Annotated in this window: 97 protein-coding genes, 4 tRNA genes, 3 rRNA genes, 1 other RNA gene and 1 pseudogene; 35 read left to right on the top strand and 71 right to left on the bottom strand. The window is 72.2% G+C overall.

What is annotated here, in order from left to right; genetic code table 11:
- Positions 1-59: 59 nt before the first annotated feature.
- The 6 genes from rrf to CYJ76_RS05150 all read right to left on the bottom strand — a co-directional run bounded on the left by rrf (position 60) and on the right by CYJ76_RS05150 (position 9,193).
- A 5S ribosomal RNA gene (gene rrf, locus CYJ76_RS05125) occupies positions 60-176 on the bottom strand.
- Positions 177-360: 184 nt separating this feature from the next.
- Positions 361-3,434 (bottom strand): 23S ribosomal RNA (locus CYJ76_RS05130).
- A gap of 375 nt (positions 3,435-3,809) precedes the next feature.
- Positions 3,810-5,332: ribosomal RNA gene (locus tag CYJ76_RS05135) — 16S ribosomal RNA — on the bottom strand.
- Together the 16S, 23S and 5S rRNA genes form the textbook arrangement of a ribosomal RNA operon.
- Before the next feature lie 472 nt (positions 5,333-5,804).
- On the bottom strand, positions 5,805-7,121 hold the full coding sequence (tyrS, locus tag CYJ76_RS05140) for a tyrosine--tRNA ligase (protein WP_237769717.1): 1,317 nt from the start codon (positions 7,119-7,121) through the stop codon (positions 5,805-5,807).
- Between the two features lie 72 nt (positions 7,122-7,193).
- Positions 7,194-8,636: an argininosuccinate lyase gene (argH, locus tag CYJ76_RS05145; RefSeq protein WP_070703860.1), complete on the bottom strand. Its 1,443-nt coding sequence runs from the start codon at positions 8,634-8,636 to the stop codon at positions 7,194-7,196.
- Entirely contained in the window at positions 8,633-9,193 is a 561-nt protein-coding gene (locus CYJ76_RS05150; RefSeq protein ID WP_070703858.1) for an arginine repressor, read from the bottom strand. Before CYJ76_RS05150 ends, argH begins: the two co-directional genes overlap by 4 nt.
- 47 nt (positions 9,194-9,240) lie before the next feature.
- Between CYJ76_RS05150 and CYJ76_RS05155 the strand changes: the two genes are divergently transcribed.
- Entirely contained in the window at positions 9,241-10,266 is a 1,026-nt protein-coding gene (locus CYJ76_RS05155; RefSeq protein ID WP_101849448.1) for a heparan-alpha-glucosaminide N-acetyltransferase domain-containing protein, read from the top strand.
- Here CYJ76_RS05155 and CYJ76_RS05160 read toward each other — a convergent pair.
- The 14 genes and pseudogenes from CYJ76_RS05160 to CYJ76_RS05225 form a co-directional block, all read right to left on the bottom strand.
- Positions 10,237-11,031 carry an SDR family NAD(P)-dependent oxidoreductase gene (locus tag CYJ76_RS05160; RefSeq protein WP_070703854.1) on the bottom strand — a complete coding sequence of 265 codons (795 nt, stop codon included), beginning with the start codon at positions 11,029-11,031 and terminating at the stop codon, positions 10,237-10,239. The two genes, CYJ76_RS05155 and CYJ76_RS05160, sit on opposite strands and share 30 nt — an antisense overlap.
- Positions 11,024-13,564, bottom strand: a complete 2,541-nt coding sequence (gene pheT / locus CYJ76_RS05165; RefSeq protein ID WP_101849449.1) for a phenylalanine--tRNA ligase subunit beta — start codon at positions 13,562-13,564, stop codon at positions 11,024-11,026. Before pheT ends, CYJ76_RS05160 begins: the two co-directional genes overlap by 8 nt.
- Positions 13,564-14,655, bottom strand: coding sequence for a phenylalanine--tRNA ligase subunit alpha (gene pheS / locus CYJ76_RS05170; protein ID WP_101849450.1), 1,092 nt, complete (start codon positions 14,653-14,655; stop codon positions 13,564-13,566). The genes pheT and pheS overlap by 1 nt, the downstream gene beginning before the upstream one ends.
- A gap of 30 nt (positions 14,656-14,685) precedes the next feature.
- Complete coding sequence (locus CYJ76_RS05175; RefSeq protein ID WP_237769716.1) at positions 14,686-15,495, bottom strand: TrmH family RNA methyltransferase; 810 nt, start codon at positions 15,493-15,495, stop codon at positions 14,686-14,688.
- Positions 15,496-15,662: 167 nt separating this feature from the next.
- Positions 15,663-16,019 (bottom strand): annotated as a pseudogene (rplT, locus tag CYJ76_RS05180) (50S ribosomal protein L20); the annotation flags it as partial.
- 50 nt (positions 16,020-16,069) lie between these two features.
- Complete coding sequence (gene rpmI / locus CYJ76_RS05185) at positions 16,070-16,264, bottom strand: 50S ribosomal protein L35 (RefSeq protein WP_070703846.1); 195 nt, start codon at positions 16,262-16,264, stop codon at positions 16,070-16,072.
- 71 nt (positions 16,265-16,335) lie between these two features.
- Positions 16,336-16,923 (bottom strand): translation initiation factor IF-3, encoded by a 588-nt coding sequence (gene infC, locus CYJ76_RS05190; RefSeq protein WP_070703845.1) that lies wholly within the window; start codon positions 16,921-16,923, stop codon positions 16,336-16,338.
- A gap of 309 nt (positions 16,924-17,232) precedes the next feature.
- Positions 17,233-18,654: a HisA/HisF-related TIM barrel protein gene (locus tag CYJ76_RS05195; RefSeq protein ID WP_083323445.1), complete on the bottom strand. Its 1,422-nt coding sequence runs from the start codon at positions 18,652-18,654 to the stop codon at positions 17,233-17,235.
- Entirely contained in the window at positions 18,651-19,277 is a 627-nt protein-coding gene (locus CYJ76_RS05200) for a hypothetical protein (protein ID WP_070703841.1), read from the bottom strand. The genes CYJ76_RS05195 and CYJ76_RS05200 overlap by 4 nt, the downstream gene beginning before the upstream one ends.
- 52 nt (positions 19,278-19,329) lie before the next feature.
- Positions 19,330-22,260, bottom strand: a complete 2,931-nt coding sequence (locus tag CYJ76_RS05205) for a bifunctional [glutamine synthetase] adenylyltransferase/[glutamine synthetase]-adenylyl-L-tyrosine phosphorylase (protein ID WP_101849483.1) — start codon at positions 22,258-22,260, stop codon at positions 19,330-19,332.
- Between the two features lie 26 nt (positions 22,261-22,286).
- Complete coding sequence (locus CYJ76_RS05210; protein ID WP_070705505.1) at positions 22,287-23,627, bottom strand: glutamine synthetase family protein; 1,341 nt, start codon at positions 23,625-23,627, stop codon at positions 22,287-22,289.
- A 107-nt stretch (positions 23,628-23,734) separates the two neighbouring features.
- On the bottom strand, positions 23,735-26,938 hold the full coding sequence (locus CYJ76_RS05215; RefSeq protein WP_101849451.1) for an immune inhibitor A domain-containing protein: 3,204 nt from the start codon (positions 26,936-26,938) through the stop codon (positions 23,735-23,737).
- A 129-nt stretch (positions 26,939-27,067) separates the two neighbouring features.
- Positions 27,068-28,459, bottom strand: a complete 1,392-nt coding sequence (locus tag CYJ76_RS05220) for a M20/M25/M40 family metallo-hydrolase (RefSeq protein ID WP_101849452.1) — start codon at positions 28,457-28,459, stop codon at positions 27,068-27,070.
- A gap of 2 nt (positions 28,460-28,461) precedes the next feature.
- Positions 28,462-28,680, bottom strand: coding sequence for a methionine aminopeptidase (locus CYJ76_RS05225; RefSeq protein WP_070705507.1), 219 nt, complete (start codon positions 28,678-28,680; stop codon positions 28,462-28,464).
- 57 nt (positions 28,681-28,737) lie between these two features.
- Here CYJ76_RS05225 and CYJ76_RS05230 point away from each other — a divergent pair, with 57 nt between their 5' ends.
- From CYJ76_RS05230 to rnpB, 4 genes are all read left to right on the top strand, one after another.
- Positions 28,738-28,941 carry a hypothetical protein gene (locus CYJ76_RS05230; RefSeq protein ID WP_070705508.1) on the top strand — a complete coding sequence of 68 codons (204 nt, stop codon included), beginning with the start codon at positions 28,738-28,740 and terminating at the stop codon, positions 28,939-28,941.
- Between the two features lie 10 nt (positions 28,942-28,951).
- Entirely contained in the window at positions 28,952-29,812 is an 861-nt protein-coding gene (map, locus tag CYJ76_RS05235) for a type I methionyl aminopeptidase (RefSeq protein WP_070705509.1), read from the top strand.
- A complete protein-coding gene (gene ppgK, locus CYJ76_RS05240; protein WP_070705510.1) occupies positions 29,809-30,582 on the top strand; it encodes a polyphosphate--glucose phosphotransferase in 774 nt (257 codons plus the stop codon). Before map ends, ppgK begins: the two co-directional genes overlap by 4 nt.
- A 25-nt stretch (positions 30,583-30,607) precedes the next feature.
- Positions 30,608-30,980, top strand: an RNA gene (gene rnpB, locus CYJ76_RS05245) — RNase P RNA component class A.
- Positions 30,981-31,036: 56 nt separating this feature from the next.
- On the opposite strand, the gene CYJ76_RS05250 is transcribed toward rnpB, so the two are convergent.
- The 5 genes from CYJ76_RS05250 to CYJ76_RS05270 all read right to left on the bottom strand — a co-directional run bounded on the left by CYJ76_RS05250 (position 31,037) and on the right by CYJ76_RS05270 (position 35,213).
- Positions 31,037-32,488 (bottom strand): RNB domain-containing ribonuclease, encoded by a 1,452-nt coding sequence (locus CYJ76_RS05250; protein ID WP_070705511.1) that lies wholly within the window; start codon positions 32,486-32,488, stop codon positions 31,037-31,039.
- A gap of 21 nt (positions 32,489-32,509) precedes the next feature.
- The gene (locus CYJ76_RS05255) at positions 32,510-33,790 is read right to left on the bottom strand and encodes a histidine phosphatase family protein (RefSeq protein ID WP_101849453.1); all 1,281 of its coding nucleotides are present in this window, start codon (positions 33,788-33,790) and stop codon (positions 32,510-32,512) included.
- 2 nt (positions 33,791-33,792) lie between these two features.
- Complete coding sequence (locus CYJ76_RS05260; RefSeq protein ID WP_070703338.1) at positions 33,793-34,656, bottom strand: Nif3-like dinuclear metal center hexameric protein; 864 nt, start codon at positions 34,654-34,656, stop codon at positions 33,793-33,795.
- A 1-nt stretch (position 34,657) separates the two neighbouring features.
- Positions 34,658-34,730 (bottom strand) — tRNA-Val (locus CYJ76_RS05265).
- 57 nt (positions 34,731-34,787) lie between these two features.
- Complete coding sequence (locus CYJ76_RS05270; RefSeq protein ID WP_070703341.1) at positions 34,788-35,213, bottom strand: DUF3052 domain-containing protein; 426 nt, start codon at positions 35,211-35,213, stop codon at positions 34,788-34,790.
- 258 nt (positions 35,214-35,471) lie between these two features.
- Between CYJ76_RS05270 and aceE the strand changes: the two genes are divergently transcribed.
- Positions 35,472-38,219, top strand: coding sequence for a pyruvate dehydrogenase (acetyl-transferring), homodimeric type (gene aceE, locus CYJ76_RS05275; RefSeq protein WP_070703337.1), 2,748 nt, complete (start codon positions 35,472-35,474; stop codon positions 38,217-38,219).
- Positions 38,220-38,297: 78 nt separating this feature from the next.
- On the opposite strand, the gene CYJ76_RS05280 is transcribed toward aceE, so the two are convergent.
- Positions 38,298-39,563 (bottom strand): glycerophosphodiester phosphodiesterase, encoded by a 1,266-nt coding sequence (locus tag CYJ76_RS05280; protein ID WP_101849454.1) that lies wholly within the window; start codon positions 39,561-39,563, stop codon positions 38,298-38,300.
- 148 nt (positions 39,564-39,711) lie between these two features.
- Here CYJ76_RS05280 and CYJ76_RS05285 point away from each other — a divergent pair, with 148 nt between their 5' ends.
- From CYJ76_RS05285 to CYJ76_RS05310, 6 genes are all read left to right on the top strand, one after another.
- Entirely contained in the window at positions 39,712-40,905 is a 1,194-nt protein-coding gene (locus CYJ76_RS05285; protein WP_070703335.1) for a PucR family transcriptional regulator, read from the top strand.
- A gap of 116 nt (positions 40,906-41,021) precedes the next feature.
- The gene (locus tag CYJ76_RS05290; RefSeq protein WP_101849484.1) at positions 41,022-42,212 is read left to right on the top strand and encodes an acyltransferase domain-containing protein; all 1,191 of its coding nucleotides are present in this window, start codon (positions 41,022-41,024) and stop codon (positions 42,210-42,212) included.
- On the top strand, positions 42,212-43,174 hold the full coding sequence (locus tag CYJ76_RS05295; RefSeq protein ID WP_070703334.1) for a beta-ketoacyl-ACP synthase III: 963 nt from the start codon (positions 42,212-42,214) through the stop codon (positions 43,172-43,174). The genes CYJ76_RS05290 and CYJ76_RS05295 overlap by 1 nt, the downstream gene beginning before the upstream one ends.
- A gap of 96 nt (positions 43,175-43,270) precedes the next feature.
- Entirely contained in the window at positions 43,271-43,519 is a 249-nt protein-coding gene (locus tag CYJ76_RS05300; protein WP_070703333.1) for an acyl carrier protein, read from the top strand.
- Positions 43,520-43,602: 83 nt separating this feature from the next.
- Entirely contained in the window at positions 43,603-44,841 is a 1,239-nt protein-coding gene (locus CYJ76_RS05305; protein ID WP_070703332.1) for a beta-ketoacyl-[acyl-carrier-protein] synthase family protein, read from the top strand.
- Positions 44,838-46,325, top strand: coding sequence for an acyl-CoA carboxylase subunit beta (locus tag CYJ76_RS05310; protein ID WP_083323368.1), 1,488 nt, complete (start codon positions 44,838-44,840; stop codon positions 46,323-46,325). Before CYJ76_RS05305 ends, CYJ76_RS05310 begins: the two co-directional genes overlap by 4 nt.
- A 129-nt stretch (positions 46,326-46,454) precedes the next feature.
- On the opposite strand, the gene CYJ76_RS05315 is transcribed toward CYJ76_RS05310, so the two are convergent.
- The gene (locus CYJ76_RS05315; protein WP_070705904.1) at positions 46,455-46,985 is read right to left on the bottom strand and encodes a DUF3145 family protein; all 531 of its coding nucleotides are present in this window, start codon (positions 46,983-46,985) and stop codon (positions 46,455-46,457) included.
- A gap of 221 nt (positions 46,986-47,206) precedes the next feature.
- Between CYJ76_RS05315 and CYJ76_RS12420 the strand changes: the two genes are divergently transcribed.
- Positions 47,207-47,383 (top strand): hypothetical protein, encoded by a 177-nt coding sequence (locus tag CYJ76_RS12420; protein ID WP_180802221.1) that lies wholly within the window; start codon positions 47,207-47,209, stop codon positions 47,381-47,383.
- A gap of 111 nt (positions 47,384-47,494) precedes the next feature.
- On the opposite strand, the gene CYJ76_RS05320 is transcribed toward CYJ76_RS12420, so the two are convergent.
- A tRNA-Ile gene (locus tag CYJ76_RS05320) sits at positions 47,495-47,568 on the bottom strand.
- Between the two features lie 67 nt (positions 47,569-47,635).
- Between CYJ76_RS05320 and CYJ76_RS05325 the strand changes: the two genes are divergently transcribed.
- On the top strand, positions 47,636-48,739 hold the full coding sequence (locus CYJ76_RS05325) for a glycosyltransferase (RefSeq protein ID WP_070705902.1): 1,104 nt from the start codon (positions 47,636-47,638) through the stop codon (positions 48,737-48,739).
- 103 nt (positions 48,740-48,842) lie between these two features.
- On the opposite strand, the gene CYJ76_RS05330 is transcribed toward CYJ76_RS05325, so the two are convergent.
- From CYJ76_RS05330 to CYJ76_RS05340, 3 genes are all read right to left on the bottom strand, one after another.
- A tRNA-Asn gene (locus CYJ76_RS05330) sits at positions 48,843-48,915 on the bottom strand.
- 58 nt (positions 48,916-48,973) lie between these two features.
- Entirely contained in the window at positions 48,974-50,902 is a 1,929-nt protein-coding gene (dnaG, locus tag CYJ76_RS05335; protein WP_070705198.1) for a DNA primase, read from the bottom strand.
- A 10-nt stretch (positions 50,903-50,912) separates the two neighbouring features.
- The gene (locus CYJ76_RS05340; RefSeq protein ID WP_083323555.1) at positions 50,913-52,235 is read right to left on the bottom strand and encodes a deoxyguanosinetriphosphate triphosphohydrolase; all 1,323 of its coding nucleotides are present in this window, start codon (positions 52,233-52,235) and stop codon (positions 50,913-50,915) included.
- Positions 52,236-52,382: 147 nt separating this feature from the next.
- Here CYJ76_RS05340 and CYJ76_RS05345 point away from each other — a divergent pair, with 147 nt between their 5' ends.
- Genes CYJ76_RS05345 through CYJ76_RS05355 form a run of 3 tightly spaced genes read left to right on the top strand, consistent with a single transcriptional unit; the run spans position 52,383 to position 54,817 of the window.
- Positions 52,383-52,799 (top strand): DUF4282 domain-containing protein, encoded by a 417-nt coding sequence (locus tag CYJ76_RS05345; RefSeq protein ID WP_101849455.1) that lies wholly within the window; start codon positions 52,383-52,385, stop codon positions 52,797-52,799.
- A 57-nt stretch (positions 52,800-52,856) separates the two neighbouring features.
- Positions 52,857-53,888 carry an aldo/keto reductase family protein gene (locus CYJ76_RS05350; protein WP_101849456.1) on the top strand — a complete coding sequence of 344 codons (1,032 nt, stop codon included), beginning with the start codon at positions 52,857-52,859 and terminating at the stop codon, positions 53,886-53,888.
- A complete protein-coding gene (locus CYJ76_RS05355) occupies positions 53,888-54,817 on the top strand; it encodes a sulfurtransferase (RefSeq protein WP_101849457.1) in 930 nt (309 codons plus the stop codon). The genes CYJ76_RS05350 and CYJ76_RS05355 overlap by 1 nt, the downstream gene beginning before the upstream one ends.
- A 9-nt stretch (positions 54,818-54,826) precedes the next feature.
- On the opposite strand, the gene dusB is transcribed toward CYJ76_RS05355, so the two are convergent.
- Together dusB and CYJ76_RS05365 are read right to left on the bottom strand one after the other, a co-directional pair.
- Entirely contained in the window at positions 54,827-56,083 is a 1,257-nt protein-coding gene (gene dusB / locus CYJ76_RS05360) for a tRNA dihydrouridine synthase DusB (protein WP_070705353.1), read from the bottom strand.
- Positions 56,080-57,021 (bottom strand): ArgP/LysG family DNA-binding transcriptional regulator, encoded by a 942-nt coding sequence (locus CYJ76_RS05365; RefSeq protein ID WP_070705352.1) that lies wholly within the window; start codon positions 57,019-57,021, stop codon positions 56,080-56,082. The genes dusB and CYJ76_RS05365 overlap by 4 nt, the downstream gene beginning before the upstream one ends.
- Before the next feature lie 79 nt (positions 57,022-57,100).
- Here CYJ76_RS05365 and CYJ76_RS05370 point away from each other — a divergent pair, with 79 nt between their 5' ends.
- Positions 57,101-57,706 carry a LysE/ArgO family amino acid transporter gene (locus CYJ76_RS05370; RefSeq protein WP_180802222.1) on the top strand — a complete coding sequence of 202 codons (606 nt, stop codon included), beginning with the start codon at positions 57,101-57,103 and terminating at the stop codon, positions 57,704-57,706.
- Complete coding sequence (locus CYJ76_RS05375; RefSeq protein WP_070705351.1) at positions 57,703-58,308, top strand: LysE/ArgO family amino acid transporter; 606 nt, start codon at positions 57,703-57,705, stop codon at positions 58,306-58,308. Before CYJ76_RS05370 ends, CYJ76_RS05375 begins: the two co-directional genes overlap by 4 nt.
- Before the next feature lie 99 nt (positions 58,309-58,407).
- Here the strand turns inward: CYJ76_RS05375 and CYJ76_RS05380 are convergent, their stop codons facing one another.
- Positions 58,408-59,814, bottom strand: a complete 1,407-nt coding sequence (locus tag CYJ76_RS05380; RefSeq protein WP_101849486.1) for a glycine--tRNA ligase — start codon at positions 59,812-59,814, stop codon at positions 58,408-58,410.
- A 60-nt stretch (positions 59,815-59,874) separates the two neighbouring features.
- On the opposite strand from CYJ76_RS05380, the gene CYJ76_RS05385 reads away from it, so the two are divergent.
- The 4 genes from CYJ76_RS05385 to CYJ76_RS05400 are packed head-to-tail and all read left to right on the top strand — an operon-like array spanning position 59,875 to position 62,965.
- Entirely contained in the window at positions 59,875-60,876 is a 1,002-nt protein-coding gene (locus tag CYJ76_RS05385; RefSeq protein WP_070705349.1) for a metal ABC transporter substrate-binding protein, read from the top strand.
- The gene (locus tag CYJ76_RS05390) at positions 60,873-61,559 is read left to right on the top strand and encodes a metal ABC transporter ATP-binding protein (RefSeq protein WP_070705348.1); all 687 of its coding nucleotides are present in this window, start codon (positions 60,873-60,875) and stop codon (positions 61,557-61,559) included. Before CYJ76_RS05385 ends, CYJ76_RS05390 begins: the two co-directional genes overlap by 4 nt.
- Position 61,560: 1 nt before the next feature.
- Positions 61,561-62,547, top strand: a complete 987-nt coding sequence (locus tag CYJ76_RS05395; protein WP_331250395.1) for a metal ABC transporter permease — start codon at positions 61,561-61,563, stop codon at positions 62,545-62,547.
- A 25-nt stretch (positions 62,548-62,572) separates the two neighbouring features.
- A complete protein-coding gene (locus CYJ76_RS05400; protein ID WP_070705346.1) occupies positions 62,573-62,965 on the top strand; it encodes a Fur family transcriptional regulator in 393 nt (130 codons plus the stop codon).
- Here CYJ76_RS05400 and CYJ76_RS05405 read toward each other — a convergent pair.
- From CYJ76_RS05405 to CYJ76_RS05415, 3 genes are all read right to left on the bottom strand, one after another.
- Positions 62,938-63,732 (bottom strand): isoprenyl transferase, encoded by a 795-nt coding sequence (locus CYJ76_RS05405; protein WP_070705345.1) that lies wholly within the window; start codon positions 63,730-63,732, stop codon positions 62,938-62,940. The genes CYJ76_RS05400 and CYJ76_RS05405 overlap by 28 nt on opposite strands.
- A gap of 1 nt (position 63,733) precedes the next feature.
- Positions 63,734-64,549 carry a DNA repair protein RecO gene (gene recO, locus CYJ76_RS05410; protein ID WP_070705344.1) on the bottom strand — a complete coding sequence of 272 codons (816 nt, stop codon included), beginning with the start codon at positions 64,547-64,549 and terminating at the stop codon, positions 63,734-63,736.
- A 75-nt stretch (positions 64,550-64,624) separates the two neighbouring features.
- A complete protein-coding gene (locus tag CYJ76_RS05415) occupies positions 64,625-65,062 on the bottom strand; it encodes a phosphoesterase PA-phosphatase (RefSeq protein WP_144043037.1) in 438 nt (145 codons plus the stop codon).
- An 85-nt stretch (positions 65,063-65,147) separates the two neighbouring features.
- Here CYJ76_RS05415 and CYJ76_RS05420 point away from each other — a divergent pair, with 85 nt between their 5' ends.
- The gene (locus tag CYJ76_RS05420; RefSeq protein WP_070705342.1) at positions 65,148-65,798 is read left to right on the top strand and encodes an alpha-ketoglutarate-dependent dioxygenase AlkB; all 651 of its coding nucleotides are present in this window, start codon (positions 65,148-65,150) and stop codon (positions 65,796-65,798) included.
- A 45-nt stretch (positions 65,799-65,843) separates the two neighbouring features.
- On the opposite strand, the gene era is transcribed toward CYJ76_RS05420, so the two are convergent.
- From era to CYJ76_RS05450, 6 genes are all read right to left on the bottom strand, one after another.
- On the bottom strand, positions 65,844-66,776 hold the full coding sequence (gene era, locus CYJ76_RS05425; protein WP_070705341.1) for a GTPase Era: 933 nt from the start codon (positions 66,774-66,776) through the stop codon (positions 65,844-65,846).
- Positions 66,773-68,182 (bottom strand): hemolysin family protein, encoded by a 1,410-nt coding sequence (locus tag CYJ76_RS05430; protein WP_083323590.1) that lies wholly within the window; start codon positions 68,180-68,182, stop codon positions 66,773-66,775. The genes era and CYJ76_RS05430 overlap by 4 nt, the downstream gene beginning before the upstream one ends.
- Complete coding sequence (gene ybeY / locus CYJ76_RS05435) at positions 68,179-68,682, bottom strand: rRNA maturation RNase YbeY (protein WP_070705340.1); 504 nt, start codon at positions 68,680-68,682, stop codon at positions 68,179-68,181. Before ybeY ends, CYJ76_RS05430 begins: the two co-directional genes overlap by 4 nt.
- Positions 68,679-69,728 (bottom strand): PhoH family protein, encoded by a 1,050-nt coding sequence (locus CYJ76_RS05440; protein ID WP_101849459.1) that lies wholly within the window; start codon positions 69,726-69,728, stop codon positions 68,679-68,681. Before CYJ76_RS05440 ends, ybeY begins: the two co-directional genes overlap by 4 nt.
- A 42-nt stretch (positions 69,729-69,770) precedes the next feature.
- Positions 69,771-71,270 (bottom strand): amino acid permease, encoded by a 1,500-nt coding sequence (locus CYJ76_RS05445; RefSeq protein ID WP_101849460.1) that lies wholly within the window; start codon positions 71,268-71,270, stop codon positions 69,771-69,773.
- Between the two features lie 171 nt (positions 71,271-71,441).
- Positions 71,442-71,789, bottom strand: coding sequence for a histidine triad nucleotide-binding protein (locus tag CYJ76_RS05450; protein ID WP_070705337.1), 348 nt, complete (start codon positions 71,787-71,789; stop codon positions 71,442-71,444).
- Positions 71,790-71,853: 64 nt separating this feature from the next.
- Between CYJ76_RS05450 and CYJ76_RS05455 the strand changes: the two genes are divergently transcribed.
- From CYJ76_RS05455 to CYJ76_RS05470, 4 genes are all read left to right on the top strand, one after another.
- The gene (locus tag CYJ76_RS05455; protein ID WP_180802223.1) at positions 71,854-72,480 is read left to right on the top strand and encodes an RNA polymerase sigma factor; all 627 of its coding nucleotides are present in this window, start codon (positions 71,854-71,856) and stop codon (positions 72,478-72,480) included.
- A complete protein-coding gene (locus CYJ76_RS05460; RefSeq protein ID WP_101849461.1) occupies positions 72,477-73,685 on the top strand; it encodes a protein kinase domain-containing protein in 1,209 nt (402 codons plus the stop codon). Before CYJ76_RS05455 ends, CYJ76_RS05460 begins: the two co-directional genes overlap by 4 nt.
- Positions 73,686-73,827: 142 nt before the next feature.
- Positions 73,828-74,538, top strand: a complete 711-nt coding sequence (locus CYJ76_RS05465) for a hypothetical protein (RefSeq protein ID WP_070703201.1) — start codon at positions 73,828-73,830, stop codon at positions 74,536-74,538.
- Entirely contained in the window at positions 74,535-75,098 is a 564-nt protein-coding gene (locus CYJ76_RS05470; protein WP_101849462.1) for an OmpA family protein, read from the top strand. The genes CYJ76_RS05465 and CYJ76_RS05470 overlap by 4 nt, the downstream gene beginning before the upstream one ends.
- Position 75,099: 1 nt before the next feature.
- Here CYJ76_RS05470 and CYJ76_RS05475 read toward each other — a convergent pair whose 3' ends face one another.
- The 3 genes from CYJ76_RS05475 to hrcA form a co-directional block, all read right to left on the bottom strand.
- Positions 75,100-75,864: a 16S rRNA (uracil(1498)-N(3))-methyltransferase gene (locus CYJ76_RS05475; RefSeq protein WP_101849463.1), complete on the bottom strand. Its 765-nt coding sequence runs from the start codon at positions 75,862-75,864 to the stop codon at positions 75,100-75,102.
- Complete coding sequence (gene dnaJ / locus CYJ76_RS05480; protein WP_101849464.1) at positions 75,864-76,991, bottom strand: molecular chaperone DnaJ; 1,128 nt, start codon at positions 76,989-76,991, stop codon at positions 75,864-75,866. Before dnaJ ends, CYJ76_RS05475 begins: the two co-directional genes overlap by 1 nt.
- A gap of 67 nt (positions 76,992-77,058) precedes the next feature.
- Positions 77,059-78,084 carry a heat-inducible transcriptional repressor HrcA gene (hrcA, locus tag CYJ76_RS05485; RefSeq protein WP_070703197.1) on the bottom strand — a complete coding sequence of 342 codons (1,026 nt, stop codon included), beginning with the start codon at positions 78,082-78,084 and terminating at the stop codon, positions 77,059-77,061.
- Positions 78,085-78,220: 136 nt separating this feature from the next.
- On the opposite strand from hrcA, the gene CYJ76_RS05490 reads away from it, so the two are divergent.
- Entirely contained in the window at positions 78,221-79,087 is an 867-nt protein-coding gene (locus CYJ76_RS05490) for a DUF3097 family protein (RefSeq protein WP_101849465.1), read from the top strand.
- A gap of 87 nt (positions 79,088-79,174) precedes the next feature.
- Positions 79,175-79,738: a DUF4870 domain-containing protein gene (locus tag CYJ76_RS05495; protein ID WP_083323349.1), complete on the top strand. Its 564-nt coding sequence runs from the start codon at positions 79,175-79,177 to the stop codon at positions 79,736-79,738.
- A 92-nt stretch (positions 79,739-79,830) separates the two neighbouring features.
- On the opposite strand, the gene hemW is transcribed toward CYJ76_RS05495, so the two are convergent.
- Positions 79,831-81,063, bottom strand: a complete 1,233-nt coding sequence (gene hemW, locus CYJ76_RS05500; RefSeq protein ID WP_070703195.1) for a radical SAM family heme chaperone HemW — start codon at positions 81,061-81,063, stop codon at positions 79,831-79,833.
- A gap of 62 nt (positions 81,064-81,125) precedes the next feature.
- Here hemW and CYJ76_RS05505 point away from each other — a divergent pair, with 62 nt between their 5' ends.
- On the top strand, positions 81,126-81,407 hold the full coding sequence (locus tag CYJ76_RS05505; protein WP_070703194.1) for a GNAT family N-acetyltransferase: 282 nt from the start codon (positions 81,126-81,128) through the stop codon (positions 81,405-81,407).
- A 234-nt stretch (positions 81,408-81,641) separates the two neighbouring features.
- Entirely contained in the window at positions 81,642-81,818 is a 177-nt protein-coding gene (locus CYJ76_RS12425) for a hypothetical protein (protein WP_168168394.1), read from the top strand.
- A 36-nt stretch (positions 81,819-81,854) separates the two neighbouring features.
- On the opposite strand, the gene trmB is transcribed toward CYJ76_RS12425, so the two are convergent.
- From trmB to CYJ76_RS05610, 20 genes are all read right to left on the bottom strand, one after another.
- Positions 81,855-82,736, bottom strand: coding sequence for a tRNA (guanosine(46)-N7)-methyltransferase TrmB (trmB, locus tag CYJ76_RS05510; protein WP_083323348.1), 882 nt, complete (start codon positions 82,734-82,736; stop codon positions 81,855-81,857).
- Positions 82,733-84,598: a translation elongation factor 4 gene (gene lepA, locus CYJ76_RS05515; RefSeq protein ID WP_101849466.1), complete on the bottom strand. Its 1,866-nt coding sequence runs from the start codon at positions 84,596-84,598 to the stop codon at positions 82,733-82,735. The genes trmB and lepA overlap by 4 nt, the downstream gene beginning before the upstream one ends.
- 184 nt (positions 84,599-84,782) lie before the next feature.
- A complete protein-coding gene (locus CYJ76_RS05520; protein ID WP_101849467.1) occupies positions 84,783-84,956 on the bottom strand; it encodes a CsbD family protein in 174 nt (57 codons plus the stop codon).
- Between the two features lie 777 nt (positions 84,957-85,733).
- Positions 85,734-85,806 (bottom strand) — tRNA-Ala (locus CYJ76_RS05530).
- Between the two features lie 96 nt (positions 85,807-85,902).
- Positions 85,903-86,514 (bottom strand): histidine phosphatase family protein, encoded by a 612-nt coding sequence (locus tag CYJ76_RS05535; RefSeq protein WP_180802224.1) that lies wholly within the window; start codon positions 86,512-86,514, stop codon positions 85,903-85,905.
- A complete protein-coding gene (gene rsfS, locus CYJ76_RS05540) occupies positions 86,511-86,954 on the bottom strand; it encodes a ribosome silencing factor (protein WP_101849470.1) in 444 nt (147 codons plus the stop codon). The genes CYJ76_RS05535 and rsfS overlap by 4 nt, the downstream gene beginning before the upstream one ends.
- Complete coding sequence (nadD, locus tag CYJ76_RS05545; RefSeq protein ID WP_101849471.1) at positions 86,951-87,664, bottom strand: nicotinate-nucleotide adenylyltransferase; 714 nt, start codon at positions 87,662-87,664, stop codon at positions 86,951-86,953. Before nadD ends, rsfS begins: the two co-directional genes overlap by 4 nt.
- Before the next feature lie 2 nt (positions 87,665-87,666).
- On the bottom strand, positions 87,667-87,897 hold the full coding sequence (locus CYJ76_RS05550) for a hypothetical protein (protein ID WP_101849472.1): 231 nt from the start codon (positions 87,895-87,897) through the stop codon (positions 87,667-87,669).
- 27 nt (positions 87,898-87,924) lie between these two features.
- Complete coding sequence (gene obgE / locus CYJ76_RS05555) at positions 87,925-89,427, bottom strand: GTPase ObgE (RefSeq protein ID WP_101849473.1); 1,503 nt, start codon at positions 89,425-89,427, stop codon at positions 87,925-87,927.
- A gap of 133 nt (positions 89,428-89,560) precedes the next feature.
- Complete coding sequence (rpmA, locus tag CYJ76_RS05560; RefSeq protein WP_101849474.1) at positions 89,561-89,824, bottom strand: 50S ribosomal protein L27; 264 nt, start codon at positions 89,822-89,824, stop codon at positions 89,561-89,563.
- Positions 89,825-89,866: 42 nt separating this feature from the next.
- Positions 89,867-90,175 (bottom strand): 50S ribosomal protein L21, encoded by a 309-nt coding sequence (gene rplU / locus CYJ76_RS05565; protein ID WP_101849475.1) that lies wholly within the window; start codon positions 90,173-90,175, stop codon positions 89,867-89,869.
- A gap of 265 nt (positions 90,176-90,440) precedes the next feature.
- The gene (locus tag CYJ76_RS05570; RefSeq protein ID WP_101849476.1) at positions 90,441-93,212 is read right to left on the bottom strand and encodes a ribonuclease E/G; all 2,772 of its coding nucleotides are present in this window, start codon (positions 93,210-93,212) and stop codon (positions 90,441-90,443) included.
- A gap of 274 nt (positions 93,213-93,486) precedes the next feature.
- Entirely contained in the window at positions 93,487-94,758 is a 1,272-nt protein-coding gene (gene rodA, locus CYJ76_RS05575) for a rod shape-determining protein RodA (protein ID WP_083323531.1), read from the bottom strand.
- Positions 94,755-95,711, bottom strand: a complete 957-nt coding sequence (locus CYJ76_RS05580; RefSeq protein WP_101849477.1) for a bifunctional riboflavin kinase/FAD synthetase — start codon at positions 95,709-95,711, stop codon at positions 94,755-94,757. The genes rodA and CYJ76_RS05580 overlap by 4 nt, the downstream gene beginning before the upstream one ends.
- Before the next feature lie 10 nt (positions 95,712-95,721).
- Complete coding sequence (gene truB, locus CYJ76_RS05585) at positions 95,722-96,768, bottom strand: tRNA pseudouridine(55) synthase TruB (RefSeq protein ID WP_083323532.1); 1,047 nt, start codon at positions 96,766-96,768, stop codon at positions 95,722-95,724.
- Positions 96,765-97,199, bottom strand: a complete 435-nt coding sequence (gene rbfA, locus CYJ76_RS05590) for a 30S ribosome-binding factor RbfA (protein ID WP_070705091.1) — start codon at positions 97,197-97,199, stop codon at positions 96,765-96,767. The genes truB and rbfA overlap by 4 nt, the downstream gene beginning before the upstream one ends.
- Before the next feature lie 119 nt (positions 97,200-97,318).
- Positions 97,319-100,141: a translation initiation factor IF-2 gene (gene infB, locus CYJ76_RS05595; protein ID WP_101849478.1), complete on the bottom strand. Its 2,823-nt coding sequence runs from the start codon at positions 100,139-100,141 to the stop codon at positions 97,319-97,321.
- A gap of 69 nt (positions 100,142-100,210) precedes the next feature.
- Positions 100,211-100,633, bottom strand: a complete 423-nt coding sequence (locus CYJ76_RS05600; RefSeq protein WP_083323535.1) for a YlxR family protein — start codon at positions 100,631-100,633, stop codon at positions 100,211-100,213.
- A 16-nt stretch (positions 100,634-100,649) separates the two neighbouring features.
- Positions 100,650-101,684: a transcription termination factor NusA gene (nusA, locus tag CYJ76_RS05605; RefSeq protein ID WP_070705095.1), complete on the bottom strand. Its 1,035-nt coding sequence runs from the start codon at positions 101,682-101,684 to the stop codon at positions 100,650-100,652.
- Positions 101,685-101,754: 70 nt separating this feature from the next.
- Positions 101,755-102,237: a ribosome maturation factor RimP gene (locus tag CYJ76_RS05610; protein WP_070705096.1), complete on the bottom strand. Its 483-nt coding sequence runs from the start codon at positions 102,235-102,237 to the stop codon at positions 101,755-101,757.
- 150 nt (positions 102,238-102,387) lie between these two features.
- Here CYJ76_RS05610 and CYJ76_RS05615 point away from each other — a divergent pair, with 150 nt between their 5' ends.
- The 3 genes from CYJ76_RS05615 (at position 102,388) to CYJ76_RS05625 (ending at position 106,076) form a co-directional block, all read left to right on the top strand.
- Complete coding sequence (locus CYJ76_RS05615) at positions 102,388-103,344, top strand: hypothetical protein (RefSeq protein ID WP_144043038.1); 957 nt, start codon at positions 102,388-102,390, stop codon at positions 103,342-103,344.
- Positions 103,345-103,407: 63 nt separating this feature from the next.
- Positions 103,408-104,724, top strand: coding sequence for a CapA family protein (locus CYJ76_RS05620; protein ID WP_101849480.1), 1,317 nt, complete (start codon positions 103,408-103,410; stop codon positions 104,722-104,724).
- Positions 104,725-104,753: 29 nt separating this feature from the next.
- Complete coding sequence (locus CYJ76_RS05625; RefSeq protein ID WP_101849481.1) at positions 104,754-106,076, top strand: CapA family protein; 1,323 nt, start codon at positions 104,754-104,756, stop codon at positions 106,074-106,076.
- A 36-nt stretch (positions 106,077-106,112) separates the two neighbouring features.
- Here CYJ76_RS05625 and CYJ76_RS05630 read toward each other — a convergent pair whose 3' ends face one another.
- From CYJ76_RS05630 to CYJ76_RS05645, 4 genes are all read right to left on the bottom strand, one after another.
- The gene (locus tag CYJ76_RS05630) at positions 106,113-106,901 is read right to left on the bottom strand and encodes a sulfite exporter TauE/SafE family protein (protein WP_070703428.1); all 789 of its coding nucleotides are present in this window, start codon (positions 106,899-106,901) and stop codon (positions 106,113-106,115) included.
- Positions 106,902-106,919: 18 nt separating this feature from the next.
- Positions 106,920-108,707, bottom strand: coding sequence for a proline--tRNA ligase (locus CYJ76_RS05635; RefSeq protein WP_101849482.1), 1,788 nt, complete (start codon positions 108,705-108,707; stop codon positions 106,920-106,922).
- Positions 108,708-108,782: 75 nt separating this feature from the next.
- Positions 108,783-109,700: a GNAT family N-acetyltransferase gene (locus tag CYJ76_RS05640; protein ID WP_237769692.1), complete on the bottom strand. Its 918-nt coding sequence runs from the start codon at positions 109,698-109,700 to the stop codon at positions 108,783-108,785.
- Entirely contained in the window at positions 109,684-110,418 is a 735-nt protein-coding gene (locus CYJ76_RS05645; RefSeq protein WP_070703430.1) for a DUF6882 domain-containing protein, read from the bottom strand. The genes CYJ76_RS05640 and CYJ76_RS05645 overlap by 17 nt, the downstream gene beginning before the upstream one ends.
- Positions 110,419-110,506: the final 88 nt, after the last annotated feature.

A 110,506-nucleotide genomic window follows, 5' to 3' on the forward strand; every position in this document is an offset into this window, starting at 1 on the left:
CCCGGGAATGGTTTCAGCCCCGCCCAACAACAGTTGGGCGGGGCTGAAACAAACGTTGAGTTCGGCGGTGTCCTACTCTCCCACACCGTTCCCAGTGCAGTACCATCGGCGCTGAAGGGCTTAGCTTCCGGGTTCGGAATGTGACCGGGCGTTTCCCCTTCGCTATGACCACCGAAACACTCTCGTACTCACACACACTCTGGCGAGTCGATTCGTGTCTCGAACCACACACGCATGGTGGCCTCACGAGACTCGTATTCACTTGAACCAACCACCCACCCAGGCACAAACCCAAAGTGGTCGCTGGTTGTTTCCCGGGGTGTGTTTTCCGGGAACCACACAGTGGACGCGTAGCACCTTTGTAGCAAGTCATCGGCTTATTAGTACCGGTCAGCTCCACACATTACTGTGCTTCCACATCCGGCCTATCAACCCAGTAGTCTAGCTGGGAGCCTCTCACCCACAAGGGGCATGGAAACCTCATCTTGAAGCGTGCTTCCCGCTTAGATGCTTTCAGCGGTTATCACTTCCGAACGTAGCTAATCAGCGGTGCCCTTGGCAGAACAACTGACACACCAGAGGTTCGTCCATCCCGGTCCTCTCGTACTAGGGACAGCCCTTCTCAAGTTTCCTACGCGCGCAGCGGATAGGGACCGAACTGTCTCACGACGTTCTAAACCCAGCTCGCGTACCGCTTTAATGGGCGAACAGCCCAACCCTTGGGACCTACTCCAGCCCCAGGATGCGACGAGCCGACATCGAGGTGCCAAACCATGCCGTCGATATGAGCTCTTGGGCAGGATCAGCCTGTTATCCCCGGGGTACCTTTTATCCGTTGAGCGACGGCGATTCCACAATCCACCGTCGGGTCACTAGTTCCGACTTTCGTCCCTGCTCGACCTGTACGTCTCACAGTCAAGCTCCCTTGTGCACTTACACTCGAAACCTGGTTACCAACCAGGCTGAGGGAACCTTTGAGCGCCTCCGTTACCCTTTAGGAGGCAACCGCCCCAGTTAAACTACCCACCAGACACTGTCCCTGATCCGGATCACGGACCGAAGTTAGATACCCAGAGCGACCAGAGTGGTATTTCAACGATGACTCCACACACGCTGGCGCGTGCGCTTCACAGTCTCCCACCTATCCTACACAAGCCGCACCGAATACCAATACCAAGCTGTAGTAAAGGTCCCGGGGTCTTTCCGTCCTGCTGCGCGTAACGAGCATCTTTACTCGTAGTGCAATTTCGCCGAGTTCGCGGTTGAGACAGTGGAGAAGTCGTTACGCCATTCGTGCAGGTCGGAACTTACCCGACAAGGAATTTCGCTACCTTAGGATGGTTATAGTTACCACCGCCGTTTACTGGGGCTTAAGTTCAGAGCTGCACCCAAAAGGGTTGACTCGTCCCCTTAACCTTCCAGCACCGGGCAGGCGTCAGTCCGTATACATCGTCTTGCGACTTCGCACGGACCTGTGTTTTTAGTAAACAGTCGCTTCTCCCTGGTCTCTGCGGCCATCACCGCTGCCACCAGCAAGTGGTTTCACGGATCAGGCCCCCCTTCTCCCGAAGTTACGGGGGTATTTTGCCGAATTCCTTAACCACGATTCACTCGATCACCTTGGTATTCTCTACCTAACCACCTGAGTCGGTTTGGGGTACGGGCGGCTAGAACCTCGCTAGAAGATTTTCTCGGCAACATAGGATCACTGACTTCCCGCATACGCGGTCACCATCAGGTCTCAGGCACACGATGCACGGATTTACCTATACATCACCCTACACCCTTGGACGTGGACAACCATCGCCACGCAGCAGCTACCTTCTTGCGTCTCTCCATCGCTTGGCTACTACTGTCTCGGGTCCCGGGCTCACACCATCATCACAACACAAAGTGCCGATCAGCAGTGATCACACGGTTAGCATCCACAGCCTCGCCAGGGGCGGTCCTTCGCCGGTTCCGGAATATCAACCGGATGTCCATCGACTACGCCTGTCGGCCTCGCCTTAGGTCCCGACTTACCCAGGGCAGATTAGCTTGACCCTGGAACCCTTGGTTATTCGGTGGACGGGTTTCTCACCCGTCTTTCGCTACTCATGCCTGCATTCTCACTCGTGCAGCATCCACGACTGGATCACTCCGCCGCTTCACTCGCTACACGACGCTCCCCTACCCAACTTTCGTTGCCACAACTTCGGTGGTGTGCTTGAGCCCCGCTACATTGTCGGCGCGGAATCACTTGACCAGTGAGCTGTTACGCACTCTTTAAAGGGTGGCTGCTTCTAAGCCAACCTCCTGGTTGTCACAGCAACTCCACATCCTTTCCCACTTAGCACACGCTTAGGGACCTTAGTTGGTGATCTGGGCTGTTTCCCTCTCGACTACGAAGCTTATCCCCCGCAGTCTCACTGCCACGCTTCACTTACCAGCATTCGGAGTTTGGCTAACGTCAGTAACCCGGTGGGGCCCATTAGCTATCCAGTAGCTCTACCTCTGGCAAGAAACACGTGACGCTGCACCTAAATGCATTTCGGGGAGAACCAGCTATCACGGAGTTTGATTGGCCTTTCACCCCTACCCACAGCTCATCCCCTCAGTTTTCAACCTAAGTGGGTTCGGTCCTCCACGCCGTCTTACCGGCGCTTCAACCTGGCCATGGGTAGATCACTCCGCTTCGGGTCTAGACCCAGCGACTATGACGCCCTCTTCGGACTCGCTTTCGCTACGGCTTCCCCACACGGGTTAACCTTGCCACTGAGCACTAACTCGCAGGCTCATTCTTCAAAAGGCACGCAGTCACCCCGAAGGGCTCCTACGGATTGTAGGCACATGGTTTCAGGAACTATTTCACTCCCCTCCCGGGGTACTTTTCACCTTTCCCTCACGGTACTTGTCCGCTATCGGTCATCAGAGAATATTTAGGCTTACCGGGTGGTCCCGGCAGATTCACACGAGATTTCACGGGCCCCGTGCTACTCGGGAAACAACACAAACAGTGCCAGCAGTTTCGTCTACGGGGGTCGCACCCTCTCTGCCCGGCCCTTCAAGACCGTTCGACTACCACCAACATTTCTCACTGCCCCCGAGGCTGGTAGACCTCGGACGATCGCTCCCACAACCCCGACCACGCAACCCCTACCAGGTATCACACGTGACCGGTTTAGCCTCATCCGCTTTCGCTCGCCACTACTCACGGAATCACAATTGTTTTCTCTTCCTGTGGGTACTGAGATGTTTCACTTCCCCACGTTCCCTCCCTCTACCCTATATATTCAGGTAGCGGTGACTGGACTTGCCTCCAGCCGGGTTACCCCATTCGGAAATCCTCGGATCAACGTCTAGTTATCGACTACCCGAGGCTTATCGCAGATTCTCACGTCCTTCATCGGTTTCTGATGCCAAGGCATCCACCATGTGCCCTTAAAAACTTGACACAAAGATGCTCGCGTCCACTGTGAAGTTCTCAAAAAACAACCCCGCAACCCCAACCACACCACCAACAGGCAGCACGACCAGAATCAGGGAACCAGGATCAAACCCAGCCACACCGGGCTTGGTCCCTGGGGACCCAACAGTGTGTCAACAACCCAACCAGCCACACCACACACTTTCCCAACACCCCACAAGAGGCGCCGTACTCACACATGGCACAACCAACCAGATCATGATCAATCGATGTTCCACCCAGAAGCACCCTCCGTACCACACTCGGGCACGCAAAGGGCCCCACCACCCAACAGGATGATGAGTTACATGACACCACCAGCAACCAGAACAACCCGGCCACCAGGGCGTGATGAGCTCCTTAGAAAGGAGGTGATCCAGCCGCACCTTCCGGTACGGCTACCTTGTTACGACTTAGTCCCAATCACCGGTCCCACCTTAGACGGCTCCTCCCACAAGGGTTAGGCCACCGGCTTCGGGTGTTACCGACTTTCGTGACTTGACGGGCGGTGTGTACAAGGCCCGGGAACGTATTCACCGCAGCGTTGCTGATCTGCGATTACTAGCGACTCCGACTTCATGGGGTCGAGTTGCAGACCCCAATCCGAACTGAGACCGGTTTTTTGGGATTCGCTCCACCTCACGGCATCGCAACCCTCTGTACCGGCCATTGTAGCATGCTTGAAGCCCAAGACATAAGGGGCATGATGATTTGACGTCATCCCCACCTTCCTCCGAGTTGACCCCGGCAGTCTCCTATGAGTCCCCACCATCACGTGCTGGCAACATAGAACGAGGGTTGCGCTCGTTGCGGGACTTAACCCAACATCTCACGACACGAGCTGACGACAACCATGCACCACCTGTGCACCAGTCCGAAGAAGATCCCATCTCTGGGACTGTCCGGTGCATGTCAAGCCTTGGTAAGGTTCTTCGCGTTGCATCGAATTAATCAGCATGCTCCGCCGCTTGTGCGGGCCCCCGTCAATTCCTTTGAGTTTTAGCCTTGCGGCCGTACTCCCCAGGCGGGGCGCTTAATGCGTTAGCTTCGACACGGATCTCGTGGAATGAGACCCACGCCTAGCGCCCAACGTTTACGGCATGGACTACCAGGGTATCTAATCCTGTTCGCTCCCCATGCTTTCGCTTCTCAGCGTCAGTAATGGCCCAGAGACCTGCCTTCGCCATCGGTGTTCCTCCTGATATCTGCGCATTCCACCGCTACACCAGGAATTCCAGTCTCCCCTACCACACTCTAGTCTGCCCGTACCCACTGCACGTCCAGGGTTAAGCCCCAGATTTTCACAGCAGACGCGACAAACCGCCTACAAGCTCTTTACGCCCAATAATTCCGGACAACGCTCGCACCCTACGTATTACCGCGGCTGCTGGCACGTAGTTAGCCGGTGCTTCTTCTGCAGGTACCGTCACAAAAGCTTCTTCCCTGCTGAAAGAGGTTTACAACCCGAAGGCCGTCATCCCTCACGCGGCGTCGCTGCATCAGGCTTTCGCCCATTGTGCAATATTCCCCACTGCTGCCTCCCGTAGGAGTCTGGGCCGTGTCTCAGTCCCAGTGTGGCCGGTCGCCCTCTCAGGCCGGCTACCCGTCGTCGCCTTGGTAGGCCATTACCCCACCAACAAGCTGATAGGACGCGAGTCCATCCACCACCGATAAATCTTTCCACCAACACCCCATGCAAGGGTTGGTCGTATCCAGTATTAGACGCCGTTTCCAGCGCTTATCCCAGAGTGATGGGCAGGTTACTCACGTGTTACTCACCCGTTCGCCACTGATCCACGAGTGCAAGCACCCGCTTCACCGTTCGACTTGCATGTGTTAAGCACGCCGCCAGCGTTCGTCCTGAGCCAGGATCAAACTCTCCGTAGAAAATTCAATACTGGCAGAGTCAGAATGAGTCGCTGGACTCAAACTTCATCGCCAAAGAAATCAACCAAACACACCCACGACCGACCAACCACAAAGGCCAGCCACGCCATGGATGCGAAAGGGATACAACAAAATAATTTGGCATCGATTCATGACACACTGTTGAGTTCTCAAGGACCAAACACTCCCCAACACCCACCGCACACACAGCGCGATCTCGTTCAGGGGCGATCCACAACCTTACACCATCCCAGCCCCGCTCACCAACCCGCCCCACGAAGGACAGACCAGATCACCAGACCTGAGAGAAAGAGGTTGCCGCCACCCAGACCCCGGACCCACACTCCCCGGTCTCCCGGAGCGAGCCACCCGGCTGGGCAACGAGGAGGAACAATACACACCCAGCGGGCCCGACGCAAAACGGGCCGCCCGGGTGGTCCCCGGACGGCCCGTTCTGCGGACGGGATGCGGCTCAGCCGCCCTCGCTGAGGCGGGCTGCGGCCATCGACTTGCGACCACGACGCACGACGGCCACGCGCCCCGCGAGGAAGTCGTCCGCGGCGATGGCACCGTCGATCCCCTCGATCCGGGTTCCGTTGACCGACATCGCGCCCTCTGCGAGGAGTCGCTTGGCGGCCTTGCGGGAGTCGGCGAAGCCGCACGCCACCACGACGTCGATCCAGGCGTCGCCCACCTGGACGTCGGCACCGGCCAGCTCGGCGGTCGCATCCGTCAGGGCCCGGGGGTCCACGGCCGCCAGGTCACCCTTGCCGAAGAGCGCCTCGGCGGCCTGCTGGACGGCTGTCGTCGCGTCGTCACCGTGCACGAGCCGGGTCATGTCCTCGGCGAGCGCCTTCTGTGCCGCACGGCGGAAAGGCTCCTCGGCCACCTGGCGCTCCAGCTCGGCGATGTCCTCGGGGGAACGGTCGGTGAAGAGCTTGAGGTAGGAGACCACCGTGGCGTCGTCCGCGTTGACCCAGAACTGGTAGAAGGCCCACGGGGAGGTGAGCTCGGCATCCAGCCAAATGGCGTTCCCCTCGGACTTGCCGAACTTGCGGCCCGAGGCGTCCGTGACCAGCGGCGTGGAGAGCGCATGGACGGACTCCCCCGTGGTCCGGTGCACGTAGTCCACACCGCTGCTCAGGTTGCCCCACTGGTCGCCACCACCGATCTGCAACCGGCAGTCGTACTGCTCGTGCAGGTGGCCGTAGTCGAAGCCCTGCAGCAGCTGGTAGCTGAACTCGGTGTAGGAGATCCCCTCCTCGGAGGCCAGGCGCGCGGCGATGGCGTCCTTCTTGAGCATCTGGTTGACGCGGAAGTGCTTGCCGACGTCCCGCAGGAAGTCCAGCGCGCTCAGACCCCCGAACCAGTCGAGGTTGTTCACCGGGACCGCAGCGTTCTCCCCCTCGAAGTCGAGGAAGGGCCGCACCTGGTGGGCAATCGAGTCCACCCAGCCGCGCACGGTCTCCGGGCTGTTGAGGGTGCGCTCGGAGGTGGGACGCGGGTCGCCGATGAGGCCCGTGGACCCGCCGACGAGGACGAGCGGACGGTGGCCCGCCTGCTGGAGGCGGCGCATCGTGAGCAGCTGGACGAGGTGTCCCACGTGCAGGGAGGGTGCCGTCGGGTCGAATCCGCAGTAGAAGGTCACCGGCCCCCGGGCCATCAGGTCACGAAGGGCCTCGAGGTCCGTGGACTGGCCGATGAGGCCGCGCCACTGGAGCTCGTCGACCACCGCTGCACGGGTGCGCGCTGCTGCGCCGTCCACGGGGTTCCCGGTGTTCTCGCTCACGGCGCACACTGTGCCACAGGCCCCGCCTCCTCCCGGTGCGGGGTGGAGACGGGGCCCGTGCACGCCATCGGATCAGGCCTGCTGCGCGGAACGTCCTCCGGTGGCCGTCTGGACCTCGGCGGTGACGCGGTCCAGGGCCTCGGTGAGCTCCTGCCACTGCTCGGCCACCCGCACCGGCGCCGTCCCGCCGCGACCGTCGCGGGCCTCCACCGACCCGCGGACGTCGAGGACGGACCGCACCTCGGGGGTGAGCGCGGGGTGCACCTGTGCCAGGTCCTCGTCGGGCAGCTCGTCGAGCTCGATGCCGGCCGCCTCGCACCGCCGCACGCACTCCCCCGAGGCCTCGTGGGCGTCCCGGAAGGGCACGCCCTGGCGGACCATCCAGTCGGCGAGGTCGGTGGCCAGCGAGAACCCGCGCGGCGCGGAGGCCTCCATCGTGTCGGGGTGGAAGGTGAGGGTGCGCACCATGCCGGCCACCGCGGGGAGCAGCAGGACGGCGGTGTCGTGCGCGTCGAAGGCCGGCTCCTTGTCCTCCTGCAGGTCGCGGTTGTAGGCCAGTGGGAGTCCCTTGAGCGTGGCCATGAGGCCCGCCAGGTCCCCGATGAGTCGTCCGCTCTTGCCGCGGGCCAGTTCGGCGACGTCGGGGTTCTTCTTCTGCGGCATGATGCTGGAGCCGGTGGAGAAGGCGTCCGAGAGCGTCACGTAGCGGAACTCCGCGGTGGCCCAGAGGATCACCTCCTCGCTGAGGCGTGACATCGAGATGCCCAGCTGGGCGATGACGAAGCAGAACTCGGCCACCAGGTCACGCGAGGCGGTGCCGTCGATGCTGTTGGGCACCGAGTCGCTGAAGCCCAGCTCGTGGGCCACGGAGACGGGGTCCAGCCCGAGGGAGGTCCCGGCCAGGGCGGCCGACCCGTAGGCAGACCGGTCGAGTCGGCACGCGAGGTCCCGCAGCCGCTCGAGATCACGGAGGAACGACCACGCGTGGGCGCCGAGGTGGTGGGCCAGCAGCACCGGCTGAGCGTGCTGCAGGTGAGTACGGCCCGGCATCACCGCGTCGGGGTGGCGACGGGACTGTTCCCCGAGGGCGTCGACCACGTCGGCCACCTGGTCGGCGACCTCGGCGATCGCGTCGCGCAGGTACAGGCGCACCTGGGTGGCGATCTGGTCGTTGCGCGAACGACCGGCGCGCAGACGGCCACCGACCTCCGGGCCGACCCGCTCCACGAGACCCCGCTCGAGGGCGGAGTGGACGTCCTCGTCCTCGGGCACGACCGTGAAGGTCCCCGCCTCGAGGTCGGCCTCCAACTGGTCCAGGCCGCCCACGATGGCGTCCCGGTCGGCCTCAGTGAGGATACCGGCGCGGTGCAGGGCCCGGGCGTGGGCGCGCGAGCCGGCGAGGTCGTAGGGCGCCAGGCGCATGTCGAAGTGGGTCGAGCGGCTCAGTGCCGTGAGGGCGTCGTCGCCGGCCCCTTCGAACCGACCGCCCCACAGGCCGCCTGCCTGCGGGCTCACTGATCGGCTCCGGCGGTGGTGTCGGGGTTCTGGTGCACTGGGGCTCCTTCGGTGTCGGTGCGTCGGGTGGCCAGGGTGAGCAGCTGGGCGGCGAGGCGCTCCCCCGCATCGGGGCCACCGCGGGCCACGAGCAGCAGGGTGTCGTCGCCCGCGACAGTGCCCAGGAGGGCGTCGAGCTCGGCCTGGTCGAGCATGCTGGCAAGGTACTGGGCAGCGCCCGGCGGGGTGCGGGCGACGACGAGGTTGCCGGTGGACTCGGCGCTCACGAGGAGGTCTCCCACCGCACGGCGGAGGCGGCCGGGGATCACCTCGGTGGCCTCGGCGGCACGCGGGGTGCGGTCGCCCCCGAGTCCGGGGACGGCGTACACGAGGGCTCCACCGTGGCGCACCTTGACCGCGCCCAACTCATCGAGGTCACGCGAGAGGGTGCCCTGCGACACCTCGACGCCGTGCGCACGCAGCATGTCCATGAGTTGTGGTTGTGTGTGCACGTCGTTCCGCGTCACCAGGTCGGCGATCAGCTGACGCCTCGCCGTGGGGGTGGTGGCTACTGGCATGACCTGAATATTTCACACACCTGCATGTTCATCCAAACGGGGTCGTCATGAGCTCTTCGCCGTCGTCAACTGCGCCTCGCCGGGAACTGGGACTCGACGCCGCCCGCGGCGCCTCGATCGTGGGCATGTTCGTCGCCCACTTCGCCCCGTCCGGTGGGCCCGGACAGCTGCTGAACCTCTCTGAGTTCTTCGCCGCGTCGCTGTTCGTCATGCTGGTGGGAGCAGGCACGGCCATCTCCGCTGAGCGCAACGGGTTCCTGCGCACGGTGGCCGGAATCATCCCGCGGGCCGTCGTCCTCGTCGTACTCGGTGCGTGGCTCGAGACCCAGGGTGCCCAGATCGCCATCGTGCTGCAGGCGCTGGCTGCAGCCGTCCTCGTCAGCCCGCTGCTGGCCCTGCTGCCCAGCTGGATCGTCGGGGTGGTCGCCGTCTCCTGCGTCGTCATCACCCCCCTGGCTCGGGACTGGTCCGTGCCGCTCTACCGGCGGGCCCTGCTGGAGGGCGATGACCTCCGCGCGACGATCCTGCACGTCGTGGCTGCCGACCCGCACTACCGACTCATCCCCTTCGTCGCCTACATGGCCGTCGGTGTCCTCCTGCTGCGGCACGCCCGACAGGGGCGCCTCCGCCAGCTCCTGCTGGCGTGCACCGGCCTCGCGCTCACGGCTGCGCTCATGGTCGGCCACCGCCTCGGCGTCCTGGTCATGGTCGCCGACTCCGGAAGCTGGGTAGAGACCCTGGCCAACACCGACATGGCGGTCTGGGGGTTCACGACGGCATTCCTCCTGGCAGGCACCGTCCCCGCCCTCGCGAGGCCCCTCGCGACCATGGGTATGTCGGCCCTGAGCCTCTACGCCGCCCATGTGCTGGCAAGTGCCTGGTGGGCACGGCAGTACGGCCACGACAACTCGTGGACGCTCCTGGCCGCCTGCACCGTCGGAGGTCTCGCACTCGCCTGGCTCTGGCAGCGCTTCCTCCCCGGACGGGGCCCCGTCGAGCTCATCAGCGACTCAACGGCTGCCCTGGCCCGACGGCTCGTCCCCTCAGGCGAGAGGGTCGCCCGGCCCGTATGACCTGAGGCCCAGGGTGCGGGCCGGGCCGGAGGGGGTGACCTGCCGGAGCGTCTCCACCGTGTCCGCACCGGCCCGCACCATGCGCCCGGACCACGCGTCCAGGCGCCCGTCGGCCAGGGCCAACGCCAGTTCGACCACCTCCGCGGGCTCCGTCCAGTCGGTCCGGTCGTCGTGCATCGGCATGGAGGCGGTCATGTCCGTGCGGACCACCCCCGGGGCGAGGTCGAAGGCGCGCAGTGCCCGCTCCGCACCAGCCTCGTGGAGACCGCCGGTGATGCGGGAGAGCGCCGACTTGCTCGCCCCGTAGGCGGCGTAGGTGCCGGAGTTGCGCGTGCCGGAGCCCGAGTTGAGCATGACGACACGGCCACATCCGGCCTCGAGCATGCGGGGCGCCAGCGCGTGGGCCACCAGCAGCGGTCCCCGCACGTTCACCTCGATGACCCGCCAGAGCTCCTCGACGTCGACCTCCCACAGCGGGGCCTCGGTCTCGATGACGCCTGCGACCACGAGCGCGGCGTCGAGCCCGGCGTGCTCCTGCCAGGACGCAGCGACGACCTCGTCGACGGCCTCGGCGTCGGTCACCTCCAGGACGTGGCAGCTCACCGTCGCGCCGTGAGCGTGACAGTCGTCGGCCACCACGGCGAGGTCCCCGGCATCGCGGGCGGTGAGGGCGAGGTCCCACCCGGCCGCGGCGAACCCACGCGCCAGGTGGGCCCCGATGCCGCGGGAGGCCCCGACGACCAGGGCGGACCGGCGCTCAGCCACGGTGCTCCGCCCCGGTGCGCTCGGCAGCCAGGGCGATGGCGGCGTCGCGCGCCGCGTTGGTCTCCTCGTTGGTCAGCGTCCGGTCGGCGGCCCGGAAGGTCAGGCGCCACGCCGTGCTGCGCCGACCCTCGCCCACCTGCTCACCGGTGTACTGGTCGAACATCTCCACCGACTCCAGGTGCTCCCCCGCGCCCTCGCGCAGCGCGGACTCCAGGGCGGCGGCCGGCACCGATGCGTCGGTGACCAGTGCCACGTCCACCCGCGAGTGCGGCTGGGCGGAGAAGTCCTGGTGCGTGGAGACCTCCGGGGAGGCGGCCACGAGGGCGTCGACGTCGACCTCGAAGGCGACGGTGCGCTCCGGCAGCTCCAGCTCCGTCAGGCGCTGCGGGTGCAGCTCGCCGGCGTGGCCCCAGACGGTGCCGTCCGCGAGGACGAGACGTGCGCAGCGGCCGGGATGGAAGGGCGCGTGCTGCGCCTGTTCGACCGTGACCTCCACCCCGAAGCGGGACGCCAGGGAGAGCACGACCTCCAGCGCGTCGGACCACTCGGCGACGCGGGCCGGGCCCCACCAGCCCTGGCGCTCCCACTCGCCGGCGATGATGCCGGCGGCGTGGAACGGCTGGTGCGGCACGGCGTCGGCCAGGGCCGCGAGCATCTCCGCGGACGCGGGGACACCCACCTCCTGCACCGGGGCCACACCGTCGCCGTGGGGGATGACGACGCGCCCGAGCTCGTAGACCGCAGCCCGGCGCTGGCCGCGGGCCAGGTTGCGACGGGCGGCCGGCACGAGCGTCTGCAGCAGGTCCGTGCGCAGGAAGGGCTCCTCGGCGCGCAGCGGGTTGTGCAGGCGCACCGCGTTGCGGCGCGGGTCGTCCTCCGGGTAGCCCAGGCGGTCCCACTGCTCGGCGGAGGTCATGGGCAGCGTCACGACCTGGTGGAGGCCCGCATCGGCCAGGAGGTCCGCGGCGATGCGGCGGCGACGCTGCGACAGCGTCAGACCACGCCCGCCGGGGGCCTTGGGCAGGACCGAGGGGATGGCGTCGTAGCCACCCAGCCGAGCGACCTCCTCGACGAGGTCCTCGGGGATCCTCAGGTCCGGGCGCCAGGACGGCGGCAGGACGGTCACCACACCGTGGTCCCCCTCGGCGGCGTCGCCCCGGTCGGCGGTCACCTCGCACCCGATCATGCGCAGCCGCTCCACCACCGTGCGGCGGTCGTAGTCGACGCCGACGACGGCGCTCGGGCGGCCGGTGCCAAAGGCGAACGTCTCCGGCGCCGAGGTCTCGTCGACCTCGGTGAAGGCCTCCTCGGCCACTCCCCCGCCGAGATCCACGAGGAGGTCCACCGCCATCTGCGCGGCCGCCGGAGCGAGCTGCGGGTCGACCCGGCGCTCGTAGCGCTTGGAGGCCTCGGACACCAAGCGGTGGCGACGCGCGGTGCGGGCGATCCCGACGGCCTCGAAGTGGGCGGACTCCAGCAGGAGGTCGGTGGTGGTCTCCGAGATCTCGGAGTCCTGGCCACCCATGACACCGGCGAGGGCCACGGGGACACCACCGGAGGCGATGACGAGGTCCTCGGCGTCCAGGGTGCGCTCCCGGCCGTCGAGTGTGGTGAGCTTCTCCCCCGCCTGCGCCCGGCGCACCTCGATGCCACCGGACACCGCGCCCAGGTCGAAGGCGTGGAGGGGCTGGCCGACCGCCAGCATCACGTAGTTGGTGACGTCCACCACGAGCCCCAGCGGGCGCACCCCGGCGTCGGTGAGGCGCTTGGCCATCCAGCGCGGGGTCGGGCGGGAACGGTCGATGCCGCGCACCACACGAGCGACGTAGCGGTCGCAGCCCGGGACGCCGCGGACCGGCGCCTCGTCGCGGAGGGCCACCGGGACGCCCGGCCCGGAGGGCGTGTCGACCTCGAGCAGGGCGGGGTCGGTGAAGGTGGCGCCGGTCGAGTGCGCGTACTCGCGGGCCAGACCGCGGATGCTCATGGCGTAGCCACGGTCCGGGGTCACGTTCACCTCGATGGTCTCGGTGTCCAGGCCCAGCAGCGGCAGGGCGTCCTGGCCGGGCTCCAGGCCCGCGGACTGCTCACCCAGGTACTCGGTGAGCACGATGATGCCGTCGTGGTCGTCCCCCAGGCCGAGCTCGGAGGCTGAGCAGATCATGCCCGCCGACAGGTGGCCGTAGGTCTTGCGCTCGCTGATGGCGAAGCCGCCGGCCAGGACGGCCCCCGGCAGGGAGACGACCACGAGGTCCCCGGCGTCGAAGTTGTGCGCGCCGCAGACGATGCCCTGGGGCTCCCCGGTGCCGTTGGCATCCCCGACGTCCACCTGGCACCAGTTGATGGTCTTGCCGTTCTTCTGCGGCTCCGGCTCGCGCGAGAGCACGCGACCGACGACGACCGGACCGGTCACCATCGGCGCGCCGAGGGACTCCTCCTCGAAGCCCACCTTCACGAGGGCGGCCGCGACCTCGGCCCCGGTGGTGCCCGCGGGCAGGTCGACGTACTCGGACAGCCAGCTGATCGGGATGAGCATCAGACCTCCACCGTGAAGTTCGTGTTGAAGCGGACGTCGCCCTCGATGAGGTCGCGCAGGTCGCCGACGCCGTTGCGGAAGATGAGGGCGCGCTCCACGCCCATGCCGAACGCGAAGCCGGTGTAGACCTCGGGGTCCACCCCGCAGGCGCGCAGCACGTTCGGGTGGACCATGCCGCAGCCGCCCCACTCGATCCAACCGGTGCCGCCGCAGGTGCGGCAGGCGGTGTCCTCACCGCGGCAGACGGTGCACAGGAAGTCCATCTCCGCACTCGGCTCGGTGAAGGGGAAGAAGTTGGGACGCAGGCGGGTGGTGATCCCCTCGCCGAAAAGCTCGGCGGCGAAGTGGTCCAGGGTGCCGCGCAGGTGCGCCATGGTGAGGCCCTTGTCGACCGCCAGGCCCTCGATCTGGTGGAAGACCGGCAGGTGGGTGGCGTCGATCTCGTCGGTGCGGCCCACCTTGCCGGGGACCGCCACGTACAGCGGGGCACCGCACTCGATGAGGGCGCGAGCCTGCACCGGGGAGGTGTGCGTGCGCATCACGAGGTTACGCTCGGGCGGGTCGACGTAGAAGGTGTCGGCCTCGGCGCGGGCCGGGTGGTCAGCGTCGAAGTTGAGCGCGTCGAAGTTGAACCACTCCGCCTCGACCTCGGGGCCCTCGGCGATCTCCCAGCCCAGCCCGGTGAAGATCTCGGCCATGCGCTGCTGCACGAGCTCCACGGGGTGGCGGGAGCCGACGCTGCGCCGGGCCGGGAGGGCGGTGACGTCGACGGTCTCCTCGAGGAGGATCTGCTCGGCCCGCTGCGCCTGGAGGGCCTCCTCGCGGGCGGCCAGGACCTTGTTCACCCGCCCCTTGGCCTGACCGACGATGCGCCCGGCGTCCTTCTTCTGCTCGTTGGGCAGCTGGCCGATGCTGCGGTTGGCCAGGGAGAGCGGCGCGCGGTCACCGAGGTGGGCCAGGCGGGCAGTCTTCAGCTCCTCCAGGGAGCCGGCCGCCTCGAGGTCCGCGACGGCCTGCTCGACGAGCGCGTCGACGGCCTCCTGGGTGATCTCGGGGGCCGTCTCGGGCGGGGTGTGGTCCGGGCTCGACATGCCCCGCATCCTACGGCCCGGGGCGGCGCGTCAGGCGCGTGCGGGGTGCATCGCCGAGGCGTAGAGGCAGACGGCGGCGGCGGTGGCGAGATTGAGCGACTCGGCACGCCCCAGCAGGGGGACGGCCACCGCGTCGTCGCAGGCGGCCACCTGGGCGTCCGGCAGGCCGCGGGCCTCGTTGCCGAAGACCCACAGGTGGGGGCCGGTCAGGTCGGCCGCGGGCAGCGTCGTGGTGGCGTAGCCGTCGGCGGCCACGAGGCGCACGGAGCCGGCCGTCGCCTCACGCAGGACCTCGAAGGGGACGCCGGTGACCACCGGGAGGTGGTGCAGCGAGCCGGCCGTGGAGCGCACGACCTTGGGGTTGGTGACGTCGACCGAGGCGTCGGTGACCACGACGAAGGACGCACCGGCGGCGTCGGCAGCGCGCACGACCGTCCCGAGGTTGCCCGGGTCACGGACCTCCGAGAGCACCGCGCCGAAGCCCTCCCCCAGTCCCGGGAGCACCTCCTCGAGGGTGGCCGGGCGCCACCGGGCAACGGCCACGATGCCGGCGGGCGTGTCCGCATCGGCGATGGTGCGCAGCACCCCGGCGTCCACGAGGTGGGAGTGGACGGGCGTGGACTCGAGCAGCTCGCGGAACTCGGCCTGGGTGGTGAGGAAGTCCGCGGTGACGAAGACGTCCTCGGCGAGCTCGGGCTCGTGCCGCAGCAGCTCGCGGACGCACTGGGGGCCCTCCACGAGGTAGCGCCCGGTGCGCCGACGCGCCGAACGCCGGCCCAGCTGTGCCGCCGCCCGGACCCGCCCCGATGTGGAGGTCAGGTGGGTGTCACGGGGGAGCACGGTGGACCGGCGTTCGGTGGTGTGGTGGGAACTCAGGCGTTCGCGGCCACGTTCTCGGCCTCGCGAGAAGCCTCGACGGAGGCGCTGTCGCCAGCCTGGGCGGCAGCGGTGGCGGCCTTCTGGCCACGCGGGGCGGCGCCGGCGGTGGCGGTCTCGTCACCCTTGACGGCCGGGACGTTGGCGCGGGCGATCTCCACCAGGGCGGTGAAGGTGGCCGGGTCGTTGACGGCCAGCTCGGCCAGCATGCGGCGGTCGACCTCGACCTCCGCGATCTTCAGGCCCTGGATGAACCGGTTGTAGGTCATGCCGTTCGCGCGGGCCGCAGCGTTGATGCGCTGGATCCACAGACGGCGGAAGTCGCCCTTGCGGTCCTTGCGGTGGTCGAACGAGTAGACCAGCGAGTGGGTGACCTGCTCCTTGGCCTTGCGGTAGAGACGCGAGCGCTGGCCGCGGTAACCGCTGGCGCGCTCGAGAACGACTCGACGCTTCTTCTGGGCGTTGACTGCCCGCTTCACGCGTGCCACGTGGTAACTCCTTGAATCAGTAGGTAGGTGCTGGGGAGATCAGGCGCGGGTCAGATACCCAGCAGCTTCTTGATCTTCTTCTCGTCGGCCTTGGCCACCGGCACGTCGTTCACCAGGCGGCGGGCGTCGCTGGACGAACGCTCCTGGAACTTGTGGACGTGGCGGGCGCGCTGGCGCATGATCTTGCCGCTGCCGGTCACGCGGAAACGCTTCTTGGTACCGGAGTGGGTCTTGTTCTTCGGCATGGGCCGATCCCTTCGTTCTGACGGACAGGTGGGGCGGCACGGCGGAACCGTGCCGGGGAGGTCGGAGGACCTCAGGCTTCTGCGGGCGCCTCGGCGGCCTGCTGGGCCGGCGTCTCGGGCTGGTCGGACTCGCCCTTGCGCTCCCGCTTCTTGGCCTCCTGCTCCTTGCGGCGTGCCGCCTGGGCCTGGGCCTTGTTGCGGGTCGAGCCGAAGACCATGGTCATGTTGCGGCCGTCCTGCTTGGGCTTGCTCTCGACGACGCCCAGCTCGCTGATGTCCTCGGCCAGGCGCTGCAGCAGGCGGAAGCCCAGCTCGGGCTTCGACTGCTCGCGGCCACGGAACATGATGGTGACCTTGACCTTGTCGCCGGCGGACAGGAAGCGCTCGACGTGACCCTTCTTGGTCTCGTAGTCGTGCTGGTCGATCTTCGGCCGGAGCTTGATCTCCTTGATGACCGTGTTGACCTGCTTCTTGCGCGACTCACGGTCCTTCATGGCGTTCTCGTACTTGAACTTGCCGTAGTCCATGAGCTTGGCGACCGGAGGCTTGGCCATGGGAGCGACCTCCACGAGATCCAGGTCGGCCTCGGCTGCCAGACGCAGGGCGTCCTTGACGCGCACGATGCCGACCTGCTCGCCGTTGGGGCCGACCAACCGCACTTCCGGGACCCGGATGCGGTCGTTGATGCGGGGCTCGCTGATGGTGCTACTCCTTCGTCGGGTCGATGACGGGTGACGCTCGACCCCTCCTCCACACGAAGAAAGGGCCTCTCGGCACCTGCCGGAGAGACCCAGACCATGCAGCGGCCACCGCACGATGCGGGGCACCTCCCCCACCGAGGCCTTGCGGCCAGGGACTCAGGCGACGCCGCGTGGTGTCACGCGACGCACCGTGGGAGTGCACGACCCACGTACCGGATCGGCCGCAGGTGGAGACGGGGTCTCACTTCAGACGGACAGGATAGCCGGTCAGGCGTGTGGGTCCAAACCCAGGGCACTGACGACCACGCCGTCGACGCGGGAGCGGACCTCGACGTCCTCCAGGACGCCGGCGACCAGACGCCCCGCCTCGCGGTCGTCGCCCAGTCCCCGCAGCCCCAGGACGAGCTCGCCCTCCGGGCCGCTGCGCACCGCGACACCCGTGACCCGGGGGTCCTCCTTGAGCCGGCGCAGGCCGGCCAGCACCACCTCGTCGTCCACGGGGCGCCGCCACGGGATGCGGCGGGCCAGCGCACGCACCATCGAGGGCCGGACGACGCGCGCGGCCGGGGAGCCGGGATCGACGACCAGCGCCGGGGCCTCGTCGGAGAGCGCAGCCTGCGCCACCGTGTGGCCGCGGACCGGCACCGGGCGTGCGTCGGCCCGCCAGCGCGTGACCTCCTCGACCGTGGTGAACACCGGCAGCGCCGCCCAACCCTGCGGGGTGCGCACCTGCGCCACAGCCACGTCGGCGGCGTCCGCACCCTCCTCGGCGAGGACGCCCACGAACACGCGGGCGGTGTCGAGGGCGGCCACCAGGGCACCGTCGTCCAGCGGGTCCTCCCCCGGGCCGGGCAGCGCGGGGTCGAGGGCGCCGTCGTCGTCGTCGAACTCACCGCGCTGGAGGGAGCGCCCCTCCCAGGGAGTGCCGGCCGAGTCGGCGGTGGGGTCGGTGGGCGGGCCCGCGAGCTCACCGAGCAGACGCTGGGCCCGGCCCAGCTCCACGGCGCCCGCGTACAGCGCGGCCCCGAGGATGACCTCGCCGACCGCCGGGCCGTGGGGACCGCGGAGGCTCGAGACCGCCACGAGGTCGCCGGTGGTGCTCACCCCGCCGGAGGCCACGAGGGTCCCCTGCAGGTGCGCCGCGGCCTCACGGAGTCCTGCGAGGTCCGGTCCGGTCATGCGACCGTCGGCCCCGGCGGAGGCGACGACCCAACGGCGCGGCCCGAGAGCGCCCAACGCGGCCCAGTGGTCCGTGACCGGACCGAGGTCGAGATCGGTGCCCCGGGCCACCACGCGGCCGTCCCGGAGGTCGAGTCCGAGCTGGAGCTCCTCGCCGTACCGGGCAGCCAGGGCGCGCGCGGCCACCGGGTCCCGCCAGAGGGCCGAGGAGGCGGTGACGGCCACCGCGCCCCACCCGAGGGCGCGCTCCACGTCCTCGGTTGCGAGGACCCCGCCGGACACCTCCACGGGGACGCCGGCCGAACGCACCAGCTCGGCCATCAGCGCGTCGTTCGCGCCGCGCCCGGTGGCGCGGTCCAGGTCGACCAGGTGGAGTCGCTCGGCGCCCTGGGCGACCCAGTGGGCCACCGCCGCGCTCGGGTCGGCCAGCGAACCGTCCAGGTCCTGGGCGGTCCGCCCGCCGACGACGTCGACCGCCGGCCACAGCCGCAACGGCACACGAGCCCTCATCGTTCCTCCTCCTCGGCCCTCTCGGCCAGACGGTCGGACAGCACCCCCACGAAACGCTGGACCTCGCGGGGGTCGGGTTCCACGCGCCGGCTGCCCGGCAACGGGTCCGGCCGGCGGAACTCGGCGGCGCCGGGCAGCCCCAGCAGACCGGCCAGGCGCACCCCGAGGGCCACCGGGTCGGCGCCCGTCGCCCGCCCCCGGGAGACCAACCCCGTCACGGCATCGCCCTGGTCGGGTACGCCTGCCACCCGCGCGAGATGACGCGGACCACAGACCGGCAGGTCACCCAGTGGGTGGGGGCCCACCCCCGGCTGGGCCACGACCCAGTGCAGCTCGGCGTCACCCCCGTCGGCTGCCGCCACCACGAGCAGCCCGCCCCGCACCGTCATCCCCACGACGGGCAGCACCCTGTCCGGGACCGGCCGGCTCAGCGTGAGACCCAGGGCATCGCCGTAGGGTCCCAGGCCCGCGGGCACCGAGGCGGGGCGCACGACGGTCCACCCGTCGCCCCGCGCGTGGTCGGCGGAGACGACTCCCCCGGACAGCCAGTCGGCCACCGCATCCTGGTGCCCCCGGAACCACAGCAGGGTGGCCCCGGTGCGGGAGCGAGGGTCGGTGGTCACGCCCGGGATTCTACGGAGCGGACCCCGACCAGCGGCGCACGCGGTCGCCGGCTCAGGCGAAGAAGACGCGCTCCACCACGGCGCGAGCCCGGCGGGACCGCCGCAGGTACTCCTCGGTGAGCTCCGCCCCGGCGCCGGCAGGGCGCCCCATCGCGCGGGACACACCCTCCCGGTCGAGCGGGTCGGTGGGGATGGAGTCGCTCGCCCGGCCGCGCCAGAGCATGCTCGCGTCACGGACCTCCCCGGCCATCTCCCACGCCTCCGAGAGGGCCTCGGCGTCCGCGGCCGAGAGGAGCTCGTGGCCACGGAGCGCCGTCAGGGCCTGGCGCGTGCTCGCGGTACGCAGGTCCGCCAGCCGGGCGGCGTGCTCCATCTGGAGCATCTGCACCGTCCACTCGACGTCCGAGAGGCCGCCGCGGCCCAGCTTGAGGTGCAGCCGGGGGTCACCACCGCGGGGGATGCGCTCGGCCTCCATGCGGGCCTTGAGCACCCGCATCTCGCGCAGCGCCGCAGGCGTCAGACCCCCCTCGGGGTAGCGACGGGGGTCGACGAGGACCATCACCCGTGCGCAGAGCTCGGCATCGCCGGCGACCGGCCGGGCCCGGACGAGGGCCTGCGCCTCCCAGGGCGAGCTCCAGCGCTCGTAGTACTGCTCCAGGGAGGCGATGCCGCGCACCGTGGGCCCGCTGCGCCCCTCGGGCCGGAGGTCGATGTCGACCTCCAAAGGGGGCTCGGACCCGGCCACGAGCGTGGAACGCAGGGCCTTGAGGGCCGCGGTGGCGGCCTCCGCCCGCCCCGGTGCGTCGTCGTGCACGAGGAAGACGTCGGCATCGCTGGCGAAGCCCATCTCCCCACCACCGAGGCGCCCCATGCCGATGACGGCGACCCCGGTCGAGTCGCCGTCCAGGGCAGCCTCGAGCACCGCGTCGAGCAGGGCCTCGGCGGCGTTGGTGAGCCCCTCCTGGACCTGCGCGGAGTCCACCTGCCCCGTGAGGCGCCCGATGCCCAGGCGAAGGACCTCCGTGCGTCGCAGCACCCGGGCCGCCGTGGCCGCGTCCTCCACCGAGCCCGCACGGCCCACCGCACTGCGCATGCGCGAGACGACCGCCTCGCGCGAGGGCGGGACCAGGGCGTCCGGCTCGCCGAGCAGGCGCACCGCGTCCGGCCCGCGTTCCAGCAGGCCCGTGAGGTAGCGGCTCGCCGAGAGGACGTGCGCGAAGCGCTGGGCGGCGTGCCCCTCGTCGCGCAGCATCGCCATGTACCAGTGGGTCCCGCCCAGCGACTCGCTGATGCGGCGGAAGGCCAGCAGCCCCGCATCGGGGGCCGGCCAGCCGGCGAACCAGCCGAGCATCGCCGGCAGCAGCTGACGCTGAATGGCGGCGGTCCGCGAGAAGCCCCGGGTGAGCGACTCCAGGTGGCGCACCGACCCCGCGGGGTCGGCGAAGCCCAGCGCGGCGAGGCGCTCGGTGACCGCGTCCGGCGACATCCGGGCCTGGGTGGGCGTGAGGTCCGAGAGGGCGGAGAGGACCGGGCGGTAGAACAATCGCTCGTGGAGGCGCCGGACCTCCTTGGACACCTCCGCCCAGCGCCGCTCCACCTCCTGGGCCGGGTCCTTGGTCCACCCCATCGCGCGGCCCAGGCGGCGCAGGTCGTCCTCGTCCACCGGCAGCAGGTGCGAACGCCGCAGGCGGTCGAGCTGGATGCGGTGCTCCAGGGCACGCAGGAGACGGTAGGCCGGGTCGAGCACGGCGGCGTCGGACCGGGCCACGTAACCGCCGGCCGCGAGCGCCGTGAGCCCCGGCAGGGTGCTGCCCGAGCGCAGCGACTCGTCGACTCGCCCGTGCACGAGCTGCAGCAGCTGCACGGAGAACTCGATGTCGCGCAGGCCCCCGGCGCCAAGCTTGAGCTGCCGCTTGGCCTCCGCGGCCGGGATGTGGGCCTCCACGCGGCGCCGCATGGCCTGCACCCCCTCCACGAAGCCGTCCCGGGTGGCCACCTGCCACACCATCGGGTCCACGAGGTCGACGAAGGCCTGCCCCAACTCGGGGTCGCCGGCGACCGGCCGCGCCTTGAGCAACGCCTGGAACTCCCAGGTGGAGGCCCACCGCTCGTAGTAGCCGCGGAAGGACTCCAGGGTGCGCACGAGCGGCCCGGCCTTGCCCTCCGGGCGCAGCGCGGCGTCCACCGGCCAGAGCGTGCCCTCGGCGGTGGTCGCGCCGCAGGCCTGCACCAGGCGGGTCGCGAGGCGTGCCCCGACCTGCAGGGCCCGGGCCTCCTCGACCCCCTCGGCCGGCTCCGCGGCGAAGATGACGTCCACGTCGCTCACGTAGTTGAGCTCGCGCCCGCCGGTCTTGCCCATGCCGATGACGGCCAGGCGCACGTCCTCGGCGTGGTCGACCTCGTGGCGCGCGATGACGAGCGCCGCCTCGAGGGCGCCGGCGGCCAGGTCCGCCAGGGCGGCGGCCACGGCGTCGACCACCTCGGTGGGGTCGGGGGCGGTGAGGTCGAGGCCGGCCACGCGCACCAGCTGACCGCGGTAGGCCACGCGGAGCGCGTCGTCGCCGCTCTCCCCCGCCGCCACGGCCTCGGAGACCGCCGCCACGAGCACCTCGCGGGCCTCCTCGGGGGTGGGCAGGGTCTCGGCGTCGAGCAGCTCGAGGTGCTCCGGGTGGCGCGCCAGGTGGTCACCGAGCACCTGGCTGGCCCCGAGCACCGCCACGAGACGTGCCAGGGGGCCCCGCTCGGCGTCGGGGCCGGCCGCGTCCATGCGCCCGACCCACGCCCGGCGCTGCTCAGGACCGGCCGCCTCGGCGATGCGGACCGCTGCCAGGACCGCCCGGTCCGGATCCGCTGCCCGCCCCAGGGCCCGCGCCAGCCCCACCTGGTGCTCCCAGTCGTCCCGGCCGAGCAGGCGTGAGAGGTCGTCGAGGCACCCGGCGGCGCGCCGCCCCTCGGTGAACCCCTCGCGGAGCAGCCAGGCCACCCCGCCCGGTCGGGAACCCCGCGGGTTCACAGCTGCTTGAGGTAGTTCTGGACCTCGTAGGGCGTCACCTGCGCCCGGTAGGCCTTCCACTCCTCACGCTTGTTGCGCAGGAAGAAGTCGAAGACGTGCTCGCCGAGCGTCTCGGCCACGAGCTCCGACTGCTCCATCGCCGAGATGGCCTCGCTGAGCGAGCCCGGCAGCGGCTCGATCCCCAGCGCACGCCGCTCCCGGTCGGTGAGGCCCCACACGTCGTCCTCGGCCTCGGTGGGCAGCTCGTACTCCTCCTCGATGCCCTTGAGACCGGCGGCCAGGACCACGGCGTAGGCGAGGTAGGGGTTGCAGGCCGAGTCCAGCGAGCGCAGCTCCACCCGGCTCGACTGGCCCTTGGTGGGCTTGTACATGGGGATGCGCACCATGGCGCTGCGGTTGTTGTGGCCCCAGCACACGTGGGCCGGCGCCTCTCCCCCGCCCCAGAGCCGCTTGTAGGAGTTGACCCACTGGTTGGTGACCGCGCTGATCTCGCGGGCGTGGTGCAGCAGGCCGGCCACGAAGCGCCGCCCGGTGATGGACAGCTGGTACTCCGCTCCTGGCTCGTGGAAGGCGTTGCGGTCGCCCTCGAAGAGCGAGAGGTGGGTGTGCATGCCGCTGCCCGGGTGACCGGCCAGGGGCTTGGGCATGAACGAGGCCACCGCCCCCTGGGCCAGGGCCACCTCCCGCACCACCGTGCGGAAGGTCATGATGTTGTCCGCCGTCGACAGGGCGTCGGCGTAGCGCAGGTCGATCTCGTTCTGGCCGGGCGCGCCCTCGTGGTGGGAGAACTCCACCGGGATGCCCATGCTCTCGAGCATGTCGATGGCGGCGCGGCGGAAGTCGTGGCCGTCACCCTGGGCGAGGTGGTCGAAGTAGCCCGCGTCGTCGAGGGGCACCGGGTGGCCACCGGCGTCGAGCTCCCGCTCGAAGAGGAAGAACTCGATCTCCGGGTGGGTGTAGAAGGTGAAGCCCATGTCGTCGGCCCGTTGGAGGGCCCGGCGCAGGACGTGGCGCGAGTCCGCCGGGCTCGGGGTGCCGTCCGGCAGGGTGATGTCGCAGAACATCCGGCCGATGCCGGGCTCCTGGCTGTCCTTCCAGGACACCACCTGGAAGGTGGAGGCGTCCGGCATGGCCAGGGTGTCGGCCTCGTAGACGCGCGCGAAGCCCTCGATGGCGCTGCCGTCGAACCCGATGCCCTCGGTGAAGGCGTTCTCGAGCTCGGCCGGGGCCACGCCGACGGACTTCAGGCGGCCCAGCACGTCGGTGAACCAGAGGCGCATGAAGCGGATGTCCCGCTCCTCGATGGTGCGGAGGACGAACTCCTGCTGACGATCCATGCGTCCATCCAACCACCGGGCAGCCCCTCACACCGAAGGGCCCCGCAGCACTGCCGCGGGGCCCTCCGGAGGCGCGGCCGGTCACGGGTGCGACCGGCCGGCCGTCATCACCTCACCCAACCGGTCAGGAGCTCGTTGAGCTGGTCCTCGACGGTCTGCACCACGGCGGCGGTGCCACCGATGATCGCCACGTCCTGCGGGGACACGGCGTCCAGCGCCGCCTTCGACAGAGCCGGCAGGCGGTCGAGGTGGGTCAGCACCAGCGGCAGGTGCTGCACACCCGCGTAGGCGCCACCGGTCAGTGCGTCGGGAAAGTCGGCGCCGCTGGCGACCAGGGCCCGGTTCGGGTCCTTGTCGAACTGTGCGGCCACGGCCGCCGAGGTGCCGTAGCGGTCGGAACCGGCCAGGCGCTCGGTACCGCCCAGCTCGGCGTACACGGCATCGGACACCGCGGCCGGGCCACCCAGCACCACGACCCTCTTCGGGTTGAGCGCGGCCACGGCCTCCTTGGTCACGGCGTCGGCCTTGTCCGGGCGGGTCAGGAGGACGGGGGCGTCCTGGGCACCGGCCAGCGCACCACCGGTCAGCGCGTCGGCGAAGGCCCGGTCCTCACCGGAGGCCACGTAGAGCGTGTCCACGTTGTTGCCGAACATCGTCGCCACGTTGGCGCTCGTCTCGTAGCGGTCCGTGCCGGCCACGCGGGCGACGTCCAGGCCCTCGGCCTCGAGCTCGCCGGCGACCTTGGCGGAGACCGCGGCCTCGCCACCGAGGATGACGACCTTGGACGCGCCGAGGTCCTCGATGGCCTTCAGGGTGTCGGCCGGGATCCGGTCGGTGCGCGTGAGCAGCACCGGGGCGTCCTGGCCGTCCTGCGCGGGCAGGGAGCGCGGCGCGACCCCGTTGGCGGCAGCCGGGGCACCGGACAGGGCGTCGGCGAAGCCCGTGCCCGAGGCCAGGTAGACGGTGTCGGCGGCATCGAACTGACGGGCCACCTCGGCGGCCGTGGCGTAGCGGTCCTTGCCGGCCCAGCGGTCGACCGTGGCGTCCGGCGTGGCCGTCTGGCACTGGTCGGCGGCGCCGAAGCAGACCTGCATGGTGTCGCCCTCGGTGCCGATGACCTCGGCACGCACCTTGGAACCCGGCAGCTTCACCGAGTTCTGCGGGTTGGCCGACGAGTAGTACGCGTTGGCGCCGGAGTCGAAGAACACCGGCACACCCGGGCGCGACGGGATGGTGGTGGCCTGGCCGTCGTGGTGCAGGGTCACCGCGTCGGTGCGCTCCAGGCCGAAGGTGGCGTCGAAGGACTGCGTCTTCTGGCGCATCAGGCCGCCGCCGTTCCACGCCAGCGGCTGCGGGTTGGCGTCCACCGGCAGGGCCTGGCCGCCGCCCGGGTGCTCACCGGTGTTGTTGTCCAGGTAGGCGTCGTTGGAGTACCAGACGAGCATGCCGTTCTGGTAGGGGTAGCGCTCCACCCAGTTGGGACGGGCCTCGCCGAAGCCGAAGTTGTACGGGCCGGTGCGCAGGGTGTCGTCGTAGGAGCCGTACTGGCGGTTCTCCATGAGGAAGGCGTGCTCCGCATCGCGGGTGACCGTGCCGTCGATGACGGTGAAGCCCTTGAGCTCCCACGTGCTGGCACCCTCGGCACCGTCCACCTCGGCCACCCCGTCGACGGTGGTGGTCACGTTGTCGAGGAACGCACCGTTCTCGTTGAGGCCACCGTCGTTCTGGGCGCGGAAGCGGACGTCGATCTGCTTGCCGGCGTAGGAGGACAGGTCGTAGTTCAGGTCCACCCAGCCGTCGGAGAAACCGGTCTGCTCGTCGAGCTTTGTCCAGGTGGCGCCACCGTCGGTGGAGACCTCGAAGTACAGGTAATCGTAGTCCTGCTCGATGAAGGCCTCGAGCTTGGCCGAGACGCTGGCCGACTTCGCCCCCGAGAGGTCCAGGTGCTTGGTCATGGACGAGTTGAGGTTGTCCTCGGCGCCACCCCAGAACTCCTTCGAGCCCTCGAAGGGGGTGTTGTACTCCTCGGTGATCTTCTGCGTGGGCAGCGGCACCACCACGGCCTGCGGGTTCTTGGTGGAGGCGAAGGCCGGGCCCAGGGTCTTGGTGACGTTCTCGCCCGGCTTCACGACCTGGTAGTCGAGCCAGCCCAGCTGCAGCTTCTCCTTGGGGCCCATGAAGCCCGCGGAGTCGCCGATGGCCTTGCCGTCGTTCAGCCAGGACCCGGCCGACATGAGCGACCAGTAGGCCACACCGTTGTCGCCGCCGCTGGTGTCGTAGTAGTCGGGCAGGCCGAGGTCGTGGGAGAACTCGTGCACGAACACGCCCACGCCACCGTTCTCCGGCTCGGTGGTGTAGTCACCGATCCACAGGCCGGTGTCACCGATCGGCACACCACCAGCGAGGTTGCCCTCCGGGCCCTTCTTGCCCGCGTCGGTCGGGAAGGCGTACCAGCGGTGGGCCCAGATGGCGTCCTCGCCCTGGGCACCGCCACCGGCGGACTCGTCCTCGCCGGCGTGGACGGCCTGGAAGTGGTCGATGTAGCCGTCGGGCTCGTTGAAGTCGCCGTCACCGTCGTAGTCGTAGCGGTCCCACTTGTCGAACTCCGCCAGCTCGGCGGCGATCTGCTCGGAGGTCTTGCCCTGGGCCACCTGCGCGTCGTACCAGGCCTGGGCGGAGTCGCGGATGTAGCTCCAGTAGCCCTCGGCCTCCACCATCGGGTCGTCGCTGTTGGCGCCGTACCGCGCCTCGTTGTAGGGCAGCTTCACCCAGTCGTAGACCTTCGCGTCCACGTCGAAACGGCCCGAGGACTGCTTGCGGAAGAAGTCGCGGAAGGAGTTCTCCTCGCCCAGCATGAGCTCCTCGTAGTACGAGGTGTTGAAGTCCTTGCGCCAGACGGTGGAGTTGTCCTGGGAGCGGTCCGGCTCGGGGATCTGGTTGTGCAGCGGGCCGGGAGTGCCGCCCTTGGCCGGGTCGGTCTTGTCACCGAACTCCGTGAGGAAGGTGAGGACGTTCTCCTGACGCTCCACGTCGTACTGCACGTACTGGGCGTCCTTGCCCGTGCCCAGCTGGATGGAACGGCTGCCGTTGCGGGTGACCACCTTGGCCTCGCCGCGCATGAGCTGGTTGACGGCCTTCTTCTGCAGGGCGCGCTGCTTGTCGCCCAGCGGGTGGGAGAAGTCGTCCTGACGGTGCTCCTGCGAGCGGGCGTCGTCCTGGGACGGGACGGCGGAGACCTGCGCGAAGGGGACGGTCGCGGTGGCGAAGGCCACCAGAGCGGCGCCCGAGAGACGCGTGGTGCGTGCGAACACTGTTCCTCCAGAGGGGTGTGCATGTGGTGAGGGTCACCACCCCCCCTGATCGTGCGCGCCAACGGCCCGGAAGTCATCCCCAGGGTGGTCACGATTCGGACACGATCTGCCACGCGGGACGGAGGCCCGTCAGCCGCAGCGCTCCACCACCAGGTGCACGTACGCCCGGGCGCACCGCACGAGGGCCTCCTTGTCGACCCACTCGTCCACCGAGTGCGCTTGGCGGATGTCCCCCGGCCCGTACTGGAGGGTCGGGATGCCGGCCGCGGCGTACTGCCGCAGGTCCGAGCCGTAGGGCACGCCGATGCGGTCGGGCCGCTCGTACCCGGCGCGCTCCACGGCATCGGCCACCTGAGCGCCGAGCTCGTGGCCGCTGGGCATCTCACCGGGGGCGAACACCCCACCGGGCCAGGTCACCCGGGCCGGGTGCTCGGCGAGGAAGTCGTCGGCGGCACAGGCCTCGGCCACGCACTGCTCGAAGGCGGCCCGGGCCTCCTGCGGGGTCTCGTCGGTGCGGACACCGAATCGACCCTCCACCACGAGGTCGTCGAGCACGGTGGAGGCCCACTCCCCTCCCCGGACGATGCCGATGCTCAGGGGCCACGGGTCGTCGACGGTGTCGAAGGGGGCGGGGCGATCCTCGCGACGCTGCTCCTGCAGGCGCTCGAGCGCATCGACCACGGCGCGCAGGCCCAGCAGCGCGTTGTGGCCCTCACGTGCCATGGCGCCGTGCGCGGCCCGGCCGGAGAGCCGGAGGCTGAAGGTCAGCGACCCGGCGTTGGCGGTGACGAGGTGACCGGCGGTGGGCTCGGCGATGACGCACGCCTCCCCGGTGTGCCCGCGACGCAGGGTGGCGAACGCCCCGGAGCCGCCGTCCTCCTCACCGCTCACGAGGTGCACGGCGAGCGCCCGGCGGAAGGGGAAGCCGACCGACTGCAGCGCGCGCACGGCTGCGAGGACCGCCGCCACCCCGCCCTTCATGTCGGTGACGCCGCGGCCGCGAAACCACACGCCGTGCTCGTCCTCGCCGCGGACCAGGGTCCACGGGTCGTGCTCGGACCAGAGCTCGGCGTCGGTGGCGGGCACCACGTCGGTGTGGCCGCACAGGATGAGGGCAGGGTCCCCCTCGGCGGGGCCGAAGCGGCCGACCACGCCGCGCAGGTCCGTGCGCTCGACCTCCTGGCCGGGCCAGTCCTCCAGGCGGGCGAGGTCGGCGACGGACTCGTCCCACTCGTCGACGCTGCCCCCCATGCGCCGCAGGGTCTCGGCGCCCCAGCGCTGCACGCGGACCTCCTCGGGGGATCCGCCGGTGCTGGGGATGGAGACCAGGGCCGAGAGGTCAGCCACGAGGCGCAGGTCGTCGAGCGCGTCGGTGGCCCTCTCGGCCCAGCGGGCGGCCTCGGCCCCGAGTTCACCGGCCTCGCCCGAGGTGGGCAGGGCGTCGGTCCACGGGTACTCCGGCCCGCTGGGCAGCGGACCGGTGTGCTCCTGGGTGCGGGTGCGCTCGGGGTCGGGCAGCACGATCAGCCGTTCAGGGGGTTGTTGTCCCAGTTGGCGCCACCGGCCTCGTCGGCCTCGGCGGCGTCCTGGGCGTCCCACTTCTCGGTGTTGGCCCGGGCGGTGGCCAGCGCGTTGCGGGCCTCCTCCTCGGTGGCGTAGGGGCCCATCACGTCGGCGTTGCGGGAGCGGTTGTCGTCGTCCCGCTCCACCTGGCCGGTGGTGATGTTGTAATAGAAGCTCATCGCTGCCTCCTGGGGGTGTGGGGAACTGCGGTTCACCCCAGCCTATGCAGCCGCGGCGTGAATGCCAGCCCGCCGGGTCGACCTGGTCCCCCGGCGGGCGGCGTCGAGCGGGGGCCGCTGGCGTTCCAGGGGGCCACGTTCTCCTCCGCCTCCCTGCTGTTCCTGCCGACGCTCCTGGTGACCACTGCCAGCGGCATCGCGTGGGGTCTGGCCACCCCAGCCGGGCCGCCACGCACCGAGGACCGCACCCCGCTCTCCTAGACTGCGCGCCATGCCTGTCGCACCACCCCTGTCCCCCGGCCACGTCTCCCCCCGCCGCGAGGTGCCCGCCTCCATCGCGCGCCCCGAGTACGTGGACAAGCCGGCCCCGGCCCCGTTCACCGGCTCGGAGGTCAAGGACGCCGAGACCATCGAGCGGATGCGGGTGGCCTGCCGCATCGCCGCCCAGGCCCGTGAGGCCGTGGGCGCGGCCGTAGCGCCGGGCGTCACCACCGACGAGCTCGACCGCATCGGCCACGAGTTCCTGCTCGACCACGGCGCCTACCCCTCCACGCTCGGCTACCGCGGCTACCCCAAGTCGCTGTGCAGTTCGGTCAACGAGGTGATCTGCCACGGCATCCCCGACGACCGGGAGCTGCAGGACGGCGACATCGTCAACATCGACATCACCGCCTTCATCGGCGGCGTGCACGGCGACACCAACGCCACTTTCCTGTGCGGGGACGTGGACGAGGAGTCCCGCCTGCTCGTGGAGCGCACGCAGGAGGCGACGATGCGGGGCATCCGTGCCGCGAAGCCCGGACGCGAGCTCAACGTCATCGGCCGCGTCATCGAGATGTACGCCAGCCGCTTCGGCTACGGCGTGGTGCGCGACTACACCGGCCACGGCATCGGCACGCACTTCCACAGCGGGCTCATCGTCCCCCACTACGACGCCGCGCCGTCCTACGCCGACGTCATCCAGCCCGGCATGACCTTCACCGTGGAGCCCATGCTCAACCTGGGCACCCACGAGTGGTCGATGTGGGCCGACGACTGGACCGTGGTGACCAAGGACCTCTCCCGCTCGGCGCAGTTCGAGCACACGATCCTCATCACCGAGGACGGGCCGGAGGTGCTGACCACCGCATGAGCCCCACCACGCACCCCCTGGGCATCGACGTCGGCGGCACCGGCATCAAGGGTGCCCCGGTGGACCTCGGGGTCGGCGCCTTCGCCGCCGAGCGCCAGCGGGTCGCCACCCCGGAGACCTCCACCCCGCAGGCCGTCGCCGAGGTGATCGGTGGGATCTGCAGCACCTTCGCCCGGCAGACGAAGGGCCAGCCCGTGGGCGTCACAGTGCCGGCCGTGGTGAGCCGCGGCGTGGTGCGTACCGCGGCCAACATCGACACCAGCTGGATCGGCACCGACGCCGACGCCCTGTTCTCCGAGGTGCTCGAGCGCGACGTGCACGTGCTCAACGACGCCGATGCCGCCGGCCTGGCCGAGGCGCACTACGGCGCCGCCCGGGGCACCAAGGGCCTGGTGCTGGTCACCACCCTGGGCACCGGCATCGGTAGCGCTCTCGTTGCCGACGGGCGGTTGCTGCCCAACTCCGAGCTGGGCCACCTGGAGGTCGACGGCGTGGAAGCCGAGTCGGTGGCCGCCAACTCCGCCCGCGAGGCCGAGGACCTCTCCTGGGAGGAGTGGGCCGAACGCCTGCAGCGCTACTACTCCACGCTGGAGAACCTCCTCTGGCCCGAGCTCATCGTGGTCGGTGGCGGGGTGAGCAAGAAGGCCGAGAAGTTCCTGCCGCTGCTGCACCTGCGCGCCCCCATCGTGCCCGCGCAGCTGCGCAACGACGCCGGGATCATCGGGGCCGCCCTGGCCGCGCAGCAGATGCAGGAGTCCGCCCGGCGCTGAGCCGCGTACACTTCCGCACTCGAGACGAGTCGGCCGGACGGTCGCGTCGGGCTTACGGGCCCGCCGAGGAAAGTCCGGGCTCCACAGGGAACGGTGGTGGCCAACAGCCACCCGGGGTGACCCGCGGGACAGTGCCACAGAGAACAGACCGCCCGTGCGTGCACGGGTCAGGGTGAAACGGTGGTGTAAGAGACCACCAGCACGCCGGGTGACCGGCGTGGCTCGGCAAACCCCACCGGGAGCAAGGTCAGACAGCGCGTGATCCAGGGCGTCCCGTCCGAGCGCGCGGGTGGACCGCTGGAGGTGGCTGGCAACAGTCACCCGAGATGGATGACCGTCCCCCGGGGCCGAGTGATTGGCCCCGGGGACAGGACCCGGCTTACAGGCCGACTCGTCTCCCCTCCCCGCGGTGCAGCGCCGGGCCCCGCGACCGGACCGGGCGCCGCTTGCCCGCTCAGACGCGCTCGACCGTGATGCGGTGCGCGGCCACGTCGGCCTCGGTGAGGCGCACGCGCACCTCGTCGCCCGGCTCGGCAGTCCCCCGGGCACGTGCGACGACCGCCGGGTCCGCGAGCTGCACGGTGAAGGCCTTCTCGGAGACCTCCACGGCGATGCCGTCGAACTCCTGGCCGACCCGCGGCGCGAGCACGGCCGCCTCGACCGCGTCCACGCACTCCCGCTCCACCGACCGGGCACGGCTGTCGGCGGCCTCCATGACCTCCGGCAGCCGGGGCAGCGCCTCGCGCACCCACACCGGCACCTCGTCGCCGGCCGACAGCGCCGCGCACAGCTCGAGGACGAAGCGGTCCACCAGGCGGCGCAGCGGGGCGGTGGCGTGGGCGTAGGGCGCCGCGATGGCGGCCTGCGTGGTGAGCTCGGGCAGCTCGCCGTCGAAGGCCGTGTACCCGGCCCCGCGGAAGAGGGTGGTGGCCTCGTGGACGAGGAACAGGTGCGTGCCGTCCGAGGTGTCCAGCGAGCGCAGGAAGTCGCCGTAGCGCGCGTCGTCGGCCCACTCGACCCCCAGAGCACGGGCCTGTCGGCGCAGGGTGCGCACGTCCTCCTCGGCGGGCTCGGGCATGGTGCGCAGGATGCCCACCTCGGCCCCGAGCATGAGCTCGGCGGCGGCCATGCCCGTCATGAGCGAGACCTGCGCGTTCCAGTCCTCCACCGGCAGCAGCGGGCGGAATCGGGTGGTGAAGCCGTCGGCGGTCACCTCCACCTCCTGCTCGGGCATCGGCAGCGTGGCCCCACCGCGGGCCTTCTCCTGCTCGATGCGGAGCAGTCCCACCTCCTTGAGCAGCGCCAGGGTCTCCTCGGCCTCACCGGAGTCGATGAGTTCCTGGGCCTCGGCGTAGGCGTAGCGGCGTCGCGAGCGCACGACGGCGCGTCCCACGGTCGCCTCCGTGAGGGCGCCGTCGGCGTCCAGGTGCAGCTCCCACAGGAAGGCGGGCCGGTCCTGCTCGGGCAGCAGCGAGGCGGCGCCCTCGGAGAGCACCGGCGGGTGCAGCGGCGCCCGCTCGTCGGGGCAGTAGACGGTGAGCCCGCGCTCCCACGCCTCGGCGGCGATCGCCCCGTCGGGCGCCACGAAGGCCGGAACGTCGGCGATGGCGTAGTGCACGAGGAAGCCCTCCCCCTCGCGCTGGACGTGCACGGCCTGGTCGAGGTCCATGGAGCCCTCGGGGTCCAGGGTCACCAGCTCGATGCCCCGTTCGTCGCGTCCCGGCAGGTGGTCCTCCCCCACCACCCGCTCGGCCTCGGCCACCACCTCGGCCGGGAACTCCACCTCCACGCCCTGCTCGGCGCGGATGGCGGCGAAGGCCTTGCGCAGCTCGGCGGTGGTGCCGGTGTCCGGGGCCGCCTGCTCGGCGTCGGCGGGGCGGCGGAGGGTCAGGTGGGGGTGTGCCATGCCGGTCACCCTAGCCACGGGTCAGCGCACCGGCAGGCCCTCGAGGTGGTGCCGCACGTTGAGTCCGCTCAGCTCGGCGAAGCCGGTGGGCACCTCGGCGCCCACGAACTCCAGGGTGTGGAAGGCCGCCGGGTGCTGCCCCAGGGCCCAGGAGCGCGGGTAGGCCACGCCCAGCACCGCCTCCAGCGCGGTCATGACGGCGATGCGGTGGGCGGCCACCACCACCGTGTGCAGCTCGTCGTCCACGGCCTGGCGGGCAATGTCGCGCAGGCCCTCCACGACGCGCTCGGCGACCTCGTGGTGGGTCTCGCCACCGGGCACCGGGCAGGCCGGGTCCTGCGCGAAGGCCCGGGCGGTGCCGGCGCCGTCGCGGTCGACCTCGCTCCAGGTGCGGCCGTCCCAGTCGCCGAAGGCCTGCTCGTCGAAGCGCGCATCGGTGGCGGCCTCGAGCCGCAGCGCGTCGGCCACCGCGCGACCGGTCTGCTGGGCCCGGCGCAGGCTGGAGGTCACCACACGCACGCGCCCCTCGGCGGCGGGGGCGGCGAGCAGCTCGCCGAGCGCGTCACCGGCCCGGGCGGCCTGCTGCTCCCCGAGCGGCGACAGGGGCGGGTTGCTGCCGCCGCGCCCGTCGATGCGGTAGGTCTCGGTGAACTCGGTCACACCGTGACGCAGCAGCACGAGCTGCCACCGGTGCCCACGCCGCGCCCCGGCATCGCGCACGGAGGCCCCGGCGGAGGTGGGGCGGGACTCCTCCACGGCCTCGGGCGGCTCGGGGGCGTGCGTCTCGTCCGGCACCTCGACGTCCTGCCCGGCGTCCCCGGCCGCGTCGACCGCCCGCGGCCCCGGGGCCGCGGCCGCCACGTGGTCGCGCGCCACCGTGCGCCCGTCCATGCCGTCATTGCTCAGGGCGTCGGCGGCCTTGTTCCGGGTCCGCGGGATCCAGCCCCAGTCGAGGTCCACGCCCCGGTCACGGAGCTGCCGGCACAGGCCCTGCGCCTCCTGGGCCAGGCGCTGCATGTCGGGGTGCTTGATCTTCCACCGCCCGGCCATCTGCTCGATGACGAGCTTGGAGTCCATCCGCACGGCCACCGTGTCCCCCGCCGACAGGTCCGCGAGGTCGAGCACGGCCTGCAGACCGGCGAGCAGGCCGGTGTACTCGGCCACGTTGTTGCTCGCCCTGCCCAGCGGCGCGGCGCGCTCGGCCAGCAGGGCCCCCGCAGGGTCGCGCACCAGGGCGCCGTAGCCGGCCACCCCGGGGTTGCCACGCGAACCGCCGTCGGCCTCGATCGTCCAGGTCGCCATGGTCAGCCCTCCTGCGTGCTCACGGTGAAGTCCCAGGGGTCGGTGACCGTGGTGCTCACCAGCACCTCGGGGCGTGCGCCCGTGGTGCGCTCCACCTCGTCGGCGAGCCGCTCCCCCGCGCCGGCCAGCCAGAGCGACTCGGTGGCCCAGTGCCCGGCGTCGATGACGAAGGGACCGTCCACGCCGCCGCTGCGGGCCGCGAGCAGCCCGTGCTCGCGGAACTCGCTCACCGGGTGGTGGCGCAGGTCGGCGGTCACGTAGACGTCGGCACCCGCCTCGCGCACGGCGTCGAACTCCCGGTCGCCGGAACCCCCGAGCACGGCCACGCGCTCCACCCGCCCGTCGCGGGGGCCGGCCACCCGCAGGCCCACCGGGGCGCCGGGCAGCACCGCGGCGAGGTGCTGCGCGAACCCCTCGAGGGTGGTCTCGGTGGGAAGCTGTCCCACGCGCCCGAGCGGCTGTCCCTCGGGCTCGACCAGCGGCTCCACGTCGCGCAGGCCCAGGGCAGCTGCCAGGGCGTCGTTCACGCCGCCGGTCGCCACGTCCGCGTTGGTGTGCGCCGAGTACAGGCCCACCCCGCCCTCGGAGAGCGCGAGCACCGCCGCCCCCTTCGGCTCGCTGGGCACGACGGCGTGCAGGCCCGCCCGCAGCAGGTGGTGGTGGGTGACCAGCAGGTCGAAGCCGCCGGCCACCGCCTCGTCCACCACCGCGAGGGTGGGGTCGACCGCCATGAGCACCCGCCGCACGGAGGCGGAGGGGTCACCGACGGTCAGCCCCACCACGTCGCCGGAGAGCGCCGTGGCCGGCGGGAACATCCCGTCGAGCACCTCGACGACGTCGGACAGGGAACAGGTGGAGTTCTCCATGTGGGCCCGGCCGGGATCGAACCGACGACACCTGCGGTGTAAACACAGTGCTCTGCCAGCTGAGCTACAGGCCCCACGCGCGGCGGGCGCGCCGGGTCATCCTCCCACCCGGCGGCCGTGCGCCGCGTCGTTCAGCCGCGCCGACGCGTCGGGCGGCCGAGCTTGGTGGCCAGCCAGGTCTCGTCGAGCTGCAGCGAGCTCTGGGCCTGGAGGCCGGCGGTCTTGGCCGCCTCGTCGACGTCGGCCTGGTCGACGTGCAGGTCGTGCTTGAGGTTGGGCGTGGCGAGCAGGACGAAGCCGTCGTCCTCGAGCCCGGCGAGCGCGTCGACGCAGTCGTCGGTGAGGTCGCCGTCGCCCTGGCGGAACCACAGCAGGCACACGTCCACCGGGCCGGTGTAGGACTCGTCCTCCAGCGGCGCGCCGGTGACCTCCTCGATGGCCAGGCGCAGGTCCTCCGGGACGTCCTCGTCCCAGCCGACCTCCTGCACGATCTGGTCGTCGGTGAAACCCAGCCGGTCGGCCAGGGCCCGTGCGTCCGCCGTTGCGGTCGCCTCCACGTGGTCCTCCTCGATGTGGTGATCGTCACTGCCCGTCGGGCAGCGTCGTCGCGCCTCCACGGTGCGGTGGCGCGACACCATGATGCCCGACGCCCGTCGCCCCGCGTCGCCGGCACCCGCACGGGCGGCCCACCGGGGGCCCGTCCGCCCTCCGGGTGGAACAATGGCGGGCAGACGTCTGCACACTCCGGTGCAGGCAGCCCGCCGGGCACGCCACGGTCCCCGTGGCGTGCGGCGCGTGTGAGGAGGAGAAGCTTCGTGACGACCAAGGACACCGGACCGATCCTGAACGGCCTGCCCAGTCAGCTCCCGGACATCGACCCCGAGGAGACCGCCGAGTGGCTCGACTCCCTCGACGGACTCGTCGACGCGCGCGGTCGCGCCCGCGCGCGCTACGTGATGCTGGAGCTGCTCAACCGGTCGCGCGAGCAGCAGGTCGGCGTGCCCTCCCTGACCACCACCGACTACATCAACACGATCGGCCCCGAGGACGAGGCGTGGTTCCCCGGTGATGAGGAGGTGGAGCGCCGCTACCGCGCGTGGATCCGCTGGAACGCCGCCATCATGGTGCACCGCGCCCAGCGCCCGGGCGTCTCCGTGGGTGGCCACCTCTCCAGCTACGCCTCGGCGGCCACGCTCTACGAGGTCGGCTTCAACCACTTCTTCCGCGGTCGCCAGCACCCCGGCGGCGGCGACCAGATCTTCTTCCAGGGCCACGCCTCCCCCGGTATCTACGCGCGCGCCTTCATGGAGGGCCGCCTGACCGAGGACCAGCTCAACGGCTTCCGCCAGGAGAAGTCCCACTACGTGGACGGCAAGCTCCTGGCGCTGCCGAGCTACCCGCACCCGCGCTCGATGCCGGACTTCTGGCAGTTCCCCACCGTCTCCATGGGTCTGGGCCCGCTGGGCGCCATCCACCAGGCGCAGTTCAACAAGTACCTGCACAACCGCGGCATCAAGGACACCTCCGAGCAGCACGTGTGGGCCTTCCTCGGCGACGGTGAGATGGACGAGCCGGAGTCGCGCGGCGCCCTGCAGCTGGCCGCCAACGAGGAGCTCGACAACCTCACGTTCGTGGTCAACTGCAACCTGCAGCGCCTGGACGGCCCGGTGCGCGGCAACGGCAAGATCGTGCAGGAGCTCGAGGCCTTCTTCCGCGGCGCCGGCTGGAACGTCATCAAGGTGCTGTGGGGCCGTGGCTGGGACGAGCTGCTGGCCGCCGACCGCGACGGCGCGCTGGTGAACCTCATGAACAAGACGCCCGACGGCGACTTCCAGACCTTCCGCGCCAACGACGGCGCCTTCGTGCGCGAGCACTTCTTCGACCGCGACCCGCGCACCAGCAGGATGGTCAAGGACTGGTCCGACGACGACATCTGGTGGAAGCTCAAGCGCGGTGGCCACGACTACCGCAAGGTGTACGCCGCCTACCAGGCCGCCATGAACCACTCCGGCCAGCCGACCGTGATCCTGGCGCACACCATCAAGGGCTACTCGCTGGGCTCGCACTTCGCGGGCCGCAACGCCACGCACCAGATGAAGAAGCTGACGGTGGAGGACCTCAAGGGCTTCCGCGACAGCCTCAAGATCCCGGTGCCGGACTCCGCCTTCGAGAACGACCAGTTCGCCGCGCCGTACTACCACCCGGGCAAGGACGACGAGACCATCCAGTACATGCTGGAGCGCCGTCGCAAGCTGGGTGGCGACCTGCCGGCCCGCCTCTCGGAGCACGTGCCGCTGAACCTGCCGGCCGAGAAGACCTACGACGTCGGCCGCAAGGGCTCGGGGACCCAGGAGGTCGCCACCACGATGGCCTTCGTGCGCATCCTCAAGGACATGATGCGCGACCCGGAGATCGGCAAGCGGATCGTGCCGATCATCCCCGACGAGGCCCGCACGTTCGGCATGGACGCGTTCTTCCCGACGAACAAGATCTACAACCCCAACGGGCAGAACTACCAGTCGGTGGACGCCAACCTCATGCTGTCCTACAAGGAGAGCGAGCAGGGCCAGCTGCTGCACCTGGGCATCAACGAGGCCGGCTCCGTGGCCGCCTTCACCGCGGTGGGCTCGTCCTACGACACCCACGGCGAGCCGATGATCCCGGTGTACGTCTTCTACTCGATGTTCGGCTTCCAGCGCACCGGTGACGGCATCTGGGCCGCCGCCGACCAGCTCTCGCGCGGTTTCCTCATCGGGGCCACGGCCGGCCGGACGACGCTGGCCGGCGAGGGCCTGCAGCACATGGACGGCCACAGCCCGCTGCTGGCCCACACCAACCCGGCGATCGTGTCCTACGACCCGGCGTTCTCCTACGAGATCGCCGAGATCCTCCAGGACGGCATGCGCCGGATGTACGGCCCGGACGCCGAGGACGTCATCTACTACCTGACGGTCTACAACGAGCCGATGGTGCAGCCGAAGCAGCCCGAGGGTGTGGACACCGAGGGCATCCTCAAGGGCGGCTACCTGCTCGCCGAGGGCGAGGCGGAGGGCCCGAAGGCCCGCCTGCTCGCCTCCGGCGTGGGCGTGCCGTGGGCGCTGGACGCCCAGGAGGAGCTGGCCGAGCACTGGGGCGTCAACGCCTCGGTGTACTCGATCACCTCCTGGGGCGAGCTGGCCCGCGAGGCCACGCAGTGCGACGAGGACGCCTTCCTGCACCCCGAGGACGAGGCCCGCACCCCGTACGTGCAGCAGCTGCTGCCGGCCGGCGAGGGCCCCATCGTGGCCACGAGCGACTACATGCGCGCCGTGCAGGACCTCATCGCCCCGTGGATGCTCGACGACTTCTACAGCCTGGGCGCGGACGGCTTCGGCTTCTCCGACACCCGCCCGGCGGCCCGCCGCTTCCTGCACATCGACTCCGCGTCGATGGTGGTCAAGACGCTGCAGATGCTGGAGAAGCGCGGCGAGGTGGAGAAGGGCACCGCCCTGAAGGCCGCCGAGCACTACCAGCTGCTCGACACCCGCGCCGGCACCTCCGGCAACTCCGGCGGCGAGAGCTGACCGGAGGTCCCGGACCACGACGCAGCCCCACCCCCTCGGCGAGGGGGTGGGGCTGCGTCCTTCCCGGATCCTGCCGGCTCAGGCGCGGCGGGCGGCGCGGTGCACCAGGGCGGCACCCGCCAGCAGGAGCGCAGCTCCCCCGGCCACGAGCGGCAGGCGCGGCGCCGGGGTGGCCTGCACGCCGGTGTCCACGATCGGACCGCCCCGCCAGGCGTCACGGGTCTGCACGGCCAGGCCCGGCTGGTCGGAGAAGACACCGTCGACGCCGGCATCGAGGTGGGCACGGATCAGCGTGTCCATGTCACCGAGCTCGGTGGGGTCCTCGGAGCCGCGCAGCGACTCCGGCAGGTGCTCGTTCTCCGCACGGAAGGTGTACGGGGTCACCTTGAGGCCGGCCGCGTGGGCGTCGGCCACCAGTGAGGTGGGCTCCCCGAGCACGCCACCCTCCTCGGGCACCACCATGGTGCGCTCCGGACCGATGGCGTCGACGTCGCGGGCCAGCTCGCGCAGGCCGGCCGGCTTCATGAGGTCGGCGTAGGTGCGGGAGTCGCCGGCGGCGGTGAAGTCGTAGGGCTGGCCCTCGTACCAGGAGAGGAAGACCAGCGGCACGCGCGCCTGAAGGGTGCGGTTGAGGTCCACGAGGTTCTGCACCTCGAAGCTCTGGATGGCGACCGGCGCGTCGGCGTGGTTGAGCTCGGCTTCCTCGAGGGTGCGCACCACCTGCTCCTCCATGCTCAGGCCGATGCCGTCGAAGTAGGTGGGGTGCTTGATCTCCGGGATGATGCCGATCTCGCGGCCGGTCTCGGCGCTGAGCCGCTCCCGCAGGGCGATGACCTCGTCGAAGGTGGCCACCTCGAACTGGCCGTCGTAGCGGGTGTTGCCCGGGCGGATGTCCGGGATGCGCTCCGTGGCCCGCAGCGTCTTGAGCTCGGCGAGGGTGAAGTCCTCGGTGAACCAGCCGGTGAGCTCCTGGCCGTCGACCGTCTTGGTGGTCCGGCGGTCGGCGAACTCGGGGTGGTCGGCCACGTCCGTGGTGCCGGAGATCTCGTTCTCGTGGCGGGTCACCAGGACACCGTCCTTGGTGCTCACCAGGTCGGGCTCGAAGAAGTCGGCGCCCATGCGGACGGCCAGCTCGTAGGCGGCCAGGGTGTGCTCCGGGCGGTGGCCGGAGGCGCCCCGGTGGCCGATGACCCAGGGCGTCTCGGCGGTGAGCACGGGGTGGTCGGTGGACTCGGGCGTGGTGGGACCGGCGCCGGTGGCGGCCCCGGCGGCCGCGGGGAGGGACCCGGTGAGACCGACGGCGACGGCGAGGGCAGGGGCGAGGGTGCGAGGGGTGATGTGCATGGGGCCCAGCCCACATCGGGCAGGTGCACGGGCGGCACCGGCGGGGTGAGCGTCCGGGGAACGGCACCTGAACGGATGCCGAACCGCGCGGGCCGGGAGCGGGCCCCGGCCCGCTGCCCGATGTTGTGGTGGACCTACAGTTGCGCCCATGACTGCGCCCCAGGTGGCCGAGGGGACCCTCGCCCGACTGCTCGAGCAGGTCTCCCCCCTCACCCACGCCGCCCTGCACGAGATGGAGCGGCACGAGTGGTACCGCGCCCTGCCGGCCCGGCACCGCTCCGGCGTGGGCGTGGTGGCCGAGTCCGGCATCCGGGCCTTCGCCGAGTGGCTCTCCGGGCCGCGCGACCCCGGCCGCGCCACACTGGTGTTCGCCGACGCCCCGCGCGAGCTGAGCACGGCGCTGAGCCTGGAGCAGACCATCGAGCTGGTCCGGGTCACCGTGCGCACCGTCGAGGAGTCCGTGGAGGACCTGGCCCCCACCCGTGCCGAGCGCGACCGGCTGCTCCTGGCCTGCCTGCGCTTCAGCCGGGACGTCGCCTTCGGGGCCGCCTCGGTCTACGCCCGCGCCGCCGAGGCACGCGGCTCGTGGGACGCCCGGCTGGAGTCCCTCGTGGTCGACGCGGTCGTCCGCGGCGAGGCCACCGAGGACGTGCACTCCCGGGCCGCCGCCCTCGGCTGGGGCCAGGCCAGTGGCGTGGCCGTGGCCGTCGGCACCACGAGCGACCTGGGCGACGAGACCGAGGTGCTGCGCCGTGTGCGCACTGCCTGCCGACGGCATCGCAGGGAGGCCCTGGTGGCCCTGAGCTCCGGGCGCGTGGTGGTGGTGCTCAGCGGGTTGGAGGCCCAGGAGGACGCCTTCGCCCCGCTCACCGAGACGTTGGACGCCCCGGTGGTGGTGGGTCCGGTGGTCCCCCACCTCTTCGCCGCGGGGCGCTCGGCACGCGCCGCGCTGGCCGGGTGGGCTGCTGCGCGGGCCTGGCCCGACGCCCCCGCGGCCGTGCGCTCCAGCGAGCTGCTGCCCGAGCGCGTCCTCGCCGGCGACGAGGCCGCCCGGCGGGAGCTCACCAAGCTCGTCGTGCGCCCGCTCCAGGAGGCCGGGCGGGACCTCCTGGCCACTGCCGAGACCCTGCTCGCCCAGGGCGGAGCGCTGGAGGCCTCTGCCCGGGCACTCTTCGTGCACGTCAACACGGTGCGCTACCGGCTCTCGCGGATCGACGAGCTGGTGGGCCTGGACCTCACCGACCCCCGGGACGCCTGGACACTGCGGGTGGCCCTGGCCGTGCACCGCATCGACACCCCGCGGGGACCGGGGTGGCGCCGCTCGGTGCAGACCGACGGCTGACCACCGGCTGCGGCCTCGCCACCCCGACCACTTGGAGGTTTCCTCCAAGAATGCCCCGACGGTTCGGTGACGAAGCACGGCCCCGCCCCTGCTCCCCGCTTGCCAGAGTGGGGCCCGTGCTTGCGATCGTCTGCCCTGGACAGGGCGCCCAGACCCCCGGATTCCTCGCCCCTTGGCTGGAGCTGCCCGGCTTCGCCGACCGCATGGAGTGGCTCTCGGCGTGCGCAGGCCTCGACCTCGTGGCCCACGGCACCACCTCGGACGCCGACACCATCCGCGACACGGCCGTGGCCCAGCCGCTCATCGTCGGCTCCGGCCTGGTGAGCTTCCTGGCGCTCTTCGAGCATCCGGCCGAGGCCTACCGGATGGTGCGCGCCGGCGCCGGCCACAGCGTGGGTGAGATCACCGCCGCCGTGGGTGCGGGCGTGCTCACCGCCGAGCAGGCGATGGTGTTCGTGCGCGAGCGGGGCAAGGGCATGGCCGAGGCCTCGGCCGTCACGCCCACCTCGATGCGCGCCGTGGTCGGCGGTGACGAGGAGGAGGTCGTCGCCGCCGTGGAGGCCGCCGGCCTGACCGCCGCCAACCGCAACGGTGCCCGCCAGGTGGTGGCCGCCGGCACCGTGGAGCAGCTCGAGGCCTTCGCCGCCGCACCGCCCCGGGGCACCCGCGTCATCCCGCTGCAGGTGGCCGGCGCCTTCCACACCGAGCACATGGCCCCGGCCGTGGAGACGCTCGCCGGGTACGCCCGCGCCATGAGCACCCACGACGCCCGTATCGACCTGGTGTCCAACGCCGACGGCAACGTGCTGCGCTCTGGCACCGAGGTGCTCAGCCGCCTCGTCTCGCAGGTCTCCCGCCCCGTGCGCTGGGACCTGTGCATGGACTCCCTGGCCGACATGGGCGTCACCGGCGTCATCGAGATCCCGCCGGCCGGCGTGCTCACCGGCCTGGTGAAGAAGCACCTCAAGGGCGTGGAGGCCCTCGCCCTCAAGAGCCCCGAGGACCTCGACGAGGCGCGCCGCATGCTCCGCGAGCACGGCGAGGCCGCCACCGAGGGCGGCGACGCCCCCACCTGGCGCATGCTCGTCTCCCCCGGCAAGGGCACCGTGGACCTGTCGGGCTGCCAGAAGCCCGAGGGGGCCCGCGTCACCGCCGGCGAGCAGGTGGCCACCGTGCGCACCCTGCGCGAGGAGCTGCCGGTCCGCGCCACCGGCGACGGCCAGGTGGTCGAGTGGCTGGTCACCGACGGCGACCCCGTGCACCCCGGCCAGCCGCTGGTGCGCGTCCACCCCCGCCAGGAGGCGTGATGCAGGCCCTGCGCACCCAGACCACGCTGCGTCCGGCGGCCATCACCGGCGTGGGCGCCTACCGCCCCTCCCGCGTGGTGCCCAACGACGAGCTCGTGGAGGCGATCGACTCCTCCGACGAGTGGATCCAGCAGCGCACCGGCATCGTCGAGCGCCGCTGGGCCACCGAGGAGGACACCACCCTCTCGATGGCGACCGCCGCCGCCCGCGAGGCCCTCGAGGCGGCGGGCATCACCGGTGAGCAGATCGGTGCCGTCGTGGTGGCGACCGTCTCCAACCCGATGCGCACCCCCGGCGTGGCCCCGATGCTGGCCGCCGAGCTCGGCTCGCAGGCTCCGGCCTTCGACCTGTCCGCGGCCTGCGCGGGCTACTGCCACGGCATCGCCCTGGCCAACGACATGGTGGGTGCCGGCACGGCCGACCACGTGCTCGTGGTGGGCGTGGAGTACCTCAGCCAGTTCACCGACCTCAGCGACCGCGGCACGGCCTTCCTGTTCGCCGACGCCGCCGGTGCCGCCGTGGTCAGCCTGGCCGAGGCGTCCGGCATCAGCCCCACCGTGTGGGGATCGGACGGCTCGCAGTGGGAGCTCATCCGCACCCGCGAGGACGGCATGCTCACCATGACCGGCAACTCGGTGTTCCGCTGGGCCGTCTGGGAGATGGCCAAGGTCGCCCGCCGGGCGATGGAGGCCGCCGGGGTGACCGCCGAGGAGCTCGACGTCTTCATCCCCCACCAGGCCAACGCGCGGATCACCGCCGAGATGGTCAAGCAGCTCAAGCTGCCGGAGTCGGTCCGCGTCGCCGACGACATCCGCCACACGGGCAACACCTCGGCCGCGAGCGTGCCGGTGGCCACCGCGCGCATGCTCGCCGAGGGGCAGGCCCGCTCGGGCGACATCGCGCTGCAGTTCGGCTTCGGCGCCGGGCTGGTGTACGCCGCCCAGGTCGTGCGACTGCCCTGACATGCTCCCGCCGGTCCGGCGGGTCAACACCGGACCACGACAGGTCGGCAGCTGCCGACGACACCGGGCCCCCGGGCCCACCACCAGGAGGAATCCATGGCCCAGACCGACGACCAGATCCTGACCGTCCTCGCCGAGGTCGTCAGCGAGGAGACCGGCATCGAGCCGGCCGAGGTGACCCCGGAGAAGTCCTTCGCCGGCGACCTCGACATCGACTCCCTGTCGATGATGACCATCCTCGTGAACGTCGAGGAGAAGACCGGCGTCGCCATCCCCGACGAGGAGATGGGCAACCTGAACACCGTCGCCGACGCCGTGAACTACATCAAGACCCACCAGGCCTGAGGCCACCCCCGAGGGGCCGGGCGGCCTCTGCAGAACGCCCGGCTCCTCATCCCTGACTTCCCCTCACCACCACCGGAGGAACCATGACCGACGTCGTCGTCACCGGCCTGGGTGCCATCACCCCGCTGGGTGGCACCGCCCCCGAGAGCTGGAAGGCCCTGCTCGCCGGCACCTCCGGCGCGCGCGCCCTGCCGAGCGAGTGGAAGGAGCAGTACGGCCTTCCCGTGGAGTTCGCCGCCCAGGTGGTTGCCGACGTCGAGGACGTGCTGCCCCGCGTGCAGGTCAAGCGCCTGGACCGCACGGCCCAGTTCGCCCTGGTGAGCGCCAAGGAGGCGTGGGCCGACGCCGCCACCCCCGAGGTGGACCCGACGCGTCTGGCCGTGGTGATGGGCACCGGCATCGGTGGTGTGGTGACCGTGATGAACCAGTGGGACGTGCTGCGCGAGAAGGGCACCCGCCGCGTCTCGCCGCTCACCGTCCCGATGCTCATGCCGAACGCCGGCGCCGCCGCCGTCTCCCTGGAGCTGGGCGCCCGCGGCGCCTCGCGCACGCCGGTGAGCGCGTGTGCGTCGGGCGCCGAGGCCGTGGCCACCGGACTGGAGATCCTGCGCCGCGGCGAGGCCGACGTCGTCGTGGTGGGCGGCTCCGAGAGTTGCGTCCACCCCATGCCGATGGCGGGCTTTTCCCAGATGCAGGCCCTGTCCACCCGCAACGACTCCCCCACCACCGCCTCGCGCCCCTACGACACCGACCGCGACGGTTTCGTCCTCGGCGAGGGCGGGGGCGCGCTGGTGCTCGAGACCGCCGAGCACGCCGCGGCCCGTGGGGCCCGGGTCTACGCGCGGGTGCTGGGCGCCGGCATGACCTCCGACGCGCACCACATCGCCGCCCCGGAGCCCGAGGGCGTGGGCGCCGGCGACGCGATGACCTTCGCCCTGCGTGACGCCGGCGTGCGGGCCACGGACGTGGTCCACGTCAACGCGCACGCCACGAGCACCCCGGTGGGCGACGTGGCCGAGTCCAAGGCGATCCGCCGCGCGTTCGGCTCCGCGGCCGACGGCGTGGCCGTCTCGGGCACCAAGTCCCTCACCGGCCACCTGCTCGGTGGCGCCGGCGCCGTGGAGTCCGTGCTCACGGTCATGGCCCTGCACGAGCGCACCGCCCCGGCCACGGCCAACATCGACACCTTCGACGAGGCGATCGACCTCGACGTGGTGCGCGGCGAGCACCGCCCCCTGCCCCAGGGCGACCTGGTGGCGCTGAACAACTCGTTCGGCTTCGGCGGCCACAACGTGGCCATCGCCTTCGGGAGCGCGTCGTGACCGCCGCGCCCGGAACCCCGGCCGGGTCGCGCGTGAACGCCGCCGGAAAGCCGCCCCGCGAGGAGGACCCCCGCAACCCGGTGGCCCGCCTCGAGCGCTTCTTCGACGACGGCTCCTGCGAGCTGCTCACACCGTGGGGCGACGAGGGCATGGTGGCCGCCAAGGGCCTCGTCCAGGGCGTCGAGGTGGTGGCCTTCGCCGCCGACCCGACGATCCAGGGCGGCGCCATGGGCGAGGCCGGCTGCAAGGTCGTCCTCGTGGCCTACGAGGCGGCCATGGCCGCTGGCGCCCCCGTGGTGGGCCTGTGGCACTCCGGCGGCGCGCGCCTGGCCGAGGGCGTGGTGTCCCTGCACGCCGTGGGTGAGGTCTTCGCGGCCATGACCCACGCCTCGGGGCGCATCCCGCAGATCTCCCTGGTGCTCGGCCCGGCCGCCGGCGGCGCGGCGTACGGCCCGGCGCTCACCGACCTCGTGGTGCTCGGCCCCGAGGGCCGCGTCTTCGTCACCGGCCCCGACGTGGTGCGCTCGGTGACCGGCGAGCAGGTGGACGCCCTGCGCCTGGGCGGCCCCGAGCCGCACAGCCGCCGCTCCGGCGTGGTCCACGTGGTGACGAGCACCGACGACGAGGCCTTCGAGCGCACCCGCGCCCTGTGCGCCCTGCTGGGCGACCAGCGCAGCTTCGACACCGCCTCGGTGGTGGACCGCGACCTCGCGGCCACCTTCCCCACCTCTCCCAAGCGTGCCTACGACGTGCACCCGCTGGTGGCCGACCTGCTGGACGGCGACGGCGCCGGCGACGACCTCAACCCGATGGCCGTCACCCTGCCCCCGGACGCGGTCGAGCTCCACCCCCGCTGGGCGCCCAACATCGTCACGGTGCTCGGCCGCCTGGGCGGCCGCACGGTGGGCGTGGTGGCCAACAACCCGATGCGCCTGGGCGGCTGCCTGGACTCGTCCTCGGCGGAGAAGGCCGCGCGCTTCGTGCGCCTGTGCGACTCCCTCGGGGTGCCGCTCGTGGTGCTCGTGGACGTGCCGGGCTACCTGCCGGGCGTGGGTCAGGAGTGGGACGGCGTGGTGCGCCGCGGCGCCAAGCTGCTGCACGCCTTCGCCGAGGCCGTGGTGCCCCGCGTGACGCTGGTGACTCGCAAGACCTACGGCGGCGCCTACATCGCCATGAACAGCCGCTCGCTGGGTGCCACCAGGGTGTTCGCCTGGCCGCAGGCGGAGATGGCCGTGATGGGCCACGTGGCGGCCGTGCGCATCCTGCACCGCCGCAAGCTGGCCGAGGTGGAGGGCGAGGAGCGCGCCCGCCTGGAGCAGGAGCTGGCCGACGAGCACGCAGTGCTCTCCGGTGGACTGGCCCGCGGCATGGAGATCGGCGTCATCGACGACGTCATCGAGCCGGCCGTGACGCGCTCGCGCATCGTGGAGGCCCTGGCCGAGGCCCCGCAGCGCCGCGGTGAGCACAACAACATCCCGCTCTGAGGCCGGTCCCCGCTCCGCACGGGGCGGGGACCGCCCGCACGACGAGACGCCGGTGGGCACCCCACGGGGGCCCACCGGCGTCTCGTCGTCGCGCGGGCAGCGCGTCAGGAGGTCACGCGCCGGAGGCGGTCAGCCGGTAGCGTGCAGGTGGCGCACCGGCACGGCTTCTCCAGCGTGGCGGTAGACCTCCAGCTCGGCGTCCCATGCGGTGCCCAGCAGGCGGTCGATGCCGTCGGCCAGCGCCCGGGCGTCCCCATGGGTGGCGTCCAGGACGGCGCGCAGGCGGTTCTCGTGCACGACGGCGTCGCCGACGGCGTTCGTGGAGGCGTGGTGGATGCCGAGGCTCGGCGTGTGCGACCAGCGGGAACCGTCGGAGCCGACGGTGGGGTCCTCGGTGACCTCGTAGTGCACGCCGTCGAAGGGGCGCAGAGCGCTGGCCAGGGCGGCGCCGGTGCCGGGGCGGCCGTGCCAGGTGAACTCGCCACGCACCGCCCCGGGCTGGGCCGGCTGGTCGATCCAGTCGATGCGGGGGGCGCCCTGCACGCCGGCACGCATCAGGGCATGCTCGATCGCCCACCCGAGGTGGGGGCACAGCGCGGTGGGCGTGGCGTGGATGAAGACCACACCCGTCGCCCGGGCTCGCTGGTGGGGGCCGGACATCGCAACCTCCTGTGATCGCTCGACGTCTTCCCCAACGCCTCGATCCGTGGCGGTCGCCGCGGCTCCCTCAAGTTGTGCGCACAGTCTGCACCATGCGTCGAGGGCCCGCCAAGCGGCGCGCCCACTCGTCACCGCCGCCAGGCACCGGGGTGTCACGAGTCCGGCCCGGTTGGTGACAGGAGTCATGGGCGCCCGGGGCCACGACTGCGCACGATGGGGCCATGAACCGCAACGCGCTCGCCTTCCTCGCCCTGGCCGTCACCATGATCTACGGCGTCGGCTTCGCCCTCTTCGACACCCCCAGCCGGGCCTACGCCGTGGGCGGCGCCCTGCTGGTGGCCCTGTGCTGGATCGCCGTCGGCGCGCTGGGGCGCCACCACGGCCGGCAGCTCGACTGAGCCCGCGCACCACCGCCGTCGACGCGCATCACGCAGCACCCGTCCACGGCATCGACGCCCGGACCCACGACCTGTGGGCCCGGGCGTCCGCCGTCCGGGGAGGGACCGAAGTGGGCCAGGTGGGGCTTGAACCCACGACCGACGGATTATGAGTCCGCTGCTCTGACCGGCTGAGCTACTGGCCCCGGTGCCCGAGGGGCGTCGCGAGGATAGTCTGTGCGGCGCTGACCCCGACCGGAGGACCTGACCCACGTGCGCATCGTCCGCATCGCCAACTTCGTGGCCCCCAACTCGGGGGGCATCCGCACCGCCCTGCGCCACTGGGGCGAGGAGTACCGCGCGCGCGGCCACGAGGTGCACCTGGTGATCCCCGAGCCCGGTGAGCCCCACGAGCTGCAGAGCCAGGGCCACGTCCACCACCTGCCGGCCACGCCGACCGGCGCCGGCTACTCCCTGATGTGGGCGCGCCGTCCCGTGGCGCGTCTGCTCACCGAGCTGGCCCCCGACCGCCTCGAGGTGCACGACCGCGCCACGCTGCGCTGGCTGGGCCCGTGGGCGCGCCGCCACGGCATCCCCACGATGATGCTGAGCCACGAGAACATGACCGGCATCCTCGTGCGCCGCCTGCACTCCCCGCAGGGTCTGGCCGAGCGGACCGCGGACTTCATCAACCGCAAGTCCGCCAAGGACTACGACCGCATCGTGTGCCCGAGCCACTACGCGGCCGCAGAGTGGCGCCGCTTCGGGGCCGATGCGCGCGTGGTGACCCTGGGCGTGGACCTCGAGTCCTTCCAGCCGCCGGCCGAGCGCTCCCCGCTCACCCCGGACGGGCGCGAGCGGCCCGAGGGACAGGTGCAGATCGTGCACTGCGGGCGCCTCTCCCCGGAGAAGAACCCCGGCCTGACCCTCGGCGCCCTGCGCGAGCTGGTGGACCGCGGCGTGGACGCCCACCTCACGGTGCTGGGGCACGGCCCGATGCGTGAGGAGCTCATGGAGTCCTCCGCCGACCTGCCCGTCACCTTCCACGAGTACATCTCCGGACGGCAGGCCCTGGCCGAGGTGCTGGGCCGCGCGGACCTGGCCATCTCCCCCGGTCCGGTGGAGACCTTCGGCCTGGCGGCCCTCGAGGCCCTGGCGTGCGGGGTGCCCGTGGTGTGCCCCGACGAGGGGGCGCTCTCCGAGGTGGTCGGCCCCGCCGGCGCCGTGGCCCCTTCCCGGCCGGAGGCCTTCGCCGACGCCGCCCTGGACGTCCTGGGCCGCGGTGACCTCACGGACGTGGCGCGCACACAGGCCGAGCGCTTCAACTGGGAGGACTCCACGAGCCAGATGCTGGCCATCCACGCCGAGCTGGGCTGAGGACGGCCGCGTCGCCCGGGCCCGCGGCCCGGGCGACGCGGCCCACTCCCCCGGTACGCCAGAAGGGCCGGTCACCTCGCGGTGACCGGCCCTTCTCCGTGTGCTCCCCCGGTTGGACTCGAACCAACAACCCTCCGGTTAACAGCCGAATGCTCTGCCAATTGAGCTACAGGGGATCGCTTCAACAGCGGCGTGAACCATAACACCACTGCCGCGTTGGGTCCAATCGCGCCCCTACCGGGAGGCCCGCAGGTGCTGCAGCTCCCGCTGCCACCCCTGCAGCCGCAGCCCGATCTCCCGCTGACGCTCCGGCTCGGCGGACCCCAGGCGCTGCAGCTCCCCCATCGCGTCGGCGATGCGACGGTTGAGCTCGATGATGCGCAACCGTGCCACGAGCCCCTCGGCGTACCCCGGGGCCGGCTGCCCGTTGACCATGCGCACCGGCAGCCCGGCCACGGCCAGCTCGCCCACGAGGTCGTGGACGCGCGGGTCGGCGGCATCGCGCACCTGCTGCACCCAGGCGGTGTGCGAGAGGGTCACCGCCCGCTCGATGCCACCGGCCTGCACCACCGCCGCGTGCACGAGCCCCAGGGCGGGCGCCGTGAACGCCGTGGTCGACAGCGCCGAGTGCTCGGTGCCGGTGATGGCCCCGGGGTACTGCAGCACCATCTGCAGCATCTGCCGCTCGGCCACGTGGTCCGGGTTGCGCGGGTCCACCGGGGGCAGCGGCGGCGGCCCGGCCGGGGCGGCCTGTTCCGGGGCGCTCGAGGACTCGGGCCCGGTCTGCACGGGGCGCGTCGCGGCCCGCAGACCGCCGGAGGCGCGCGAGGACCGGGCAGCGGTCACCTCGCGCCCCAGGGAGTCCACGTCCACCCCGATCCACCCCGAGACGGTGCGCGTGTACTCCGGCTGCAGGGAGCGGTCGCGGATGCCGGCGATGATGGGCGCGGCCACCCGCATCGCACCCACGCGCCCCTCGGGCGTGTTCAGGTCGTAACGCGCGATGGAGGTGCGCACGGCGAACTCGAACATCGGCACCGCGTCCTCCACCAGCGCGCGCACCGCCTGCGATCCGCGCTGCTGGCGCAGGTCGTTGGGGTCCAGCCCGTCGGGGGCCACTGCCACGAAGGACTGGCTGGCCCACGCCTGGTCGGCCTCGAAGGCCTTCATGGCGGCCTTCTGCCCGGCGGCGTCGCCGTCGAAGGTGAAGACCACCTTGGCCGGGGCCTGGTTCGCCTCGTCGCGCAGGATGCGGCGCAGCACCTTGATGTGCTCGGCACCGAAGGCCGTGCCGCAGGTGGCCACGGCCACCTCCACGCCCGAGAGGTGCGCGGCCATCACGTCGGTGTACCCCTCCACCACCACGGCGGTGCGCTGCTGGGCCATCGCCTTCTTGGCCAGGTCGAGCCCGTAGAGCACCTGGTTCTTGGTGTAGATCGGCGTCTCGCTGGTGTTGAGGTACTTGGCGGCAATGCGGTCGTCCTCGAAGATGCGGCGCGCCCCGAAGCCCACCGTGTCGCCGGTGATGTCGCGGATGGGCCACATGACGCGGCCGCGGAAGCGGTCGTACATGCCACGGCCACCGCGGCCCACGAGGCCAGCGGTCACGAGCTCGTCGTCGGTGAACCCCCCGGCCCGCAGGTGCTGGTACAGCGCGGTGCCGCCCCGGGGGGCGAAGCCCACCCCGAAGTGCGCCGCCTCGGTGGACCCGAAGCCCTTGCCCCGCAGGAAGTCCCGGCCCGGGCGGGCGTCCTGGGTGGAGAGCAGCTGCTGGTGGTAGAACTCCTCGGCCGCCCGGTGGGCCTCCACGAGCCGGGCCCGTCGCCCCAGTCCGCCCTCGCGGCGGGGCCCCCTGCCCTCCTCGTAGCGCAGCTCCATGCCCAGCCGCCCGGCCAGCCGCTCCACCGCCTCGGCGAAGGAGAGGTGGTCGATCTTCATGACGAACTCGATGACGTCGCCGCCCTCGCCGCAGCCGAAGCAGTGCCAGTGCCCCACCGCCGGGCGCACCTGGAAGGAGGGGGTCTTCTCGTCGTGGAAGGGGCACAGGCCCTTGAGCGAGCCCACCCCGGCCACGCGCAGGGTCACGTGCTCGCGCACCACCTCGTCCAGCGCCGTCCGCTCCTTGACGGCCTGGATGTCCTCCGGCTTGATGAGTCCTGCCACGTCCCTCCCCTCAGTGCCCGTGGTGGGTGCACCAGCGGTGGTGCTCCACCCACGCCCGGCCGTCGGACAGCGAGGCCACCTGGTCCACCACCGCCCGCCGGGCCGCCGCGTCGTCGCCGGCCTCCTCGGCCACGCGGCGGTCCTCCAGGTACTGCGGGTCCATCCGCTCGGGGTGCCGCTCCCACATCGCCACGAGGGCCTGCAGGGCCTCACGCTGCCGCTCCATGAGCTCCAGCCGGTGCTCGGTGTTCATCATGTAGGTGTACGCCACCGCCTTGAGCATGGCGATCTCGGCCACCACCTCGCTGGGGACGACCAGGTCGGCGTCGAAGCGGGTCAGGGTGGCCTGTGGATGACGCTCACGGGTGGCGTCGGTCACGGACTGGGCGAAGTGCCCGATGAGGGTGCTCGTCATGTCCTTGAGCCGCGCCAGCGAGCGCCGGGTGCCGTCGTAGGACTCCGGCACCACGCCCGAGGAGGTGAGCCGCTCCATCGCCCCCACCAACGCCGATGCGGGCAGGTCCCGGGCGTAGGTGCGCGCGGCGTTGGCGGCCACCGCGGCCACCTCGGCGGGGTCGCGCAGGGCCCGCACGTCCAGGTGGCCCGAGGTGATGGCGTCCTCCACGTCGTGCACGGAGTAGGCCACGTCGTCGGCCAGGTCCATCACCTGGGCCTCCACGCACCGGCGCCCCTGCTCGGGCGACCCACGGCGGATCCACGCGAAGACCTCGGCGTCGTCGGCGTAGGCGTTGTACTTGGGGGTGCCCGTCGGCCCCTCGCCCCGCAGCCAGGGGTACTTCACCACCGCGTCCAGGGTGGCGCGCGTGAGGTTGAGGCCCACGCTGCGTCCGTCGGCGCGGAAGCGCTTGGCCTCCAGCCGAGTGAGCAGCCGCAGCGACTGGGCGTTGCCCTCGAAGCCGCCGATGTCGTGCGCCACGTCCGCGAGCGCGTCCTCGCCGTTGTGCCCGAAGGGCGGGTGGCCCAGGTCGTGGGCCAGGCAGGCGGCGTCGACGACGTCCGGGTTGCAGCCGAGCGAGACGGCCATCTCGCGGCCGATCTGCGCCACCTCGAGGCTGTGGGTGAGACGGTTGCGGACCACGTCGTCCATCCCCGACTGCATCACCTGCGTCTTGGCCGAGAGACGTCGCAGGGCCGCCGCGTGGATGATGCGGCCGCGGTCCCGCGCGAAGTCGTCTCGGTCGGCGCGCTTGCGGGCCGGGTCCTCTGACTCCCAGCGCTCCCGGTCGTGGGCCGAGTAGGCCTCCACGGGGGCCACCCCCGCGGGGGCGTCGGTGCGGGGCGGGACCCATCGGGAGGCATCGGGCGTCGGCATCACCCTGCGAACGGTAGCCGGTGGCCCCGACACCACGTGCTGCGGTGCGCCCCCCGCCCCGCAGGTCGTCGGAGCTGGGTGCGCCACTCCGTGGGCACACACCGTCGTGCCGCGCCCGGCAGGGCGCCCGCAGCAGAAAGGGGACCCATGTCCACGCCCTACTCCGACCCGTACCCGCCGAGTCACGGTGGCCCCGCCGGCCAGTCCAGCCCCACCGGCACCGAGCCGGCAGGCGCGCCGAACCCGTTCTCCAAGGAGAGCGGATTCTTCTCCGCCCTGACCGACCTGCGCTTCACGAAATTCGTGACGCCCAAGGTCGTGTCGGTGGTCTACGTCCTCATGGCCGTCGCCATCGCCATCGGCCTGCTCATGTGGACCATCATCGCCTTCGCCACCATGGCCACCGGCGACGGGGAGGCCAGCGCGATCCTGATCGGCCTGGTGATGCTGGTGGCCGGTCCCATCGTGGCCCTGCTCTACCTGGTGCTGGCTCGTGTGTCCCTGGAGGGCATGGTGGCCGTCATCCGCATCGCCGAGGACGTGGCGGCCATCCGCCGCCGCTGAGACAGCCTGCCGCTGCGCCCTCGCCGGACCCCGGCGGGGGCGCAGTACGTTGGGGCCATGGAGCACCCTCGCCTCGGACACAGCGGCCTGCGCGTCTCGCGCCTCATCTACGGCAACTGGCTCACCCACGCCTCCCAGGTGGAGGCCGAGCGGGCCGAGGCCTGCGTGCGAGCCGCGCTGGACGCCGGCATCACGACCTTCGACACCGCCGACACCTACGCCAACACCGAGGCAGAGAAGGTGCTCGGCAAGGCCCTGGCGGGCGAGCGGCGCGAGGGCCTGGTGATCGCCACCAAGGTGTTCTGGCCCACCCGCCCCGACGGTGCCCCGCAGGACCAGGCCGGCCCCAACGACCACGGCCTGTCGCGCAAGCACGTGACGGAGTCCCTCCACGCCTCGCTGCGCCGGCTGGGCACCGACTACGTGGACCTCTACCAGTGCCACCGCTTCGACCACGACACCCCGCTGGAGGAGACGATGGAGGCCCTGGCCGACCTCGTGCACGCCGGCAAGGTGCACTACGTGGGAGCCAGCGAGTGGACCGCAGACCAGCTGCGCCGCGGCCACGCCCTGGCCCGCGAGCTGCGCATCCCGTTCGTCTCCAACCAGCCCCAGTACAACCTCCTGTGGCGCGTCATCGAGCCCGAGGTGGTGCCCACCTGCGCCGCGCTGGGGATCGGACAGGTGGTGTGGTCGCCCTTGGCCCAGGGCGTGCTCACCGGCAAGTACGCACCGGGACAGCCGCTGCCGGAGGGCAGCCGCGCCACGGACGCCGCCGGCGGCGCCGCGATGATGAAGCACCTGCTCAAGGACGAGCTCCTGGCGACGGTGGCCCGCCTCGCGGAGCTGGCGGACCAGGCCGGCGTGCCCCTGCACCACCTCGCCCTGAAGTGGGTGGTGGAGCAGCCCACCATCACCGCGGCGATCATCGGCGCCTCGCGGCCCGAGCAGGTGGCCGACAACGTGCGCGCGCTCGCGGTGGAGCTCGACCCCGCCCTCGTGGCGCAGGTCGACGAGGTGCTCGGCGACTCCGTGAAGCGCGACCCGTCGCTGACCCGCTCGCCCCACCGCATCGCGGAGTTCGGCTGATGCCGGGCGAGCCCACCGCCACCGGCCCGCTCCTGACCGCCGGCGAGCTGGCCACCCGCCTGCAGACCACCGCCCAGCACTCCGGTGCGGTGCCGGTGCTCCTCGACGTGCGCTGGGACCTCGGCGGCGGCGCGGATCCCGACGGCTTCGCAGCTGCCCACGTGCCGGGCGCCTTCTTCTGCGACCTCGAGGCCGTGCTCAGCGGCCCCGGCGCCCCGGACGGCACCGACGGCCGGCACCCGATCCCCCACCCGGGCGACGTGCGCACCTGGTTGCGCGCCCACCGCATCACGCCGGGCGACCCCGTGGTGGTGATGGACGGGGGCCACGGCGCCGGGGCCGCCCGCGGGTGGTGGGTGCTCCGCGATGCGGGGCAGCAGGACGTGCGCGTGCTCGACGGGGGCCTGCGGGCCTGGCGGGCGGCGGGTCTGCCGCTCGAGCAGGGGCCGGCCGCCGCCCCCGTCGCGACCGACGACCTGCCGGCACCCTCCGCGGAGTTCCGGGAGGCCCCCGGTGCCCTGCCCCGCGCCACCGCACCCCAGCTGCGCGGCGGCCTGCCCGCGGGCACGGCCGGTCTGGACGCCCGGCCGGCCGCCCGCTACCGCGGCGAGGAGCTCGGCCCCGACCCAGTGGGCGGCCACCTACCGGGCTTCCGCAGCCTGCCCGTCGCCGACCTCTACTCCGACGGCGTGCTGCGCGACCCCGAGGAGGTCCGCGCCCGGCTGGCCGATGCCGGCGTCGACGCCACGACGCCCGTGGTGGTCTCGTGCGGCTCGGGCATCACCGCCTGCCAGGTGGCGCTGGCCCACCAGCAGGTGTTCCCCGGGGCTCCGGAACCCGTGCTCTACCCGCCGTCGTTCAGCGGCTGGCTCGCTGGCGGGCACCCGCTGGCCACCGGCGCCGAGCCGGGCACGATGCCGCCGGCCTGAGCCGGGGCCTCAGCCGCCGTCGACCGACAGCTCGGCGGCCCGCATCCGGGCGGCCCACTCGTCGCTCAGCTCGCGGCTGGCCAGCCAGTTCTCCGGCAGGGCCACCTGACGCTCCGAGCCCTTGCGCCCGCGCGGCCCATCGGCGGCCTCGGCCGGCCACACCTGGTCGAGGTCGAGGGTGTCGATGAGCGCGTCCAGGTCGGCCAGCGAGTTCACCAGCCCCAGCTGCGAGCGCAGCTGGCCGCCCACCCGGAAGCCCTTGAGGTACCAGGTGATGTGCTTGCGGATGTCCCGGCAGGCGTGGTTCTCGTCCTCGTGGAAGTCCGCGAGGTACTCCGCGTGCCGGCGCAGGGTGGCGGTCACCTCGCGCAGGTCCGGGGTGACGCGGGCGTCGGACCCGGCGAAGGCCGCGGCGAGGTCGGTGAACAGCCACGGCCGCCCCAGACAGCCGCGGCCCACCACCACGCCGTCGCAGCCGGTCTGCTCCACCATCCGCAAAGCGTCCTCGGCCGACCAGATGTCGCCGTTGCCCAGCACCGGGATGGTGGTGACCTCCTGCTTGAGGCGGGCGATCTCCTCCCACCGCGCCTGCCCCGAGTAGGCCTGGCTGGCGGTGCGGGCATGGAGCGCGACGGCGGCGGCGCCCATGTCCTCGGCGATGCGGCCGGCCTCCAGGTGGGTGTGGTGGTCCTCGTCGATGCCGATACGCATCTTCACCGTCACCGGGATGCCGGCCTTCTCGGCCTCCTGGACCGCCGAGCGCACGATGTCGCGGAACAGTGTGCTCTTCCACGGGATGGCCGCGCCGCCGCCCTTGCGGGTCACCTTGGGCACGGGGCACCCGAAGTTCATATCGATGTGGTCGGCCCGGTCGTGCTCCACGATGTCGCGGGCCGCGGCGCGCACCGTGGCCGGGTCCACGCCGTACAGCTGGATGGAGCGGGGGTCCTCCGCGGCGTCGAACTCCACGAGCTTCATGGTCACCGGGGTCCGCTCCACGAGCGCGCGGGTGGTGATCATCTCGGACACGTAGAGGCTCGAGGCACCGCTCGCGCCCCCGGCCGCCAGTCCCTCCGTGCCGTACTCGCGGCACAGGCGCCGGAACGCGCGGTTGGTGATGCCCGCCATCGGGGCCAGGACCACCGGGGAGTCGATGGTGAGCCGCCCGATGCGCAGCGGGGGCAGCACGGGCGTGCCCGGTGAGGCGGCGCCGGAGGGCACGTCGGGCAGAGCGGAGGGCGAGGCGGTGGCGGGGGTGCTGGTCATGACAGCCGATCATTCTCCCAGACCGCCGCCGGGCGGACGACCTCCCGCGCGACGGCCGCCAACCGCTCCCCCAGCAGGTCCAGCACGGCCGACTCGATGCGGGGCCGGTGCCACACCAGGGGCACATCGCGGTAGCCCGGCGCGATGCGCACCAGCTCCCCGGACTCGATCTGGTCGTGCATCCGCCCCTCGGGGACCAGCCCCCAGCCCAGACCCAGCAGCACCGCCTCCTCGAACTCGCGGTTGGCCGGTACGAAGGTGGTGGGCGGCCGCAGGTCGGTCTCCAGCAGGCGTGCCAGGTAGGCGTACTGCAGCAGGTCCTTGCGGTCGAAGGCGATGACGGGCGCCACCGCCATCGCCTCGGCGGTGGGCCCCTCGGGCAGGTGGCGCTCCACGTACCCCGGGGTGGCCAGCGGCAGGTAGCGGATGGTGCCCAGCGGCACCGCGGTGTGGCCCTGCACCGGGGTGGGGTCGGAACTCAGTGCGGCCACGACCCGACCCTGCCGCAGCAGGTCCACCGAGTGGGCGTCGTCCTCGCGGAAGAGCTCGAAGCTCACCGGCACCTCGCGTTCCACCTGGGCCATGGCCGGCAGCAGCACGAGGGCCAGGGCGTCCGCGCCGGTCGCGAGCGGTACCGAGAGCCGGGTGCGCGGGTGGGCCTCGGAGTCCAGGTGGTGCGAGGCCGTGAGCCGGGCCACCGCCTCGTCTCGCAGCAGCGACCACTGCAGCGCCAGGGCGAGCAGCACCTCGCCGTCGGGGGTGGGCCGCACCGGCTTGGTGCGGCTCACGAGCACGGCGCCCACCGCCTTCTCCAGGGCGCGCATCCGCTGGGACACCGCCGAGGGCGTGATGCTCAGCGCCTTGGCGGCCCGCTCGAAGGTCCCCTCGCGCACCGTCGCGCGCAGCGTCGTCAGTCCCACCGGGTCGAGCACGTCCATGAAGCAGATCTTAGGGTCGCTCAGGGATCATCAAGATTCTGATGCCTGCGCCGGGCGCGGTCGTTCCTACCCTGCAGCCATGGAGAACGTGAGCATCGTCGCCTCGGGCCTCGTGACCGGCATCGGCCTCATCGCCGCGGTCGGCGCGCAGGGCGCCTACCTACTGCGCCGCGGCCTGATGCGCGAGCACGTGACCGCACTGGTGGTCTTCTGCGCCCTCTCGGACATCGTCATCATCGGCGCCAGCGTGCTGGGCATCGGCGCCGTCATCGAGCAGTTCCCCGCGGCGCTGGGCGTGGTGCGCTGGGTCGGGGCGGCCTTCCTCGTGGCCTTCGCGCTGGCCTGCTTCCGACGGGCCGCGCGCCCCTCCCCGATGGTGGGATCCGGTGGCAGCTCGGTGGGCCTGCGCCGCGCCCTGGCCACCATGGCCGCGTTCACCTGGCTCAACCCGCACCTGTGGCTGGACACCGTGCTGCTGGGAACGCTGGCCAACGGGTACGGCGCCGACGGGCGGTGGTTCTACTACGCCGGGCTGTGCACCGCCTCGGTCGTGTGGTTCACCGCGGTGGGCTACGGCAGCGCGCGCCTGGCGCCGGTGTTCGCCCGCCCCCGCTCCTGGCAGGTGCTCGACACCGTGGTCGGCACCCTGATGCTCGTGCTGGGGACCGGCCTGGTGCTCCAGTGATCGGCCTGGTCGCCTCCGGGTTCGCCACCGGCATCGGGCTCATCGCGGCGGTGGGCGCGCAGAACGCCTACCTGCTGCGCCGCGGCCTGCGCCGGGAGCACGTGCCGGCGCTCGTGGCCCTGTGCGCCGCCTCCGACATCGTGCTCATCGGCGCCGCCGTGCTGGGCGTCGGCGTGGTGCTCACCTGGTGGCCGCCGCTGCTGGAGCTGGTCCGCTGGGGCGGCGCGGCGTTCCTCGTGATCTACGGCCTGTCCTGCCTGCGGCGCGCGTGGAAGGGCGGCGAGTCCCTCGAGGCCGGGGCATCCGGCCCGTCGGTCAGCGTGCGCCGTGCGATGCTCACCATGGCCGGGTTCACCTGGCTCAACCCGCACCTGTACCTGGACATCACCATCCTGGGCGGCCTGGCCAACGGCCACGGGCAGACCGGCCGGTGGTGGTACTACCTCGGTCTGGTCACGGCCAGCGCCACCTGGTTCAGCCTCCTCGGCTTCGGGTCCGCGCGCCTGGCCCCGGTGTTCTCCCGCCCGCGGTCCTGGCAGGTGCTGGACACCCTCATCGGCGTGACGATGCTGGTCCTGGCCGCCGGCCTGGCGCTCCGCTGAGGCGAGGCCGGGGCACAGGCCGCCCGCCCCACCTCGCCCCCAACGCCCGCGGGCCCGCCCACCCAGTGGTGGACGAGCCCGCGGGTCGTGGTGCTGGCCTCAGCAGCCGACCAGGCGCTGGGCGAGGTACCCGGTGACCTCGGCCAGCGGCACGCGCTCCTGCGACATCGTGTCGCGCTCACGGATGGTCACCGCCTGGTCCTCCAGGGTGTCGAAGTCGACCGTGACGCAGAACGGCGTGCCGATCTCGTCCTGGCGGCGGTAGCGGCGGCCGATGGCGCCGGCGTCGTCGAAGTCGACCTCCCAGTGCTGGCGCAGCTCGGCGGCCAGCTCCTTGGCGCGCGGGGTGAGCTGCTCGTTGCGGCTCAGCGGCAGCACGGCCACCTTGACCGGCGCCAGGCGCGGGTCGAGGCGCAGCACGACGCGCTTGTCGACACCACCCTTGGCGTTGGGCGCCTCGTCCTCGGTGTAGGCGTCGATGAGGAAGGCCATGAGCGCGCGGGTGAGGCCGAACGCCGGCTCGATGACGTAGGGCGTGTAGCGCTCGCCGGTGGCCTGGTTGAAGTAGGACAGGTCCTGGCCGGAGGCCTTGGCGTGCACCGAGAGGTCGAAGTCGGTGCGGTTGGCCACACCCATGAGCTCGCCGAACTCCGAGCCGGAGAAGCCGAAGCGGTACTCCAGGTCGATGGTGCGGTCGGAGTAGTGCGAGAGCTTCTCGGTGGGGTGCTCGTAGCGGCGGATGTTCTCCGGCGTGATGCCCAGGTCGGTGAACCACTTCTCGCAGACGTCGATCCACTCGTCGAAGTACTGCGGGGCCTCGGCCGGCGGCACGAAGTACTCGAGCTCCATCTGCTCGAACTCGCGGGTGCGGAAGATGAAGTTTCCGGGCGTGATCTCGTTGCGGAAGGACTTGCCCACCTGCGCGATGCCGAACGGCGGCTTCTTGCGGCTGGTGGTCATGACGTTGGCGAACTGCGTGAAGATGCCCTGCGCGGTCTCCGGGCGGAGGAAGTGCTTGCCGCTCTCGTCCTCGGTGACGCCCAGGTAGGTCTTGAGCAGGCCGGAGAACTGCTTGGGCTCGGTCCACGCACCCTTGGTGCCGCAGTTGGCGCAGGCGATCTCCTCGAAGGAGACCGAGTCGGGGTCCACCTCCTTGCCCTTGGCGGCGGACTTCTCGGCCACGGCCTCCTGCAGGTGGTCGGCTCGGAAGCGCTTGTGGCAGGACAGGCACTCCACGAGCGGGTCGGTGAAGGTGGCCACGTGGCCGGAGGCCTCCCACACCGCCGGGGGCAGGATCACCGCGGAGTCCAGGCCGACCACGTCGTCGCGCATCTGCACCATCGTGCGCCACCACTGGCGCTTGATGTTCTCCTTGAGCGCCACGCCGAGGGGACCGTAGTCCCAGGCCGAGCGGGTCCCTCCGTAGATCTCGCCGGTGGGGAACACGAATCCACGGCGCTTGCAGAGGGAGACGACGGTGTCGACGGTGGAGGTCTTCTTGGCCATGGGCACAGGGTACGGGTCCCCGATTTGACGATCATTCTCGCCTCCCTGAGAATGATTGTCATGCCCTCCCACACCCTCAGCCCCCGCCGGCGTGCCCTGCGCGCGGGCAGCATCGCCCTGACCGCCACCCTGACCCTCGCCGCGTGCGGGGGCACCGACGAGGGCGGCGGCTCGGCCGACGAGGGGAAGGTGCAGGTCGCCAGCGGGTTCTTCCCGCTCAGCGAGCTGGCCCGCGCCGTCGGCGGCGACCACGTGGAGGTCACCCAGGTGACCCCGGACGGCAGCGACCCCCACCACCTCGAGATGACCCCGCAGGCCACCGGCCGGCTGCAGGAGGCCGACCTGGTGCTGCACCTGCGCACGATGCAGCCGGCGCTCGACGCCGCCGTGGAGGCCGTGGCCGCCGACCGCGCGTGGGACGCCGGCGAGGCCGTCGACCTCGAGGCCGGGCCCCGCACCGGGAAGGCCGAGGAGTCTGGCCACGAGGGGCACGACCACGCGGCCGAGGCCGAGGCCGGCCACGACGGGCACGACCACGGTGGCGTGGACCCGCACTTCTGGCTCGACCCCGTCGCCTTCGGCGAGGCCGCCACCTCCCTGGGCGACGCGCTCGCCGAGCGCGACCCCGAACACGCCGAGGACTACCGCCGCAACGCCCAGGAGTACGTGCACCAGCTGGAGGAGCTCGACGACGACCTGGCCCAGCAGCTCGGTCACTGCCGCAGCACCGACCTGGTGGTGGGCCACGAGGCCTACGCGTGGTTCGGCGCCCGCTACGGCTTCCACCAGCTGGGCGTGGCCGGCCTGTCCAACGAGGCCGAGGTCTCCCCCGCCCGTCTGGCCGAGCTCACCGACACCATCAAGAAGTCCGGGGTGAGCACCATCTACGCCGAGCCGCTGGCCCCTCGCGACAACGCCCGCACCCTGGCCGACGAGACCGGCACGACGGTGGAGGTCCTCGACCCCGCCGCGGGCCTCACGGACTCCTCGGCCGCCCGCGACTACCTGGGGATCATGCGCCACAACGGCGAGGTGCTGCACACCGGTCAGGGCTGCGAGTGAGCGACGCCCTCGTCCTGCAGGAGGTCGTCTACGGCTACGACGGGCACCCTGCGGTGGGCCCGGTCTCGGCCACCGTCCCGGCCGGCCAGAGCGTGGCCATCACCGGGCCCAACGGCGCGGGCAAGTCGACCCTGGTGACCGGCCTGCTCGGCCTCACCGACCAGCTCTCCGGACGGGCCGAGCTGCTCGGCACCCCCCTGCGCCGCCTGCGCGACCGCACCCGCATCGGGTACGTGCCCCAGCACCACTCCGTGACAGGGGCCCTGCACGCCACCGTGGGCGAGGTCATCCTGGCCGGGCGCGTGGCCGCCCTGCCGTGGTGGCGCCACCCCGGCCGCTCCGACCGTGAGCTGGCCCGCCGCGCCGCCGCCGACGTGGGGCTGGAGGACCGCCTCCACCACAATCTGGCCGACCTCTCCGGCGGGCAGCGGCGTCGCGCCCTGCTGGCCCGCGCCATCGTGTCGCGCCCCGCCCTGCTGGTGCTCGACGAGCCCACCGCGGGCGTGGACCTGGCCAACCAGGAGCTGCTGGCCGTGCTCCTGCGCCGCCTGGCCGACGACGGCTTGACCATGCTCGTGATCACCCACGAGCTCGACCCCATCGCCTCGGCGCTGGACCGCGTGCTCACCCTGACCGGGGGCCGCCTCACCGACGACCGCATGCTGGAGGTGCACCGTGGCTGAGATGCTGCAGTTCGATTTCATGCAGCGGGCCCTGCTGGCCGCGCTGCTCGTGGGGGCCGTGGCCCCGATGGTGGGCATCTTCGTGGTGCAGCGGGGGCTCAGCCTCATCGGCGACGCCCTGGGCCACGTGGCCCTGGCCGGCGTGGCCGTGGGCGTGGTGATGCAGGCGCAGCCGGTCTGGACCGCGCTGGCGGTGGCGGTGCTGGCGGCGGTGGTCATCGAGGCCCTGCGTGCCCGCGGCGGCACCGCCAGCGACGTCGCCCTGGCACTGATGTTCCACACCGGCATCGCGCTGGGCGTGGTGCTCATCAGCACCTCCCCGGGCACGGCCAACCTGGAGAACTACCTGTTCGGTGCCATCACCACCACCAGCTCGGCCGACCTGCGCCTGTTCGTGGTGCTCGGCGTGGTGGTCGCGGTGGCCACCACCCTGCTGCGCCCGCGCCTGTTCGCCGTGGCCCAGGACGAGGTGTACAGCCGCTCCCAGGGGCTCCCCGTGACGGCCCTGAACATGCTGCTCTCCGCGCTGGTGGCGGTCACCATCGTCATGTCGATGCGGGTGGTGGGCCTGCTGCTCATCTCCGCGCTGATGATCGTGCCCATCGCGACCTCGCAGTTGCTCACCCGCAGCTTCGCCGCCGCGTGGTGGATGGCCATGGTGCTGGGGGCGCTCTCCGGCGTCGGGGGCGTCGTGGTCAGCTACACCTACGACCTGCCCTCGGGCGGCACCATCGTGCTGCTGGCCGTGGCGGTGTACGCCCTGGCCGTGCTGGGCACCTGGGTGGCCCGCCGGGTCCGGGTCGGACGCCACCGCCGGGCCTCGCTCGCCGAGCACCACGCCCACGAGCACCACCCCGACTGCGAGCACCCCGCAGTCCCCCACGGCGACCACCTCGACTACCTCCACGGGGACCACCTGCACCATCCCCACGAGGGTCACTACGATGAGCGGCCGCTGGACGCCTCGGCGCCGGCACCACGTCCATGACCCCGTCCCTCTCGCAGGAGCACCGGTGACCACGAACCGTCCCCGCCGGACCCGTCAGCAGTCCGCCGTGCTCGAGGCCCTGGGCTCCCGCACGGACTTCGTGGCCGCCCAGGAGCTGCACGTGGCCATGGCCCGCGCCGGGCACAAGGTGGCGCTGGCCACGGTCTACCGTGCCCTGCAGTCCTTCGACGAGGCCGGCGAGGTGGACACCCTCGTGACCGAGGGCGGCGAGACGCTCTACCGCGCCTGCCGCACCACCGCGCACCACCACCACCTGGTCTGCCGCGAGTGCGGCGACACCGTCGAGATCGACGGGCCGGCCGTGGAGCAGTGGTCCGAGCAGATCGCGGCCCAGCACGGGTTCTCCGAGGTGAGCCACACCGTGGAGCTCTACGGGCGCTGCTCCGCCTGCTCCTGAGGCCGGTCCACCGCGCCGCCGAACCGGCGGTCGCGCCCGGCGTAGCGCTCCAGGGCCGCCCACAGGTGGCGGCGGTCGAAGTCCGGCCACAGCGTGTCCGGGAAGTCCATCTCGGCGTACGCGCTCTGCCAGAGCAGGAAGTTGCTCGTGCGCTGCTCGCCGGAGGAGCGCAGGAAGAGGTCCACGTCCGGCATCGAGGGCTCGTAGAGGTGGCGGGCGACGGTGGCCGCCGTGATGCCGCCGGGGCGCAGCCGACCGGCCTCGACCTCGCGGGCGATGGCGCGCACCCCGTCCACGATCTCTGCGCGCCCGCCGTAGTTGACGCAGAAGTACAGGGTGAGCCGGTCGTTGTGCCGGGTCATCTCCTCGGCGGCCTCGAGCTCCTTGATGACGCCGCGCCACAGCCGCGGCCGGCGGCCCACCCAGCGCATGCGCACGCCCCAGGCGTCCAGCTGGTCGCGGCGGCGGCGGATGACCTGGCGGTTGAAGCCCATGAGGAAGCGGACCTCCTCGGGCGAGCGGCGCCAGTTCTCCGTGGAGAAGGCGTACGCCGAGAGGTGCGGCACCCCGGCCTCCAGGGCGCCGGCCACCACGTCGAGCAGCGCCCCCTCCCCCGCCTCGTGGCCGGCGGTCCGCGGCAGGCCGCGCTCGTTGGCCCACCGGCCGTTGCCGTCCATGACCACGGCCACGTGCTGGGGCAGCTCGTCGGGGGCCAGCTGCGGCGGGCGGGCCCCGGAGGGGTGCGGGAAGGGCGGCTCGTGGGTCATGTCACTGTCCCGTCGTCTCGGCGGATGGTGCGGCGTGCTCGGTCGGCTGCACGGGGCCCGGCCCGGTGAGCACGAGGTCGGGGTCCAGGTGGCGCACCGACCGCACCTGCCGATCGGTGTGCCACTGCAGGTGCGCGGTGACCAGCTCCTGCACCTCGCGGCGCCGGGAGGCGGCCCCCTCGGTCCCCAGGACCTCGCGCACGGTACTCCAGTGCGACTCCCCCAGGGCGTCCAGCAGGCGGATGCTGTCGGGGTGCGGCGCCCAGGCGCCGGCCCGCCGGCAGGAGGGGCAGACCACACCCCCCGCGGCAACGTGCACCCCGCGGTGGGGGCCGGGCGCACCGCAGGCGGCGCAGTCGCGCGTGGCCATGGGCCAGCCGGCCACCGCCATGGCACGCAGCAGGTAGGCGTCCATGAGCACGTCCGCCGGCCACTGCCCGGCCGCGAGGGCCGAGAGGGCCCCGGCGAGCAGCCGGAACTGCGGCGGGTTGGGCTCTCCCTCGTCCAGCAGGCTGTCGGCGGTCTCGCACATCACCTGGGCGCACACCCACCCCGCGTAGTCGCGGGAGATCGCCTCGCCGTAGGTGGCCATGGACTCGGCCTGGGTGATGGTGTCCAGGCTGCGCCCCTCGTAGCACTGGACGTCCACCACCATCGCGGGCTCGAGGCGGGCCCCGAAGCGCGACCGGGTGCGGCGCACCCCCTTGGCCACGGCACGCACCTTGCCGCGCTGGTGCCCCAGCATCGTGACGATGCGGTCGGCCTCCCCCAGCGGGTGGGTGCGCAGCACGATGGCGGCGTCGCGGTAGAGGGGCATCCCCCGATTGTGCCGTGGCCCGGCGGTGGTGCAGGCACCGGGACCGGTCCGGGCCCGGCGGTGGGCTGGCGAGCGTCAGGCGGTGTCCCACCAGGTGGCCGCGGCGACAGCGGCCGCGACCAGTCCGCCCAGCACCACCTGAGCCACGCTGTGTCGCCCGCGCCGCACCCGCGCCCACGCGACGACGGGGACCAGCAACCCCAGCACCACACCGCAGAGGTGGGTGCCGGTGACCCACAGGGCCACCGCTCCGCCGGCCACCACACCGGTGTGGAAGGAGACCTTGTGCACCACGGTGACCAGGGCCAGCACCAGCAGGGCGGCCAGCATCGCCGCGAGCACACGGACCAGCGCGGCCGGGGCACCGGCCAGGTGCAGCAGGGCGAGCCCGACGGCCACACTCACCACCGCCGCAGCCAGGGGGACCAGGCGCTGCTCCCGCCGCACGATGTGCGCGTCGGCCACCCGCCCGGCTCGCCGATGCAGGCGGACCACACCCAGGGGCACGAGCACCACAGGTGGGTCGAGGGGCGGGGCACCTTCGCATGGTCGGGGATCGGCGACCTCGCGGCTGGCTCAGGTGTTCTATCCTGGTGGCATGTCTGTACGCACGCTTGCCGTGGCCCCCGGGCAGGGGTCGCTCCTCGACCAGGTGGACGACCTGGGCCTGCGCCCCCTGGGCCGGGCCGTGACGCGCCGCGTCCTCGACCACGGGGCCTGGGTCGACGTGCGGCCCGGCTGGGTGACCGGTTCCCGGACGCTGCTGGAACACCTGCTGGACGCCGTGCCGTGGCAGGCCGAGCGGCGCCGCATGTACGACCGCGTGGTGGACACCCCACGCCTGCTGCGCTTCTACGCCGAGCACGAGCCGCTCCCCCACCCGCTGCTCGTCGCGGCGCGTGAGGCCCTCGACGCCCACTACGCCGCGGAGCCGGCCGCGGAGCCGTTCGCGACCGCGGGCCTGTGCCTCTACCGCGACGAGCACGACTCCGTGGCCTGGCACGGCGACCGCATCGGCCGCGGGGCCACGCACGACACGATGGTGGCCATCGTCTCGGTGGGCGCGCCACGGCGGCTGCTCCTGCGCCCGCGCGGCGGCGGGGCCTCGCTCACCCTGCCCGTCGGCCACGGCGACCTCGTGGTCATGGGTGGCTCCTGCCAGCGCACCTGGGAGCACGCCGTGCCCAAGGAGCGGCACCCCACCGGGCCGCGCGTCAGCATCCAGCTCCGGCCGCGCGGGGTGCGCTGAGCCGGCCCCGCCCCGAGAGGACGGTGGCCGGCCCGGCGGGGCGGGTCAGAAACCCAGGCGCTGCAGCTGCTTGGGGTCGCGCTGCCAGTCCTTGGCCACCTTCACGTGCAGGTCCAGGTGCACGCGCTGGCCGAGCAGCTGCTCGATCTGCTCGCGGGCCGTGGTGCCCACCTCGCGCAGCCGCGACCCACCGCGGCCGATGATGATCGCCTTCTGGCTGGGGCGCTCCACGAAGACGTTGACGCGCACGTCCATGAGCGGCTTGTCCACCGGGCGGTCCTCGCGCGGCAGCATCTCCTCCACCACCACGGCCAGGCTGTGCGGCAGCTCGTCGCGCACACCCTCCAGGGCCGCCTCGCGCACCAGCTCGGCCACCATGACGTCGGTGGGTTCGTCGGTGAGCACGTCGTCGGGGTACAGCGGCGGGGAGAGCGGCATCCGGTCGCCGATGAGCTCGCGCACCAGGTCGAGCTGCTCCCCGTTGACCGCCGAGCAGGGCACGATCTCGTCGAAGTCGCCCATCTGGTCGATGGCGATGAGGTGCTCGGCCAACTGGTCCCGGGAGACCAGGTCGGCCTTGGTGGCAATGGCGATCACCGGTGTCCGCCGGCCGCGGCGCACCTCGTCGAGCTCGGCCGCGATGAACTTGTCACCGGGCCCGGGTTTCTGGTCGGCGGGCATGCAGAAGCCGATGACGTCCACGTCCAGCAGCGTCTCGCGCACCACGTCGTTGAGCCGCTCGCCCAGCAGGGTGCGGGGCTTGTGGAGGCCGGGGGTGTCCACCACCACCAGCTGCCGCTTCGCGTCACTGAGGATGCCGCGCACCGTGTGCCGCGTGGTCTGCGGCTTGTTGGAGGTGATGGCCACCTTCTGCCCCACCAGGGCGTTGGTCAGCGTGGACTTGCCGGCGTTCGGTCGGCCGACGAAGCACACGAAGCCCGCCCGGTAGTCCTCGGGGAAGTCGGGCGTGATCGTCATGGGTGCTCCTTGGCAGGCGGGGTGTCGGGGTCCATCATGCCCGGGCCCGCGGGCTCCGGGTCGAGCTCCGCGCCGGCGGGGTGGGCACCGGAGCCGGGGTCACCGGGCAGGTCGTCCCGGGCCTCCTCGGCGTCGCTGGCGTGGCCGACCCACTCGGCGATGACGGTGGCCACGCGGTGCCGACGGCCCGAGAGGCGCTCGGCGGTGAGGCGGATGCCGGCCACGTCGCCGGTGGAGCCCACGATCGGCACGCGGTCGGTCAGCTTGGCCAGCAGCCCGCCGACGGTCTCCACGTCCTCGGTGACCTCCTCGGAGAAGGACACCTCGAAGAGCTCGGCGAGGTCGTCCACGTCCATCGAGGCCGCGACGCGCCAGGTGCCGTCCTCGAGCTGCGTGGACTCCACGCTCTCGCGGTCGTGCTCGTCGGTGATCTCCCCGACGATCTCCTCGAGGATGTCCTCGATCGACAGGATGCCGGCGGTGCCGCCGTACTCGTCGACGACCACCACCAGGTGCGTCTGGGAGACCTGCATCTCGCGCAGCAGCGCGTCCACACCCTTGCTGTCGGGCACGAAGGTCGCCTCGCGCATCACCTCGGCGGCGGTGACCTCCTCGCGGGCGGACGGGTCGGCGTTCACCCGCCGCACCACGTCCTTGAAGTGCACGATGCCGAGCACGTCGTCAGTGCCCCCCTCGCCCACCACGGGGATGCGACTGAAGCCCGACCGCAGCGCCAGGCTCATCACCTTGCGCAGCTGCTTGTGGCCCTCGATGACCACCATGTCCGTGCGGGGCACGAGCACGCGCCGCGCGGTGGTGTCACCGAGCTCGAAGATGGAGTGGATCATCTCCCGCTCCCCGGCCTCGATGACGGCGCTCTCGCCGGCCATGTCGACCATGTCGCGGAACTCGGCCTCGTTCTCGAAGGGGCCCTCGGCGAAGCCCTTGCCCGGGGTCACGGCGTTGCCCACCACGATCAGCGTCTTGGACAGCGGACCGAGCAGGTCGCGGGCGCGCGCCACGGCCGGGGCGGCGCGCAGGGCGATCGCCTCGGCGTTCTGACGCCCCAGGGTGCGCGGGGAGACCCCGAGCACCACGTAGGACACCACCGTCACCACCGCGATGGCCACGGGGAGCTCCCACCCGGTGGCCAACCAGCGGTCGATGGCCACGGTGAACAGCACCGCCACGGCGCACTCCCCCAGCACGCGCAGGAAGGTGACCACGGACATGTGGGCAGCCGTGTCGTCCAGGATGCGGGCCAACGCGTCACCGCCGCGGCGGCCCTCCTGGGCCAGGGCCTCGGCGTGGCGCTTGCTCACGCGCTGCAGGGCCGTCTCGGCCATGGTCATGAGGTGGGTGAGGGCCACCAGCACCACGGCGGCCACCACCAACCACACGGTCACGAACGGTCCCCCGCACTGCCGGGGCGCGGGGCGGCGGTGGTGCTGCGGCCGGTGAGGGCCAGGTAGGAGGCGAGCAGCTCGGCCTGGAGGGCGAACATCTCGCGCTCCTCCTCGGGCTCGGCGTGGTCGTGGCCCAGCAGGTGCAGCACGCCGTGCACGGTGAGCATGAGCAGCTCGTCGCCCACGGGGTGGCCGAGCTTCTCCGCCTGCGCGGCGGCCACCTGGGGGCACAGGACGATGTCGCCGAGCACCCCAGGCTCGGACGGGCGCTCGGGTGTCCCGGGGCGCAACTCGTCCATGGGGAAGCTCATGACGTCGGTGGGGCCGGCGAGGTCCATCCACTGCTCGTGGAGCACCTCGATGGCGGCGGGCTCCACGAACCGGATGCACAACTCGGCGGCCGGGTGCACGTGCAGGGCGTCCATGGCGTGCTGGGCCGCGGCCTGCACGTCGGCGGGGTCGCAGCGGGGGTCGTCCTCGACGAGCACCTCGATGGTCATGCGCGGTCCCCGCCGGCCGGGCGCTCGGCGCGGCCGCCCGGTCGGCCACCGCGGCCGGACTGGGTGGCGTCCCACGCCCCGTAGGCCTCCACAATGCGGGAGACCAGCCGGTGGCGCACCACGTCCACGGCTGTCAGTCCCGAGAAGTGCACGTCCTCCACCCCGGTGAGGATCTCCTCGACCACCGCCAGGCCGGAGCGGGTGCCACCGGGCAGGTCCACCTGCGTGGTGTCGCCGGTGATCACCATCGTGGAGCCGAAGCCCAGGCGGGTGAGGAACATCTTCATCTGCTCCGGAGAGGTGTTCTGCGCCTCGTCGAGGATGATGAACGCGTCGTTGAGGGTGCGCCCGCGCATGTACGCCAGCGGGGCCACCTCGATGGTGCCGCTGGCCATGAGCCGCGGGATGGAGTCGGGGTCGACCATGTCGTGCAGCGCGTCGTAGAGCGGCCGCAGGTAGGGGTCGATCTTCTCGTTGAGGGAGCCGGGCAGGAAGCCCAGTCGCTCGCCGGCCTCCACGGCGGGGCGCGTGAGGATGATGCGGCTGACCTCCTTGGCCTGCAGGGCCGCCACGGCCTTGGCCATGGCCAGGTAGGTCTTGCCGGTACCGGCCGGGCCGATGCCGAAGACCACCGTGTGCTCGTCGATCGCGTCGACGTACTGCTTCTGGCCGAGCGTCTTGGGCCGGATGGTCTTGCCGCGGTTGCTGATGATGTTCTGCGTCAGCACGTCGGCGGGCCGCTCGGCGGTGCGCGCCCGGAGCATGCCGATGGAACGCTCCACCGCGTCGGCGGTCAGGGCGTGCCCGCCCTGCACCATGACCAGCAGCTCCTCCACGAGCCGCTCGGCGAGCGAGACCTCCTGCACCGGACCGGCGAGGTGCAGCTCGTCACCGCGGGCCAGCAGGTCCACGTCGGGGAAGGCGCGTTCGATGGTGCGCAGCAACTGGTCCTGGGGCCCCCAGAGGGAGACCAGGGAGACCCCCTCGGGGAGGGTCACCACCGAACTGGTGCGCTGGGGGCCGGCCGCGGGGGTGTTCTGAGTCATCGTGGCCCCGAGTCTAGGCGGTGCCCCCGACGACCGAGCAGGTCACCGGGAGAGGTCGGCCTGCTCGGGCGCCACCGGCCGCGAGCCGGTGACCAGGCGGTGCACCAGCCACACACCCAGGAAGAGCGGCAGGCCCAGGTAGGTGGTCAGCAGGCCGAGCAGGCTCTCGGTGCCGAAGCCGTCGACGCGGATGTCGTCGAAGATGGTCCATCCCTGGCCCACGACCACCACGGCGCACATCGCCAGGGCCACCAGCGGGCCCACCGGGAAGGCCCAGGCGCGGTACGGCAGGTCGCGGGGGTCGCCGCCCTGCGCCACGTAGGCGCGGCGGAAGCGGTAGTGGCACCAGGCGATGCCCATCCAGGTGATGAAGCCGGCCAGACCCGAGGCGCTCACGAGCCAGGTGTAGGCCTGCCCCTCGCCCACGAGGCTGGTGAGGAAGCACAGGGCGCCCACGGCGGCGGTCACCAGCAGGGCGGCCACCGGCACGCCACGGCGGTTCACGCCGCCGAGGAGGGACGGGGCCTTCCCGGAACGCGCCAGGCCGTAGAGCATGCGGGTGGAGGAGTACATCCCGGCGTTGCCCGCCGAGAGGATGGCCACGAGGATCACCGCGTTCATGATGTCGCCGGCGTAGGGGATGCCGGCCTCGCCGAAGACGAGGGTGAACGGCGCGATGGAGATGTCCTCGCTCTCGCTGGCGTTGAGCAGGCGGGCGTCGTCGTAGGGCAGCAGGAAGCCGATGACCGCGATGGCGCCGATGTAGAAGAGCATGATGCGGAAGAAGACCGAGCGGATGGCCTTGGGGATGGTCTTCTCCGGCTCGTCGGCCTCACCGGCGGCCACACCGACCATCTCGGTGCCCTGGAACGAGAACCCGGCGATCATGAAGATGCTCAGCATGCCGGCCAGGCCGCCCACGAAGGGGGCCTCGCCCCGGGTCCAGTTGCTGGTGCCCGGGGAGCCGTCGCCCAGCACGCCGGCGATCATGAGCACGCCCACCACGAGGAACACCAGCACGGCGATGACCTTGATGGACGAGAAGAGGAACTCCCCCTCACCGAAGGCTCGCACGGTGACGATGTTGAGCAGCAGCAGCACCCCGAGGAAGGCCGCCGACCAGATCCACCCCGGCACGTCGGGGAACCAGTAGCCCATGACCATCTCGGCGGCCACCAGCTCCACGGCCACGGTGATGGCCCAGTTGAACCAGTAGTTCCACCCGGTGGCGAAGCCGAACGAGGGGCTCACGAAGCGTGTGCCGTAGGCCTCGAAGGAGCTGGCCAGAGGCAGGTAGGTGGCCATCTCGCCCAGGCTCTGCATGAGCAGGAAGACCATGACGCCGATGGCCGCGTAGGCCAGCAGGGCGCCCCCGGGCCCGGCCGTGCTGATGGTGGCGCCCGAGGCCACGAACAGTCCGGTGCCGATGGCGCCACCCAGCGCGATCATGTTGAGGTGGCGCGCGCTCAGCTTGCGCTGGAGCTGCTCCTCGGCCCGCCCGTCGGTGACGGCGGGTTCGGTGGGTGGGGCGACGGTGGCCATGGGGGTCCTTGCGGGGAGGGGGGTCATGGGTGGCCGGAACCTAGCACGCGCCCAGCCGATTTCCCGGGGGTTCCGGCGAGTGGGCCGGCAACGGGAAGGCCTGCGGCCCGGCGGGCGGTTCACCGCAGGCCTTCCCGTCAGCCCGGCCTCTGGGGCATGACGCAGGTCACCTCAGCCGGGCGGCCACTGCAGCTGGCGCCCCCCGATGACGTGCAGGTGCACGTGGTCGACCGACTGCTGCCCGTGCTCACCGGTGTTGGCCACCACGCGGTAGCCGTCCTCGGCGAGCCCCTCCTGCTCGGCCACCTTGGCCACGGTCTGCAGCAGGTCGGTGGCGGCGGCCGGGTCGTCCACGGCCACGGCGGCGAGATTGCGGTGGTGGTCGCGCGGCACCACCAGCACGTGGGTGGGGGCCTGCGGGTCGATGTCGCGGAAGGCCAGCGAGCGGTCGGACTCCACGACGACGTCACCGGGGACCTCCCCGACGACGATCTTGCAGAACAGGCAGTCGGTGCTCATGCGCGTCACCCTAGCCCCGGCAGCCGGCGTCGGCCTGCCGTCGGCCCTGCGTAGCATGCCGTGCATGGACCCCCGGAGCGCCCTGCAGTCGGCCCTGGCCGCCGGCGACTCGCTGCGGGCTCGTCAGCTGCTCGCGGATGCGGGCCCGGACGGGCGCGAGGCCCTGTGGTCGGTCCTGGCGTCGGCCGCGAGCGGCGGCTCGACCAGCGGCCGGGAGCTCCTGCTCGAGCAGCTCTCCGCCTCCGGCGTGGTCCACAGGTTCGTCGCCTCCCGCCTGCTCGACGAGGCCTCGGTCGACGACGTGGTCCAGGAGACCCTGATCTCCGTGGCCAACTCGGTGGACTCGTTCAGGGGCGGGGCGGCCGTCACCACCTGGGTGGCCTCCATCGCCCACCGGCGGGTCGTCGACCACCTGCGTCGCCGGCGCGAGGCCGTGCAGCTGCCGGCGGACGTGGCCTCCCCGGGAGCCCGGCTCAGCTCGCAGGTCGCCACCCGCGAGGCCCTCGACGGTGCGCTCCGCGAGCTTCCCCCGCCCTACCGCGAGGTGGTCGTGCTCCGCGAGGTGCGGGGCCTCAGCTACGCCGAGATCGCCGACCACCTCGAGCGCCCCCTCGGCACGGTCAAGGCTCAGGTGGCGCGAGGTCGGGCGCTGGCCGCCCATGCCCTCCGCGAGGGGCAGGTCCACCGGTGAGCCGTCACCGGGTGGGCCGCCTCCACCTCCAGGAGGTGCTGGGGGTGGGCTCCTTCGCCACGGTGCACCGTGCCCACGACCCGGTGCTGGACGACACCGTGGTGGTCAAGGTGCTGGCCGAGAACCACAGCCTCAACCCCGACGTCCGGGAGCGCTTCATCACCGAGGGGCGGCTCCAGCGACGGATCCGCAGCGAGCACGTGGTCGGCGTGCACGACCTCGGGGAGACCGACCACCAGCAGCCGTACCTCGTGCTCGAGGAGGCCGACCGGGGCAGTCTGGGCGCCCGGGTCGAGGCGCGACGGCGAGCCGGGTGGAGCGCCTCGACCGACGACCTGCTGGTGGTGGCCCGCGACCTGGCGGCCGCCCTCGGGGCCGTCCACGCCGCGCGGGTGGTGCACCGCGACCTCAGTCCGGCCAACGTGCTGCTGCGCTCGTGGCCGGCGGACCGGCCCGGGGCGGGGGCACGGCACCGCCAGGGCCCGCCCCGCGCCACGCTGCTGGAGCCCGACGAGCGCCTGCTCCTGTCCGACCTCGGCCTGTGCAAGGACCTGGCGGTCAACTCCGGCCTCACCGTGGGCGTGGGAACCCGGGGGTTCCGCGCCCCGGAGATGGACGCCCCGGCGGGGGTGGTGGACCACCGCACGGACCTCTGGTCCCTCTCAGCCCTGGTCACGTGGGTGGCGGGCGACGCCGAGCTGCCGCAGCCCGTCGTCGCCGCCCTGCGCCGGGGGTGCGCAACCGACCCCGACGACCGTCCGGCTGACGTGCAGGAGTGGCTGCGGGAGCTCGAGACCGCCCTCGCGCCCCGCACGACGCCCTCCCCCACCCCACCCGCACCCGAGGGTGCCAGCCGCCGGGAGCTGCTGCGCGGGCTGGTCCCGGCGGGAGCCGGGGTCGTGGGGGCCGTGGCCGGCGCCGTGCTGTGGCCGCGCCTCACACAGCCCGGGGACACCCACGGGGCCGCGCGCGTGGAGGTCTCCGGCCCCGCGGAGGTGGCGGTCGGTGAGCGGGCCGCGTTCGTCCTCGACCACTCCGACGTCACCTCGTGGGTGTGGGAGCTGCCCGACGGCCGCTTCGTCAGCGGCCGCCGCAGGGTGGTGCTCACCCCCCGGGGTGCCGGACGCGCGCGGGTGGTGGTGAGGGCCACCACCACCGACGGAGCACCGCTCGTGACCACGCACCACCTGCGCGTGACCCCCTGAGCCCCTCCCCCCCCGGGGTGGCAGTGGCGCGACGGGGGTCCCACCCCGGGCGGAGATCCGGGCAGCGTGCAACCTTTCCCCGTGAGCACACGACCAACGGGCACACACCCCCTCGGGGGACCCACCACGAAGGAGACCCGCCATGCGTTCCGCAGCTACCCGTTCACTCACCGCCCTGGCCCTCGTCGGGGCCCTGGGCCTGGGCGCCTGCAGCCCCGATGCCACCTTCACCAGCGGCGAGGAGGAGCGCACCACCGCTGCCGCCGCGGAGCCCGACGAGACCACCGACACCGGGGAGGAGGACTCCGAGGGGACCGAGCCGCCCGAGACCAGCTCGACCACCGGCGAGGAGTCCTCGGACGCCGGGGACGCACAGTCCCCCGACGCCTCGGAGGAGGGAGGACCCACGGCGAACACCAGCCACGCACCGGGGCTCACCGCCGAGGAGATCGGCGAGCCCCTCGTCACGCGTGCCCGTCCGCTCGAGCAGGAGGGCAGCGAGCTGCTGGTCTCCCTCCACTCGCTGGAGCGGCAGGGCAAGACCGTGACGGCCACCTACGGCTTCCAGCTCAAGAGCGACGCGGAGCACGGCGCCGAGGCCGAGAGCCTCTACAACTTGGCCGGCACCTGGTACCCCTACCTGGTGGACACCAAGAACCTGCGCAAGCACCGCGTGCTCCAGGACGAACACAACAACCAGCAGGCGATGCCGAGCGTCAACGACATCGACGTGAGCACCGACGGCATCACCTACGTGAGCGTCGTCTTCGCCGCACCGCCCGAGGACGTCGAGACCATGACGGTGCACCTGATGGGTGGTGTGGCGGACGCGACGGAGGTGGAGCTCCGATGACCTCCCGCCTCCTGACCGGCCTGGCCCTCACCACGGCGGCAGCCCTCCCTGTGGCGCTCGCTCCCGCCCTCGCCGCACCCCACGTCGCACAGGCGCCGACGGAGTGGTCCGACGCACAGCTCAGGAAGAGCATCATCCAGCTGGAGCCGGCCGTCACCCAGCTCGAGGACTCTGTCGAGCCGCTGGACGACCACACCACCGACGGGGCCGAGGAGGTCATCTCCCTGGACACCGACGTGCTCTTCGCCTACGGCAAGGCGGACCTGCCGGCGACCTTCGCCGACCGGGCCGCGGAGCTGGTGACCGACGTGCCGAAGGGCGCCACGGTCGAGGTGGGCGGCCACACCGACTCGATCGGCGCGGACGACTTCAACCAGAAGCTGTCCGAGCGCCGTGCCGATGCCGTGGCCAAGGCCCTCAAGGCGGCCCGACCCGACCTCTCACTCGAGGTGGAGGGGTACGGTGAGAAGCAGCCCGTGGCCCCCAACGAGTCCGCCGGCAAGGACGACCCGGAGGGCCGGGCCAAGAACCGCCGCGTGGAGATCCGCTACGGCCACTGAGTCAGTCCCACCGCAGCGCACCGCACAGCAGCGCCAGGGCCACCGGCCCGGCGCTGCTCGTGCGCAGCACGTGGGGGCCGAGCACCACCGGCACTCCCCCGGCGTCGGTGAGGGCCTCGAGCTCCTGCGGGCTGATCCCGCCCTCGGGACCGATGACCACGCGCACCAGCGAGGGCGTCTCGCGGCCCTCGAGCAGGCCGCCCAGGGTCGGCAGCAGCCCGTCGGTGGCCACCTCGTGCAGCACGAGGGTGAGCTCGCTGGCCCCGACACCGACCCGCACCCGCTCGACGAGCCCGGCGGTGTCCACCATCGGCTCCACCGGGGCCTCCCACAGGCGGCGGGACTGCTTGGTGGCCGCACGCACCACCTGCTGCCACTTCACCCGGCCCTTCTCGGCCTTGGGGCCCGCCCACCGGCTGATGCTGCGGTCGGCCTGCCAGGGCACCACGGCGTCCACGCCGATCTCCACGCTGGTCTCCAGCGACTGCTCGGCCCGGCCGGCCTTGGCCAGCGCCTGCACGAGCTCCAACCGGGGGCGGCCGGTCGGCTCGGTGAGCTCCTCCAGGACCTCCAGCTCCAGGGTGGACTTCGTGGTGCCGGTGACGCGCCCGCGCACCCCGGCACCGGCGCCGTCGGCCAGGAGCACCTCCTCGCCCACGGCGATGCGCTGCACCGTGGCGGCGTGGCGCCCCTCGTCCCCGGAGAGCGTGAGGGACTCCCCCACCCCGGCCAAGGGGCCGTCGGCGAGGAAGAGCGGCAGCGTCATCAGCGGCCCGAGAACGCGTCGCGCAGGCGCCCGAAGAAGCCGCCCTGCTCGGACACCGACGTGATCGTGCCGGTCGCCTGCTCCTCGCCGCGCAGCCGGGCCAGCTCGTGGAGCAGCTCCTTCTGCCGGGAGTCCAGGCGCGTGGGCGTCACCACCTGGGCGTGCACGTGCACGTCGCCGCGCCCCTCCCGACGCAGGTGGCCCACGCCCAGCCCGCGCAGCGTGAACACGGCCCCGTGCTGGGTGCCGGCGGGGACCTCCACCTGCTCGGTGCCGTCGAAGGTCTCCACCGGGGTGCGCGTGCCCAGGGCCGCGGCCGTCATCGGCAGCTCCACCGAGCAGTGCAGGTCGTCACCCTCGCGGGTCCAGGTCGCGTCGGGCTCCACGTTCACCTCGACGTAGAGGCTCCCCGCCGGCCCGCCGCCGGGGCCCACCTCGCCCTGGCCGGCCAGCTGGATGCGGGTGCCGGTGTCCACGCCCGCAGGCACCTTGACCTTGAGCGTGCGGCGCTCGCGCACGCGGCCGTCGCCGTGGCAGTCGGTGCACGGCTCCACGATGACCTCACCGGTGGCCTGGCAGGTGCCGCACGGCCGGGTGGTCATCACCTGGCCGAGGAAGGAGCGCTGCACCTGCTGCACGTGGCCCTGACCGTGGCACAGGTCGCAGGTGCGTGTGCCGGTGCCGGGGGAGCAGCCGTCACCGCCGCAGACCGAGCACAGCACGGCGGTCTCCACTGTGAGGTCCTCGGTGTCGCCGAAGACCGCCGTACGCAGCGGGACGTCCAGGCGCACCAGGGCGTCCTGCCCCGGCTGCTGGCGCGAGCGCGGTCCGGCCGCCCCGGCCTGGCCGCCGAAGAAGGCGTCCATGATGTCGCTGAAGGTGAACGCTCCCCCGGCACCGCCGAACCCGGCCGTCGGGTCGCCGTAGGGGTCCTGGCCACGGTCGTAGGCGGCCTTCTTGGCGGCGTCGCCGAGCACGTCGTAGGCCTGGGCGACGGCCTTGAACTCGTCCTCGCGGCCGGGGGCCACGTCGGGGTGCAGCTGGCGCGCCTTGCGGCGGTAGGCCTTCTTGATCTCCTCCGCGCTGGCGTCGCGGGAAACTCCGAGGGTCTCGTAGTAGTCGTTCATGCGCTCTCCGCGCCGGGGTGTCCGGCGGCTGATGGTTCGGGGGCGGTGGTCTGGGACGTGCCGGTGCTCAGCGGTGCTCGAGCACCTCGGACAGGTACGCGGCCACGGCGCGGACCGCCCCCATCGTGCCGGGGTAGTCCATGCGGGTGGGACCCAGGACGCCGAGGGAACCGACGCCCTCCTGCCCGTAGGTGCTGGCCACCACGGAGGTGGTCTGCAGGCCGCTGTGGTCGTGCTCGGTCCCGATGGAGACGGCCACGGCGGGGGTACGGCCGGTCGGCGCCTCGGTCGGGTCCGCGGACTGCAACAACCGCAACAGCACCACGTGTTCCTCCAAGGCGGAGATCACCGTCTCCAGCGACCCGCCGAAGTCCGTGGTGTTGCGCACCAGGCTCGAGGTGCCGGCCAGGGCCAGGCGCTCCTCGCGCTCCTCGGCCAGCGTTCCGGCGACCACCTGGCACAGCTCGGCGAGCGCCGGGTCGGCGGGCGACTCCTCAGTGGCGGCGGCCAGGGCGGCCCGGGCGTCCTCGAAGGTGCGGCCCGCCGCCGCGCCGTTGACCCGGTCGCGCAGGCGGCGCAGCTCCTCCGGGCCGGTGCCCTCGGGCAGGTCCACCAGGCGCTGCTCCACCCGGCCGCTGTCGGTGATGATCACCACCATGGTGCGCGGCCCCATCGGCACCAGCTCCACGTGCTGCAGTGCGGAACGGGTCAGGGAGGGGTACTGCACCACGGCCACCTGGCGGGTCAGGGCGGCCAGCAGCCGGACGGTGCGCTCCACGACGTCGTCGAGGTCCATGGGGTCGGCCAGGAAGTCGCGGATGGCGCGGCGCTCGGCCGGCGTGAGGCGGGGCACCTTGCTGATGGTGTCCACGAAGCGGCGGTACCCGGCGTCGGTGGGCACGCGCCCGGCGGAGGTGTGGGGTGCCTGGATGAGCCCCTCGGCCTCGAGGATGGCCATGTCGTTGCGGATGGTGGCCGCCGAGACCCCGATGCCGTGCCGCTCCAGCACGCTGCGCGAGCCCACGGGCTCGGAGGTGCGCACGTGGTCCTCCACGATGGCGCGCAGCACCTGCAGGCGGCGTTCCGAGGACATCGACTCCTCCTGACGGGTCTCGGCATCGGTCCGGTGACGGCGTGCGCGGACCTCCGGCCCGGGGCCGCTGGCACTCCGGCACACCAAGTGCCAGTCTACGCCGCCCGGGCAGACCGGCGCCGTACCCTCTGCCCCCATGGACAGGTACGGATCGGACGTGTTGGCCGGCGACTGGAAGCGTCCCCCGCGCGGGCGCAGCCGCGAGGTCGAGGCGGTGCCCGGCACGGTCGTGGAGGACGTGACCACCGGGTGGGTGGGCGCCGTGGTCTCGGTGGAGAAGGCGGGCGGCGAGCACGTGGTGCACCTGGAGGACGGGCGCGGCCGCACCAAGGCCTTCCCCCTGGGCCCGGGCTTCTGGATCGACGGGCAGCCGGTCACCCTGGTGGCCCCGAGGGCGGCTGCGCGCGCGACCGCGCCCGCGCGGACCCGCAGCGGAAGCCGCGCCGTCGCCGATGCCCCGGCACGGGTGGCGGTCGGATCGCGCATCTTCGTGGAGGGACGGCACGACGCCGAGCTCGTGGAGAAGGTGTGGGGTGACGACCTGCGCGTGGAGGGCGTGGTGGTGGAGATGCTCGACGGCGTGGACGACCTGCGTGCCGTCATCGAGGAGTTCCGACCCACCGCCGACCGCCGGATGGGGGTGCTGGTGGACCACCTCGTGCCCGGCACCAAGGAGTGGCGCGTGGTGGAGGAGGCACGGGCCACCCCACGCTACGCCCGCCACGTGAAGATCGTGGGCCACCCCTACGTGGACGTGTGGCAGTCCGTGCGCCCCCAGCAGCTCGGGTGGACGCAGTGGCCCGTGATCCCCAAGGGCACCTCGTGGAAGCACGGCATCCTCGCCGAGCTGGGGTGGCCGCACGCCACGCAGGCCGACGTGGCGCGCGGGTGGAAGCGCATCCTGGCCACCGTGGACGACTACACCGACCTCGAGCCCGAGCTGCTGGGGCGGGTGGAGGAGCTCATCGACTTCGTCACCGTGGGCGAGGTGCCGCTGGGCTGATCCCCCGCCCGAGGAAGGTCACGGTGGTCCACAGATCCGCCTGCGGGAGGGGCGCCGCCCGCGGCCGGATGTGGTCATGCTGGGGGCATGACCACACCACCCCCTCCCCCGAACGGGAGCACCGGCCCCTCGTACTCCTCGGCAGACTCCTCGGCCCTGTCCGGTGGCAGCACTCCGGACGACACCTTCGCCGGCGGCGGACCCCGGCAGGGCGGCCCCGGTCAGCCCGGCGCGAGCGGCCCCGGCTGGAACGGGACGCATGCCGCCGCCGGCCAGAAGTCCGACTCCGACCGCCTCGTGGCCATGTTCTGCCACCTGTCCGGCATCATCTCGTGGGTGCTGTCCGGTGGCCTCCTGCCCTTCGTCGGGCCGCTCATCGTGTGGCTGGTGTACAAGGACCGCGACCCCTTCGTGCGCCGCGCCGCCGCCGGGTCGTTCAACTTCCACGTCGTGGCCACCATCGTCTTCGTCACGCTCGGGTTCGGCCTCTTCGTGGTGGCGCCTCTCACCTTCGGCCTGGCCCTGTTCCTCCTGGTCCCGCTCGCTCTCCTCGCCACCGGCATCTATCTCTGGTGGACCATCAGCGCCACGCTCAAGGCCAACCACGGGGAGCCATACCGCTACCCCGTCGAGATCAAGATCCTGGACTGACGCACCGGTTCCCCACGCCGCGGGGCGGTCGACCACCCGGTCGGCCGCCCCGCGGCGTTCCCATATGGGGGCCCGAGGCGCCCGATCACTCCTCAGAGGCCGAGCAGCCCCCAGGTCACGCGGTCGGCGAGCAACCGGCCCCGACGGGTGAGGACCAACCGCCGGTCGCGCACTGCGGGCACGCCCTCGAGCAGCCCCGCGGCCACGAGACCGGCCACCGCCTGCCGCCCGGCGTCGGGCACGTCCTCCACGGGCAGCCCCTCCCGGCGGCGGATGCCGAGCATCACCCGCTCCTCGGTCACCTGCTCGGGTGTGAGCACCTCCCGCGCCTCAGCCGGGGAACCGGACGCCAGGCGCTGGGCCCAGGCGCGCGGGTGCTTGACGTTCCAGAACCGGGTACCGCCCACGTGGCTGTGCGCCCCGGGCCCCACGCCCCACCAGTGCCCGCCGTCCCAGTAGTGCTCGTTGTGGCGGCACCGCCCGCGCTCGGTGCGCGCCCAGTTGGAGAGCTCGTACCAGGCGTACCCGGCACCGGTGAGCAGGTCGTCGGCCAGCTCGTACTTGTCGGCCTGGTCGTCCTCGCTGGGCCGGGGCAGCTCCCCGCGCGCCACCCGGCGGTGCAGGGCGGTCCCCTCCTCGATGGTGAGGGCGTAGGCCGAGACGTGGTCGGGCCGCAGCGCCAGGGCCGCCTCCACGCTGGTGCGCCAGTCGGCCAGTGACTCGCCCGGCGTGCCGTGGATGAGGTCCACCGACACCGCCAGGTCGGCGGACTGCGCGGCGGCCACCGCGCGCTCCACGTTGCGCGGGTCGTGGGTGCGGTCGAGCGTGGCGAGCACGTGCGGCACGGCGGACTGCATGCCCACCGACAGCCGCGTGTACCCGGCACGGGCCAGGGCGGTGGTGAACGCCTCGTCCACCTGGTCGGGATTGGCCTCGGTGGTCACCTCCCAGTCCGGCGCCGCCTCGAAGCGCTGCCGCACCACCCCCAGCGCGCGGCCGAGGTCATCGGCTCCCAGCAGCGAGGGGGTGCCGCCGCCCACGAACACGGTGTCCACCACCGGCGGCGCGCCCCCGTCGGCGGTGAGCACGTCGACGGCCAGGTCGAGCTCGGCGGCCACACCGTCCACCCACGTGGCCAGCGAGGCACCCGTCGCATCGCCCAGCTCGGTGAGCGTGTAGGTGTTGAAGTCGCAGTACCCGCAGCGCACCGAGCAGTACGGCACGTGCAGGTAGAGCGAGAAGGTGCCGCCCCGCATCGCGGAGAGGGAGGCGGCGGGCAGGCGGCCGTCGTGCGGCGCGGGGTCACCGTCGGGGAGCTGTGGCACGCGGTGATTCTCCCAGCCGAAAAGCGGTGGCTCCCCCGGTGGCCGCCGCGTAGCGTCCCCGCATGACCTCCACCCCGCAGCGGCGCCCGGCCACCGCGGCCGAGGTCGGCGGCAGGGTGGTCGCCTCGGCCACCTGCCAGCGGTCCGCCTCGTGGTGGTGGGGACAGGTGCTGCCGACAGCCGGAATCGCCGGGGTCAAGGTGGCACCGGAGCACCGCGGCCAGGGGCTCGCGGCCCGTCTGGTGCGCACCCTCACCGACGAGGCTCGCGGCTGGGGCGCCGTGGTCTCCACCCTGAAGCCACCGCCCCGGGTGCCTACCGCTCGCTGGGCCACGAGGTGGTGACCACCTACGACGACGAGACCGAGGTGCCGCTGGCGGCCCTCGCCGGCATCGCGCCGAGGCACGCGACGCTGCGGCGCGCCCCCCGCCGACCTGCCCGTCGTCGTCGACACCTACGAGGCCTGGGCCCTCGAGCACAACGGTCCCCTCACCCGCCGCGGCCCCCTCTTCCCCGGCGGCGAGGCGGCGTTCACCGGGGGCCAGTAAACGCTCGCCCAGCGCGATGGGCAGGCCACCGTGGAGCAGCTCGAGGGCAGGGAGCCGACGGTGCGCTTCACGTCCCATGGTTTCGCGGCGGTGTGGAGCGGCAGCCAGACCCTGGGTGCGGCCCGCCAGGCCGGGCTCGCCGACGGTGAGGACGACTTCTGGCAGCTCTTCGGCGGCAGCCAGGTGCACGTGCGCGACTCCTTCTGAGGCGCACACTCCCCCCCCCGCCGCCCGGTCAGGACCTCAGACCCGACGGCCCACCACGTCACGCACGGTGCGGTCCACCCCCAGGCCCTTGCGCTCGAAGCGCGTGAGCGGCCGCTCGTCGAACCGCGGCGCGAACCCACCCCGGTCCGCCCCCGCCGGGTCCTCCGGCGAGGGACGCTCCCCGGCGTACGGGTTCTCCAGGCCCTCGCAGGCCTCCACCACGTCACGCATCCACCACGCGTAGTCCGCCCAGTCGGTGGCCAGGCGCCACACACCGCCCGGCTGCAGGGTGCGCACCACGTCGTCGGCCAGGGCCGGGCTCACCAGGCGGCGCTTGTGGTGCTTGGCCTTGGGCCAGGGGTCGGGGAAGAAGGTCCACACCTCGGCCAGCGAGCCGGGCTGGAACATCGTGGCGAACGCGCGCGCGGCGTCGACCTCCATGACCCGCACGTTCTCGAGCCCGGCGTGCGCCAGCTGGCTGACGATCTGCGCGGCCCCGGGGTGCCACACCTCGATGGCGATGTGGTCCGTCTCCGGGTGCGCGGCCGCGTGGGCGGCCACGGCGTCGCCGGACCCGGCACCGATCTCCACCACCAGCGGCGCACGGCGACCGAAGACGGCCTCGGCGTCGAAGCGGAAGGCCGGGTCCACCGAGAGCGGCTCGGTGGTGCGCGGCGGCTCCACCACGAGGCGGTCGGCGTGCTTCTCCCACGCCTGCGCGTGGCGCGGGTCCGGGCGCTCGCCGCGGACCACGTAGGAGCGGGTGACGCGCTTGAGCCGACCGTCGGGCAGGCGCTCGGCGTCGCTGCGGGAGACCCCGGCGTGCTCCAGCGCCGCCCCGGCCGCGGCCGCCGCCCCCTTGCGGGGCGCCCCCTCGGGCCGAAGACCACCGCCGACGGCGTCGCGGGCGGTGCTCACTTGGAGTCCTTGCCCTTCTCGCCGTCCTGGCTGAGCGCCGCGATGAAGGCCTCCTGCGGCACCTCCACCGTGCCCACCATCTTCATGCGCTTCTTGCCCTCCTTCTGCTTCTCCAGCAGCTTGCGCTTGCGGCTGATGTCGCCGCCGTAGCACTTGGAGAGCACGTCCTTGCGGATGGCGCGGATGGTCTCGCGCGCGATGATCCGCGAGCCCACGGCGGCCTGGATGGGCACCTCGAACTGCTGGCGCGGGATGAGCTCCTTGAGCTTGCCGGCCATCTCCACGCCATAGGCGTAGGCCTTGTCCTTGTGCACGATGGAGCTGAAGGCGTCCACCTGGTCACCCTGCAGCAGGATGTCCACCTTCACCAGGTCGGCCTCCTGCGAGCCCGCCTCGGAGTACTCGAAGGACGCGTAACCCTTGGTGCGGGACTTCAGGTTGTCGAAGAAGTCGAAGACGATCTCGGCCAGCGGCAGCGTGTATCGCATCTCCACGCGGTCCTCGGAGAGGTAGTCCATGCCACCGAGGGTGCCGCGCCGGTTCTGGCACAGCTCCATGACCGAGCCGATGAACTCGCTCGGCGTGAGGATGGTGGCCTTGACCACGGGCTCGGTGATGCTGGCCACCTTGCCGGCGGGGAACTCGCTCGGGTTGGTCACCACCACCTCGGTGCCGTCCTCCATGCGCACCGTGTAGATCACGTTGGGCATGGTGCTGATGAGGTCGAGGTTGAACTCGCGCGACAGGCGCTCGCGCACGATCTCCAGGTGGAGCATCCCCAGGAAGCCCACGCGGAAGCCGAAACCGAGGGCCGCGGAGGTCTCGGGCTCGTACACCAGCGCGGCGTCGTTGAGCTTCAGCTTGTCCAGCGCGTCACGCAGCACGGGGTAGTCCGAGCCGTCGATCGGGTACAGGCCCGAGTACACCATCGGGTTGGGGTCCTTGTACCCGCCGATGGCCTCGCCCGCCGGCTGCGCCGAGGAGGTGACCGTGTCACCCACCTTGGACTGGCGCACGTCCTTCACGCCCGTGATGAGGTACCCGGTCTCGCCGACACCCAGGCCCTTGGTGGGCAGCGGCTCGGGCGAGATGATGCCGATCTCCAGCAGCTCGTGCGTGGCCCCGGTGGACATCATCTGGATCTTCTCGCGAGGGGTGAGCTGACCGTCCACCACGCGGACGTAGGTCACCACGCCGCGGTAGGTGTCGTAGACGGAGTCGAAGATCATCGCGCGGGCCGGGGCGTCCGCGTCGCCCACCGGGGCCGGGATCCGGTCCACGATGTGGTCGAGCAGCTCGGTGACGCCCTCACCGGTCTTGCCCGAGACCTTGAGCACGTCCTCGGGCTCGCAGCCGATGAGGCCGGCGATCTCCTCGGCGTACCTCTCCGGCTGTGCGGCCGGCAGGTCGATCTTGTTGAGCACCGGGATGATGGTGAGCTCGTTCTCCATCGCCAGGTACAGGTTGGCCAGGGTCTGCGCCTCGATGCCCTGGGCGGCGTCCACGAGCAGGATCGCGCCCTCGCAGGCGGCCAGGGAGCGCGACACCTCGTAGGTGAAGTCCACGTGACCCGGGGTGTCGATCATGTTCAGGACGAAGGTCTCCTGGTCCTTGCCCTCCCCCAGCGCCCAGGGCATGCGCACGGCCTGGGACTTGATGGTGATGCCGCGTTCGCGCTCGATGTCCATGCGGTCCAGGTACTGCGCGCGCATGTCGCGGGCCTGCACCACCTCGGTGATCTGCAGCATGCGGTCGGCCAGTGTCGACTTGCCGTGGTCGATGTGGGCGATGATGCAGAAGTTGCGGATCTGCGACGGCGGGGTGGCGGCCGGCTGCAGAGCGGTGTGCGCGACGGGGGACACGGAGCGGGGCACCTCGTGGGTCGATGGGGTGTACGGGCGTCGGGTCAGTCTTTCACGTCACGGTCGGCCCCCGTGGCCGCCGGCCCGCGGCGCGGCCCGGGGCCGGGGCCGGGGCCGGGGACGGATGAGGGGCCGCCCTGCGGTCTCCGCACGGACGGCCCCTCACCGGGTCGGAGGCCTCAGCTCACTTGCCGAAGGCGTCCTTGACGTTCTCGCCGGCCTGCTTGAGGTTGGCGCAGGCCTGGTCGCTCTGACCCTCGGCCTGGAGACGCGGGTTGTCCGTCGCGTCGCCCATGGCCTCCTTGGCCTTGCCCTTCGCCTCGTCGGCGGCGTTGCCCAGCTTGTCAGCGATACCCATGGCGGGCCTCCTTCCTGCCCCGGCTCTCGGGGCGTCGTTCCACCCCACCCTCTCCCCTGACCGCCCCTGGCGCAAGAGCAGCCGCCCTCGACGCACACCTCGAAGGCCGTTAACGTCGTGGGTATGGCATGGCAGCAGATCGCGAACCGAGTTGGACGCATCGTCACCCGGCGGCTGGTGAGCCGTGGGGTACGGGCCGGGATGAACCGTGCGGAGCGGGGCGGACAGCAGCCCCGTCAGCAGCGCCCTCGGTCCTGAACGGACCCGGGCCGCACGCCTCGGCCGGCGCGCTGGCCGCAGCGCTCCGTGTGCTGCACCGTCAGGGTGCGGTGACCCTCACCGGGTGCCCGTGCGAGCCGGCCCGTGGTGCTGGACGCCCACGGGGTGCGTTTGCGCGGTGTCGATCCGGTGCCCGGGGGGACCTCCTCCCGCCCCGACGGACCACCATCCCGGTGAAGAACCAGCCCGGTGGCCGCTGCGCCGTGATGCCCCTCACCCAGGAGGGTGTCCACCGACTGGCCGCGCACCCTCCGACCGTTCCCCTCGTGGTCGGCCCCAAGCGGTACCTGGGCGTCCACGTCCGCCACCTGCTGCTTCCCCGGCATCGAGGGGATGACTGAGGACGAGGTGGTGCACCTCTTCACCGAGGCGCACCGCCCCTTCGCGGCTCACCCTGCCGGGTGAGCCGCACGATCCGCCGCCCGTGGTCGGTGGGAACCTGACTCCCCACCCGGCAACGCAGAAGGCCCACACCACACGGTGTGGGCCTTCTCGATGTGGAGCTAAGGGGATTCGAACCCCTGACCTCTTCCATGCCATGGAAGCGCGCTACCAACTGCGCCATAGCCCCGTATCTGGGAGCCGCTCTCTCGGAGCGACCGGTGAATATTACACACATCTTCCCCTCGAATGCCAAATCGGCTTCGTGGTGCGGAATCCTCGGCCCTCAGACGCCCTCGACACCCACGTTCCAGGCGTCGAGGACCCATCCGGAGCCCCCGATGGTGACCTGAGCCCACCGCGTGTTGCCCAGCGGCCCCAGGGAGGACTGCGTCAGACCGAGCCGGCTGGCCACCAGGGCGCGCGTGGAGAGCCCGTGCCCCACCACGAGGAGGGTTCCCCCCTCATCGATCCCCCGGAGGTGCTCCTCGACGGCCTCACCGACACGGACGACGCACTCGGCCAGGGTCTCCCCCGTCCCTCCACGTCGCGGGTCCTCCCCGGACCGCAGGGCGGCCAGGGTGTCCGCCCACCGCGGGTCCCCGGCCAGCTCGCTGCGGAGCCTGCCCTGCCACTGGCCCATGTGCACCTCGCGCAGTCGCGCGTCGGTGAGGACCCCCACCCCCAGCAGGTCCCCCACCTCCCGGGCGGTCGCCGAGGCCCGGGCCAGGTCCGAGCTCACCACCGCGTCCGGGCGCAGACCGGCCAGCAGGGGCGCAGCGCGCCGCGCCTGCTCGCGTCCGGTCCGGTCCAGGGGCGTGTCCGCCTGCCCCTGGTAGCGGCCGGCCGCGTTGTCCGCGGTCCGGCCGTGGCGCTGCAGCAGCAGCGTCCGGGTCACTGACCGTCCTGCGGCAGCCACCACGGGCGCTGGGCCTCGGCCTCGGACTGGGCGGCGGTCTCCCCGCGGCCCTCCGGGTGCTCGGGCAGCTGCAGGTCCACCGCGGGGCAGTCCTTCCACAGGCGCTGCAGGTCGTAGAACTCGCGGTCCTCGGTGTGCTGCACGTGCAGCACCACGTCGCCGAAGTCCACGAGGACCCAGCGGTTCTCGCGCTCCCCCTCGCGCCGGCGCGGCTTGACGCCCGCCGCGATGCAGGCGTCGGTCACGGCATCGACCACGGCGTGCACCTGGCGCTCGGTGGGCGCGGACGCGATGAGGAAGATGTCCGTCAGGGCGAGGTGCTCGCTGACGTCCAGCGCCACGATCTCCTCGGCGAACTTGTCGTCGGCGGCGCGGGCGGCGGTGCGGGCCAGCTCGATGGCCTCGGGGGTGGCGGTCACGCGGTGTCCTCCTGGACGGGGTCTGCGGAGTCGGTCGCCGGCGTCACCCGTGCGGGGGCCGGAGTGCTGTCGTGCTCGGGGGTGGCCGACGGCAGGATGGCGTCGAAGTCCTCGCCCTCCCCCGCCGTGGCCTCGGGCGTGTAGAGGCCGTGCTTGTTGATGTACTGCACCACGCCGTCCGGCACCAGGTACCAGACCGGCAGCCCGGACTCGACGCGGTGGCGGCAGTCGGTGGAGCTGATGGCCATGGCCGGGATCTCGGTGAGCGTCACCTTGTCCTGCGGCAGGCCGGTGGCGCTCAGCTCGTGGCCCGGCCGGCTCACGCCGATGAAGTGCGCGAGCTCCCAGAGCTCCTCGACGCCCTTCCAGGACAGGATCTGCCCGAGGGCGTCGGCACCGGTGATGAAGAAGAGCTCGGCCTCGGGGTACATCCGCTTGAGGTCAACGAGCGTGTCCCGCGTGTACGTGGGGCCCGGCCGGTCGATGTCGACCCGGCTCACCGAGAAGCGGGGGTTGGACGCGGTGGCGACCACCGTCATCAGGTAGCGGTCCTCGGCCGGGGAGACGCGCTTGCCCTCCTTCTGCCACGGGCGACCCGTGGGGACGAAGAGCACCTGGTCGAGACCGAAGGTGGCGGCCACCTCGCTGGCCGCCACCAGGTGTCCGTGGTGGATGGGGTCGAAGGTCCCACCCATCACACCGAGACGCATCGTCAGCGACGACCCGCCCGGCTCCGTCGACGCCCGTGACGGATGTGGTCGGCGGCGAACTCCTCGTCGCGCGGGTCCATGGGCACGGCGTGGCGGAACTGCCACAGGATGAACAGCAGCGCCATGAGGACGGCCAGCGCGATGACGCCGAACCAGATGGGGGCGAAGGGGAGCTCCATGCCGTGGTGGGCGGACTCCCCGCCCTCGGTGATGACCGCGAGAACGTTGTGCATGAGGGGCATCCTACCGGCCGGCACCCGTCAGTCGTCGGCGGTCCAGATGCCCGCGCGGCGCTCGGCCTCCATCTCCCGGCGCACCTCGCTCTCGGCGTCCTTGCGGGCGTGGAAGGCCTCGCGCTTCTCCGCGCGGGTAGGGCGCGAACGCTCCTCCAGGCGCAGGTCCGAACCGCGCGACCCCAGGTGCTCCGCCCCGGCGGTGATGGTGGGCTCCCAGTCGAACACGATGCCGTCCCCGGCCCCGATGACGACCGTGTCACCGGCCACGGCCCCGGCGGCCACCAGCTGGTCCTCGACCCCGGCGCGCTGCAGGCGGTCGGCCAGGTAGCCGACGGCCTCGTCGTTGGCGAAGTCGGTCTGCTTGGTCCAGCGCTCCACGCGCTCCCCGACCACCCGGAAGAAGTGGCCGTCGTGGGTGTTCTCGCGGGTGATGGTGAATCCGCTGTCGTCGCGCGCCTTCGGGCGCACCACCACACGCTCGGGCTCGGCCGGCGGCAGGCTGGCCCGGTGGGCAGCCACGTGACGGGCCAGGGAGAACTTCAGCGGCTCCAGGCCCATGTGAGCCACCGCGGAGACGACGTGCACCTCGACACCGCGCTCACGCAGCATCGGCTCCACCATCTCGGCCAGCTCGCGCGCCTCGGGCACGTCGGCCTTGTTGAGCACCACCACCCGGGTGCGCTCGGCCAACGGCCGGCCGCCCAGCGCCTCGTCGGGCACGTACTGGCGCAGCTCGGCCTCGATGACGTCGAGGTCGGTGAGCGGGTCACGGCCCGGCTCGAGGGTGGCGCAGTCCACCACGTGCACCAGGACGCCGCAGCGCTCCACGTGGCGCAGGAACTCCAGGCCCAGCCCCTTGCCCTGCGCGGCACCCGGGATGAGCCCCGGGACGTCGGCCACGGTGAAGCGGGCGTCGCCGGCGGTGACGACGCCGAGGTTGGGCACCAGGGTGGTGAAGGGGTAGTCGGCGATCTTCGGGCGCGCCGAGCTGAGCACGGAGACCAGCGAGGACTTGCCAGCCGAGGGAAAACCGATGAGGGCCACGTCGGCCAGGGTCTTGAGCTCCAGGACGAGCTCGACCTCCTCGCCGGGCTCGCCGAGCAGCGCGAAGCCGGGCGCCTTGCGACGGCGGGAGGCCAGCGCCTTGTTGCCCAGGCCGCCGACGCCACCGCGGGCGGCGATGAAACGGGTCCCGTGGCCCACGAGGTCGGCGAGCACCTCGCCGGAGCGGGTCTTCACCACCGTGCCCTCGGGCACCCGGAGCACCATGTCCTCGCCGTTGGCGCCGTTGCGCTCGTCGCCCTCCCCCGGCTGGCCGTTGGGGGCGCTGCGGTGCGGTCCGCGGTGGTACTCCAGCAGCGTGGTCACCTGGGCGTCGACCTCCAGGACGACGTCACCACCGTGCCCACCGTTGCCGCCGTCGGGTCCGCCGAGCGGCTTGAACTTCTCACGGTGCACGGAGGCCACGCCGTGGCCACCCTTGCCGGCGGCGAGGTGCAGGACCACGCGGTCCACGAAGGTCGTCATCAGGGGTCTCCGGTACTGCTCGGGGGTGGGTGGTGCACAACGCCGACGGGGGCGATGCCTCAGTGTGGCATCGCCCCCGTCGGGGTGGTCGCCGTGGCGACCTCGTCGCGGTGCGTGACCGCGGGAAACCGTGTCAGGCGGTGGCGTCGGCGCCCACGACGGACACCGTCTTGCGGCCGCGCTTGCTGCCGAACTCGACGGAACCGGCGGACAGCGCGAACAGCGTGTCGTCCTTGCCGCGGCCCACGTTCTCACCGGGGTGGAAGTGGGTGCCGCGCTGACGCACGATGATCTCGCCGGCGTTCACCAACTGGCCACCGAAGCGCTTCACGCCGAGGCGCTGCGCGTTCGAGTCACGGCCGTTCTTGGACGAAGACACGCCCTTCTTGCTTGCCATGTCGCTTCTCCCTCGTTCTGCTCGATCGGGCCCGGAGGCTGATCAGGCGTTGATCGCCGTGATCTTGACCTCGGTCAGCGGCTGGCGGTGACCCTGGCGCCGCTTGTAACCGGTCTTGTTCTTGTAGTGCTGGATGGTGATCTTGGGGCCCTTGGCGGCACCCACGATCTCGGCCTTCACGCTCGCCGAGGCGAGCTTGTCGGAGGCGGCGGTGACGGTGGAGCCGTCGACGAGCAGGAGCGGCTGCAGGTCAATGCTCTCGCCGGGCTCACCGGCCACCTTGTCGACGGTGAGCACGTCACCGACGGAAACCTTCTCCTGGCGGCCACCGGCGCGGACGATCGCGTACACGTTGAGCTCACTCTCTGGTCTGCTGGACAACTGGTTCGGGGTGTTCGTGACGACCCCGGGCGAGCCCTGGGGCCGATGGGCACCGTGCCCGGTCGGGCGGGCGCCTCACGGATCGTGACGAACGACGGCGCGCCACTCGCTGCTCCATGCGCTCTCGCACAGGGGCCTCGGGGTCGCGTTCCCTCCACCACCTCGTTGCTCACGAGGTCCGAAGAGACACGGTCGGCGCGCCGACGTTCCACTCTACATGTTCGGTGACCTCGGCTCAAGCCGAGGTGGACTCACCGCCCTGGGGTGCGACCGCACGTCGACGGGGAGCCCGACGGCGCACCGTGCTGGTCTCGGCCACGCCGGCACCACCGGCGACGCTGGTGGTGGCCGCCGGGGCGGCCGGCGCCTCGACGCTGGGGGCCCCGCTGGCCGTCCGCGCCACGCGGCGCGCGGTGGAACGACGCACCGTGGCCGCCGGGGCGGGCTCGGCGGCGTCCGCCACCGGCGCCCCCACGTAGGGCTCACCCTCGCCCTCGGGCTCGACGGGCACGGACGGACGACGGCCGATGCGACCGGTCACGACCGGCGCCGGCTCGGCCGGGGCCACGGCCTCGGGGGCGGAACCAGGCGACGCGGCAGCCTCGCTCTCGGGCTCGCTGACCTGCTGCGGGGCGGGCACCGGCTGGGCGCTCTCCGCGGCGGGGCCCTCGGGTGCGGCCTGCGGCGTGGAGGCCATGTCCTCGGCACGGGCCACGGGCACACCACCCTCGGTCTCGCCCTTGAGCGCGGCTGCGTGGACGGCCCGCGCGATCTGGGCCACCGACGGCCCGGAGGGACGGCGCTGCGTGCTCTCCTGGGCGCGGGCCTCCCCACCCTGGGACGAGCCACCGCCCTGGCCGCGGCCGGAACGGCGTCCGCCGCCGCCCTTCGGGGCCACCGGGGCGTCCTTCACCACCAGACCGTGGCCGTCGCAGTGCTGGCACTCCTCGCCGTAGACCTCCACGAGGCCGCTGCCCACGCGCTTGCGGGTCATCTGCACCAGGCCCAGCGAGGTGACCTCGGCCACCTGGTGCTTCGTGCGGTCGCGGGCCAGGCACTCCACCAGGCGGCGCACCACGAGGTCGCGGTTGCTCTCGAGCACCATGTCGATGAAGTCCACGACGATGATGCCGCCGATGTCGCGCAGGCGGAGCTGCCGGACGATCTCCTCGGCCGCCTCGATGTTGTTCTTGGTGACGGTCTCCTCGAGGTTGCCGCCCGAGCCCACGAACTTTCCGGTGTTGACGTCGATGACGGTCATCGCCTCGGTGCGGTCGATGATCAGCGACCCGCCCGAGGGCAGCCAGACCTTGCGGTCCATCGCCTTGGCGATCTGCTCCTGCACCCGGAAGTGGTCGAACAGGTCCTCCTGCTCCTCCCACCGCTTCAACTTGCTCGACAGGTCGGGGGCGACGGCGTCGACGTACCCGTTCACCTCGTCCCAGGCCCGGTCGCCGGAGACCACGAGCGAGCCGAAGTCCTCGTTGAAGACGTCGCGGATCACGCGCGTGGTGAGGTCGGGCTCACCGTGCACCATCACCGGCGCCGAGCCCTTGGCCTCGGTGGCGGCGATGCGCTCCCACTGGGCGGTGAGGCGCTCGACGTCGGCGCGCAGCTCGGCCTCCGAGGCACCCTCGGCGGCCGTGCGCACGATGACGCCCGCCTCGGCCGGGACGACGTCCTTGAGGATCTTCTTCAGGCGCGCCCGCTCGGTGTCCGGCAGCTTGCGGCTGATGCCGGTGGTGGTGTTGCCCGGCACGTAGACCAGGTAGCGCCCCGGCAGGGAGACCTGCGCGGTGAGGCGGGCACCCTTGTGGCCGATGGGGTCCTTGGTCACCTGCACCAGCACGGCCTGGCCGGGCTGGAGGGCGGCCTCGATGCGCTTCTGCTCCCCCTTGGGCAGGCCGGCGGCCTCCCAGTTGACCTCACCGGCGTAGAGCACGCCGTTGCGGCCCTTGCCGATGTCGACGAACGCGGCCTCCATGGAGGGCAGCACGTTCTGCACCCGTCCGAGGTAGACGTTGCCCACCATCGTGGTCTGCTGCTTGCGGTCGATGTAGTGCTCCACCAGCACGCCGTCCTCGAGCACGCCCACCTGGGTGTAGTCGGCGGACTGGCGCACCAGCATCGTGCGCTCCACGCTCTCGCGGCGGGCGAGGAACTCGGCCTCGGTGAGCACGGTGCGCTTGCGGCCGGCCTCGCGGCCCTCGCGGCGGCGCTGCTTCTTGGCGGCCAGGCGGGTGGAACCCTGGACGCGGGTCACCTCGTCCCCGGCCTCGCCGGTGGCCTCGCTCTGCTGCTCGCCGCCCTCGCCACGGGACCGCCGGCGCCCACCGCGGGAGCGCTTGCGCGAGCGACGCGAGCGGCTGCTGCGCTCGTGGTCGGTGTCGTCCTCGCTCTGGTCGTCGGCACCGGCGGATCGCTGCTCGTCGGACTGCTCGGTTGCCTCGTCACCCTCGCGGGAGGCCTCGTCGGCCTGGCCCCGGCCACGACCACCCCGGCGGCGACGGGCCCGGCGGCCACCCCGCCCGCCCTCGGACTCGTCGTCAGCGGAGTCCTCACGGTCACGCTCCTCGGACGCCTCCGGGGCCTCGGACGCGTCGGCGTCCTGCTCCACGTCCTCGGCGGCCTCACCCCGGCGGCGACGGCGATCCGGGCGACGGCGGCGCACACGGCCCTCGCCGCGCGCCTCGTCGTCCTGGTCCTCGTGGTCGCGCTCCTGGGAACGCTCCTGCTCCGGGGTCTCCTCCGAGGTGGCCTCCGCCCCCTCGTCGCCGCGCCCGCGGCCTCCGCGCTCACCCCGCGACCGACGACCGCGGCCCTCGCCACGCTGGCGGCGCCCGGTGGGCTGGTCGTCCTCGTCGGACCGGCGGCGCGGGCTGCGCTCGGCCCCACGGGGCTCCTCGACCTCGTCCTCGGATCGGGAACGAGCGGCGCGGAAGGCGTCGGGGTCGGGTGCCTGGAAGAGCAGCGCGAAGGAACCGGGCTGCTGGGTCTGGTCCGTCATGCGGAGACCTCCACCGCAGGAGGGTCGCCACCCGTGCCGGCGACGGATCCCTCCGGTCTGCCGGCGCGACCGTCCACGCGGTCGTTCGTGCCGCCGTGGGCGGCGAAAAGTCTGGGGTACGGCGTGGCTCGCGCGAGGCGCGTCACCCACCGCCGGCACGCTTCCGGTGGCCGCATCGACCAAGGAGTTCGCGCCGGGAACGTGCCCCCGGGGTGAGGGGGACGTACCGCCCACAAGTGTCGCACACCACGGGCGGGCCGGCCCGACCCCGCGGTCAGTCGTCCGAGCGCGTCGCGATGGCCATGGCGTTGAGCAGGCCGAGGGCGATCCACCCCGCGAACATCGAGGACCCGCCGTAGCTCACGAAGGGCAGCGGCACACCCGTCATCGGCAGCATGCCCATGGTCATGCCCACGTTCTCCGTGGTCTGCGCGGCGAACCAGCAGGCGATGCCCACGGCCACCAGGCGCGGGAAGACGTCCGTCGTGCGCTGCGCGATGGACAGGGCACGCAGCACCACGAACACCAGCAGCAGCAGCACGAGCAGGCCGCCCACCAGACCGAACTCCTCGGCCACCACGGCGAAGATGAAGTCCGACTCGTCCACCGGGAGGAAGCCGCCCTGGGCCTGCCGCCCCTGCAGGTAGCCCTGCCCGAAGAGCCCGCCGGAGCCGACCGCGATCTTGGACTGGATGACCTGGTAGCCGGTCCCGCTCGGGTCCTGCTCGGGGTGCAGGAAGGTGGTGAGGCGGTCCATCTGGTGCTTGGCCAGCAGCCCGCTCGTGATGGCCACGGTGGCCACGGTGACGGCCCCCACGAGCGCGGCCAGCACCCACCACCGGTTGGCCCCCGAGAGGGCCACCACCCCGAACCCCATGAGCCCGATGATGATGCCCGAGCCCAGATCGGGCTGCAGCATCACCAGGCCCAGGGTGAGGAACACCAGGGTCCAGGCCAGCACCACCTGCAGCGAGCCGGGCTCGGCCACCTTGGGGCGCAACCGGTCGCTGAGGATGGCGGCCAGCCCCAGGCAGAGCGCGATCTTCATGAACTCCGTGGGCTGGATGGTGAAGCCACCACCGATGACGATCCACGACTTGGCGCCGTAGATCTCCTTGCCGATGACGAGCACCAGGGCCAGGCCGGCCCAGCCCAGGAGCACCACCCACGGGGTGAGGCTCCGCAGCCGGTAGACGTCCAGGCGGGAGATCACGGCGAACAGGCCCAGGCCCAGGCCCAGGTTGATGAGGTGCTTGACCGCGGTGGCCGCACCGGTGTCCATGTGGGTGGTGCTGTAGATGGCCAGGGCGCCGAGCAGGCTCAGCGCCAGGGCCACGCCCACCAACGGCCAGTCCGTGCGCTGCAGCACCCGCTCGACGACCGGCTGCTCGCGGGGGAGGTCGCTCGGGCGCACCGCGCCGACGGGCGCCGCCCAGCGGTGGGGCACGGTGCTCGGCCTCGCCCCCTCGTCGGTCGGGAACGTCACGGCGCTGCGCGAGCGCGCGGGGCGGGTGCTCGGCGAGGTCTCGGGGAAGGCTCCGCTCACGAGAGCACCTCCCGCGCCTCCGCGACGTCGGCGGTCATCTGCTCCACGAGCGGCTCGATGCCACCGAAGCGCACCATGCCGCGCAGGCGCTGCACGAACTCCACGCCCACGGACCGGCCGTAGAGGTCCAGCCCCGTCCGGTCGATGACGTGGGCCTCCACCGTGCGGCGCTGACCGTCGAAGGTGGGGTTGCTGCCCACGGAGATCGCGGCGGGCAGTCGGCGCCCCGGGTCCTCGTCCGGCGCGTCGTCGAGCACCAGCCAGCCGGCGTAGACGCCGTCGGCGGGGACCATGCCCTCGGCGTCGGCCGAGAGGTTGGCGGTCGGGAAGCCCAGCTCGCGCCCCCGGTGGTCACCGTGCACCACGGTGCCGCGCACGGTGTGCGGTCGCCCGAGGTGCTCGGCGGCGAGGTCGACTCGGCCGTCGCGCAGGGCGGAACGGACCGCGGTGGAGGACCACCGGGTCACGCCGGACTCCCCGCGGTCCTCGAGCACCACCACCTCGAAGCCGAACTCCTCGCCCAGCTCGCGCAGGGTGTCGACGGTGCCGGCGTTCCCGCGGCCGAAGCGGGAGTCCCGCCCCACGACGATGCGCCGCATCCCGAAGTCGCGCACGTAGGTGCCCTCGACGAACTCGCGGGGCCCCTGCGCGGCGAGCTCGTGGGTGAACTCCTGCGCCACGACCACGTCCACCCCGGCCGACTCCAGGAGCTCCAGGCGCTGGGCCAGGCTGCACACGGCCTCCGGCGCGCGCTCGGGGTGGAGCACCTCCAGCGGGTGGGGGTGGAAGGTCAGCACCACGGAGGCGAGGTCGTGCTCCCGCGCCTCGGCGGTGAGGCGGTCCAGCACGGCCCGGTGCCCACGGTGGAGGCCGTCGAAGGTGCCGATGGTGACGGCGGTGCCGCGCCGGCGCACCTCGTGGGGGACCTGGTCGGGGTGGGTCAGTCTGAGCACGGCGGCGAGTCTACGACCCGGCCCCCGTCGCGGGCGGGAAGACGGTGGTCGGCTGCCACCGCTCCCCCGCGCGCGTGGCCACGGCCACGAGCTCGCCCGCCTCGTCCAGCAGCGCCGCCCTCCCCGCCTGGTCGACGGTGAGCGCACGGGAGGGGTCGCCCTCCCACGCGGGCTCGGCCGCGGGGGTGACCTGCATGCCGTTGCGCACGCGCGCCACGGCGGCATCGTCGAGGCGCCCGACCGGCAGCACCCGGCGGGCCACCTCCCCCATCGGCACCACGGGCAGGTGGGCCGGCAACCCGCCCCCCTCACGCACCTCCACGAGCTCCTGCAGCGGTGCCGCGAGGTCGAGGGTGAAGCCGCCCACCGCCTCGCGCCGCAGGGCCACCAGGTGCCCCTCGGAGCCCAGGGCACGGCCCAGGTCGCGCGCCAGGGCGCGGACGTAGGTCCCCGACGAGACCCTCACCCGGACGTCGAGATCGAGGGTCTCGGTGCCTGAGGCACCCGTCGAGGGTCGACGATCGAGCACCTCGAAGGAGTACACCGTCACCGGCCTCGGGGCGAGCTCGAACTCCTCCCCGTCACGCACCTTGGCGTGGGCGCGCTTGCCGTCCACCTTGAGGGCGCTCACGGCGCTGGGGACCTGCTGGACCTCCCCGGTGAGCGACGCGACGGCGTCCTGCAGCGCCGGACCACCGGCCAGCAGGACCTCGCGGTCGGGCACACCCGGCGTGGCGGTGAACTCGCCCTGGGCGTCCTCGGTGGTGGTGCCCTCCCCCAGCCGGATCGTGGCGGAGTAGGTCTTGTCGGCACCCACCAGGTGGGTCAGCAAGCGGGTGGCCCGCCCCACCCCCACGAGCAGGACGCCCGTCGCCATGGGGTCGAGGGTGCCGGCGTGCCCCACCTTGCGGGTGGCGCACAGCCAGCGGCAGCGCGAGACGACGTCGTGGGAGGTCGGTCCCTCGGGCTTGTCGAGCACGAGGAGGCCGTCCGGCGCCGGGTCCGGACGCGGGGTCCGGGGCGCGGGACGGCCCTGCGACGCCGACCTGCCGCTCACTGGTCCTCGTCGTCGGCCGGCTTCTTGTACGGGTCCTCGTCGCCGGCGTAGACGGCCCCGGCGTTCTCCCGCGCACGGCGCTCGTCGTCCTCCTTGGCGCGGCGCAGCACGTCCTCGAGGTGGGCGGCGTCCTCGGGCAGGGCGTCATGCACGAACTCCAGCGAGGGCGTCATGCGGATGCCCAGGCCCTTGCCGACCAGGGTGCGGAGCTTGCCGCGGTTGCGCTGCAGCAGCTCGTCGGTGAGCTCCCGCTGGCGGTCGTCGCCGAGCACGGTCCAGAACACAGTGGCGTGCTGCAGGTCAGGGGTCACGCGGGCGTCGGTGACCGTCATCATGCCCAGGTCCGGGTCCTTGACCACGGCGGCGACGTTCTCCGCGAGGATGTCGCGGATGCGCTCGGCGATCTTGCGGGCGCGTGCGGGGTCGGCCATGTCGGGCTCCTTCGTGCAGGGGGTCGTGCTGGCGGGGCACCAGCCTAGGTCAGGTCTCGTACGGCCGAGGGGCCGCACCCGGGTGGGTGCGGCCCCTCGGACCGGAGGTGCGGTGCGCGTCAGTCGCGCGGCTTCTCCCGCATCTCGTAGGTGGTGATGAGGTCACCCTCCTGGACGTCGTTCCACGAGCCCAGGTTGATACCGCACTCGAAGCCCTCGCGGACCTCGGTGACGTCGTCCTTGAAGCGCCGCAGACCGGTGAGCTCCAGGTCCTCGGTGATGACGACGCCGTCGCGCGTGATGCGCGCCTTGGCGCCGCGACGCACCTCGCCCGAGCGGACGATCGAACCGGCGATGTTGCCGAACTTCGAGGAGCGGAACACCTCGCGGATCTCGGCCGAGCCGGTCTCCACCTCCTCGTACTCCGGCTTGAGCATGCCCTTGAGGGCGTTCTCGATGTCCTCGATCGCCTGGTAGATGACCGAGTAGTACCGGATCTCGACGCCCTCGCGCTCGGCATAGTCCGCGTTCTGGCCCTCGGCCCGCACGTTGAAGCCGAGGATGACCGCGTCGGACGCGACGGCGAGGTTGATGTTGTTCATCGTGATGGCGCCGACGCCGCGGTCGATGATCCGCAGGTCGACCTCGTCGCCCACGTCGAGCTGCAGCAGCGCGTCCTCCAGGGCCTCGACCGAACCCGACACGTCACCCTTGAGGATGAGGTTGAGGGTCTCGACCTTGCCCTTGGCGAGGGCCTCGTTGAGGTCCTCGAGGCTGATGCGCTTGCGGGCCTTGGCCAGCGAGGCCTGACGGTCCGCGGCCTCACGCTTCTCGGCGATCTGGCGGGCGGTGCGGTCGTCCGGGGCCACCACGAAGGTGTCACCGGCGCGGGCCACGGAGTCCATGCCCAGCACCTGCACCGGGCGGGAGGGCAGCGCCTCCTCCACCGGGTTGCCGTGCTCGTCGAGCATCGCGCGGACGCGGCCGTAGGCCGAGCCCGACACGATGGCGTCGCCGACGCGCAGCGTTCCGGAGGTCACCAGGACGGTGGCCACGGCACCGCGGCCACGGTCCAGGTTGGCCTCGATGGCCACACCACGGGCGTCCTTGTCCGGGTTGGCGCGCAGCTCCAGGGCGGCGTCCGCGGTGAGCAGGACCGCCTCGAGCAGGCCGTCGATGTTGTCGCCGTTCTTGGCCGACACGTCGACGAACATCACGTCACCGCCGTACTCCTCGGCGACCAGCTCGTACTCGGTGAGCTGCTGGCGCACCTTGGCCGGGTTGGCGCCCGCCACATCGACCTTGTTGACCGCTACCACGATCGGCACGTCGGCCGCCTTGGCGTGGTTGAGGGCCTCGATGGTCTGCGGCATGACGCCGTCGTCGGCCGCCACCACGAGGATCGCGATGTCGGTGACCTTGGCACCACGGGCACGCATGGCGGTGAACGCCTCGTGACCCGGGGTGTCGATGAAGGTCAGCGCACGCTCCTCGCCCTCGTGCTCGGTGTGCACCTGGTAGGCACCGATGTGCTGCGTGATGCCACCGGCCTCACCGCCGCCGACGTCGGCCTTGCGGATGGCGTCGAGCAGGCGGGTCTTTCCGTGGTCGACGTGACCCATGACGGTCACGACCGGCGGACGCGGGGCCAGGTCCTCGTCGGTCTCGGCGGCCTCCTCGGCCTCGAGGTCGATGTTGAACGAGCTGAGCAGCTCGGCCTCCTCCTCCTCGGGGGAGACCACCTGGATGTCGTAGCCGAGCTCCGCGCCGAGCACGCCGAAGGTGTCCTCGTCCAGGGACTGGGTGGCCGTGGCCATCTCGCCCAGGTGGAAGAGCACCGTCACCAGCGACGCCGGGTTGGCGTTGATCTTGTCGGCGAAGTCCGTGAGCGACGAGCCGCGGCGCACCTTGATGACGGTCGAGCCGTCACCGCGGGGAACCTGCACACCTCCGATGGAGGGTGCCTGCATCTGCTCGAACTCGGCGCGCTTGGCGCGCTTGGACTTGCGGGCCTTGCGCTTGCCGCCTCCGCGACCGAAGGCACCCTGGGTGCCACCACGGCCGCCGCGACCGCCACGCGGGCCACCACCGACGGGGCCGCCACCGGGACGACCGCCGGGACCGCCACGGCCCCGCTGCGGACGCTCACCGGGGCGCGGCACGGCGGCCTTGCCCGGCATCATGTTCGGGTTCGGGCGGGGGCCGCCGCCGGGACGGGGCCCGGGGGTCGGTGCGCCGCCCTCGGCCGGACGGCGCTGGCCGGGAGCGGCCGGCGCACCCTGGCGACGGTCACCGCCCGGACGCGGCGCACCCGGCTTGCCGGCACCACGGGCGCTGCCCGGCTTGGGCATGCCCTGGCTGGTGGCGAAGGGGTTGTTGCCCGGACGCGGCGCACCCGGCTTGCCGGCACCACGGGCGCTGCCCGGCTTGGGCATGCCCTGGCTCGGCGCGAACGGGTTGTTGCCCGGACGGGCCGCCTTGGGGCCGGGAGTGGCCTTGGGGCCCGGCGTGGCGGCCGGAGCGGCCTTGCCCGCGGACTCCTGCTGGGCGGCGCGGCCCGGCTTCGGCCCGGGGGTCGCCTTGGGACCCGGGGTCGCCTTCGGCCCGGGGGTCGGCGCAGCGGGCTTCCCCGCGGACGGCTTGGGACCGGGCGTGGCCTTCGGGCCGGGCGTCGCGCCCTTGGGACCGGGGGTCGCCTTCGGACCCGGCTTGGGACCGGACCCGGCGGCCGGCTTGGCGTCGGCCTTCTTCTGCTCGCCCGCAGGGGCGTCGGCCGGCTGCGCGCCGGCAGGGGGGTTGTCGCGCACCTTGCGCACGACCGGGGCTTCGACCGTCGACGAAGCCGACTTGACGAACTCGCCCTGCTCCTTCAGGTGGGCCAGCAGCTCCTTGCTGGTGACTCCGAGCTCCTTCGCGAGCTCGTGGACCCTGAGCTTTGCCACATCTCTCCTGTCTGGCCCTCGCCAGGCAGGCGGGGCCTTTGTCAGTACTGGGTGCTCATCGCTGAGTACTCATCGGGTGCTCATCGCGTGTGTCCCGCTTCCATGTCCTGTTCCTCTCGTCTGCTCGCCCGAGGTCGTGAGCCCTTCTGCCCACGAGATGACCTCGCCGAGGTCGACGTCGCCCGGGAGCCGCAGGGCTCTCGGGATGGCGCGCCGCTGCACGGCACGCTCCACGCACGCAGGGTCGGGGTGGAGGTGTGCTCCACGCCCGGGCAACCTACGCATCGGGTCCGGCACCACACGCGTGCCGGACCGACCGGATGTCCGGGGCCCGTCCGGACCGCCGTCGTGCCCGGCAGCCACCCCGGTCGGTTCCGAGGGGGCAGGGACGGCGACGAGGCGCACGAGCTCCGCCTGGGGGTCCCTGCCGCGGCACCCGACGCACGTTCGCACGGGGGTGTGGGGGGCAGGCGTACCCGCAGGACCACCCATTCTAACCCGCCGGACGTCAGCCCGCCGACGGCGGGGCTGCCGGGGCGTCCGCGTCCGCCGCCCCACCGACCGGCTGGTCCGGCTGGATGTCGATGCGCCAGCCGGTCAGGCGGGCCGCCAGACGGGCGTTCTGCCCCTCCTTGCCGATGGCCAGGGAGAGCTGGTGGGAGGGCACCGTGACCCGCGCCGAGCGGGTCTTGGCGTCCACCACCGTCACGGAGGTCACCTTGGCCGGGGAGAGCGCTGCGGCCACGAAGCGCTGCGGGTCCTCGTCGTAGTCGACGATGTCGATCTTCTCGCCCTGCAGCTCGTTCATCACCGCCCGCACGCGGCCCCCCATCGGGCCGATGCAGGCGCCCTTGGCGTTGACGCCGGACTGCGTCCCGCGCACGGCCACCTTGGACCGGTGCCCCGCCTCGCGGGCGATGGACTCGATCTTCACGGTGCCGTCGGCCACCTCGGGCACCTCGAGCGCGAAGAGCTTGCGCACGAGGTTGGGGTGGGTGCGGCTCAGGCCGATGACCGGGCCCTTCATACCGCGCTTGACGTGGATGACGTAGCAGCGGATGCGGTCGCCGTGGGCGTACTTCTCCAGCGGCACCTGCTCGGAGGTGCCCAGCAGGCCCTCGATGGTGCCGAGGTCGACGTGGATGGCGTGCGGGTCGTTGCTCTGCTGGATGACCCCGGCGACGATGTCGCCCTCCTTGCCCTTGAAGTCACCCAGGACGGCCTCGTCCTCGATGTCGCGCAGGCGCTGGCGGATCACCTGGCGCACGGTGAACGCCCCGATCCGGCCGAAGTCCTCGGGGGTGTCGTCGAACTCGGGACCGGCCTCGCCGCGCGTGCCGTCCTCGAGCACCGGCGCGTCCTCGCGGGCCCACACCACGACCTGCCCGGTCTTGCGGTCGAGCTCCACGCGCGCGTTGCGCCGGCCGCCGGCCTCGTGCTGGTAGGCCTGCAGGAGGCCGGCCTCCAGGGAGGGCACCAGCACGTCGAGCGGGATCTCGCGCTCTCGCTCCAGGTCGCGGAGCACTGCCATGTCGATCTTCATTGTCTTCTCCTCGCACGGCCCCGTGGGGGGCTCGGACAGCTGTGGGCCCCGCGGTCGCGGGGCGGGTGGGTCACCGGCGGAACTCGACCTGGACCTGACCGGTGCCGGTCTCACCGGCAGCCAGGGTGCGCCCGTCCTCGAGCTCGACGCCCTCGGTGGTGACGCGCACGACGCGGGCGGTGAACGGCTCGGCGCCCTCCGCCCGGAACTCCACCAGCCGCCCCACGGCGCGGCGGAAGTGCTCCGGGGCGGTGAGCGGACGGTCGACGCCCGGGGAGCTGACCTCGAGCGTGTAGGGCTGCTCGCCGAAGGGGTCGTCGGCGTCGATGGCGGTGCTCACGGCCTCGGTGGCCTCGGCCACCTGGTCGAGGGTCACCGGCTCCAGCACGGAGGCCCCGTCGTCCTGCGCCGGGAGGGTGGGCTCCACCAGGACGCGCACCACCGAGCGCTTGCCGGCCGGCGTGATGACGACGTCGGGGACCTCGAGCCCCAGCGGGGCGACGGCCTGCCCGGCGATCTGCTGCACCTTCTCGGCGCGGTCTGCGAGTGCCACGTGTGCCTCCTGGTGCCGGTCGGACGGCTGTTCTCGAGTCGGATGCCCGGCGCGGTGCGCACCGAATTGTGGCCAGCATCCTAGTCGGGAACGATCCGGACGGGCGAGTCCACCGCAGCGGGCCCGCTGCCCGCGTGCCATCATCGGAGCGTGATGATGCGCCTCCCCCACCGCGACGACCGCACCGCCCCCTCGGACACCGCCACGCCGAGCGGCCCCTCGCGCCGTGCCTGGGCCCGGACGGCCGTCGCCGGGCTGGTGCTGCCGGCCGGGCTCTCGGCCTGCGGGGTGCACCGCGAGAGTGAGGCGCACCCGGGACGCCAGGCGTCCGCCGACGAGACGGTGCTCCAGCTCGTGCAGAGCGGTGCCCGCTACGCGATGGCGACCTCCCGCGCGCACGGCGCCGTGCCCCACGCCCAGCGCCCGGCCACGTACATCTCCACGCGCTGGGTCACCGACGGCCTGGTGGAGCAGGTGCGCCACCTCAAGGAGAAGAACGGTGCGGTGGCGATCGACGAGAAGAAGGTGCTGCAGCCGGAGGTGAACCGCGACGTCGCGCGTGCCCTGCTGGCCTCCGCCGACGCGATCCTCCCCCGCCTGCACGAGGCCACGGACGACCTCCCCGTGGCCAGCGACATGGTGGCCTGGTGGATCGGCGCCGCCCACGTGGTGAACCCCGTGGGGCCGCTCGTGAGCCTGCCCAACGACTGCGCACCGGTGGCGGCGTCCGCCCTCGGCTCCCTGCACGAGGTCACGTGGGCGATGCAGGTGCTCACCACCCGCCTGGGCCCCGACGCCCGCAAGCCCGGCGTGCGCCGGCTGGGACAGTTGCAGGACGCGCGGCGGGTGGTGCAGAACCTCGCCGGCCGCGCCGGGCCCTCGCAGGAGATCGGGTACGCCCTGCCGCGAGAGGTCATGGACCGCAAGGAGCGCGGAGACCGGTTCCGGGCCGTGCTCGACCCGTGGGTGGCCGGGCTGCGCACGCAGGTGGCCGACCGCGGCGACGACCCGAAGGCGGTGCACCTGTACACGGCCCTGCTGGGGATCGCCACCGGCCTGCAGATGGACTGGAACGAGCACTCCACGCCGAGCGTGCCGCAGGACTGAGACGCACCACACCGACGACCGACGCACCACACCGACGCACCACGACCGACGACCGGGGGAACCATGCACCGTCCGACCACCCTGCCCACCCGTCTGCTGGCCGGACTCGTCCTGGGCGGACTGGTCCTGACGGGCTGCGGCAGCGACGAGCCCGGGACGCCCGAGGGCGACCCGAGCACCACCGGCTCCGCACCCTCGTCCGGCTCCACGTCCCCCGAGGAGGCCGCGGGCCCGGATGCGTCGCCGTCCTCCGGCGCCTCCCCCTCGGAGGGAGAGTCCGCCCCCTCGACGCCGTCCTCCCCCCAGGCGTCCGCCAGTCCGTCGCCCGACGGGGGCGACGCGCCCCGCGCGTTCACCGTGGTGACGACCGGCGACATGCTCACGCACTTCGTGCTCCAGGAACGAGCCGACGCCCTGCGGCCCGGGGACGGGTACGCCTTCGACGGCATGCTGGCCCGCGTGAAGCCGCTCGTGCAGTCGGCCGACCTGGCCGCCTGCGTGCAGGAGACCCCCCTCTCCCCGGACAACGAGGACCTCACCGACTCGCCCGGCACCTTCTCGTTCAACGCCCCGCACGAGCTGGCCGAGGCCATGGCCGATGCGGGGTACGACGCCTGCGACACCGCCACCAACCACACCTTCGACCGGGGGGTGCAGGGCATCCGTGACACCCGGCAGGTGCTGCGCGACAACGGCATCCAGCCGGTGGGCCCGGTGCCCCCGGGCGACGGTGGCCCGCGGCAGCCGGTGCTGCTCGACGCCGGTGGTGCCACCGTGGCGCTCCTGAGCTACGGGTACAACACGCTCAACGCCTACGGCACCACGCACAATCGCGAGATGCCGTGGATGGACCCGCACCTGTACCGCGGCCGGGGTGCCGAGGGCATCACCGCCGACGCGAGGGCGGCCCGGGAGGCCGGCGCCGACGTGGTGATGGTGCAGATGCACTGGGGCACCGAGTACCAGCAGCAGCCCAACGCCGAGCAGCGTGAGCTCGCCCGGGCCGTCCTGCGCGGCGGTGCGGTCGACGCCATCGCCGGGTCGCACGCCCACGTGGTGCAGCCGTGCGAGACGGTCGACGGGCGCACGGTGGCCTACGGGATGGGCAACTTCCTCTCCGAGCAGGGCCCGAACCGCTACCCCGCCAAGCCGATCACCACCCAGGACGGCGTGCTGCTGCGCTGGACCTTCACCCCCACCACCCGCGACGGCGAGACCACCTGGGAGCAGGAGCTGGAGTACCAGCCCACGTTCGTGACCCGCCCCGACTTCGTGGTGCAGCCGACCTCGCCGCAGGAGAATCCCGCGTCCTTCGAGCGCACGCGGCAGGCCATGAACGCCCTCGGTCCCGGCACCTGCGCCGCGACCCCGCTGAAGTGAATCCCACCCCGTCGACGACAGGACGCACCATGCGCAGCACCACCACCCACCGAACCCTGGCCCTGGCCGCCCTGGCCGGCGTGGCCCTCTCGGCCTGCTCCGGCGGCGCCGACGACCCGGCCACCACCGGGTCCACGACGACCCCCAGCAGCCAGGCCAGCGGAGCGCCCTCGGGCGGCGGGCCGGCGGACGCCTCGGCCGGTGAGTCCGCAGAGCCCTCCCCGGGCGCCTCCTCCTCCAGCTCCACCGGGGATGCGTCCGGCGCCCCGAGCGGCTCCCCCGCCGAGGCCGCCCCCAAGGGCACCTCCTTCACCGTGGTGGCCACCGGCGACGTGCTCGTGCACTCCGACGTCATCAAGCAGGCCAAGGCCAATGCGGGCGGGAAGGGCTACGACTTCGCGCCGATGTTCGCCCAGGTGAAGCCCTGGCTGGCCGGCGGTGACGTGGCGATCTGCAACCAGGAGACGCCCCTGTCCCCCGACAACACGAACCTCACGCAGAGCATGAAGATCGCGGTCTTCAACACCCCGCACGAGCAGGCCGACGCCCTGGCCGGCGCCGGCATCGACGCGTGCAGCACCTCCAACAACCACACGCTCGACCAGGGCGTCGACGGCATCCGGGCCACCCGGAAGATCATGGAGGACGCCGGCGTCACGCCCATCGGCCCGGCGGCCGACGCGACGGGGGGCCAGCAGGGCGACGGCTCGGACAACCCGGTGCTCGTGAAGGCCGGGGACCGCACCGTGGGCGTGGTGACCTACTCCTACAACGTGGCCAACGCCGGCCTCTCCCCCTCGCTGCCCAGCCACCCGTGGATGGAGAAGCACATGTGGATGGCGCAGGGGAAGAAGGGCATCGAGGCCCAGGCCCGGAAGGCCCGCGAGCAGGGCGCCGACGTGGTGGTGGCCGTCATGCACTGGGGCGCGGAGTACTCCATCCCGCCGCGTCCCGAGCAGGAGGACATGGCCCACCAGCTGCTCGAGGGCGACCAGGTGGACGCCATCGTGGGGCACCACGCCCACCTGCCGCAGCCGTGCGCCACCATCAACGACAAGACCGTCTTCTACGGGCTGGGCAACTTCCTCTCGGCCCAGCGCAAGAAGCCGACCAACAGCTTCCCGCCCCAGGTGCAGGACGGCATGATCGCCGGCATCACCTTCACCGCCGACGGGAAGGGTGGCTGGGACCAGAAGGCCAGCTACCAGCCGACGCTCACCACGCAGCCCGCCTTCGAGGTGGCTCCGGTGAGCGAGACCCAGCACCCCGAGTCCTTCGCCCGCACGAAGGCCACCATCGAGCGGCTCGGCGCGGCGTCCTGCCACGCCGAGATCATGCAGCCGCAGGGCTGAGGCGGTCCAGGCCACCCACCTCCGGCCCCTCGTGGCTCAGAGGTGGGTGGCCGTCAGGTCCCAGCCCAGGCGCACGAGGAAGGCGCCGACCACCACGATGAAGACCGTCCGCACGAACGTCCCGCCGCGCGCCACGGCCGTGCGGGTGCCCAGGTAGCCGCCGACCACGTTGCCGGCGGCCATCACCAGGCCCACCTGCCAGACGACCGCCCCCATCGGGACGAAGACGGCCAGGGCTGCGAGGTTGGTGGCGAGGTTGGCGATCTTGGCCTTGGCGCTGGCGGCCAGGAAGTCGTAGCCCATGAGGCCCACGAGGGCGAAGACGAGGAAGCTGCCGGTGCCCGGCCCGAGCGCACCGTCGTAGAAGCCGATGGTGGCGCCGGCCAGCCCGGCCACGACCAGGTGGCGGTGGCCGTCGAAGCGCAGGCGCGCCTGCTGCCCGAGGTCCTTGCGGGCCAGCGTGTAGCCGCCCACGAGGAGCAGGGCGGCCATGATGACGGGCGTGAACGCCTCCTTGGGCAGGTGGGAGGCCACCTTGGCACCACCCATCGAGCCCACGAAGGCGAGCAGCGCCAGGGGGACGGCCGTGCGCAGGTCGGGCCGCACCCGGCGGTAGTAGGTCACCGCGCTGACGGAGGTGCCGGCGATGCTGGCCACCTTGTTGGTGGCCAGCACCTGCACCGGCGCGGCCTGTGGGAGGCCCAGCAGCAGGGCCGGCAGCTGCACCAGTCCCCCGCCGCCCACGACGGCGTCGATCCAGCCCGCGAGCAGGCCGGCGCCGAACATCAGCGCCAGCAGCCCGAGGGTGACCTCCAGCTCAGGCACGCGGTGCGCGCGCCGCCATCAGGAGCGGACCTCGGCGACGACGGCCTCCACGGCGTCGTCGACCGGCACCGCGCGGGCGGTGCCCGACGCGCGGTCCTTGAGCTCCACCTCGCCGTCGGCCAGGCCCTTGCCCACCACGAGAATGGTCGGCACGCCGATGAGCTCGGCGTCCTTGAACTTCACGCCCGGGGAGACCTTGGGGCGGTCGTCCAGCAGGACGCTGACGCCCTGGGCCTCCAGGGCGGCGGTGAGCTCCTCGGCCTTCTCCAGCACCGCGGCGTCCTTGCCGGTGGCCACCACGTGCACGTCCACCGGGCTCAGCGCGCGCGGCCACACCAGGCCGATCTCGTCGTGGTGGGTCTCGGCCACCACGCCCACGGCGCGCGTCACGCCGATGCCGTAGGAGCCCATCTGCACCGTGACGAGCTTGCCGTTCTCGTCGAGCACCTTGAGGCCCAGCGCCTCGGCGTACTTGGTGCCGAGCTGGAAGATGTGGCCCATCTCCACGCCGCGGGCGAGCGTGAGCGTGCCCTCACCGGTGGGGCTGGGGTCGCCCTCGCGGATGGTGGCGGCGTGGATGGTGCCGTCGGCCGTGAAGTCGCGGCCGTGGACGAGGTCGAAGACGTGCTTGCCGTGCTCGTCGGCACCGGTCACCCAGGCCGAGCCGGGGGTCACCAGCGGGTCGAGCAGGTAGCGGATGCCGGTGGCCCTCTCCTCGCCGAGCACACCGGGGCCGATGTAGCCCTTGGCCAGGGCGGGGTACTGCTCGAAGTCGGCGGCCTCGAAGGGCTCCACCTCGGCCGGGGACACCTGGGCCTCCAAGCGCTTGGCGTCCACCTCGCGGTCACCGGGCAGGCCGATCGCCAGCGGCTCGCGGGTGCCGTCGGGGTGCACGAGCATGACCACGACGTTCTTGAGCGTGTCGGCAGCCGTCCACGCGCGGCCGTCGGTGCGCGGGTGGGAGGCGTTGGCCGCGTCCACGAGCGTCTCGATGGTGGGCGTGTCCGGGGTGGGCTCCACGTGGGCGGCCGGCAGGTGGCCCCACAGCTCGGTGCGGGCGGCCTCGTCGCTGGGCACCGGCACGACCGGCATGCGCACGGCCTCGACGTTGGCGGCGTAACCGGAGGCGTCGCGGACGAAGGTGTCCTCACCGGAGTCCATGACCGCGAGGAACTCCTCGCTGGCCGAGCCACCCATCGCGCCGGAGTCGGCGTGCACGGCCACGTAGTCGAAGCCGAGGCGGTCGAAGACCCGCACGTAGGCCCCGCGGTGCTTCTCGTAGGAGCGCTGCAGCCCGGCCTCGTCGACGTCGAAGGAGTAGGCGTCCTTCATGACGAACTCGCGGCCGCGCAGCACGCCGGCGCGCGGACGGGCCTCGTCGCGGTACTTGGGCAGCATCTGGAAGAGGCTGACCGGCAGGTCCTTGTAGGAGGTGTAGAGGTCCTTCACCGCGAGGGTGAACATCTCCTCGTGGGTGGGGCCCAGCAGCATGTCCGCGCCCTTGCGGTCGGTGAGGCGGAACAGGTTGTCGCCGTACTCCTCCCACCGGTTGGTGGCCTCGTAGGGCTCCCGCGGCAGCAGCGAGGGGAAGGCGAGCTCCTGGTCGCCGATGGCCTCCATCTCCTCGCGGACGATGCCCTTGACCTTCTCCAACACCTTGAGGCCCAGCGGCAGCCAGGTGTAGACGCCCGGGGCGGCTCGGCGCACGTAGCCGGCGCGCACGAGCAGGCGGTGGCCCGGCAGCTCGGCATCGGCCGGGTCCTCGCGCAGGGTCCGCAGGAAAAGGGTGGACATGCGCAGTGCCATCGGCTCAGCCTCTCGTGGGTGGTACGGGTCGCCCGGCCGGGCGCCGGGTGGGCACGAGGTTACCTGCCGCCGGAGTCAGAGGATCACGGTGGCGAAGGTCCCCACCCGGCGCATGCCGATGCGCTCGTAGACCCTGCGGGCTCCGACGTTGTAGTCGTTGACGTAGAGGTGCACCGTGCCCACCGGCTCCGGCGGCGCACCGGGGGTCGTGCCGGGCAGACCGTGGGTGAGCAGGTGCTCCACCACACCCGCCATCGCCCCGGTGGCCAGGCCACGTCCCCGCAGGTCCGGGTGCGTCCAGACACCCTGCACCTGGGCCACCCCGAGGGCCACCGACCCGACATCGGCCTTGAACACCACCCGGCCGTCCTCGATCACGACGAAGGAACGCCCCTGCGCCACGAGCTGGACGAACCCGGCCCGGTACCGCGCGGGAGATCCCTGGTAGGGCGCGTAGCCGATCTCCTCGGTGAACATCGCCGCACCGGCCGGGTAGAGCAGGTCCACCTCGTGGGGACGGGCCGGGCGCACCCGGGGGTCGGCCTGCACGCCCAGCGAGGAGGGGCGGGTGGAGGTCACCATCGACCACTGGTCCATGCGCTCGTCGCGCGCCGGCCCCCACAGCGGACGCAGGCGGTCCCAGAGCAGACCCACCTCGGTGGCCGTGCCGAACACCGAGCTGGAGAGCGCCCGGCGGGACTCCACGTGCTCGGCGAGCGGCCCCACGGACTCCTCGTCCACCCCCACCGGCACGACGTTGGCGCCGCACAGCACCATCGCGCGCAGGCGGCCGCCCACCAGCCAGCCCAGCACGTGGCCCCGGACCTGCAGCACGCCCTCGCGGACGCGCGAGGCGACGAAGACCGTGGCGGCCGGGTCCGCGGCGCACAGGTCCATGACCTGCGGGGCGTGCTGCGGCCCCAGCACCGCCACGTGGGCGGACGGGCGCCGCACGGAGCGGCGCGGGGTCCAGGCGTCAGGCCAGATCGCCACTGACCCGGACGATCCGTCCCTGCTCGTCGAGCTCGACCTCCACCCGGCCCTCGCCGTCGTCGAAGCGCACGCGGGAGCCGTCGGCCGACCAGGTGGCGGGCCACGGGCCGTCGAGGCCCAGGTGGTACAGCGCGCGACGGTGGTCGGTCAGCACGCCGGACTCCAGCACCTCACCCAGGACACCGGGCAGCACGGCCAGCGCGGGGGCGGGCATCTGCAGGCCCGAGACGAGCACGACCACCCAGGTGCCGTTGCCCGCGTCGGACACGTAGTAGGGGTGGGTGCCGGTGACCTTGGCGGCCACCATGCCGGCCTCGTGGGCCGCGGCGACCACGGCGGCCTCGAGCTCACGGCCCTCGGTGTCCAGCGGCACCTCGGCCTCGGACAGGTCCGTCACGCCGTGCGCCTCGCCGAACTCCCGCACCCGGTGGGACAGGGCGGCCACCTCGGTCTCGGCGAACATCTCGTTGGCCCAGGCCCAGAGCAGCGACTTGGGGCCGGGCGCCACCGAGGCGATGAGGTGCACGTCGCCGGTGACGTCGGCGGTCTCGGAGGCCCACTGGATGCGGCCACCCTCCAGGTCGGCGCCCATCTGCGCGTCGGGGCCGACCTCCTGGTCCAGGAACTCGTCGAAGTGGCGCTGGATGATGCGCGACCACAGGACGGCATCGTTGACGATGGTGGCCTTGTCGAGGGCGGCTGCGTGCGTCTGCTCCATGGGGGACAGCCTAGGTGTTCTCGGTCAGGAGGTTGGTAGCAGCAGGACGGGCTTGAACGTGGGAGAACCTCCGGCTGGGATGTGGCTT

Origin of the sequence: Kytococcus schroeteri (assembly GCF_002847825.1) — a bacterium.
Taxonomy (GTDB): Bacteria; Actinomycetota; Actinomycetes; order Actinomycetales; family Dermatophilaceae; genus Kytococcus; species Kytococcus schroeteri.

Coding starts and splice junctions, on each gene's coding strand:
- dusB (WP_070705353.1), bottom strand. CDS start 56,083: ATGACCAGCACCCCCGCCACCGCCTCGCCCTCCGCTCTGCCCGACGTG.
- CYJ76_RS05405 (WP_070705345.1), bottom strand. CDS start 63,732: ATGACCCACGAGCCGCCCTTCCCGCACCCCTCCGGGGCCCGCCCGCCG.
- rpmI (WP_070703846.1), bottom strand. CDS start 16,264: ATGCCGAAGAACAAGACCCACTCCGGTACCAAGAAGCGTTTCCGCGTG.
- map (WP_070705509.1), top strand. CDS start 28,952: ATGCCTGTCGCACCACCCCTGTCCCCCGGCCACGTCTCCCCCCGCCGC.
- CYJ76_RS05635 (WP_101849482.1), bottom strand. CDS start 108,707: ATGGCACTGCGCATGTCCACCCTTTTCCTGCGGACCCTGCGCGAGGAC.
- CYJ76_RS05385 (WP_070705349.1), top strand. CDS start 59,875: ATGCCCTCCCACACCCTCAGCCCCCGCCGGCGTGCCCTGCGCGCGGGC.
- rpmA (WP_101849474.1), bottom strand. CDS start 89,824: ATGGCAAGCAAGAAGGGCGTGTCTTCGTCCAAGAACGGCCGTGACTCG.
- CYJ76_RS05475 (WP_101849463.1), bottom strand. CDS start 75,864: ATGACGCTGCCGCTCTTCCTCGCCGACGGCCCCTTGGCCGGGGTGGGG.
- CYJ76_RS05150 (WP_070703858.1), bottom strand. CDS start 9,193: ATGCCAGTAGCCACCACCCCCACGGCGAGGCGTCAGCTGATCGCCGAC.
- ybeY (WP_070705340.1), bottom strand. CDS start 68,682: ATGACCATCGAGGTGCTCGTCGAGGACGACCCCCGCTGCGACCCCGCC.
- era (WP_070705341.1), bottom strand. CDS start 66,776: ATGACGATCACGCCCGACTTCCCCGAGGACTACCGGGCGGGCTTCGTG.
- CYJ76_RS05345 (WP_101849455.1), top strand. CDS start 52,383: ATGTCCACGCCCTACTCCGACCCGTACCCGCCGAGTCACGGTGGCCCC.
- CYJ76_RS12420 (WP_180802221.1), top strand. CDS start 47,207: ATGAACCGCAACGCGCTCGCCTTCCTCGCCCTGGCCGTCACCATGATC.
- CYJ76_RS05380 (WP_101849486.1), bottom strand. CDS start 59,814: ATGGCCAAGAAGACCTCCACCGTCGACACCGTCGTCTCCCTCTGCAAG.
- CYJ76_RS05440 (WP_101849459.1), bottom strand. CDS start 69,728: ATGACTCAGAACACCCCCGCGGCCGGCCCCCAGCGCACCAGTTCGGTG.
- rbfA (WP_070705091.1), bottom strand. CDS start 97,199: ATGGCCGACCCCGCACGCGCCCGCAAGATCGCCGAGCGCATCCGCGAC.
- nadD (WP_101849471.1), bottom strand. CDS start 87,664: ATGCGTCTCGGTGTGATGGGTGGGACCTTCGACCCCATCCACCACGGA.
- CYJ76_RS05645 (WP_070703430.1), bottom strand. CDS start 110,418: ATGGAGCAGACGCACGCAGCCGCCCTCGACAAGGCCACCATCGTCAAC.
- nusA (WP_070705095.1), bottom strand. CDS start 101,684: ATGAAGATCGACATGGCAGTGCTCCGCGACCTGGAGCGAGAGCGCGAG.
- CYJ76_RS05625 (WP_101849481.1), top strand. CDS start 104,754: ATGCGCAGCACCACCACCCACCGAACCCTGGCCCTGGCCGCCCTGGCC.
- CYJ76_RS05260 (WP_070703338.1), bottom strand. CDS start 34,656: ATGGAGAACTCCACCTGTTCCCTGTCCGACGTCGTCGAGGTGCTCGAC.
- CYJ76_RS05340 (WP_083323555.1), bottom strand. CDS start 52,235: ATGCCGACGCCCGATGCCTCCCGATGGGTCCCGCCCCGCACCGACGCC.
- CYJ76_RS05285 (WP_070703335.1), top strand. CDS start 39,712: ATGACTGCGCCCCAGGTGGCCGAGGGGACCCTCGCCCGACTGCTCGAG.
- CYJ76_RS05600 (WP_083323535.1), bottom strand. CDS start 100,633: ATGGGTGGTCCTGCGGGTACGCCTGCCCCCCACACCCCCGTGCGAACG.
- CYJ76_RS05295 (WP_070703334.1), top strand. CDS start 42,212: ATGCAGGCCCTGCGCACCCAGACCACGCTGCGTCCGGCGGCCATCACC.
- CYJ76_RS05365 (WP_070705352.1), bottom strand. CDS start 57,021: ATGGACGTGCTCGACCCGGTGGGACTGACGACGCTGCGCGCGACGGTG.
- CYJ76_RS05280 (WP_101849454.1), bottom strand. CDS start 39,563: ATGCACATCACCCCTCGCACCCTCGCCCCTGCCCTCGCCGTCGCCGTC.
- obgE (WP_101849473.1), bottom strand. CDS start 89,427: ATGACGACCTTCGTGGACCGCGTGGTCCTGCACCTCGCCGCCGGCAAG.
- CYJ76_RS05620 (WP_101849480.1), top strand. CDS start 103,408: ATGCACCGTCCGACCACCCTGCCCACCCGTCTGCTGGCCGGACTCGTC.
- CYJ76_RS05350 (WP_101849456.1), top strand. CDS start 52,857: ATGGAGCACCCTCGCCTCGGACACAGCGGCCTGCGCGTCTCGCGCCTC.
- CYJ76_RS05550 (WP_101849472.1), bottom strand. CDS start 87,897: ATGCACAACGTTCTCGCGGTCATCACCGAGGGCGGGGAGTCCGCCCAC.
- CYJ76_RS05455 (WP_180802223.1), top strand. CDS start 71,854: ATGGACCCCCGGAGCGCCCTGCAGTCGGCCCTGGCCGCCGGCGACTCG.
- CYJ76_RS05570 (WP_101849476.1), bottom strand. CDS start 93,212: ATGACGGACCAGACCCAGCAGCCCGGTTCCTTCGCGCTGCTCTTCCAG.
- CYJ76_RS05210 (WP_070705505.1), bottom strand. CDS start 23,627: ATGGATCGTCAGCAGGAGTTCGTCCTCCGCACCATCGAGGAGCGGGAC.
- CYJ76_RS05470 (WP_101849462.1), top strand. CDS start 74,535: ATGACCTCCCGCCTCCTGACCGGCCTGGCCCTCACCACGGCGGCAGCC.
- hrcA (WP_070703197.1), bottom strand. CDS start 78,084: ATGTCCTCGGAACGCCGCCTGCAGGTGCTGCGCGCCATCGTGGAGGAC.
- CYJ76_RS05255 (WP_101849453.1), bottom strand. CDS start 33,790: ATGGCGACCTGGACGATCGAGGCCGACGGCGGTTCGCGTGGCAACCCC.
- ppgK (WP_070705510.1), top strand. CDS start 29,809: ATGAGCCCCACCACGCACCCCCTGGGCATCGACGTCGGCGGCACCGGC.
- CYJ76_RS05300 (WP_070703333.1), top strand. CDS start 43,271: ATGGCCCAGACCGACGACCAGATCCTGACCGTCCTCGCCGAGGTCGTC.
- CYJ76_RS05420 (WP_070705342.1), top strand. CDS start 65,148: ATGTCTGTACGCACGCTTGCCGTGGCCCCCGGGCAGGGGTCGCTCCTC.
- CYJ76_RS05225 (WP_070705507.1), bottom strand. CDS start 28,680: ATGAGCTTCTATTACAACATCACCACCGGCCAGGTGGAGCGGGACGAC.
- CYJ76_RS05315 (WP_070705904.1), bottom strand. CDS start 46,985: ATGTCCGGCCCCCACCAGCGAGCCCGGGCGACGGGTGTGGTCTTCATC.
- CYJ76_RS05305 (WP_070703332.1), top strand. CDS start 43,603: ATGACCGACGTCGTCGTCACCGGCCTGGGTGCCATCACCCCGCTGGGT.
- pheS (WP_101849450.1), bottom strand. CDS start 14,655: ATGTCGAGCCCGGACCACACCCCGCCCGAGACGGCCCCCGAGATCACC.
- CYJ76_RS05465 (WP_070703201.1), top strand. CDS start 73,828: ATGCGTTCCGCAGCTACCCGTTCACTCACCGCCCTGGCCCTCGTCGGG.
- CYJ76_RS05370 (WP_180802222.1), top strand. CDS start 57,101: ATGGAGAACGTGAGCATCGTCGCCTCGGGCCTCGTGACCGGCATCGGC.
- CYJ76_RS05445 (WP_101849460.1), bottom strand. CDS start 71,270: ATGGCCACCGTCGCCCCACCCACCGAACCCGCCGTCACCGACGGGCGG.
- CYJ76_RS05355 (WP_101849457.1), top strand. CDS start 53,888: ATGCCGGGCGAGCCCACCGCCACCGGCCCGCTCCTGACCGCCGGCGAG.
- CYJ76_RS05505 (WP_070703194.1), top strand. CDS start 81,126: ATGACCTCCACCCCGCAGCGGCGCCCGGCCACCGCGGCCGAGGTCGGC.
- CYJ76_RS05250 (WP_070705511.1), bottom strand. CDS start 32,488: ATGGCACACCCCCACCTGACCCTCCGCCGCCCCGCCGACGCCGAGCAG.
- recO (WP_070705344.1), bottom strand. CDS start 64,549: ATGCCCCTCTACCGCGACGCCGCCATCGTGCTGCGCACCCACCCGCTG.
- CYJ76_RS05195 (WP_083323445.1), bottom strand. CDS start 18,654: ATGAGGGCTCGTGTGCCGTTGCGGCTGTGGCCGGCGGTCGACGTCGTC.
- CYJ76_RS05395 (WP_331250395.1), top strand. CDS start 61,561: ATGCTGCAGTTCGATTTCATGCAGCGGGCCCTGCTGGCCGCGCTGCTC.
- dnaJ (WP_101849464.1), bottom strand. CDS start 76,991: ATGAACGACTACTACGAGACCCTCGGAGTTTCCCGCGACGCCAGCGCG.
- CYJ76_RS05520 (WP_101849467.1), bottom strand. CDS start 84,956: ATGGGTATCGCTGACAAGCTGGGCAACGCCGCCGACGAGGCGAAGGGC.
- CYJ76_RS05490 (WP_101849465.1), top strand. CDS start 78,221: ATGGACAGGTACGGATCGGACGTGTTGGCCGGCGACTGGAAGCGTCCC.
- pheT (WP_101849449.1), bottom strand. CDS start 13,564: ATGCTCATCCCGATCAGCTGGCTGTCCGAGTACGTCGACCTGCCCGCG.
- CYJ76_RS05450 (WP_070705337.1), bottom strand. CDS start 71,789: ATGAGCACCGACTGCCTGTTCTGCAAGATCGTCGTCGGGGAGGTCCCC.
- CYJ76_RS05155 (WP_101849448.1), top strand. CDS start 9,241: ATGAGCTCTTCGCCGTCGTCAACTGCGCCTCGCCGGGAACTGGGACTC.
- CYJ76_RS05495 (WP_083323349.1), top strand. CDS start 79,175: ATGACCACACCACCCCCTCCCCCGAACGGGAGCACCGGCCCCTCGTAC.